Below are 112,443 nucleotides of genomic sequence, written 5' to 3'. Positions count from 1 at the left end.
CGCTCGATGGATAGGCAGTTGCGTGTCGGTGAAGTGATGCGGTCCTCGCAGAATAGGGACCCGTCCATCGAGGTCATGGACGGCTATCCGAACATCCACCACCTCACGGTTTCACAGATCCTCGCTCCCATACAGCTGAGCAAGGGAATCAATCCGATAGCCGAGGTCAAGGTCGCACGCGTCGCACGGCGACCGGCTGTCCTCATACGTTCGAGCCCGTGGAAGGCCGGCTCTGTCGAGACGCCATGGCACGACGAGTTCGACCTAGGAAACGGGCGCGTTACCTACTTTGGAGATCATCGCGTCGATCACACCGTTCCTGTGGGTGAGACGCAGGGCAACAAGGTGCTGCGGAAGGCATGGACAAGCCACCGAGCGACGACCATGCAAGAGCGGACCTTGGCTGCGCCACTGCTCGTCTTCGCGACGGTCACGCGCAACAAGACTCCCAAGGGATACGTAAAGTTCTGCGGCTTGGCCGTCATCGAGGGCGTCGAAGAAATCGAGCAGAAGGACAAGGGGCGGCCGTTCCCCAACTTCTGCTATGAACTGGCTCTTCTCGACCTGAGTGCAGAAGATGACCTGCTGAACTGGTCCTGGATCGAAGCGCGCGGCGACCAGAGGCTCTCGACGGCTGAGGCGCTGGAACACGCGCCGCGCTCCTGGCGTCGGTGGGTGGAAGGTGGCCATGCCGTCTTGCCGGAGGTACGCCAACGCCCCCTCCATCTTGAGGAGTCCGAAGTCAGCCCTCGGTCCGTCAGCCGCTCCGCGGATGAGGACACGTTGTTCCCCACTCCTTCGCAGTCACAGAGCTGGCACGTATCCAGCGTCGAGCACGACAACCGGCGGCCAGCACTCACGGCAGGCCTGCTCATGGAGAGACTGAGGAGTCTCAAGGTTCATCGGCAGGACGGACGGACGAGCCGGCACAAGCCCTTGGCCCTGATGTGGGCCATAGCGAGGAACGCCCGAGGAGAGTCGCGGCTCGCTCCCTGGCCGGAGTTCCGTGACGAGGTGGGCAAGCTATTGATCGAGTTCGGCCGCTCCCAGTCGTCCCCGACGCCCGAGTACCCGTTCTGGCATCTGCGGACGAGCGGCCTCTGGGATATTGATGGCCTTCCGACTGAGCAGGCAGGCAAGATCAGCGTCTCAAAACTCGACAGATCCAAGCCACAAGCAGGGTTCACCCACCAGGCCGACCGTTTGTTGAGGGATCCGTTCGTGCGGTCCCAGGCGATCGCCGTTCTAAGAGAGACGTACTTCGCCGAGTTCGCTCAGCACAAACTGATGGAGCAACTTGGGCTAGCTGGCTACGAGAACGCAAGCGGCATCGAGGCACTGACAGAAGAGCAAGAGCAATATGGCCCTGCCGCTCGTCGCGCCACGAGCACGTCCCGCGTAGTGCGCGATGTCGGACTGGCCAACAAGGTCAAGGAGATGTACTCCGACCACTGCCAGGTCTGCGGAACACAGCTAGCGAAACGATTCGGCACGTACAGCGAAGCGGCCCACATCCGCGGTCTCGGGCAGCCGCACAACGGACCCGACGAGCTTGCCAACTTGCTCGTACTGTGCCCCAACCACCACGTCCAATTTGACACGTTGGCTATATATATCGATCCGCACGGAGTCGTCCGCTCAACGGCGGACGGCAGTCACATGGGTGTGCTCCGCCGGCTACCAATGCACCACATAGGCGAAGCCCACCTGAGATACCACCGAGCTCTTTGTGGCAGAGACGCGGACCAGGAAGCACTCGATTCAGAGCCCTCACCCGGTACAGCCCTAGGCGCTAGGGAATAGCAAAAAATTGGCAAACCCTGCAGCGGGCGAACGGCTCCCGGTACTACGCTCCGTGATCGTAGATCCAGCTTTGCGACGGAGCGTAGTACCGGGAGCCAATTCAGTAGCGGGACGGGCTACGTTGCGTAGTAACTGCAGGTGAGGCCAGTGATGCTGGTGTCAGACGTCACCGAACCAGAAGTTCATCGCAGGCTCATCCTCACAGGGGAACGGCGCCAGTTCGAAGTCAAGACTCGCGGCCATCCTCTGACTACGCTCATTGCCTTCATGAATGAGGGCGAGGACCAAAGTCGCCTCCTCATGCTCGCGATCAATGATGTCGTCAAGCGCGTGCTCCATGGCCACGCGACCAAGACCCTGGCCCTGGTATCTGACGTCAACCGCTACAGCCCGCAGAATGCGCACGGGACCGTCCCACTGCACTTGTTCGCGCACCCATGCCATGTAAGCGGTGTCGCAACGAGCATGAGCAGCAACAGCCGCAAGGCAAGCTGGCTCCGCGCTATCTGCCACGAGTACGCGCTCATCTAGCCGTCCGCTGCATTCTTTGCGAGCTTCAGCGCGGATCCAGCTCTGCACCGTCCACTCCCACTCAGCCGGGTGGGCCAGCGTGCGTCCATTGGGCGCCTTGGGACGAGGCTGTGTGCAAGTAAAGCTTTCGAATGCGCGTCGATCACGGCTCGTAGCGACTCGCCACGATACGTGACTCAAGCGCCAGACCTTGCCCTTCGACGTCGCGGCGGACGCGAGGCCAAGCGTTCCCGCATGTAGGCAGCTGCGTCAGCAGAAGGTGGCGTACGGAGCGCGCGACCATACGATGCGGCAGCCTTCTGCTCGTCCTCAGCCTCAGAGGTCGCCGCCTGCACTGCTCGCCCGAGAGCACGCTTGGTAAGACTCACGTGGCTCTGCGCGAGCGGCATGGCCTGCGGAAGAGCCAACCTCAGTACGCTCGCCAGCGGCACGGGCACACGAACAAAGTCACGCGGTGTCGGCATGGGTGTCGCCATCCGTCAGCCCCCCAGACTGTCGCATGCTGTCGTAGTTGCTGGCCGCTCGCTGCAGAACCTGAATCAGCTCTCCGAGCCTTGCCCTGGTTAGAACGTAGCGCCCCAGCGTCTCTACGGGAAGGGTACCCAACTGACGAAGGTCTTGCTCCATCTGCGCTGGCGATCCGCTGATGATGGGCGGATCTGCCTGCCCAAGGGTGAGGTGGATGGCATCAGCTTGACCGGCTGCGTTGGGCAAGCTCAGAGAGACGATGAACTGGTTCGCTGGCCGGCTTGGCACGTCCGTGTTACGCCAGACAAGCCTGATCTCAACAGAGTCATTCGGCGCGTTCTCAGGCGTGGTCACGGAGCCAGTGTGCCATCGGTTGGGATCGGCACGCCTAGCCCACTACTCCGCTGAGGCTAGATCGCTGCTCCGCTCAGGGGCTTACTCCCGCGTGTCGCGCCAGTCGCTGCGACCATCCGACCTCCCTGTCCGCGCCACGTCAACTCTAGGGATGGTCGTGAAGGGGGTGCGTGACTGTGGACTATTTGTGGACAGATCCTCGACAGCTTGGCCCAACAGGGTCGCTGACCAGCGCGTTGCCGGTAAGCCGTAGGGCCCTCCGGAGCCGTGTGCGCAGGTTCGAATCCTGCCGGGGGCACTCGCCTGTCAGAGATGTGAAGCGTGGTCTGACCAGGGCGGATGCCGATGTGAGAAGCGGGAGTCAGGTTACTGACTCCCGCTTTTTCGTGCTGTCACCCGTGGTGAGGGTGGGCGGGCGGTGCCGGGTAGGGGGACTGCCCGTCGTTCAGGAGTTCGGCTGCCTGGTGCTGGGTGTGGGCGGCTGCCTGCTGTGCCTCCGCCACGGCGTCTCCGCGTTCGCGCACGAGGTCTTCATAAATGGGGAGGTGGTTGTTCTCGGTGGGCGTGCGGGTCACAACGCCGGTCCTTCCGCTGGGTAATGCCGTCAGGCCCTGTTGAGTCGGGCGGCAATTCCGTGCCCGAGGAGCAGATAAAGGGCTGCCGGGAGCCCGTAATTGAGGAGTACGCGTACGCCTTCGGTGTCCATGGTGAAAATGTCCTGTGCCCATCCGCCGAGCCAGTCCGCCGAGCCGTGGACGAACTCCACGAAGGCGTTTCCCTGGTTCGCGTCGAGCAGGTACAGCACGATCCACAGGGCGAGCAGACCGGCCGCGACGTCGGCGATGGTGCAGATGGTGAGGGCCGCTCTGCGTGCGGTGGCCGGGTTGCGCGGCGTGCGGGCGGGGGCGGCCGCAGGCTGGTCGTACGACTGGTATCCGGAAACCGGGTCGGTGTTCACGAGAAATCCGATCTGACGCGTGACTGGGCGGGCCGGTCGCCCCGAGGAGCCGATTACGGCTCTTGTGGCGACCCGTTTCTGCCTGGTTCTGCGTCATGCGAACGCGACCGCGTTACACCGGCGCCCGGGTCATCCTGAATACGGCGTACTACGGCGGCCTATGACGAACTATGGCGACCTGAGGTGGTTCTTTAACGGCTTTCCCGAATGCTTGCGCTCCACGGCGCTTCGCCGTCAGGGCCGACGGTCGGTCGGGAGCATCGCCCAGACCGTTTTTCCCGCGGGCTGGCGGCGGGTCCAGCCCCAGTGCTCGGACAGGGCGTCGATGATGCGCAGTCCGCGGCCGTGCTCGTCGAAGGGGTCGCTGGTGTGCGGGTACACCGGCGGGTTGTCGCTCGGGTCGGTGACCGCGCAGACGAGGTGGGCCGGGCGGCGGAGGCTGAGCTTCAGCCAGATCTCGGCGTCGCCGCCGGCCGCCGGGTGGGCCGGGCGATGCGGGGCGGCGTGCAGTACGGCGTTGGCGAAGAGCTCGGCGACCACCGTGAGGGCGTCCGCGCCGCAGTGGTCCAGCGACCAGTCGGCGAGGGTGCGACGGACGAAGTCGCGGGCCTGGCCGCAGCCCTGTTCCGCGCCGACGAGGCGCAGCGCGGCGGAGCGGGGCGGGGTGCGCGGGGGTTCGGGCCTGGTGAGACGGGCCCGGGCCGGGGTGCCGGTGCGTGCCTCCGGTGTGACTGCCAGCCCCGCGGGGGACGCGGCACTGCCGGGCAGTCGGAGCCCTTCGTACGCAGGTAAGGACACAACGTCTCCCTGATACACGGTCAGGACGGGGCGTCCGCACTGCCGTTGACGCCAGGGACTATTATCCACGCCGACGGCGCCTCCGTGCAATTTCACGGGAAATTGCGCGAGCGGTGTCGACCAGAGCACGTGGTGCGGTTCGGGCCCAGAGGGTCGTCGGGGCGCACGCGTGGCGGAACGTGAGCAAGGAGAGTGCAGTGCCAACAGCATCGAACGGCGTGCGGGCAAGCTCGTTGGGCGTCCGCTGGATCAAGAGCCGGCACAGCAATGCCGAGGGGAACTGCGTCGAGGTGGCGCCCTTGGGCGACGGCAGCATCGCGATGCGCAACTCCCGTGACCCCGACGGGCCGGCCCTCGTGTACACCCCTGCCGAGATCACCGCGTTCCTGGCCGGCGCGAAGGAGGGAGAGTTCGACCACCTCGTATGACCCCTGTGGGTGATACGGGCCCTCTGCCTCTGAACGGACGGCCGGCGAAGGAGCGGAGCACCGCCGCCAAGCGGAAGGTGAGCCCTCCATTTCCTGCGGTTCCGGCGGCACGAGGCGGCGGGATGCGATAATGCGGTCTGTCGTATGCCGGTCTACGGGGAGTCAGGATGTCCGCCGAGTCACCTCGCATCTCCCGCCTCGAGCCGTATCTGAACCGCACCGAACCCGCGCCGACCCTGCTGAAGATGCTGGTCGGCGTCCAGCTGGCCGGGATCCGCGAGGACGCGGGCTTCTCCCAGGACCAGGCGGCGCGAGCCGTGGGGTTCAGCCCGGCGAAGCTGTCGCGCATCGAGGCGGGCAAGGGGCGCCGGCCGCCCACCGAGGCCGATATCCGCGCGCTGCTGGAGCGGTACGGCGCCGACGAGTACGAGGCGACGGTGCTGCTGCAGTTGCTGCGGCGGGCCGGTGAGCCCGGGTGGTGGCAGCGCTATGACAAGCGGCTGATGCCGGAGTGGTTCGACCGGCTGGTCGGGTTGCAGGAGGCCGCCACGGCCATCCGTACCTATGAACTCCAGTACGTGCCGGGCCTGTTGCAGACCGAGAACTACACCCGGGCCGTCGTGGAGCGCGGGCTGCCGACGGCGCCCGGCCGTGAGGTGCAGCGGCGTGTGGAGCTGCGGATGCGTCGGCGCGAGCTGCTGCACCGCCCGGAGGCGCCGCAGCTGTGGGCGATCGTCGACGAGTCGGTGCTGCTGCGGGTGCTGGGCAGCCGCGAGGTGATGCGGGATCAGCTGGAGCATCTCGTGGAGATGGCCCAGCGGCCCCATGTGACCGTACAGATCGTGCCCCTGGACGTGACCAACGCCTCCGCGCCCGCGATGCCGGTGACCTATCTGCGGTTCGGCGGCGTCGATCTGCCCGACATCGTCTATCTGGAGCACATCAAGAGCGCGGCGTTCCTGGAGGACCAGGACGAGACCGAGGAGTACCGCCTCGCCCTGGACCGCCTGGGTGACGAGGCCCTCAACCCGCGCGAGTCCCTGGAGCGGCTGCGCCAGACGATGGAGCGGTACTCCCCGAAGCCCTGAACCAGGCCTGGTGTCTCCTACGCGAGTCGGCCCACGCCGCCGAACTCGATCCACTCCTGGGTGAGCTGGCGCGGGGTCACCTCGGTGTCGGGGCGCCAGGTGGAGACCTCCACCAGGCCGGGCTCCAGGATCTCCAGGCCCTCGAAGTACTCCGCGACGTCCTTCTCCTGGCGCACCCGGCCCCAGTGTCCCTGGGTCGCCTGGTCCATGAAGTCGGTGACGAACTTGCGGACCTCGGCGTCCTCGCTGACCAGTTGGCACATCACCATGCAGCTGCCGGGCACGAGCCGTTCGCGGACCCGGCGGGCCACGGCGAGCGGGCCGTTGGCCTCGTCGTCGGGGATGCAGTGGAAGACCGAGTTGAACAGCACGGCGACCGGCTGCGAGAAGTCGATCAGGCGCTCGGTGTCGGCGTGGGCGAAGATGGCGTCGGTCTCACGCATGTCGGCGTGGATGACGGCGGTGTTGTCGTTCTGGTCGAGCAGGGCGCGGCCGTGGACCAGGACCATCGGGTCGTTGTCGACGTACACCACGCGCGAGGACGGGTCGACGGACTGGGCGACCTGGTGGACGTTGTTCTGGGTGGGCAGGCCTGAGCCGTGGTCGAGGAACTGCCGGATGCCGTAGTCCTCGGCCAGCGTGCGGACCACGCGCTGCAGGAAACGGCGGTTGTTCAGGGCGAGGGCGCGGGTGCTGGGGACGACCTTGTCCAGCTCCTCGCAGGCGGCTCGGTCGGAGGCGTAGTTGTCCTTGCCGCCGAGGTAGTAGTCGTACATGCGTGCGGCTGTCGGGATCGTGGCATCGATCGACGTGGACAGCTTTCCAGGCTCCATCGTTTCCCCCAGTCACAGGGCCGGCCGAGGCGATCACCTCGCCGACAACCCATCCTAGGGAGGCGGTAGTTGGTCGGGCCAGCCCATCGGTCAATCACCGGGCGAACGACCACCCCGAAGGGGGCCGACACGCGGACCGAAGGACACTGAGGGACATGACGCACCGCATGGTCGAGATGAAGCCGGAGAGCCGGACGCGATGGCTCCGGGGGGTGAGCGCGCCCGGCGCGAAGATCCGTCTGGTGTGCTTTCCGCACGCGGGCGGCGCGGCCGGCGCCTTTCACGACTGGGCCGCGCTGACGCCGCCGGAGATCGAGGTCATGTCGGTGCAGTACCCCGGCCGTCAGGACCGTCTGTCCGAACCGTGCGCGGCCACGATGGAGGAGCTGGCGGACGCGATCACCGCGGCTCTGCTGCGGGAGCTGCCCGACGACCGGCCGCTGGCGCTCTTCGGCCACAGCATGGGGTCGGCGGTGGCGTACGAGGTCGCCCGGCGGCTGGACGAGGCCCCCGGCCGCACCCTGGCCCGGCTGGTCGTGTCCGGCCGGGCCCGGCCCCGCACCCCGCAGGAGCTGGCGCCCCGTCCGGCCCCGGCCGACAGGGAGATCCTGGATCACGTCCGCGAACTGGACCCCGAAGGTGCCGCCACCTACGAGCACCCCGAGCTGCGGCCCCTGATCATGCCGTCGCTGCGGGCGGACTTCGGCCTGCTGGCGGCGTACCGCCCGACTCCACTGCACCGGCTGGGCGTTCCCGTCACGGTCTGCGGCGGCGACCGCGATCCCGGGTGCGCGGTGGAGGAGCTCTCGTCGTGGTCGGACGTCACGACGCAGGGGGTGGACGTGCGGGTCTTCGAGGGAGGCCACTTCTATCTCAACCCGCGGAAGGAGGAGCTGGTCGGGTTCGTCGCCTCGCGGCTGTCGTGAAGCGACGGCTGTCACCGCTCCGCATGTGCACGCCATGAGTTGGCTGGGCATGTTCCCCTTTCAACGATCAGAGGGGAATGCAGAGATGAGCGTGACCGCCGCATCCGGGCCCCGCAAGGTCGTCGTCACCGGACTCGGGGCGGTCACTCCGCTCGGCGTCGGGGTCGGGGAGCTGTGGCGGGGGCTGCTCGACGGGCGGGACGGGATCCGGGAGTTGGAGGGGGAGGAGTTCGCCGGACTGCCCGTGCGGGTGGCCGGGGTCGTACCCGTCGATCCCGGGGAACTGCTGCCGCGGCCCGTGGCGCGGCGGATGAACCGGGCCGCGCGGTTCGGGGTGCTGGCGGCCCGGGAGGCGTGGGGGGACGCCGGGTTCACCGAGGGCGGGACCCGGGAGAGCGGGGTCGATCCGGAGCGGGTGGGGGTGAGTCTGGGCGCGATCCTCGGAGATGCGTCCGTGCTGGTGGGCGGGGACCGGAAGCTGCGCGAGAAGGGGCCGCGGGCCGTCTCGCCGCTGACCACCCCCATGACCGTTCCGTCGCAGGCCGCCTCCCAGGTCTCGCTCGATCTGCACATCACCGGCGAGGCCAGGACGGTCACGAGTGCCTGCGCGTCGGGGACGGAGGCCATAGGGCAGGCGATCGACCGCATACGGTACGGGCACATCGACCTCGCTCTCGCGGGCGGCGCCGAAGCGGTCGTCACACCGGCGATCATGGCGTCCTTCGCCGCGATGCGGGCCCTGGCCGACGGGGACCCCTCGAAGGGCTCACCCTCGCGGCCGTTCGCCAAGGACCGGAGCGGGTTCGTCAACGGTGAGGGCGCGGGGATCCTCGTCCTCGAGGCGGAGGAGCACGCGCGGGCCCGGGGTGCGCGGATCTACTGCGAGGCCGCGGGCTGGGGCCTGTCCGCCGACGCCCACCACATGGCCGCGCCCGACCCGTCCGGCACCGGCGTCGCGCTCGCCCTGCGGCGCGCCCTTCGGAACGCCGGCGGCGAGGTCGGGGACGTCGTCCATGTGAACGCCCATGCCACGGCGACGATCGAGGGCGACCTGGCGGAGGCGGTGGCGCTACGGGCGGTGCTCGGCCGGCGCAGGGTTCCGGTCACCGCGCTCAAGGGGCACCTCGGGCACCTTCAGGGGGCGGCGGGCGGGGTCGAGGCGGTCGCCGCCGTGCTGACGCTGCATCACGGGGTGGTGCCACCGACCGTGGTGGGCGGGGTGCTCGACGACGCGATCGATCTGGATGTGGTGACGGGGGTGCCGTGTGCGTTGCCGGAGGACGGGGACCTGGTGCTGAGCAATTCGTTCGGGTTCGGGGGGCACAACGCGGTGTTGGCGTTGCGGAGGGTTCGGTGAGGTGGGGGGGCGCGGTGAGGCGCGGCGCGGTGAGGTGAGCGGTTGCGCGGCGGGGTGATGGTCATGCCGTGCGTTTGCGGGGCGTCGCCTTCTTTGCCGTCGTCTTCTTCGCCGTACTCTTCGCGGTGCTCTTGGCCGTGCTCTTGGCGGTGCTCTTCGCCGCCGTCTTCTTCGCTCCTTGGGCGGTCTTCGCCGTCGACTTCTTCGCGGACGCCGTCTTCTTCGCCGCTGTCTTCTTCGTCGCCGTCGACTTCTTGCCGGCCGTCTGCTTCGGTGCCGCTCGGGACGTCTTGCGCTCGGGCAGGCGTCTGACCTGGGCCTCCTTCTTCTCCGGCTCGGCCGGCTCCTCGCCGCGCGACTCCTTCGCCGCCCGTACGCTCTTCTCCAGGGCCGCCATCAGGTCGAGGACCTTGCCGGCCTTCGCCGGTTCGGGTGTCTCCGGCGGGGCCTCGCCGGCGGCCTTCGCGGCGACGACCTCCTCCAAGGCCTCGCGGTAGGCGTCGTGCAGTTCGTCGAGTTCGATCTCGCCGAGGGTGTCCATCAGGGCGTCCGCGAGGTCCAGTTCCTTGTCGTTCACCGTGACGTGGGTGTCCGGGGCGACGCCCTCCGGGGCCCGGACCTCGTCGGGCCACAGCAGCCCGTGCATGGCGATGGCGTCCTCGACGACCCGCAGCATGCCCAGACGCTCTCGGCCCCGCAGGGCGTACTTCGCGATGGCGACCTTCTGGCTGCGCTTCAGCGCCTCGCGCAGCAAGGTGTACGGCTTGGCCGCGGGGGCGCCGCCGGCGGCGAGGTAGTACGCGCTGTCCATCTGGAGCGGGTCGATGCGGTCGGCCGGTACGAAGGCCACGATCTCGATCGTCTTCGCGGTCGGCAGGGGCAGGTGGGACAGGTCCTCGTCGGTGATCGGGATGATCGTGCCGTCCGCGTCCTCGTATCCCTTGCCGATCTCCGACTGGGTGACCTCGCGGTCCTCCAGCTCGCAGACCTTGCGATAGCGAATGCGGCCGCCGTCCTCCGTGTGGATCTGGCGGAAGGCGATCGAGCGGTTCTCCGTGGCGTTCACGAGCTTGATCGGGATGCTGACCAGGCCGAACGAGATGGCGCCGTTCCAGATGGATCGCACGTGCAGCACCCTTTCGATCGTTATGCCAGGCTTGCCCGGACATCCGACAATTTTTCTGGAATTCTCATGGTATGACGCCGATCACAGAGGTGGAGGGGCGACGGCTCGCGCTCAGCAATCTGGAGAAGGTGCTGTATCCGGCGACCGGCTTCACCAAGGGCGAGCTGCTGCACTACTACGCCACCACGGCCGACTTCCTGCTGCCGCATCTGCGGGATCGGCCCGTGTCCTTCCTGCGGTACCCGGACGGGCCGGACGGCCAGGTGTTCTTCACGAAGAACGTTCCGCCGGGGACCCCCGACTGGGTCACCACGGGGGAGGTGCCGCGCGTGGAGGGGCCCGCGCGCATGGTGTTCGTGCAGGATCTCGCGAGTCTCATGTGGGCCGCGAACCTTGTCACCGAGTTTCATACGCCCCAGTGGGTGATCGGGGCGCCCGGGGAGGCGGACCGGCTGGTCTTCGACCTGGATCCCGGGGTGCCGGCCACCGTGGTGGAGTGCTGTGAGGTCGCTCTCTGGTTGCGGGAGCGGTTGGCTGCGGACGGGATCGAGGCGTATGCCAAGACCTCCGGGTCGAAGGGCTTGCATCTCGCCGCGGCGATTCGGCCGGTGTCTTCCGAACGGGCGACCGAGTATGCCAAGGAGTTGGCTGTGGAGGCCGAGAAGGCGATGCCGCGGCTGGTGGTGCATCGGATGACGAGGAGTCTGCGGCCGGGGAAGGTGTTCGTCGACTGGAGTCAGAACGCCGCGCGGAAGACGACGGCTACGCCCTATACGTTGCGGGCTCGACGGGAGCCGGCGGTGTCCGCGCCGGTGACGTGGGAGGAGGTGGCGGGGTGTCGGTCGCCTGCGGCGCTCGCCTTTCTCGCGGGGGACCTTGCGCCTCGGCTGCAGGACTACGGTGACCTGTTCTCTGGGCTGCTCGCGCCGGAGGGGGTGGGGCGGTTGCCGTGAGCTGGGGGGCCTGTGCCGTGACGCCGACCGCCACCAGGGGCTCCGCCTGCTGGACCCCCGGGCCTTTGCCCCCCCCACCACCCGACTCGGTCTCTCAAGAGGCTCGGCTCGGAGAGCGGGGGCTGATGTCCGGTGTGTAGCTGACGGTTGGTGGGGGCTGGGCGCGCAGTTCCCCGCGCCCCTAGGGGCGATGCCGGGCATGGCGGCCGACAGGGCCTCGTCAGTCGGTGGTGGACCAGGCTCGGCGGTCCCTCGCTATCGCGTGCAAGGACTCCACGTCGGCCGGTTTGAGTACGCCGTCCAGGCGGGCCAGGCCTGGGAGGTCGGTGTGGTGGAGGATGCGGATGTCCAGGTGGGGGGCGGTGATGGTGATGTCGGTGGGGGCGAGGAGGGCGAGGGCCGGGTGGACCTCGGCGGTGAGGGTGTGGGAGGCGCGGTCGGCGTTGCGGCGGAGGTGGCGGAGGAGGGGGGTGGGCTCGCGGCGGCCCAGGGAGACCATCGGGTCGGCGATGGTGACCTTCTGCTTTCGGGCGTAGAGGGAGTGGACGGCGAACAGGCCGCCGGGGCCGAGCAGCAGATGGTGGATGCGGTCGCCGCCGGGGAGCGGCACGGAGTGCAGCGTGTGCCAGCCCGCGCCGTCCAGACGGTCCAGGGCCTCGCCGACCGTCTGCTCCGCGGTCAGCGCCCGGCGCCGCGGGTCGGCGCGCAGCCGGTGAGAGGGGCCGGGGTCCCGGCCGAGGGCGACGAGGAGCGCCTCGCCGGGGCGGTTGGGCGCGAGGTCGTCGTCCGGGTGGAGGGCCAGCCGGGCCAGTTCGGCGGGCGTGGGGACCGGGGGCGGGCCGATGGTCACCGGGCCGGTGACGAAGGGGCCGAGGGCCTCCAGAACGTCGTCCTCGCGATCGGCGGAGAGCAGGTTGATCCTGGCCGCCTCACGGTCGTACCAGGCGATGTTCCGCCCGTCCCTGAGGCAGACGTAGAGCCGTTCCTGGCCGTGTCGCCAGGTCGGTATGACGCGCAGTCCGCTCATGCACCATCACCCCACTGACCATGGGAACAGGCGGGGTGCTGCGGGGGCAAGAACCCGGTTACCTTTGAGAGGAGTTGGGCAGACCTCCCGCGAGAGGTGGTTGGGAGGCGCCGTTGCGTGCTCGCAGGAAGCAACCCGACGTACCGGCCCCGGACAGCCCGTGGAGCGAGATCGAGCCAGGCCTGTGGATGGGCGGGCACGAGTTCCGGGGGCAGTCGGGGCAACTGGAGTTCGCGGTCGTACGGGACGAGTTCGATCTCGTACAGACGCTGCTGCGCCTGCCCGGGCACGGGCCGGATCCCGGCGTCGAGCACCATGTGTGGCCGATTCCCGACGGGCCGCTGGACGGGACCCAGCTGGCCGGGGTGATCCGGCTGGCCGAGGCGGCGTGCGAGGCGCTGGACGAGGGCCGCAGGGTCCTCGTCCGCTGCTGTCACGGGTACAACCGCTCGGGGCTCGTCGTCGCCCACGCCCTGATCCGTCGGAGCCGCTCCCCCGAGCAGGCGATCCGGCTGATACGCTCCCGCCGCTCTCCCTGGGCCCTGCACAACGAGCTGTTCGTCGACTACCTCCGAGCCGGCCTGTCGACCGCCCGGCTCCTCGAAGAGCTCGCCGAGTAACCGTTTCCCATCGTTCGCCCGTCCGCCCACCGGGTGCGCAAAAAGGACTTCCGTCCGAATAGTGTGTACGGGCCGACACCCACCCGAGCCCCAGGAGAACCGTGCCCCGCAGCCGCCCCACGCGCGTCGCCGCGCTTGTCGCCCTGCTGCTGGCGGCCGCGACGGCCTGCGGTGACGCCGGGGAGCTCCAGGGCGCGGGCCCGACCGAGACCGCTGTCAGCCCGGACAAGCTCTGGCCGAGTCTGACGCCGGCGTCCCGTCCCGCCTATGAGATCGGCGAGGTGAACCGGGAGGCCGTGAAGGGCGTCACCGTCCCCGGCGGCGACCTGCGCGAGGTGAACCCGGTGGTGGTCGTCCGCAAGGAGATCGCCAAGAGCCCGGGGGACTACGAGGGCGCCGACGCGCCGTACCGCGACACCGGCCGGCTGATGTCCGACTGCGCCCAGGGCGCCGGGCACGGCAAGTGCCCGGTGCTGCGGCCGTACTACCGGGACCTGACCGGCGACGGACGTCCCGAGCTGACCCTCGGGTTCCGGCTGATGCCGGGCAAGACGACCGCGGTGCGCGTCTACACCGTGGAGAAGGACCGGCTGGTGCAGGTCATGAGCTGGGACGACGCCGTCAGCGCCGTCGAGCTGGCCCGGCGGTCGGTGATCATACGTTCGCCGTCCGAGGTGGCCGGCTACGAGTACCGGCTCCAGTGGACCTGGGACGCGGACCAGAAGGCGATGCTGCTCACGCACGACGAGATGCTGCGCACCGGTCCGCGCGAGAAGCGGACGGCCAGCCCCTCGCCGTCGCACTCCCCCGCCCCGTCCGGCTCACATTCCTCGTCCTCCTCGGCGAGCACCCCATGAGGCTCGGGCTCCCCCAGTGGGCCGGCACGCTCGCCGTGAAGGCCGCCGTCTTCATCACGGTGATGTGCTGCGCGCTCGCCGCGCTGCTCGGCATCCTGGTGCACGTCTCGGTGACGAACCAGACCGTCGGCCAGGCGCGCGAGCTCGCGCTGTCCCGGCTGGAGGACGCGACGGCGGCGTTCGAGGCCGGCGACGCCCTGCGGCGCGGTGTCTCCGTCGACCCGCCGGAGCTGCCGGACTCCCTGCGGGAGCTGGCCGTCGCCGGGGAGCGCGGCACGATGGTCGCCGACCACCGGGGACGGCCCACGATGTGGGCGGCGGGCCCCGCCGACGGTGAGCACGCCCTCGCGGTCGAGGTCGACTACTCGCAGCAGGCCCGCACCATCGAGGGCCTCGACCGGGCGATCCTTTGGTCGTCGGGGCTGGCGATCGGGGCGACGCTGCTGGTGGGGGCGTTCGCGGTGACGCGGGTGACGCGCCGGCTGCATGCCACGGCCCAGGTGGCCCGGCGGATCAGCGGGGGCGACCTGGACGCGCGGGTCGACGATCCCCGTACCAAGGACCCGACCCGGCCGCAGGACGAGGTGGCCGCCGTGGCCGCCGCCCTCGACTCCATGGCGTCGTCGCTGCAGAGCAAGCTGCTGGCCGAGCAGCGGTTCACCGCGGACGTCGCGCACGAGCTGCGTACGCCGTTGACCGGGTTGCACGCGGCGGCCGAGTTGCTGCCGGCGGGGCGGCCGACGGAGCTCGTGCAAGACCGGGTGGCCGCGTTGCGGACGCTGACGGAGGATCTGCTGGAGATCTCGCGGCTGGACACCGGGCGTGAGCGGTCGGAGCTGGACACCGAGCCGCTCGCGGCGCTCGCGGAGCGGGTTGTCCGGGCGTCCGGGACCGAGACCGAGGTCGTTGTCGTGCGGGACCTTGTGGTGGAGACCGATCGGCGACGGTTGGAGCGGGTGCTGGGGAACCTGGTGGCGAACGCGCACAAGCATGGGCGGGGGCCGGTGTCGCTGACGGTGGACGGGCCGGTGGTGACGGTGCGGGATCACGGGGACGGCTATCCGGAGTATCTCGTCGCGCACGGGCCGCAGCGGTTCCGTACGGAGGGTGGCGCCAAGGGGCACGGGCTGGGGTTGACCATCGCGTTGGGGCAGGCGGAGGTGTTGGGGGCGCGGCTGTCGTTCGCCAATGCGGTGGACGGGGGTGCGGTGGCGACGCTGACGCTCCGCTAGCGAGACCGCGGGCGTGGCGGAGAGGCCGGGGCTTTCGGTAGTACGCCGGCTGCGGGCCCGGTGGGGATTGATCGCGCCCACGCGCGGAGCCGCATATCGGTACGGCCCCGCGCCCCTGGGAGGCCCTCATCGGGCACAAGCCACGCTGGTGCTGAGCCATAAGGCACACAAGACGGACTAATTGGGTAAGTTCCGGACATGACCAAGGCCGGAACCACCCTGGTGGCAGCGGACACGCCCGCTCCCGCCGTACGTCTTCCCCGGCGCCGTGGCATCGAACTGGCCCTCATCGTCGTGGCCGTCCTGCTCTCCGTGTACGGCTACTGCGCGGTCGGGATCGCCAAGCACGGCACCGTCCCGCCCGGTGCCGCCGGTTACGGCGCCGGGCTCGGCGTACTCGCGTTGGTCGCGCATCTGGCGGTGCGTCTGCGCGCCCCCTGTGCCGACCCGTTGCTGCTGCCGATCGGCGTGCTGCTCAACGGCCTCGGTCTGGTCCTGATCTACCGGCTCGACCTGGAGACGCCGGACGACCTGGCGGCCCCGGCCCAACTCGTGTGGTCCACGCTGGGCGTGGCGCTGTTCATCGTGGTCGTCCTGCTGCTGCGCGACCACCGGGTCCTCCAGCGCTACTCCTACGTCTGTGTCGTCGCCGCCCTCGTCCTCCTCACCATGCCGATCTTCTTCCCCTCGGTGAACGGTGCCCGCATCTGGATCCGGATCGCCGGATTCTCCATCCAGCCCGGCGAGTTCGCGAAGGTGCTGCTGGCCGTGTTCTTCGCCGCGTATCTGGCCGCCAACCGCAGTGCGCTGGCGTACACGGGCCGGCGGGTCCTCGGGATCGAGCGGCTGCAACTGCCCACCGGCCGGGTCCTCGGCCCGATCGTCGCCATCTGGCTGCTGAGCGTGGGCGTCCTGATCCTCGAACGCGACCTCGGCACCTCTCTGCTGTTCTTCGGCCTGTTCGTGGTCCTTCTCTACGTCGCCACCGGCCGCACCGGCTGGATCGCGCTCGGTCTGCTGCTCGCGGCGCTGGGCGCGGTGGCCGTCGGGCAGTTGGAGCCGCATGTGCACGGCAGGGTCGAGGACTGGCGGCATCCGTTCGCGTCGATCGAGGCGGGCGAGGGCCCGAACCAGCTGTCGCAGTCGCTGTTCGCGTTCGCGGCGGGCGGCATGCTCGGTACGGGGCTGGGCCGCGGTCACTCGATCCTGATCGGCTTCGCGGCCAAGTCGGACTTCATCCTGGCGACGGCCGGGGAGGAGCTGGGCCTCGCGGGCCTGTCCGCGATCTTCATCCTGTACGGCCTGCTGGTGGAGCGCGGCTACCGCGCCGGGCTCGCCCTGCGCGACCCCTTCGGCCGGCTGCTCGCGGTGGGGCTGGCCTCGATCGTGGCGCTCCAGGTGTTCGTCATCGCGGGCGGGGTGACCGGCCTGATCCCACTGACCGGCATGGCGATGCCGTTCCTGGCGCAGGGCGGCTCGTCGGTGGTGACCAACTGGGCGATCGTGGCGCTGCTGATCCGGGTGAGTGACAGAGCGCGCAGCCGGCTCGGGGTGCCCAAGGGCGAGGAGGCGGCGCGATGACCCGGCACATCCGGCACGCCGCCTTCTTCTGCGCCGTACTGCTGGTCGCGCTGCTCGTGAACGCCACCCGCATCCAGGTCTTCGAGGCCCCGTCCTACGACGACAACATCGCCAACCGCCGCACCACGATCTCCCGTTACGGCCAACCGCGCGGCGACATCCTGGTCGACGGGGCGCCGGTCACCGGATCCCGCGACACCCGGGAGCCGCTGCGCTACGAACGGACGTACACGAACGGCCCGATGTACGCCCCCGTCACCGGCTTCGCCTCCCAGGTGTACGGCACGACCCTGCTGGAGCACACGGAGGACGGCGTCCTGTCGGGCACGGACCCGCTGCTGTCGCCCTTCCCGCTCTGGAACGGCTCCGCCCGCGACCGGTATCCCGGCGGCGACGTCGTCACCACCCTGCGCGCGGCCGCGCAGCGGGCGGCGTACGAGGGGCTGGCGGGCCGCAAGGGCGCGGTGGCGGCCGTGGAGCCGGCGACGGGCCGCGTCCTGGCCCTGGTGTCGGCCCCGTCGTACGACCCGTCCGTGCTGTCCGGGAACCGTTCGGCGGTGGCCCGGTCCTGGGCGACGCTGAACCGCGACCCGGACAAGCCGATGCTGAACCGAGCGGTGCGCAAGACGTATCCGCCGGGCTCGACCTTCAAGGTGCTGACGGCGGCCGCGGCCCTGGACTCGGGGGTGATCGAGGACCTCGACGAGCCGACCGACTCCCCCGACCCCTACACCCTGCCCGGCACCAGGACCTCCCTCACGAACGAGTCCAAGGGCTGCAAGGACGTTCCGCTGCGCAAGGCGTTCGAGTGGTCGTGCAACACGGTGTTCGCCAAGCTCGGGGTCAAGGTCGGCGTGAAACGGATGGCGAGGACCGCGGAGGCGTTCGGCTTCAACGACGCGGACCTCAAGATCCCCTACTCGGTCGCCGAGAGCACCTTCGACACGAAGGTCGACAAGGCGCAGCTCGCCCTGTCGTCGATCGGCCAGTACAACACCCGTGCCACCCCGCTCCAGATGGCGATGGTCGCGGCGGCGGTGGCCAACGGCGGTCAGGTGCGCTCGCCGTATCTGGTGGAGCGCACGACCCGGGCGGGCGGCTCCACGGTGTCGACGGGCGGCTCGCGCCCGGCGCGGCAGGCCATGCGGCCCTCCACGGCCGTACTCCTCAAGGAACTGATGGTGGACGTGGTGCGCGAGGGCACCGGCTCGAACGCCTGGATCCCCGGCGCCACGGTCGGCGGCAAGACCGGCACGGCCCAGCACGGCCTCGGCAACTCCGGGACGCCGTACGCCTGGTTCGTGTCCTGGGCGAAGGGCGACACGGATCTGGAACCCAAGGTCGCCGTCGCCGTCGTGGTGGAGGACGCCGCCGCCGACCGGGGCGACATCAGCGGCGGCGGGGACGCGGCGCCGATCGCGCGGGCGGTGATGGAGGCGGTGCTGAACTCACCCCCGGAGCAGGTCCGTTGAGGACAGACGCCGAGCGCCCACGTACTGAGACACCCCCTGGACCCGCCCTCCATCCCGACCTACCGTTCGGTCCATGACGACACCTGCCGCTCCGGAAGCCGCCTACGAACTCGCCCAGGTCAACATCGCCCGCCTCAAGGCCCCACTGGACTCCCCGCAGTTGAAGGACTTCCTCGACAACCTCGAACCCGTGAACGCCGACGCCGACGCCGCCGACGGCTTCGTGTGGCGGCTGAAGGGGAACTCCGGCGACGCAACCGACGTGAGTGTCTTCGGCGACGAGTGGCTGATCATCAACCTGACGATGTGGCGCGACACCGACGCGCTGACCGCGTACATGTACCAGGGCCGTCACCGCGAGATGCTGGCCCGTCGCCGGGAGTGGTTCGAGCGGGTGCAGGAGGCGATGACGGCCCTGTGGTGGGTGCCCGCGGGCCACCGCCCGACGGTCGCCGAGGCGGAGTCCCGCCTCCTCCACCTCCGTACGAACGGCCCGACGCCGTACGCCTTCACCCTGCGCACGTCGTACCCCCCGCAGGGAGCACAGCCTGTGCTCGGCGAAGTGCCGGACGGACTGGGCTGCTCGGCCTAGGGACTGTCAGAACACCCCCTAGACGTCGCCCGCCCCCTCCTCGATCGCCTCGCCGACCTCGGCGACCCGCTCCCGCTCCTCGGCGGCGAACCGTTCGGCGTCCAGCTTCTCGGCGATCTCCTCGTCCTGTGCCATCAGCAGGTCCAGATTCGAGTCGCCCATCTCGAAGACACCCATGTCGACGTAGGCCTGCTGAAGGCGTGGACCCCACAGTCCGATGTCCTTCACACAGGGGACGATCCGGGAGAAGAGCAGCCGCCGGAAGAGCTGCAGGAACTCCGACCGCTCACTGATCCGCTCGGCCTCCGCCTTCGGAATGCCGAAGTTCTCCAGGACCTCGACACCCCGCAGCCGGTCCCGCATCAAATAGCAGCCCTCGATGACGAACTCCTCGCGCTCACGGAGCTCGGCGTCGGTCAGCTGCTTGTAGTAGTCCCGCAGGGCCATCCGCCCGAAGGCCACGTGCCGGGCCTCGTCCTGCATCACATACGCCAGGATCTGCTTGGGCAGCGGCTTGGTGGTGGTGTCCCGGATCATCCCGAAGGCGGCCAGCGCGAGCCCTTCGATCAGCACCTGCATACCGAGGTACGGCATGTCCCAGCGGCTGTCCCGCAGGGTGTCGCCCAGCAGGGCCTGGAGATTGTCGTTGATCGGATAGAGCATCCCGATCTTCTCGTGCAGAAAGCGCCCGTAGATCTCGGCGTGCCGCGCCTCGTCCATCGTCTGGGTCGCCGAGTAGAACTTCGCGTCCATGTCGGGCACCGACTCGACGATCCGCGCCGCACAGATCATCGCGCCCTGCTCACCGTGGAGGAACTGGCTGAACTGCCAGGAGGCGTAGTGCTTCCGCAGCTCGCCGCGCTCCCGCTCGTTCATCTTCGACCAGTACGGGGTCCCGTACAGGGCCATCGCCTCGTCGGGCGTGCCGAGCGCGTCGCACGGGTCGACCTCCAGATCCCAGTCGATCCTGAGCTGCCCGTCCCACTGTTTGTCCTTGCCCTTCTGGTACAGGGCCAGAAGCCGCTCACGCCCGTCGTCGTACTCCCAGCCGAAACGGGCCGCACCGGCCGCGGGCACCTGCCAGAGCGGCTCTCCGGGGTCGTTCGCGTACAGGTCATAGGTCGGCATGCCCCGCAGGCTCACACGCGATAGACGCGGCGTCAACAAGTCCCGCACAAGGGATTGACGACCTTGCTGACAGGCAGTCTCATAAGACACGGACGACGTACCCCCCGGTAACAGAGGTGAGCGACCGATGACGACCCTGACGGAAGCCGACGCGCTCGACGGTCTGCGCGACGCGCTCGGCCTGCTCAAGGACCGCGAACAGGTGGCCGAACGCCTCCTGGCCTCCTCGGCCAAGCACTCCTTCGACCCCGACAAGGAGCTGGACTGGGACGCGCCCTTCGAGGAGGGCAAGTGGTTCTGGCCCCCGGAGCTGGTCTCGCTCTACGACACGCCCCTGTGGAAGCGCATGAGCGAGGAGCAGCGGATCCTGCTCTCCCAGCACGAGGCCGCCGCCCTCGCCTCGCTCGGCATCTGGTTCGAGATCATCCTCATGCAGCTCCTGGTCCGCCACATCTACGACAAGGCGGCGACGAGCGCCCACGTCCGCTACGCGCTCACCGAGATCGAGGACGAGTGCCGGCACTCCAAGATGTTCGCCCGCCTGATCTCCCACGGAGACACCCCCTGGTACCCGGTCAGCCGCGCCCACCAGCACCTCGGCCGCCTCTTCAAGACGATCTCCACCACCCCCGGTTCCTTCACCGCGACCCTGCTGGGCGAGGAGGTCCTGGACTGGATGCAGCGGCTGACGTTCCCGGACGAGCGGGTGCAGCCGCTGATCCGGGGCGTGACGCGCATCCACGTCGTGGAGGAGGCCCGCCACGTCCGTTATGCCCGCGAGGAGCTGCGCCGGCAGATGGTGACGGCCCCGAAGTGGTCCCAGGAGTTCACGCGGGTCACCTCCGGGGAGTTCGCCCGGGTGTTCTCCGTGGCCTTCGTGAATCCCGAGGTGTACACGAACGTGGGGCTGGACAAGCGGGAGGCGATGGCGCAGGTGAAGGCGAGCGGCCACCGCCGGGAGGTCATGCAGACGGGGGCGAAGAAGCTGACGGACTTCCTGGACGACATCGGGGTGCTGCGGGGCGTAGGGCGGCGGCTGTGGAGGTCGTCCGGTCTGCTGGCGTGAGCGGGGCTGAGCTCGGGGCGGGTGTCGCTCGCCCGCGCCGGCGGGGTGCAGCCTGCGCCCACCCGTGCCGCCCCAGGCGGCACGATTGCCCGCAGCTGAGCGGCCCACGGGGCGCCGACCATCTCGGGCCGGGCTGACGAACCACGGCGCGCCGGCCGACCCAGGGGCGCGGGGCGGTGTCGATATGCGGCTCCGCGGCGTGGGCGCGACCAGCCACGACGCAGTCGTAGTCGCCAGATCACCGCACCACCACGGCGACTAGGCTTCATCCCATGTCCGCCGCCCCGGCCTACCGCCGCCTCAGCGTCGAGGAGCGGCGCAGTCAGCTCCTCGACGCCGCGCTGAACCTGTTCGCCCACCGCACCCCCGAGGACGTCTCCCTGGACGACGTGGCGGAGGCGGCCGGTGTCTCCCGCCCCCTCGTCTACCGCTACTTCCCCGGCGGCAAGCAGCAGCTCTACGAGGCCGCCCTCCGCTCGGCCGCCGAAGAGCTCCAGCAGTGCTTCGACGAACCCCGCGACGGCCCCCTCCTCCCCCGCCTCTCCCGTGCCCTCGACCGCTACCTGACCTTCGTCGACGAGCACGACACCGGCTTCAGCGCCCTCCTCCAGGGCGGCAGCGTCGTGGAGACCTCCCGCACCACCGCCATAGTGGACGGAGTCCGCCGCGCCGCGGCCGAGCACATCCTCAGCCACCTCGAGGTCACCGACCCCGGCCTCCACCTCCGTATGACCGTCCGCATGTGGATCACCGCGGTCGAGGCGGCGTCCCTGATCTGGCTCGACGAGGGGAAGCAGCCCCCCGTGGCGGAACTGCGGGACTGGCTGGTCGACCAGTTCGCCGCCGTGCTCTCGGTCACCGCGAACCGGGACCCCCAGACCGCCGCCCTGGCCGAGAAGCTCGCGGCGGATGGCTGACACTGGTGCCGTGAAGAGCGAAGACACCCCCTTCGAGGGCGGCCCGCTGGACGGCCGCGTCCTGCCCGTGCTCCTGGGCATCACCGGCCACCCGCCCAAGACGTACCGCGTCCCGGTCCCCGACCCGCACGGCGGCCCGCCCACGGTCCTCGTCTACCAGCGCGTACCGCGCACCCCGGGCCGCATGGGCCTCTCCCGGCGCTGGAAGTACGAGTACGACCCCGAGGGCCGTAGGACCAGCCGGCTGAACTGGCCGTGGTCCAAGCCAGACACCACGCCGCAGGGCAAGCCACACGACACGAACGAGTGATCGGGTTCCGCCGACCCGAGCACACCCACCGCGCGAACACGTCGTCCCGGGCTAAGGCTCGCGATGCGGAGCAGAGAGCCTCTCCGCACCGGAGGTGATGACGTGTCAGGAAGGCTTCTGCGTCTGGCGTGTACGGCGGCGTCGGCCGCCACGATCCTCGCATCGGCCCCGGCGCCCGCGACGGCGGCCCCCGAGCCGTCGTCCCCGGACCAGCGCGAGCGCTCCACCGCTAGCCTGCTGACGGATCTTCAGCGGCTGTACCGACAGGCCGAACAGGCCACGGAGACCTACAACGCCACCGCGGAGAAGCTGAAGAAGCAGCGCACCGAGGTGACCCGCCTGGACGCCGCCCTGGCCCACGCCCGGCTTTCCCTGCACCACAGCCGGGGCGCGGCCGGCCGCCTGGCCCGCCAGCAGTACCAGAACACCACGGACATCTCCCCGTACATCCGTCTGCTCCTGGCCCGCGACCCGCAGCACGCCCTGGACCAGGGGCATGTCATCGGCCTGCTGGCACGCGAGCGCGCGGAGGCGGTCGGCCGGCTGACCGGCACAGAACGCAAGGCCGACGAGCTGGCCCGCAAGGCGCGCAAGGCCCTCGACGCGCAACTCGCCCTGGCGAAGCGCCAGAAGAAGGACAGGGACACCGTGGAGAAGCGCCTCAAGAAGGTCGAGGAGCTCCTGGCGTCCCTGACCGCCGCCCAGCTGGCGGCGCTGGCGGAGTTCGAGAAGACCGGCATCGCCAAGGCCCAGCGGGCCTTCCTGGCGTCCGGCGCTCTGGCCAAGGACGATCACAAGCCGTCCTCCGAGGCCGACCGGGCCATCCGCTACGCCAGGAAGCAGCTGGGCAAGCCGTACAAGTGGGGCGCGGAGGGCCCGAGGTCGTACGACTGCTCAGGTCTGACGTCCGAGGCCTGGGCCCATGCCGGCACCCCGATCCCCCGCACCAGCCAGGAGCAGTGGGCGCGGCTCGACCGCATCCCGCTGTCGAAGCTGCGCCCGGGCGACCTGGTCGTCTACTTCCCGGACGCCACCCATGTGGCGATGTACCTCGGCAAGGGCAAGGTGATCCAGGCGCCGCGCACCGGCGAGAAGGTCAAGATCTCGCCGATCGCGTCGAACCCGGTCCTGGGAGCCGTACGCCCGCAGGAGTCCTCGAAGGCGGGCAAACAGGTCAGGTCCCGGAAACCTCAGCGAGATACGCCGCGGTCTTCTCCGGATCGTAGAAGAAGTTCTCGAAGTCAGCCGGGTCGTTGAACCCGTTGGCGAACCGGTCGGCGACCGGCGGCAGCTGTCCGGCCGCGCCGATGAGGCCCAGGATGTGCTCCGGCGGCGGTGCCAGCATCGCGTTGGTCCACTTGGTGACGTGCTGCGCGGTGGCCCAGTACCGGTCGAACGTGGCGCGCATCCACGTCTCGTCGAACTCCTTCTCCCCGTGCTCGACGATCGAGGCGAGGTAGGCGGCGGCGCACTTGGAGGCCGAGTTGGAGCCCTGTCCGGTGATCGGGTCGTTCGCCACGACGACGTCCGCGACGCCCAGCACGAGCCCTCCTCCGGGGAGCCGCCCGATCGGGTTGCGCACGGTCGGCGCGTACCGCCCGCTCAGCACGCCGCCCGCGTCCGTGAGCTCGGCCTTGGTGGCCCGCGCGTACTCCCAGGGGACGTACCGCTCCATGAGTTCCAGGGTCAGGGAGAGGTGTTCCGCGGGGTCCTTCACGCCGTCGAAGACGTCGAGCGGGCCGCCGGGTATGCCCTCCCAGAACAGGATGTCGGCGCGCCCGGACGTCGTCAGGGTGGGCATGACGAACAGCTCGCCCACGCCCGGGACGAGGTTGCAGCGCACGGCCTCCTGGTCCGGGTGCTCCGGACGCGGGCCGAGCCCGTGGACGTACGAGACGGCCAGCGCGCGCTGCGGCCGGCTGTACGGGGAGCGCTCGGCGTCCCGCTCGAACATCTGGACGAGCTCGCCCTTGCCGGCCGAGACCAGCACCAGGTCGTACGTACGGGAGAAGTAGTCGAGGTCGCCGACCGCCGCGCCGTGGATGACCAGTTGGCCGCCGCGCTGCGCGAACGTCTCCATCCAGCCGGCCATCTTCACCCGCTGGTCGACCGACTGCGCGTACCCGTCGAGGCGTCCCCGCCAGTCGATCGCCCGCGCCGCCGGACCCTCGCTCCAGGAGCCGGGGGCCGCCACCGAGACGCCGAGTCCTTCGATCTTCGGGGCCTGGGACTCCCAGAAGTTCAGCTGGAGATCGCGCTCGTGCTGCAGTGCCGTGTGGAACATGCACTGCGTGGACATGACCCGACCGGAGCGGATCTCGTCCGCCGTCCGGTTGGACATCAGGGTGACCTCGTATCCGTGCGACTGGAGTCCGAGGGCGATCTGGAGTCCGGACTGACCGGCTCCGACGACGAGTATCTTCCGCATCCGGGGCTGTTCTCCTACTCGGCTCTACTCGGGGGTTTCGTCCAGTGCGTGTCGGACGAGGGCCAACAGGGTCTCGATGGCCGAAATCCGACGCCGCGCATCCATGATCATGACAGGTATGTGCGCGGGCACGGTCAGGGCATCCCGGACGTCCTCCGGCTCGAACAGCTCGCTGTCGTCGAAGTGGTTGACCGCGACGACGTACGGCAGCCCGCAGCTCTCGAAGTAGTCCAGCGCCGGGAAGCAGTCCTTCAGGCGCCGGGTGTCGGCCAGGACGACCGCGCCGATCGCGCCGCGCACCAGGTCGTCCCACATGAACCAGAACCGCTGCTGGCCCGGCGTGCCGAACAGGTAGAGCACCAGGTCGTCGTCGAGCGTGATGCGGCCGTAGTCCATGGCCACGGTGGTGGTCATCTTGCCCGGCGTCGAGGTGAGGTCGTCGGTCTCCTCGCTCGCCTCGGTCATCAGCGCCTCGGTCTGCAGGGGCGTGATCTCCGAGACGGCGCTGACCAGCGTGGTCTTGCCGACGCCGAAGCCGCCCGCCACGACTATCTTCGTGGCGATCGGGGCCCGGGTACGGTCCGTCTGCCAGGGCTGTTCGGGCTCCTCGTCGACGAGGAGCGGGGAGACACCGCGAGCGGCGTCAGAGACGACGGAGTCCACTCAGCACCCTTTCCAGCAGCGCGCGTTCCGGCCGGCCCGTGCCGTGGCCGGTTCCGGTGCCGTACACACGGATCTTTCCCTGGTCCGCGAGGTCGCTGAGGAGCACCCGGACCACGCCGAGCGGCATCTTCAGCAGCGCGGCGATCTCGGCCACCGTGCGCATACGGCGGCACAGTTCGACGATGGCCCGCATCTCCGGCATCACCCGGGTGGAGAGGGAACCTCCCCCACTGCCAATAGCGTGGGCGGTGCCCCCAGTCAGTTCCCTGCGCTCCTCGGCGGCCTCCAGCGCGGCCGTGCTGCCGACGAACGTCTCGACGAGGAGGACGTGGCCGAAACGGGTACGGCCGCCGGTGAGCGAGTAGGGGCGTACGCGGGCGGGCTTGCGGTCACCGCCGCGGACGGGGAGCTGGGGCCTGCCGTGCGGGGCGTTGCTCATCGGGTACTCCCTGCCGACGCGGTCTCGAGGGACTTCCGTAGCTCGCTGCGGAGTTCGGGGGTGAGCACGTGGCCGGCCCGGCCGACGAAGAGCGCCATGTGGTACGCCACCACGCTCATGTCGCAGTCGGCGGAGCCGTGTACGCCGAGCAGTGAGCCGTCGCTGATGGACATCACGAACAGGCTGCCCTCGTCCATCGCGACCATCGTGTGCTTCACGCCGCCGAACTGCATCAGTTTGGCGGCGCCGATGGTGAGGCTGCCGATGCCGGAGACGATGGTGGCCAGGTCGGCGGAGGAGCCGCGTGGGCCGGTGGGCTTGTCGGGCCTGGTTTCCCGGGCCTCGGCGTTTCGGGCGTGGTCGGAGGAGAGCAGGAGCAATCCGTCGGAGGAGACCACCGCGACTGACTGGATGCCCGGCACCTCCTCGACCAGATTCGTCAACAACCAGTGCAGGTTGCGGGCTTCACTGCTCAGTCCGAAGGTACTGGGCGCGGTCAACTGCTTGCCTCCTCGACTGTGCCCCCCGTGGCTGCTTCGGATGGTGCTGTCGGGGCCTTGGTCTGGCCCGTCTGTTCGGCGATCTCCGCCTGTACCTCGCGGTGGCCCGCCTCCGCTCCCCTGCGGAATCCGCCGAGTCTCCTGCGGAGGGCTTCGGCGTCGACGGTGCCGGTCCGCTGGCGCGGGGCCTGGGCGGGGGCGGTGATCTTCGGGGTGCGTTTGGGGAGGCCCTTGTCGGTGACGGGGTCCTCGTCCTGGGTGCGGGTGTGTTCCGCCTCGGCTTCGCCTTCGGCGGGGTTCTGGTACCCGCCCGCACCACCCGTGCGGGCGTCGTCGTCGAGTGCGGGTGGCCCCTGTGGGGCGTCCTCGCCGTCGGCGACCGCGAGTCGTTCGCCGGTGCCCTTTGCGCGGCCCGCGGACCCGGTGCCGGCGGTCGCGGACCCGGTGCCCGATGCCACCTCCACGGACTCGACGCCCACCGGCCCACCCGGCCGCACCCCGGGCGTCAGCCCCGGCATCGACCCGCCCGTCGACTCAGAAGCCGGCCCCGGCGCCGGACCGGCCGGCGACTCAGGCCTGCGCGTCTGCGTCGGACCGGTCGGGGTGTCGGGTGTCGGTGCCTGCGTCGGATCCGCCGTCGGCTCGGGCGTCGGATCCGATGTCGGCGGTGTCGGGATCAGGAGTTCCATCGTGGTCTCGGCAGGGTGCTCGCGCTCCTGCTCGGCCTCGGGGTGGCCCGGCTGTCGTTGCGTCGGTGGTGCTTCCGTTGTCTCCTCTACGGCCTTCTCCGCCAGGGCCACGAGGGGGTCGACGCCCTTCGTGCGGCCGTGCAGGACGTTGGAGTTGGCCTCCGCCGCGGCGCCGGGGAGGGAGAAGGTGGGGGCGCCGGTGGGGTGCCGTGAGTCCGAGGGGACCGCGGCCGCCGGGGCGGGGGCCAGGAGACTCTTCGGCAGGACCGCGACCGCGGCCACGCCGCCCTGCTTCTGTTCGCGGAGCTGGACGCGGACGCCGTGGCGGTGGGCGAGACGGGCGACGACGTAGAGGCCGAGGCCCAGGCCGTCCTCGCCCTCCTGGTCGTAGGAGTTCTCGGGGTCGAAGTCGGCGAGGCGGGAGTTGAGGCGGGTCAGGCGCTCGCCCGTCATCCCGATGCCCTCGTCCTGGACCGACAGCATGACCTCGCCGCTCTCCAGCAGCCAGCCGGAGACCTCGACGGGCAGGTCGGGCGGGGAGAACGAGGTCGCGTTCTCCATCAGCTCGGCCAGCAGGTGGGAGAGGTCGTCCGCCGCGAAGCCCGCCACGTGCGCGTGCGGCGGGAGCGCGGCGATGCGTACGCGCTCGTAGCGCTCGATCTCGCTGACCGCCGCACGGACGACGTCGACCAGCGGGACCGGTCCCACGTGCTGCTGGACATGCTCGGTGCCCGCCAGGACGAGGAGGTTCTCGCTGTGCCGGCGCATGACGGTGGCGAAGTGGTCGAGCTTGAAGAGCGTGGCGAGACGCTCGGGGTCCTGCTCGCGCTCCTCCAGGCCCTCGATGACCGCGAGTTGACGCTCGACGAGGCCGAGGGTGCGCAGGGCGAGGTTGACGAAGGTGTTGCCGATACTGTCCCGCAGCCGTTCCAACTGGGCGGCTGATTCCGCGAGTTCGGTGCGCAGCCCCTCGCGCGCGTCGGCCATTTTCTGCCGCTGGCCGACCAGGTGCTTGCGGTCGGACTCCAGGGTGGTGATGCGCTCGTGGAGGGCGAGGGCGTGCGCGTGCAAGGCGTTGACGGAGTCGACGACCTGGGCGAACTCGTCCTTGCGGCCGGTGAACTTGACCGGCTCCTCGGCCGCCGGGTCCTCGGCGCGGGCGAGCCGGGCGGAGCCGAGGCGCAGGACCGCGAGGGGCCGGGTGAGGCTGCGGGCCATGCCGGTGGCGACACCCACGGCGAGCAGCATCAGGGCGCCGAGGATCGCGATCCGGATCTCCAGCGCGGTGACGTCGTCGTCGCGCAGCTGCTCCAGGGCCTTGGTGCGGCGGTCGTAGAGAGCGGACTCCACACCGCGCATCAGGTCGACGCGGGCGGAGAGGGCGGCCTCGGCGCGCTTGGTGTTCGTGGCCAGGTCACGGTCGGAGAGCGCGGGCTGGTCGGTGAGGGCGGCGAGATACCGGTCGGCGGTGTTGACCTCCGGGCCGGTGACCGTGGAGTCGTACGACGTGCGTGCCGCCTTGGGCGCGGTGTCGTGGAAGTCGGCGAGGGCGGCGTCGGAGCGCAGTCGGGCCTGCTGGGCGGCGGCGCTGAGAGCGGCGCGCTGCCTGGCGTCGGCGTCCGAGGAGGTCTTCCGGGTGCTCGCGATGCCGGTGATCGGGTCGACGACCGTCTCGGTGGTGGTCGGCACGCTCAGCGCGGCGAGCAGCAGTCCTCGCGCGGCGGCGGCCTGCTGGACGGCGGAGTCCAGTTCGGCGAGCGCGTGGGCGCCGGCACCCGCGCGGGGCGGCGTCTGCGCGGCCAGGCTCTCGGCGAGCCGGTGGAGTTCGGTGATGGTGGCCGAGTACGCGGTGTGCGCTTCCAGCGCGGTGCTCTTGCCGGTGAGCGCGCCCCTGCGTACGGCGGCGATGGCGTCGAGGTCGTCGCGCAGCGAGGCCGGCGCGTCGGGGTCGGCGCGCAGTTCCTCGACCTGCCGGTCGACGCGGACGCTGCGCTGTTCGCTGGGCGCCTTGGACTCGGGGCGGCCGGCGGCGACGTACGACGTGACCTCGTCGCGCTCGTCGGCGAGGGAGTGGGCGAGCGTGAGCGCGTTCTCCGTCTGCTCGGCGAGGGTCACCAGTTCCTGGGAGTCGTGCAGTTGCCCGGAGGCGGTGACGATCGAGGGGACGCCTGCGCCCGCGATGGCGGCGGCCACGACGGCCACGGCGACGATCAGCCGGTTCCGTACGTGCGTCGGGCGCCCCCTGCCCGCGGGCGCGGCGTCGCCAGTGGTGCCGGTCGCGGCGCCGGGAGTGGGCTGCGTGCCCCCTGCGGAGGCCGTCTGCTTGCCTGAGCGACGAGGCCGCGTCTTCTGCACCGGTGCTCGCATTCCTGACTCGTGATACCCATGGGTCCGGATGACGTTCCGTCAACTACCGCCGACCTCGCGTACACCCCTCCCCCAAGCTCTCGCCCGCGAGCGGAGCTCGCTGATTGATGCAGCGCTCGAGCAGGGGGTGTCCTCACCGGTCCCCGACCCTCCCAGTGCCGGTGGGCGACGGCCGCGCATCACCTGACCCGCCACCCGAAGGAGTGAACCCCGGAGGGGAGTTGGCGGGCAAGTTCCTCCGGCGCGTGCACACGCCTTGTACGGCAGGCCGGTTGGACGTCCGCGGCACGCGGTGGCAGTATTCGCCGCCACGGCTTCCCGGAGCACTCCATTCCACCCCAAATCCGACGTCTGACCTGCGAGCCCTCGCCCTTTCGGCAGTTGTTGCGACCCCTTCGTGGACCTTGTGAAGGGCTCGTGCAGACTGACCGAATGCGAACAGAGCTTGTTTCGGAGTCCGGCGATCCGGCCCGCCCCAACGAGGACTTCGCGAGTGTCGGCCTTCCCGCCTCGGGACAGGGAGGCGTACTGGTGGTCCTGGACGGAGTGACCCCACCGCGGGGCGAGACGGGCTGTCTGCATTCGGTCCCCTGGTTCACGGCGCGGCTCGGCGGAGCGCTGACCGAACTGACCGTTTCACTCCCCGATGTGCCGCTCGCCGAGGCGCTGGGCCGGGCTGTCACACGTACCGCTGACGCACACGCCCAAACCTGTGACCTTTCTCACCCACGCACCCCGCAGGCCACGGCGGTTCTGGCCCGCTGGTCGCCGGAGACGGTCGAGTACCTGATCCTCTCCGACTCGGCCCTCCTGCTGGAGTCGCCCGACGGCACCATCACCCCCTGCCTGGACGACCGTCTGGCCCGCCTCCCCCGTGCCTCGCTGGCCACGGACGCCCTGATCGACGCCCATGTCCGCAACAAGGAGGGGGGCTTCTTCACGGCGGCCGCGGATCCGTCGGTGGCGGCGCGGGCGGTGACGGGGGTGCTGCCGCGCGGCGAGGTCCGGGCCCTGGCGGCGCTGACGGACGGGGCGACGCGCTGGGTGGAGAAGTTCCGGGAGGGCGACTGGGGGGACTGCTTCACCTTCGTACGGAAGGAGGGGGCGCGGGGGCTGGTGGACCGGGTGCGGGCGCTGGAGCGGGCGGACGCGGAGGAGCGGACGTATCTGGGGCGCAGCAAGACGCACGACGACGCGACGGTGGTGTACGTGGAGTGGTGAGCGGACGGGGGTCCCGTGCTCGCCCCGGCCCGCCCTACTTCTCCATGCCCCGGTTCAACTGGTTGAGCAGCCGGCCCAGCTCCGCGACCTCGCGCGGGTCCCAGTGGGAGAGCTGCTCGACATAGCGCGCCCGCCGCGCCTCGCGCACCTTGGCGACCCGGCCGCGCCCCTCCTCCGTGAGGTGCACCAGCCACGCCCGCCCGTCGGCGGGGTCGGGCTCGCGGGCGACCAGGCCCAGGTCCTCCAGGGCGCGCAGCTGGCGGGACATGGTGGCCTTGCCGACGCCGATGTAGGCGGCGAGCTCGGTGGCCCGCATCCGGCCGGACTCGTCGAGCCGCACCAGCAGCCCGTACGCCGCCGACTCCAGGTCGGGATGGACCTCGCGGGCCATCTCGCCCTGCTTGGCCCGGGCGCGCCGGAACAGAACGGTCAGCTCCCGTTCCAGATCGAGGAACTCGGGCCGGCCCGGGACACCGCCGGAGGCCCGCTCGGAGGGGGCACCCGCCGACTGTCCTCGCCGTTCGTCCCCGTTTCCGTCTTCCCGCACGTCAGCCCCTGCCTCGAATGTCCCGGTCCTGAAAGTTTCCGACGCCCGCCGTCGTCGCCGCAGCTCCGCCAGTATTTCGCAGGCTTAGACCAACGGCAGCCCCCGGACCCCCTTCCACCTGCTCTTCTCGCTGCCTAGGGTCTCTGTCGAGACCACGGCTGGCATGCCCACGCCACACAGACCCGGCCGCGGCCGGTCACGGATACGCGCGACTTCCCCACCGAGCGTCACCGAGCCGTCGGAGGCACGCTATGCCCGTGCAAAGACCCGAACCGCTCCGCCCCCGGCACACCCCTGTCGCCGGGCTCCTGCTCGCAGCCCTTCTGACCCTGACCCTCCTCGTACTGACCACCCGGCCCGCCTCGGCGTCCGCCGACGACCCCCCGGCCCGCGGCTCCGCCCACATGGGCATGGGCATCCTCACCCACGACGGCACCGACGGTGAACCCGTCGCTGACCTGGCCGCTCAGACGGAAGGCGTGGACGTCTCCAGCCACCAGGGCGACGTCGCCTGGTCGACCCTGTGGGACAGCGGGGTGAAGTGGGCCTATGTGAAGGCCACCGAGGGGACCTACTACACCAACCCCTACTTCACTCAGCAGTACGACGGCTCCTACGACGTCGGCATGATCCGCGGCGCTTACCACTTCGCCACCCCGGACACCACCAATGGCGCAACCCAGGCCGACTATTTCGTCGACCACGGCGGCGGCTGGTCCCGCGACGGCAAGACCCTCCCGGGCGTCCTCGACATCGAGTGGAACCCGTACGGCGACGCCTGCTACGGCAAGACCCCGACCGCGATGGTCACCTGGATCCGCGACTTCCTGGACCGGTACAAGGCCCGCACCGGCCGCGACGCCGTCATCTACACGGCGACGAACTGGTGGAAGCAGTGCACCGGCAACCACAGCGGCTTCGCCACCGCCAACCCGCTGTGGGTCGCCCGGTACGCCGCCGAGGTGGGGGAACTCCCGGCCGGCTGGGACTACTACACGATGTGGCAGTACACGTCCTCCGGCCCGACCGTCGGCGACCACAACCGGTTCAACGGGACGCTGGACAGGGTCGTGGCGCTCGCCAACGGCTAGCCCTGCCGCGGCGAAGGCCCGGGTCTCCCTCACGGGACCCGGGCCCTGCCTATCCGGTGGCGTCCGTCACGCCGCGACCGGAACCTCCGGCGCCGCGCCGTTGGTGGCCGGCGACAGCGCCAGCTCCAGGACCTGGCGGACGTCGGTCACGGCGTGGACGTCGAGCTTGTCCAGCACCTCGGCCGGGACGTCGTCCAGGTCGGGCTCGTTGCGCTTGGGGATGACGACGGTCGTGACGCCCGCCCGGTGGGCGGCCAGCAGCTTCTGCTTCACGCCGCCGATGGGCAGTACCCGGCCGGTCAGCGAGACCTCGCCGGTCATCGCCACGTCCGTGCGGACCAGCCGGCCCGACAGCAGCGACGCCAGCGCCGTCGTCATCGTGACGCCCGCGCTCGGACCGTCCTTCGGCACCGCGCCCGCCGGGAAGTGGATGTGCACGCCCCGGTCCTTCAGGTCGGCGACGGGCAGCTCCAGTTCGGCGCCGTGCGAGCGCAGGAAGGACAGGGCGATCTGTGCGCTCTCCTTCATCACGTCACCCAGCTGGCCCGTCAGGGTCAGGCCCGCCGCGCCCGTCTCCGGGTCGGCCAGCGACGCCTCGACGTACAGGACGTCACCGCCCGCGCCGGTCACCGCGAGGCCGGTCGCGACGCCCGGGACCGCCGTACGCCGCTCGGACGGGTCCTGCGCCGACTCCGGCACGTGGTGCGGCCGGCCGATCAGCCCGCGCAGGTCGCCGTCGCCGATGGTGAACGGCAGCTCACGCTCGCCCAGTTCGTGCTGGGCGGCCACCTTGCGCAGGAGCCGTGCGATCGAGCGCTCCAGGGTGCGGACGCCCGCCTCACGGGTGTACTCGCCGGCGAGCTTGCGCAGCGCGCCCTCGGCGATCGCGACCTCGTCCGCCTTCAGTCCGGCCCGCTCCAGCTGACGCGGGAGGAGGTGGTCGCGGGCGATGACGACCTTCTCGTCCTCGGTGTAGCCGTCCAGGCGGACCAGCTCCATACGGTCGAGCAGGGCCTCCGGGATGGCTTCCAGGACGTTGGCGGTGGCGAGGAAGACGACGTCGGACAGGTCCAGTTCCACTTCCAGGTAGTGGTCGCGGAACGTGTGGTTCTGCGCCGGGTCCAGGACCTCCAGCAGGGCGGCCGCCGGGTCGCCCCGGAAGTCGGAGCCCACCTTGTCGATCTCGTCGAGGAGGACGACCGGGTTCATCGAACCGGCCTCCTTGATCGCGCGCACGATCCGGCCGGGCAGCGCGCCGACGTAGGTACGGCGGTGGCCGCGGATCTCGGCCTCGTCGCGGACGCCGCCGAGGGCGACCCGGACGAACTTACGCCCCATGGCGTGCGCGACGGACTCGCCGAGCGAGGTCTTGCCGACGCCGGGCGGGCCGACCAGGGCCAGCACGGCACCGCCGCGCCTGCCGCCGACGACACCGAGCCCCCGGTCGGTACGGCGCTTGCGCACCGCGAGGTACTCGGTGATGCGCTCCTTCACGTCCTCCAGACCGGCGTGCTCGGCGTCGAGGATCGCCTTGGCGCCCTGGATGTCGTAGGCGTCCTCGGTCCGCTCGTTCCACGGCAGTTCGAGCACGGTGTCGAGCCAGGTGCGGATCCACGACCCCTCGGGGGACTGGTCGGAGGACCGCTCCAGCTTGTCGACCTCCTTGAGCGCCGCCTCCCGGACCTTCTCGGGCAGGTCGGCGGCCTCCACCCGGGCCCGGTAGTCGTCGGACTCCTCACCGTCCTGTTCGCCGTTCAGCTCGCGCAGTTCCTTGCGGACGGCCTCCAGCTGACGGCGCAGCAGGAACTCGCGCTGCTGCTTGTCGACGCCCTCCTGGACGTCCTTGGCGATGGTCTCGGCGACGTCCTGCTCGGCGAGGTGGTCGCGCAGTTGCTGGGTGGCGAGCTTGAGGCGGGCGACCGGGTCGGCGGTCTCCAGCAGTTCCACCTTCTGTTCGGTGGTCAGGAAGGGCGAGTAACCGGAGTTGTCGGCGAGCTGGGACACGTCGTCGATGGCCTGCACCCGGTCGACCACCTGCCAGGCGGCGCGCTTGCGCAGCCAGGCGGTGGCGAGGGCCTTGTACTCCTTCACCAGTTCGGCGACCTGTCCGGGCAGCGGCTCGGGCACGCTCTCGTCGATCCGCGCGCCCTCGACCCACAGGGCCGCGCCCGGCCCGGTCGTCCCGGCGCCGATCCGCACCCTGCCGCGCCCCCGGATCAGGGCACCGGGGTCGCCGTCGGCCAGCCGGCCGACCTGCTCGATGGTGCCGAGCACACCGGTGCTCGCGTACGTCCCGTCGATGCGCGGCACCAGCAGCACCCGTGGCTTCCCGGGCTGCGACCGGGCGGCCGCTTGAGCGGCCTCCACCGCGGCGCGCACATCGGCGTCGTTCAGGTCCAGCGGGACCACCATCCCGGGCAGCACGACCTCGTCGTCGAGGGGCAGCACGGGCAGGGTGAGCGGTGTGGACGTCGAAGCCATGATCTCCCCTTAGGCAGTCAAGTTGAGTTATGCCGACTCAATGCACGGGGAGGCCCGAATGTTCCCGGCCCTTAGTTCGCTGTGAGCGATCAGCTGTCGCGGGTGCGGTGACCTCGGGCTTTCGTGGTCAACGGTCACCGGGGCCCGATCCTTCCCGCCCGTCCCGCCGTCACCGCCACGCAGCCCCACGCGTGGTCACCTCCGGCCGACCGACCCCGACTTCGCGTGCGCCGCGTGCCAGTGCCTGACGATCGGCCACATCGCGATGCCGATGGCCAGGGAGATGAGGTGGCCCCAATTGGTCAGCGGGTCCGTGAAGTTCAGGAGGCCTTGGAGCAGCATTCCGCCGAAGAGCGCCAGTACGGGCCACCGCAGCCACGGTCGCAGCAGCCCGGCCAGGGCGCCGGTACCGGTGGCGACGCCGAAGCTGATGCCGTAGTCGAGCCGGTGCAGCGAGCTGTCGGGAAGGTGGCCGACCAGCACCGCGAGCCCCACGGGGACCTCGGTCGCGAGGGTGGCCAGGGCGTGCCCGGTCAGGAAGACGAGGGCTGTGCGGACACCGCCGATCCGTCGTTCCAGCGCGGTCAGCACCAGCAGGAAACCGACCGTGTACGGCCCCAGGAAGCCGCCCGCGACCCACAGGGCGCTGGCGAGGAGCACCAGTACGGGCGTCCGCACGAGGTGCGCCACATCGGTGCTGGAGCCCTGGTGCAGGGCGTGGACGAGGTCGGGGTCGGCGTAGGCGGCAATGAGCGAGGTGACGGCCAGGACGGCCGCGTAGGCGAGGGTGAACGGGGTGCCGGTGGGGGTGGGCAGCAGGCGCCAGGGGCGCAGCGGACGGGTGCGCGGCGCGGTGGTCCCGACGGGGGTCGGCAGCACGGGCGCCGGCAGTGGCCTCACGGCGGTGGCCGGTCCGCGCTGGCGGGGCATCCCGTCCAGCAGCTCGGCCACCTCGGGCTCGGGAAACGGGCCCGTCACGCCCCCGACCGCAGTCCGTTCCAAGGTGAGGCGCTCCTTCCGTTTCCCCCACCTTCGGACCACGGATCACCCATGTCTGTGATCTACGCCACAGAACAGGGGATTCTCGGCAACCTCTCAACAAGTTCTCGCGTCTCACCTGTTCACGCATTCGAAGGCAATCCCCTCGGCCACCCCGCCCGGACCTGCCAGGATGGCTGGATGCCCACTTCGTACGACATCCCCGAAGTCCTGGACCGTCGCGAGGGGCCGCACGGCGAGATCGTGCTGCGGCGGCACGGCGAACTGCTCCAGATCATCGCCAACGGCTGTTTCCTCATGGACACCTCCGACGGACGCTCGGAGCGGCTGCTGGTCGACGCGGCGCTCGGCGCGCTGGACGGGCGGCCCGACCCGGAGGTGCTGATCGGCGGGCTCGGCGTCGGGTTCTCGCTCGCACATGCCGCCGCCGACCCGCGCCCGGGACGGATCGCCGTCGTGGAGCGCGAGCGCGCGATTATCGACTGGCATCTCGACGGCCCGTTGTCCGACTTCTCCGCGTCGGCCCTCGCCGATCCGCGCACCGAGATTCTGGAAACGGATCTCGTGACCTACGTACATGAGACTTCCGCCACGTATGACGCTCTGTGTCTCGACATCGACAACGGGCCCGACTGGACTGTCACCGAGGGCAACGACAGCCTGTACTCACCGGCCGGACTGGCGGGCTGCGCAGGGGTGTTGAGGCCCGGTGGGGTACTTGCCGTATGGTCCGCCCAGCCGTCTCCGGAATTCGAAGAAACCTTGCGTAATGCCGGATTCCAACAGGTGCGTACCGAAGAGATCCCCGTTGCCCGGGGCGTTCCCGACGTCGTGCACCTCGCCGTACGGCCTGGATAGCCGTGGCACGGTGACTCCCCGTACTCTGCTCACCTGACGCGGATCATTCAAGCGTCAATCGCAAGCATGCGCAGGCACAGCCAGTTAGCGGGATCACCCCACGGATTCCGGAAAGCAACTTTGGGGCGGGCGATGGAGCAGACACACACCTCCCACAACGGCACGGCGGCGACCCCCGGCGCCCAGCGCCGGGTCCTCGTGGTCGAAGACGATCCGACCATCGTGGACGCCATCGCGGCCCGTCTGCGCGCCGAGGGCTTCCTCGTGCAGACCGCGGGCGACGGTCCGGCGGCGGTCGACACGGCCGAGGCCTGGCAGCCCGACCTGCTGATCCTCGACATCATGCTGCCGGGCTTCGACGGCCTGGAGGTCTGCCGCCGGGTGCAGGCCCAGCGGCCGGTGCCGGTGCTGATGCTGACCGCGCGCGACGACGAGACCGACATGCTGGTCGGCCTCGGCGTGGGCGCCGACGACTACATGACCAAGCCGTTCTCGATGCGGGAGCTGGCGGCTCGCGTGCACGTGCTGCTGCGCCGTGTCGAGCGGGCCGCGCTGGCCGCCACGACCCCCCGGTCGGGCATCCTGCGCCTCGGCGAGCTGGAGATCGACCACGCGCAGCGGCGCGTACGGGTGCGGAGTGAGGATGTTCACCTCACTCCGACCGAGTTCGACCTCCTGGTGTGCCTGGCCAACACCCCGCGCGCGGTGCTCTCCCGGGAGCAGCTCCTCGCCGAGGTGTGGGACTGGGCGGACGCCTCCGGCACCCGCACGGTCGACAGCCACATCAAGGCGCTGCGCCGGAAGATCGGCGCCGAGCGGATCCGCACCGTGCACGGCGTGGGCTACGCCCTGGAGACCCCGACGCCATGAGCGACGGACCGGCCGCGCGGAGAGGCCCCGGGGAGCCCTGGGGCGGCGTACGTCCGTTCTCGATCAAGACCAAGCTGGGCGCACTCGTGATCATCGCGGTGCTGATCACCACCGGGCTGTCGATGATCGCGGTGCGCACCCAGACGGAGCTGCGCTTCATCACGGTCTTCTCGATGATCGCCACACTGCTCATTACGCAGTTCGTGGCACATTCGCTCACCGCGCCGCTGGACGAGATGAACGCGGTGGCCCGGTCCATCTCGCACGGCGACTACACCCGCCGGGTGCGCGACAACCGCCGGGACGAGCTGGGCGACCTCGCCGGCACGATCAACCTGATGGCCGACGAGCTGGAGGCCCAGGACCAGCAGCGCAAGGAGCTGGTGGCGAACGTCTCGCACGAGCTGCGCACCCCGATCGCGGGCCTGCGGGCCGTCCTGGAGAACGTCGTCGACGGCATCGCCGAGGCCGACCCCGAGACGATGCGCACGGCGCTGAAGCAGACCGAGCGCCTCGGCCGGCTCGTGGAGACGCTCCTCGACCTGTCCCGCCTGGACAACGGCGTCGTACCGCTGCGACTGCGGCGCTTCGAGGTGTGGCCGTACCTGTCCGGGGTGCTCAAGGAGGCCAACATGGTCTCCTCCGCGCGCGGCGGCATGGCGTCGGGCTCCGGCAGCCACACCCGCACCGACGTCCATCTGCACCTCGACGTCTCCCCGCCGGAGCTGACCGCGCACGCCGACCCCGAGCGCATCCACCAGGTCGTCGCCAACCTCATCGACAACGCGATCAAGCACAGCCCGGCGCACGGCCGCGTGACGGTCAAGGCGCGCCGCGGGGCACAGCCGGAGTCCCTGGTGCTGGAGGTCCTGGACGAGGGTCCGGGCATCCCGCGCTCGGACTGGCACCGGGTCTTCGAGCGGTTCAACCGGGGCGCCGTGAGCCGGCCGCACGGGCCGGGCAGCGACGGCGGCACGGGGCTGGGGCTGGCCATCGCGCGCTGGGCCGTCGATCTGCACGGCGGCCGGATCGGCGTGGCCGAATCCGATCGGGGTTGCCGGATTCTTGTCACACTTCCAGGGCAGCCATCCGTACCAAGTTGACGTAAAGTTCGAAGCGGAGCGTCAAGATCCACGTCTGTCCTGGCTGACGGACACGTGTGATCAGGTACGGACCTGCGCCTTTGGCGCGTCAGGTCGTGATCGCGCCTTCCCATCTGCGTTCATCCGAAGCGGAACCACACTTGTTTCCCGCCATTTCCAGGCCCGAAACACGCTTTCCGATGTGACTTACACGACGATGACCTTGCTCAGCCTGACCTTCCCGGCCATGGAGGCGTAGCCTTAATTCCCGCTGTCCATCACCTTGTGAAGCGGAAGAGGGCGGTTGCCGCCGTGTCGCCACAGTCCCCCAGTAACTCGAGCATCTCGACCGACGCAGACCAAGCGGGGAAGAACCCCGCGGCCGCGTTCGGACCGAACGAGTGGCTCGTCGACGAGATCTATCAGCAGTACCTCCAGGACCCCAATTCGGTGGACCGAGCCTGGTGGGACTTCTTCGCCGACTACAAGCCTGGGGCGGCCGCCGCCTCGGCTCCGGCGGGTACTGCGGCCGCGGGGGCCGCAGAGACCACCACCACGGCTCCGGCCGCTCCGTCGGTCCCCGCGCCGGCTCCCGCGGCCCCGAAGCCGGCGGCCGCCGCGCCTGCGGCTCCCGCCCCGGCCCCGGCCGCCGCGAAGCCCGCCGCGCCGGCGCCGGCCGCGAAGCCCGCTCAGCCGAAGAAGGCCGAGCCCGCCGCCGCTGCCGACGGTCCCGAGCTCGTGACGCTGCGCGGCCCCGCCGCCGCGGTCGCGAAGAACATGAACGCCTCGCTGGAGGTGCCCACGGCCACGTCCGTGCGCGCGGTCCCGGTGAAGCTGCTCTTCGACAACCGCATCGTCATCAACAACCACCTCAAGCGCGCCCGGGGCGGGAAGATCTCCTTCACGCACCTCATCGGGTACGCGATGGTGCAGGCCATCAAGGCCATGCCGTCGATGAACTACTCCTTCGCGGAGAAGGACGGCAAGCCGACCCTGGTCAAGCCGGAGCACATCAACTTCGGCCTCGCCATCGACCTGGTCAAGCCCAACGGCGACCGCCAGCTCGTGGTCGCGGGCATCAAGAAGGCCGAGACGCTGAACTTCTTCGAGTTCTGGCAGGCCTACGAGGACATCGTCCGCCGCGCCCGCGACGGCAAGCTGGGCATGGACGACTTCACCGGTGTGACGGTCTCCCTGACCAACCCCGGCGGCCTCGGCACCGTGCACTCCGTGCCGCGGCTGATGCCCGGCCAGTCGGTGATCATGGGCGTCGGCTCCATGGACTACCCGGCGGAGTTCCAGGGCACCTCCCAGGACACCCTGAACAAGCTCGGCATCTCGAAGGTCATGACGCTCACGTCGACCTACGACCACCGGGTCATCCAGGGCGCCGCCTCCGGCGAGTTCCTGCGGATCGTCGCGAACCTCCTCCTCGGCGAGAACGGCTTCTACGACGACATCTTCGAGGCCCTGCGCATCCCCTACGAGCCGGTCCGCTGGCTCAAGGACATCGACGCCAGCCACGACGACGACGTCACCAAGGCCGCCCGGGTCTTCGAGCTGATCCACTCCTACCGGGTCCGCGGCCACGTCATGGCCGACACCGACCCGCTGGAGTACCAGCAGCGCAAGCACCCCGACCTGGACATCACCGAGCACGGCCTCACCCTGTGGGACCTGGAGCGCGAGTTCGCCGTCGGCGGCTTCGCGGGCAAGTCCCTGATGAAGCTGCGCGACATCCTCGGTGTGCTGCGCGACTCGTACTGCCGCACCACCGGCGTCGAGTTCATGCACATCCAGGACCCGAAGCAGCGCCGCTGGATCCAGGACCGCATCGAGCGCGCCCACACCAAGCCGGAGCGCGAGGAGCAGCTGCGCATCCTGCGCCGGCTGAACGCCGCTGAGGCCTTCGAGACCTTCCTGCAGACGAAGTACGTCGGCCAGAAGCGCTTCTCCCTGGAGGGCGGCGAGTCCGTCATCCCGCTGCTGGACGCGGTCATCGACTCGGCCGCCGAGTCGCGCCTCGACGAGGTCGTCATCGGCATGGCCCACCGCGGCCGGCTGAACGTCCTGGCGAACATCGTCGGCAAGTCGTACGCCCAGATCTTCCGCGAGTTCGAGGGCAACCTCGACCCGAAGTCGATGCACGGCTCCGGCGACGTGAAGTACCACCTGGGCGCCGAAGGCACCTTCACCGGCCTCGACGGCGAGCAGATCAAGGTCTCCCTGGTCGCGAACCCCTCGCACCTGGAGGCGGTGGACCCGGTCCTGGAGGGCGTCTCGCGCGCCAAGCAGGACATCATCAACAAGGGCGGCACGGACTTCACCGTCCTGCCGGTGGCGATCCACGGCGACGCGGCCTTCGCGGGCCAGGGCGTGGTGGCCGAGACCCTGAACATGTCGCAGCTGCGCGGCTACCGCACCGGCGGCACGGTCCACATCGTCATCAACAACCAGGTCGGCTTCACGGCGGCTCCCGAGTCGTCCCGCTCCTCGATGTACGCCACCGACGTGGCCCGCATGATCGAGGCGCCGATCTTCCACGTGAACGGCGACGACCCCGAGGCCGTCGTCCGCGTTGCCCGTCTGGCCTTCGAGTTCCGCCAGGCGTTCAACAAGGACGTCGTGATCGACCTCATCTGCTACCGCCGCCGCGGTCACAACGAGTCGGACAACCCGGCCTTCACCCAGCCGCTGATGTACGACCTGATCGACAAGAAGCGCTCGGTGCGCAAGCTCTACACCGAGTCCCTCATCGGTCGCGGCGACATCACCCTGGAAGAGGCCGAGCAGGCGCTGCAGGACTACCAGGGCCAGCTGGAGAAGGTGTTCACGGAGGTCCGCGAGGCCACCTCGCAGCCGGCCGCCGCGGAGCCCTCGGACCCGCAGGCCGAGTTCCCGGTCGCCGTGAACACCGCGGTGACCTCGGAGATCGTCAAGCGGATCGCCGAGTCCCAGGTCAACATCCCCGACCACATCACCGTCCACCCGCGGCTGCTTCCGCAGCTGCAGCGCCGGGCGTCGATGGTCGAGGACGGCACCATCGACTGGGGCATGGGCGAGACCCTCGCGATCGGCTCCCTCCTGCTGGAGAACGTCCCGGTCCGGCTCGCCGGCCAGGACTCGCAGCGCGGTACGTTCGGCCAGCGCCACGCGGTCATCATCGACCGTGAGACGGGCGAGGAGTACACGCCGCTGCAGTACCTCTCCGAGGACCAGTCGCGGCTGAACGTGTACAACTCCCTCCTCTCCGAGTACGCGGCCATGGGCTTCGAGTACGGCTACTCGCTGGCCCGCCCGGACGCGCTCGTGATGTGGGAGGCCCAGTTCGGCGACTTCGTCAACGGCGCCCAGACGGTCGTGGACGAGTTCATCTCGTCGGCCGAGCAGAAGTGGGCCCAGACGTCCGGCGTCGTCCTGCTGCTGCCGCACGGCTACGAGGGCCAGGGCCCGGACCACTCCTCGGCCCGCCCGGAGCGGTTCCTGCAGCTCTGCGCGCAGAACAACATGACGGTCGCGATGCCGACCTCGCCGTCGAACTACTTCCACCTCCTGCGGTGGCAGGTGCACAACCCGCACCACAAGCCGCTGGTCGTCTTCACCCCGAAGTCGATGCTGCGCCTCAAGGCCGCCGCCTCGAAGGCGGAGGAGTTCACCAACGGACAGTTCCAGCCGGTCATCGGCGACTCCTCGGTCGACCCGGCCGCCGTCAAGAAGGTCGTCTTCTGCGCCGGCAAGGTCTACTACGACCTCGAGGCCGAGCGGAAGAAGCGCGGCGTCACGGACACGGCGATCATCCGCATCGAGCGCCTGTACCCGCTGCCGGGTGCCGAGCTCCAGGCCGAGATCGCCAAGTACCCGAACGCCGAGAAGTACCTGTGGGCCCAGGAGGAGCCGGCGAACCAGGGTGCCTGGCCGTTCATCGCGCTCAACCTGATCGACCACCTGGACCTGGCGGTCGGCGCCGAGGTCCCGCACGGCGAGCGCCTGCGTCGCATCTCGCGTCCGCACGGCTCGTCCCCGGCCGTCGGTTCCGCCAAGCGGCACCAGGCCGAGCAGGAGCAGCTGGTGCGTGAGGTGTTCGAGGCGTAAGCCTCCGGCGGTTCAGCCGACGCACAGGGCCCGGTGCCGAGTTCCCACTCGGCGCCGGGCCCTTCCTGACTGACAGGGGGGTCTTCATGGCCAAGCGACACACGAAGAAGATGCTGCGCCGGATGGGCAGCGGGGAGCCCGTCAGGGCCACGACCGCCCTCGGGTCCCTCGGGGCGCTCGCCCGGCTCGCCTTCTACGCCGAGCAGTTCGGGTACCGGTACGCGGACGCGGGGCAGGGCGCCGGGCCGGACGGACAGAAGGTCCAGATCCAGATCGTGCCCGACCCGAGCCCACAGGGCCGGGCGCGGGCCGCGGAGAACTGGGCGCGGTACCCGGACGCCGCCGACGGGGGCGCGCTGCCGCCGCTGGACGCCGACGCGGTCGCGCTGCTCAAGGCCCGGATCTCCTTCGACCTTGCCGGCCAGCTCACCGAGAAGCAGAAGATCGCGATCGCGGTGTTGGCGTTCAGCATCCTGAGCGTGGCTCCCGCGATCAAGATCGGCATAGGCGTCGGCGTAGGCATCTGGGCCTTGCTGATGGCTTTCGTCGCCGGCCTCGCCTTCTACGGCCGGCGCTACACCGCCAGGACCGCCGCCCGACTGGAGGCCGCCGGGCTCACTCTGGTGACCGATCGCATGGGGCGGCAGCGGTACCTTCCGCCCACCGGTCAGATCGGCTGAGGCTCGAAGTCCCAGTACGGCCGCTGCCGTTCGAGGATGTGCCGGGTCTGCGGGTGGTCGGCGCCGAGCCGTGAGGTCAGCCGGGCCACGGTGTCCCGGTGCAGCGCCTCGGACTCCTCCCGCTCGCCGATCTCGGCCAGGTCCAGTGCGAGACCGGCCCGCAGGCTGATGGTGAGCACGTGCGCGTCGCCGAGGACCCGCGCGGAACGCTCGGCGGTCTCCCGGCCCAGCGCCGCCGCGGCCTCGATCTCTCCTACGCCGGCCAGCGCGGCGACCTCGTTCTTCGCGCAGCCGATGGCCCAGGGGTGGTCCCGGCCCACCGCACGCCGCATCTGGGACGTGGTCTGCCGGGAGAGTGCGAGCGCGGCCCGGTGCTCGCCCATGTCCCGCATGACGGTGGCGACGTTGTCCCGCGCACCGATGGCGTACGGGTGGCGCTCGCCGAGCTGGGCGGCGTACTGGGTGGCGGTGGCCTCGGCCAGGCCCCTGGCCTCCTCCGTGAGCTCCAGGTCGCGCAGCAGCATCGCGTAGTCGCAGGACGCCATCAGCGTCTCGGGGTGCACGGGGCCACGGCGGCGGATCAGCTTCTCGCGCACGCCGCGCAGCATGGCGTGGGCGAACTGGAGGTCTCCGACGCGGCGGGCGCACAGCGCGAGGTTGTGCTCGGCGAGCAGGGTCTGGCTGTGGGTGCGGTCCAGGACCTGGCTGTGGACCCGCGAGTTGTGGCCCTGGATGGTCAGCGCCTCGCGGTAGCTGCCGAGCAGCCGCAGCATCCAGGCGGTGCGCAGCGAGGAGTTGAGGGTGAGGGCGTCGCGCTCGCCGAGCAGGTCCAGGCGGGCCTCGTAGATCTTGCGGTGCAGGGCGAGGGACTCGGTGTAGTGGCCCTGGAGGCCGAGGGCGACGGCGAGGTTGCTGCGGATGGCGAGGGTGCGCGGCACCTGCTCGCCGCCGAGTTCGGCCGCGGCGCTCGCGGCGGCCTCGTCGAACAGGGCGCGGGCCTCCGGGTAGCGGCCGAGCGCCATCAGGGTGCCGCCGAGGCCGTCCTTGGCGCGGATCACCTCGATGGGCCGGACGTCGTCGGAGCGTTCGAGCCGGCCGAGGATCTCGCGGCCCACGGTCTCCGCCTCCGTGTACCTGCCCAGCCGGCGCAGCATGTTGGCGAGTTGGTGGACGGCGATGAGCACCGAGCGGTCGGTGTCACCCGAGGTGCCCCGCCAGTGCTCCACGGCCTGGCGGCTGAGCCACCAGCCGTCGTGGTACTCGCCGCGCATCCGCAGGTACTCGATGCAGTTGAGGACCAGTTCGCGGGCGGCGTCGTCGGCCGATCGCAGGGCCCCGGAGGGTTCCAGGTGCGGGATGAGGGCGGCGTAGCGGGCCCAGTTGCCGGCCGAGGAGGAGTCGCGGGGGTCGGCGGAGACGAGGACCCTGCGGGCGGCGGCCGAGTAGCGCTCGGCGTCGGCCGGTGACTGGATGGACCGTACGAAGCGGTGGAAGAGGCGGTGCATCCGCAGCGTGCCGACGGTCTGGGTGTCCATGCGCGGCCCGGCCTCGTACTCGATCCGCATGGAGGTGATCTCGGAGAGCCGGCGCAGCGCGGTGTTCCAGCTGCTGGGCTCGGCGATCAGCTCGTCCAGTTCGGCGGGCAGGTCGCCGTGCCGTGCGGTCTGCAGCAGCCGTACCGGCACCACGTCGTGGGAGAAGCAGACCAGCAGGTTGAGCAGCTGCCAGGCGGATTCCGAGCCGTCGCGCAGGGTGTTGACGAGTTTCGCCCAGGCGACCTCGAAGCTCTCCGGGTAGTGGCCGGAGGCCATGACGCCGAAGCGGTCGGGGCGGCCGTCGCGGATGTCCCGGATGTAGTCGTCGACCGGCACGGTCGGGTTGATGTCGAGCCAGGCGGCCGTCTGGTCGAGCAGCAGCGGCATGTCCTCCACGGCCTCGGCGAGCCGCTCGGCCTGGAGGTCGCTGAGGCGCTCGGTGCGGCGCCCGGCGAAGGCGACGCTCTCACGGCGTTCGAAGACGGGTACGGCGATGTTCTTGGCGTGGGCGCCCCACTCGCTGCGGTGGGTGGTGACGAGGATGTGGCCGCGTCCTTCGGGCACCAGGTCGATCAGCCGCTCCGGGTCGCCTGCGCCGTCCAGGACGAGCAGCCAGGGCCGGGCGGTGCGGTCGAGTTCCCGGCGGACGGCGGTGATGGTGTTCGCGAGGTCGCCGGAGTCGCGCAGGTCCAGGGCGGCGGCGAGGTCGGCGAACTGCTGGCGGGCGGTGACGCGTTGGGCGGCGTTGATCCACCAGACGATGTCGTACTCGCCGGCGAACCGGTGGACGTACTCCAGGGCCAGCTGGGTCTTGCCGAAGCCGCCGGGGCCCAGCAGCGCCACGGCGGCGCCGGTGGGTCCGGCGGCGGAGAGGGCGCCGTAGACCTTCTCGAGCAGTTCGGTGCGGCCGACGAAGCGGAGGTTGCGGCGCGGGACGTGCCAGATGTCCGGCGGGTCGTCGGGGAAGCGGGGGCCTCGGCGCAGGTCGATCAGGACGCCGGGGGCGGGTATGCCGGCGCATTCCAGGACCCGGCCGCGCGCCACCTCGGGGCGCAGTCCGCGCAGTTCGACGGGGGCGAGGGCGATGACGGCCTCGGGCATGGGGCGGGCGGTGATGCTGACGGCGGCGATCCGGTCCTGGTAGATCGGCAGGACCTGGCGCAGCGCCTCGGCCCAGGCCTCGAACCGCTCGCTGCCCAGCCGTTCGTGCCAGTCGTCGATCACCAGCAGGACGCGCCCGGGTGCGCTGAGCAGGCTGGTGAAGGCCTCGGCGGTGGGCGGTCGGCGCAGCGGGTTCCACCTGATCAGCGTGGTGCCCCGTCCCGCGGCCCGGATCTGGTGGTCGATCCACTTGGCCCAGGACTCGCTCTGTCCGGCGAAGACCACCGTGACGTGTCCGAGTTCCGCCGCCATCTCGCCGTTCCCCCTCGACTGAACCTGGTCACGTCCGTGCACAGGTCATTCAATTGTGCGTCAAATCGGTGCCAGAGGTAATGAGTTGAGCATTGTTCCAGTCACCGAGCCGCGCGTGACGTCCGCTCGAGCCGGTGCGCGATGTGCCGGACGAGCCGTTCCAGATCGGCGCAGTAGACACTGGGGTGCCGGAACCCGGTCCCGGCAGCGTAGCGGTGCACGTAGTTCCCGCCCCCGCACACCTTCCCCACGGGGCAGCCCAGGCACTCCTCGGCGAGCGCCCGCTCCCCCAGCTGGCGTGCGGCGACACCGGGGTGGCGCAGGGCCTGGTCGAAGGAGTGCCGGAAGACGTCGAGCCCGGTCTCCGAGGCTCCCTCGTACGCCGATCTGAGCGAGTCGACCTGCTCGATGGCGCCGTCGGTCTCCACCACGACGGCCGCCATCGGTGACAGCCCCACGGCCTCGGCGCGGCTGGGCGAGCCGAGCAGCAGCCCGGCGATCTCCTGGAACAGCCGGATGCGCGTGCTGAGCCGCCCCTCGTCCCACCAGGCGTCGAAGACGGCGGCGAGCCAGTCGCCGTACGGCGTGGGGGTGGGGCGGTGCCGGCCCGGGGTCCGGCCGGGGATGCCGGGCGGCGGCCGGTCCCAGTTGGCGTGCGGGAGGAGGAAGTCGACCCCGGGCGGACGCAGGGCGAGCAGTGAGCGGTAGACGTCCAGGGGGTCGGTGGCCAGGTCGATCGTGCAGAGGATTCCGGCGTACGCCCGCGGTCGTGCCGCGAGCCGCTCGGCCGCCGCGCGGGCGGCCGGCCAGGCGGGGCGTCCGGCGTGGTCGACCCGGCGGGCGTTGTGCGCGGCGTTTCCGCCGTCGAGGCTGAGGCCGACCCGGATGCCGGCGTCGGCGAGGCGGTCGAGGGCGCCCGCCGTCAGCCGGGTGCCGTTGGTCTGGACGGTGGCGGTGACCCGGCAGTCGACGGCCGCGCGTACCGCGTCGGCGTAGGCGAGGACGGGGTCGGGGCCGGTGAGGAGGGGTTCGCCGCCGTGCAGTTCGATACGGATGGCGTCGAGGCGGTGGTCGCGGACGTGCTCGGCGATGCGGTCCGCGGCGCGGCGCATGGTGCGCTCGGCGGTTCGCGCCGGCCGGTCGCGCCAGCCGTGGTCGGGGCCCTGGTAGAGGTAGCAGTAGGTGCAGTCGAGGTTGCACCGACCGTGCACCTTGAGCACGAACTGCCGGAAGGGGACGGGCCGGTGGGCCGTGGTGTCGAGGAGGGCGTACGGCCAGGGCGGGTGCGGGTGGGTCGTCATGGCGCGTCTTCGTAGTGGGCGACGACGAGGGCGTCCTGCTCCCGGTCGCGGAGCTCGGCGAGGATCGCGGCCAGTACCGGGTGGTCGGTCTGGTCGGGGGGTGCGATCTCCGGGAGGGGTATGTGGGTGTCGTCGACGGGGAAGGTCACTCGGCGGCCGTTTCGGGGGACGGACGGGAGACGAGCGCGCGCAGGAGACGGATACGGTCGCGGTCGTCCGTCAGGCCGAGGGCACGGTCGTAGTCGGTACGGGCCTCGTAGGCCCGGCCCATCGCAGCGCGTGCCCGGCCCCGTTCGGTGAGGGCGGCGGCCACCAGCTCCACCTCGCCCGCCTCCTCGGCGATCTCGACGGCCTGGCTGAAGAAGTCGACGGCCTTGTGCAGGTCGGCGACGGCCGCCGTGCGCTCGTAGCGCAGCCGGGCCACGTTGCCGCGGCTGATCCGGCACTGGGCGAGCAGCCACGGGTGCTCGGAACCACGGGCGGCCTCCGCGAACAGCCAGTCGGCCTCGTACAGGTCGGTCAGCACACCGGTCAGGAGGTAACGCCGGTAGTAGGCGCGTCCCAGGCTCCGGCGCAGCCACGGAAGCTGGGGGTCGTCCGGCAGGCACTCCTCGACCGCCCGGCGCAGATGGTCGACGCTTCCGGCGATGTCCTCGGGCTCTCCTCTGAGGCCGAACCGGACGTACAGGGCCCGGCCGAGGTCGGCCAGCGTCCGCGGTCGTCGCCGGTCGTCCTCACCGAGCAGCCGCACCGCCTGCTCCCATGCCTCGATGGCGCGGTTCAGCTCGATCAGCCCTCCGGTCTGGTCGTGGCGGTCGCGGTATATCCGCCCGGCCCGCAGCAGGCACTCGAACCTGAGCTCCGGGTCGTCACCCGCGGCTCGCTCGGCCTGCTCCACGGCGTACAGCAGCAGGCTCTCCTCGCGCCCGGTCGGCGGGATCTCCACGGCGGCTGCCACGTCCAGCCAGATCCGGCAGCGGTCGGCGGCCGGCAGGGCGGTCTCGTCGCGGACCGCCTCCATGAGGTCCTCGGCGGCGCTGGTGGCCGCGTCGGCGGCGACCTCGGCATGTCCCTCGTGCCGTCGGGCCAGGTCGAGCCACAGCCTGCCCCGGGCGGCCAGGGCGGGCGCGGAGCCGGACAGCTCGAACCACACGCTCGCCGCGTCGACGGCCCGGTGCAGATGCAGCACAGGCCAGTCGTCGGCTGCGAGGGCGGGCTCGTCCTCGCCCCGGATTCCCGGCCCCGACGCCGCCACCAGCCGCCGCACACCCGTCAACGCCTCCGCCGCGGCCGCCCTGCGCTCCCGTGCCGCCGCCCCCGCGTCCTCGTCGGCCAGGACCGCTCCGAGGCTGTCGTCGGCCAGATACAGCAGCACGGCCAGCGCGTGCTCCCGCGCCAGCCCCGGCTCGTCGCGCGCCCACGCCCGCAGGCTCTCCGGGATCCCGTCGAACTCGGCGCCGCTCCCCCGCACCTCCTGCGCCTGGGCCCAGTGCACCAGCCCGAGGACGAGCCGGCCGCGCATCGTGACGTCCTGCCCGTCGAGCACCTCCCCCGCCTCCCGCAGGTCCTCGCCGACGCGCCGCACCCGCCACCGGGCGAGCAGCGCCTGGGCCAGTTCCTCGGCGGCGGTGAGCGGTTCGCCGCCCGAGCCCGCGACCGCGACCGCCTGCCGTGCGTACTCCACCGCCGCGTCGAGTTCCCGGGTGAGCCCTTCGCCGTTGAACCGGGCCAGCGCCCGCCGGCCCAGATCGAGCAGTTCCGTCGCGCTCTGCCCGCCCGCCGTGGCGCCCGCGACCGCGGGGAGCCGCGCCCCCAGGTCCCTGAGCACCTCGGCCGACACCTCGGCGAACGCCCGCAGCCCGGCCGGTTCCCGCTCGTCCGGGCCCGTGAGCTGTTCCGGGGCCGCGCCCGGCGGCACCGCGCCCCGCAGGAACGCTCCCGCGAGCGCGGGGAAGTTCCGCGCGCTGCGCCCGAACTTCCGTTCCACGTACTCGGAGCAGTGCTTGAACAGCAGCTCCACCTCGTCGACCGACAGCCGGGAGCGCAGCTCGGTGGCCACCCCCGGCAGGAAGTCGTAGCGGACGGCCCGTGGATCGTCCGCGTCCTCGCGCCGTCGCAGCAGCCCGCTGAGCAGCACCTCGGACAGCACGTCCGGTCCGCTCCCGGCCAGCATGGCGTGCTGGACGAGCTGCATCACCGGCAGGTACAGCGGCACCGCGGACAGGTACACCGCGAGGCGGCGCGCCTCGGACGACGCCGGGCGCCAGAACGTACGGACGCGGTCCGCTCCGCTGCGTTCCTGCGCGGCCCTCACTGGCGCCGCGGACGCCGGGTGGTCGGCCCGCACCCAGCCGGCCGCGGCGGACAGCGACTGTCCCGTCGCGCCGGACACCAGCCGCGCCCAGCCCTCCACCGACTCCCGCCGCAAGGCGAGCACGGGCACGGGCAGCGCGCCGAAGGCCACCGGCTCCTTGTCGGGCCGGAACAGCAGCGAGCCGGCCGGACCCTCGCGCCGGTGCAACACCCCACGCCGGGCGGGCAGATGGGTGCGCAGCCACATCCGCTGCGGCAACGGCTGCACGACGGCCACGGGCGCGGTGGTGGCCCAGCGGTGCAGCAGCCGCTGCACCTGTCCGCTGCGCCACATGGGCCCGGCGCAGTCGCTGAGGAGCAGGGTGACCCGGCGTCCGGTGGGGTCGCTGAGCTGCTCCGGTGCGTGCAGGGCGGCACCGGGTTCGGCGCCGGCCGCGCAGCCGGGCCGGCCGCCGGGCGCCTCGAGCAGATAGCGCACCTGCACCTCGCGGAAGGCGCCGGCGCGGGCGCAGACCTGGCGCAGTTCGTCGAGGGCCTGCTGCCACACGACCGTCGAGGTGGAGACGTCCATCAGGAGCAGCAGCCGGGCCTCGCGGCGCCGGTCGGTGCGCAGGACGGGCAGGACGAGGCCGGACTCGGCGGCGCGCTCGGCGGTGGCGTGCTCGTCGAGGGTGCGCGGGACGGGGCGTACGGGGGCCCGGTAACGCTGGAGCGGCCGTAACCCTCGTTGCAGGGCGAGGGGTTCGGGCAGGGCGGGTGCGGCGGGGACGCGGACGGGGGTCATGCGGACGTCGGTGCCGTCGCCGCCCGGACCGGGCGCGAACAGCCGGGCGCTGTCGGGCTGTCCCTCCTCACCGTCCTCGGCGGTCGTGCCGAGGGGCCGGGACGGGAGCGGGGGCAGCGGGCCGGGGCCGGGCGACGGTTCCGGGCCGGGCGCGGGGGCCGTCCTCGCCCTGTCGGCCCGGTCCGGGGAGGCCGGCAGCCAGCGGGCCAGCCACAGGGCGTCCGCCAGTTCCTCGACGCCGGGTGGGATGCCCGCGTCCCGCATACGCGCGACCAGCGCCGTGAGCACGGGGCTCACGCCGTCGGCCGGGAGGTCGGGGGCGCGGGGCGGCATGGCTACCGGGGCCCTCGGTCGAGGGGCTGCATCAGCAGCTCCGAGATCTCCTCGCGGCGCCGGTCCGCCTCCCGGGCGGCGTGCTGGGCGAGGAAGATGGCGTTGAGCAGCTGGTCGGTGGGGCGCAGCGCGCCGTCCGCCTCGGACTGGGTGAACTGGTCGACGAGGTCGCGGTTGGCCTCGTAGGCGCCGTGTCCGAAGTGGGCCTGGACGAGGGCGGCGAGCCTTTCGTCGCGCGGGGCCTTGAGGTCGAGCGGGATGCAGCGGCGCAGCAGCGCGGCGGGGAACTCCCGCTCGCGGTTGCTGGTCATGACGACGAACGGGAAGGCACGGCACTGGACCTGACCGCCGGTCACCGTGACCCGGCGGCCGTCGTCGGTGAGGACCCGCACCTCGGGGTCCCGGTCGGCGATGCGCTCCAGCTCGGGGATGGCGAAGCGGCCCTCCTCCAGGACGTTCAGCAGGTCGTTCGGCAGGTCGATGTCGCTCTTGTCGAGCTCGTCGATGAGCAGCACCCGGGGTTTGTCGGCGGCGAGCAGCGCGGTGCCGAGCGGGCCGAGCCTGATGTACCGGCCGATGTCCTGAGCGCCTTCCTCGCCGGGCAGCTGGGCGTCCTGGAGGCGGCCGATGGCGTCGTAGGTGTAGAGGCCGTCGCGCAGTTCGCTGCGGCTGACGATCGGCCACTCCAGGACGCGGCCGAGGTCGAGCTCGTAGGCGACGGAGTGGGCGAGTGTCGACTTGCCGACACCTGGTTCGCCGGTGACGAGCAGCGGGCGCCGCAGATAGAGGGCTGCGTTGACGAGTTCGAGGGCGTCGGGGTCCTGGACGGGCAGCGGGACGGTGCGCTCGCCGAGCCTGCGGTGGGTGGCGGAGTCGAGCTGCGGGACCTCGTAGTCGACGGGCGCGGCGTCGAACTTCCGCCAGGGCGGTGGTTCCGGCAGCGCGTCGACCCTGGCCGGATCCGGCTCCCCTACGCCCCGGTAGATGAACCACTCGCTCATGGTGCGCTCCTCGTCGACGGTCGGTGGTGGTCCACGTCCTGGCCGAAGGGAGCGTCGTGCGCCCGCAGCGGGCCCTTGGAAACATACCCGGAACTGCCGTGGTACACCGGGGATTTCGGCCAGGCCTCGGCGCTGTTCACAGCGGTGCGTCCACGGTTTCGGTCTCCTCGGCCGGGAGCGGGCGGCGCGGGTCGTCGTAGAGCAGGGCGAGCGGTTCGGCCCAGGCGCTGTCGGGCCGTTGCTCGCTGATGTCCTGCCGTACGTGCCGCAGCCGGTCGGGGAGTTCGGCGAGCGAGCCGAGCGTCTCGAGGAACTTCTCCACGCGCGCGTGGAGCGTGTCGCACTCCGGCGGACAGGCGCCGCGCTCGGGGTGCGGGCCGGTGTGCCAGAGCGCCACGGGATGGCCGCTGCGCAGCGCGTGCTTCATCGCGACATTGCCGGTGCCCTGTCCGGCCGGACGGCACATCACGGGGATGCGGTGGCGCTCGGCCGCGTGGTAGCCGGTGGCGTCCACGGCGCCCGGCGGGGGCATGCGCCAGCCCTCGAAGCGCCGGCCGGCCGTGATGCCCTGCCAGCGGTCGAGCCACAGGTTGTCCGGATATCCCCGGCGCTCGAGAGCGCGCAGCACGAGGCGACGGCGTGCGCCCAGGTGCCCGGGGTCGTTCAGCGCGGCGATGTCCGCGAACCGCCAGCGGTGCACGGCGGTGTCGAAGTGTTCGGCGGGCAGGCCGACTTCGAGCGGTACCGGGTGGCCCTCCCGGTCCTTGGACTCCAGCAGTCCGCCCAGCGGGACGCGCAGCGCCTGGACGAGTTCGTCGGGCCGGCAGCCGTGCACGGAGGGGTCGGCCTCGTGGAGTTCGGGCAGGCCGTCGCCGTCGTCGTACCAGATCTGCCAGAAGAACCGGACGGGCTGCGCGCTGATCACCGGGTCCAGCAGCAGGGCCACGACGGGGCCCTCGCCGGGGCCGGGATAGGAGATCACCACGCGTTCCGGGCCGTGGTCGTCGGGGGGTGGCAGGAGTTCGTCGGGGAGGGCGACGTTGCGGGCCAGGGCGTGCAGGTCCTTGCGGGGGTCCCGGCGCAGCCGCCTGGTGATCCAGTCGGCGAGGGCGGGGTTCGCGGCGTCACGCGCGCGTGCGTGGGCCTCGACGAGCCTGAGGTAGCGCAGGAAGGTGAGCGGGTCGAGCGGGGCGCTGCCCGCGTAGAGCAGGCCGTGGCCGTCGCGCCAGGTCCGCAGCTCGGGTGTGGCACCGGGCCACTTGTTGCCGCTGCGCGCCTCCCTGGCGATGACGTGGACGGTGGGTTCGTCGGGTGGGGGCGGCAGTTCGGCCAGCAGGGCGAGCGCCTGACGCCGGTCTCGAGGCGTCCAGGCGGCGCCCTGGCCGTCCGCCGGACCGCCCTGGAGGTCGACCCAGTTGTCCCCCCTGTCCGACACCGGCTCCTCGCCGTGCCAGCGGTCATGGGCGGCCATGACCGTGCGGTACGTCTCCCCGAAGCGGCGCAGCGCGGCGATGGCCACCGCCTTGCCGCCGTCCTTGTCCCTGCGCTTTGACTTGATCAGGCCTACGACGGCTCCCGACTCCGGGTCGAGCAGCGGTCCGCCGGACATCCCGCTCTGGAGGTCGATGTCCGGCTTGATGATCAGCCCGTGCGTGTCCTCCTGGCCGTTGATCACGGCGTCCACCATGCGGAAGTGGGCCTCGGGCGGGCCGGGGTAGTAGCCGCATGCCTTCAGGGCGCCGGAGTGGCGGGCGGCGCGGTCGGTGAGCCACACGCACTCGTGCGGGTGCTCGCCGGTCAGCCGGACCAGGGCGAGGTCCTCGGCCAGCGGGACCTTGGGGTTGCGCGGGTCGGTGATCAGCCAGTCCGCGAGCCGGGCCTCGGCGTCGACGCCCTCGCCGCGCACCCGGAACGCGACCGTGCGGTCCGCCGCGAGGTGCTGGCGCAGCACATGGGCGGCGGTCAGCACCCAGCCGGGCGCGACGAAGAAGCCGCTGCCCCACAGGGGGCCGTCCTTGCCGCCGGCCGGGAGCAGATGGACGGTGGCCGCCCTGACCAGGTCGAAGAGACGGTCGTGCCGCTCGCTCATGCGCCGACCGCTCTCCGGTCGCCCTCCTCAGCGCCGCCGCGATCGAACTGCCAGGTGAGGGTGACCTCCAGGGACGCCTTGGCCTCCCCGCGCGCGAGCACCGCGACCGCGAGGCCCTCCTTGGCGGTCAGCTCCACGCCGAAGGTGATGGAGGCCTCGTCCGGCCTGGCCGCCCGGGCCGCGTCGAGCACGGTGCCGCCGACGGCCTTGATCAGCTCCTGGAGCTGTTCGACCTTGGCGACGGCGGCCTCGGTGAAGCCGACGTCCTCCTGGTCGTCGTAGGCGTCGGCCGCGCCGATCCGCGCGGTGATCACCGTGCCGTCCGGCAGTTCGACATCCTGGATGTGACTCATAACGCTCCCCCGAAGAGCCCGGGCCGCCCGGTCAACCGATCCCGGGCGGCGCCCACTTGAACAGCGACGAGGCTAATACCCAGGTTGGTTGCGGAAGTATGCGGGCGGTGCGCAGGAGTAGGCGGGTGTCGGCCGCGGGGGCGGCCGGGGCGGACGCCGGCAGATGACGGGAGCCCTACTCGTCGTCCTCGTCGTCCAGACGGGCCAGCCACGTCGCCAGGCGCTCCACCGGCACCTCGAAGTCCGGGTTGAGATCGACGAAGGTCCGCAGCTGCTCGGCGAGCCACTCGAAGGTGACCTCCTCCTCGCCGCGCCGCTTCTCCAGTTCCTCGATGCCACGGTCGGTGAAGTACAACTCTTGCTCCTGATACTGACGGGACAAGCCCTGGGGACCTACACCCTCAGGGTATGCCGCGCCGGACCGGATCTTCCCCGGCGTCAGTCGGGCACGTGCGTGACGCCGTACGCCAGCCCCAGCGCACCGTGCGCCAGCAGCACCGCCCCCGCCGCGATCCAGCCACCACTGCGCCGCCGCAGCCCCCAGGCCACGAGAGGCACACCGGCCGCGACCTGGGCCAGGGCGAGGGCGGGTGAGCGGGGACCGCCGACCCAGGGCAGCCAGGGGCCGAGGTGGCGGCCCTCGACGGCGTCGAGTTCGGCGCGCAGGGCGTGCCGCCAGCCCGACCACTCGACCAGGCGGATGTGCGGCTGGTCGCGGGCGGCGCTCTGGAGGCTGTCGGCGTCCTCGCCGGGGGCGAGGCCGACGGGCAGGGACAGGCCCGCGCGCGTGAGGACGGCGATCAGGCCACGCATGCGCGCCCGTGCGTCGGCCGCGGAGTCGGGGCGCGTCAGCGCCTCCAGGGACTGCATGTCCAGGACGGGGTCGAGGCCGAGCCGCCCGGCGAAGGTGCGCATGGCCTCGTCCTCGCCGGCCGGGGTGCCGTTGGCGAGCCAGACGTAGCCGACGGGGCGGCGGAAGCCTGAGGCCAGGGTGTATCCGGCGCGGTCGGCGTCCCACCACAGGGCGAGGACCGGCCAGGGGGAGCCGACGGCGAGGGCGGTGGCCCAGCCGGTGAGGACGCGGTCGACGGGTTCGCCGCCCCCGAGCCACGGCCGGCCCTCGGGAACGAGCACGCTCCACTCCCCGCCGGCCGACGCGAGCAGCATGTCCTCGCGCAGCAGCCGGGCGGCGGGGGCGACGGACTCGGGCTCCGCGCGGCAGAGCAGCAGGGCGCCCGGGGCGGGGCGGGCCTGGCGGGCGGTCCTGAACTGTTCCGTCGACATGACAGACACGCTAGGCCGCTTTGTCCGCATCACGAGATTTGTGATCACCAGAACGAGTGCCTTGACTTTCCCTCACCGCGATATATCGTGTTTCTCGTAAGACGCGATATGGCGTGTCGCGTTTCCGATCCGGCCCGTGCGGCCGCGTCCGGTCGCCCAGGAGGTCCGCACCATGTCCGAGTGGTCCGTAGCAGAGCCCGGGAAGCTCACCTTCGACGAGCCGGTGAGCGAGCTCCAGGTGCGCGTCGTCAACGGAACGGTGAACGTCGTGGGGACGGACGAAGGTTCCGCCCGCCTGGAGGTCTCCGAGATCGAGGGCCCGCCCCTGATCGTCACCCAGCAGGACGGCACCCTGACGGTGGCGTACGAGGACCTGCCCTGGAAGGGCTTCCTCAAATGGCTCGACCGCAAGGGCTGGCGGCGCAGCGCGGTGGTCTCCCTGGCGGTGCCCGCCGGCACCCGCGTCGAGGTGGGTGTGGTCGGCGCCGGTGCGGTGGTCTCCGGGATCCACGGCCCGTCGGTCGTCAAGGGCGTCACCGGTGACACGACACTCGTCGGCCTGTCCGGCCCGGTCCGCGCCGACACCGTCTCCGGGAACCTGGAGGCCCAGGCCGTCACTGGCGACCTCCGCTTCAACTCCGTCTCGGGCGACCTCACGGTCGTCGAGGGCTCCGGCTCCTCCGTGAAGGCCGACTCGGTCAGCGGCTCCATGATCGTCGACCTCGACCCTGAGGGCCCGACCGACGTCCGGCTGACCAGCGTCTCGGGCGAGATCGCCATCCGCCTGCCGGCCCCGGCGGACGCGGACGTCGAGGCCAACACCGCGAGCGGCAGGATCTCCAACGCCTTCGAGGGCCTGCGGGTGCACGGCCAGTGGGGCGCGCACAAGATCACCGGCCGCCTGGGCGCCGGCACCGGCAAGCTCCGGGCGACGACGGTCTCCGGTTCGATCGCCCTGCTGCGCCGCCCGCCGAGGGAGGACGAGACCTGGGAGACGGAGGCCCGGGAGGACGCCGAGCCGCCTGCCGCGGACCCCACGACCGACCCGCTGCCGCACCCGCACCATGCCTCGGGGGACAATTCCGTCTCCGGCCAGGACACCGACGCGATGGACACCCCACCCCGGTTCGCACCCCACGCCCCGGCCGACGGCACGACCGACAAGAAGGTGCTCTGACATGCCTCCCGTCTTCGCCCACGGCCGCCTCCGCCTCTATCTGCTGAAGCTGCTGGACGAGGCCCCGCGCCACGGCTACGAGGTGATCCGCCTCCTCGAAGAGCGCTTCCAGGGTCTGTACGCCCCGTCGGCCGGCACCGTCTACCCCCGCCTCGCCAAGCTGGAGGCCGAGGGCCTGGTCACCCACACCACCGAGGGCGGCCGCAAGGTCTACGCCATCACGGACGCCGGCCGCGCCGAACTGGCCGACCGCTCCGGCGAACTGGCCGACCTGGAACTGGAGATCAGGGAGTCGGTCGCCGAACTGGCCGCCGAGATCCGGGCCGACGTACGCGGCGCGGCGGGCGACCTGCGCCGCGAGATGCGAGCGGCCGCCTCCGAGGCCCGCCAGGGCAACGGCCCCCGGCCGGACGCCCCGTTCTCCGACCTGTCCGACTACACCGACAAGGAGGCTTGGCGCGCCGCCAAGGAGGAGATGCGCCGCGCCAAGCAGGAGTGGAAGGAACAGGCCCGGCGCGCCAAGGACGAGAGCCGCCGCGCCCGCGAGGAGGCCCAGCGTGCCCGACGCCAGGCCAAGGAGGCCCAGGACCGCGCCCGCACGGAGGCCCAGGAAGAGGTCCAGCGCATCGCCCGCCGGGTCCAGGAACACGTGCAGGACCACTTCGTCCGCGGCGACTGGCCGACGGGCCTACGGGAGGGCCTGACGGAACTGGCCAAGGAGTTCGGCGAATTCGGCAAGGACTACGGCAAGGAGTTCGGCCGCGACTTCGGCTTCGGCCGCCAGGACGCCCCCAGGCCACCCCAGCACCACCCCGACTACTCGGACACCCCAGAGGACTTCCCCGCCGACTACGAGCCCAGCTGGGCCCACGAGCCCCCCACCGACGACCCCACCCGCGACCTGGACCGCCTGCTCGACCGCTTCCGCGACGACATCCGTGACGCGGCAAGGGACCACGGCGTCACCCCGGACCAACTCCGAGACGCCCGCCGCCACCTGTCGACAGCGGCGGCCCACATCGGAGCCCTGCTGCGCACACCGAAGTCATAACCCCGCCTCCCACGCCAGTGGGGGGGGCCCCCCCCCCCCCCCCCCCCCCCCCCCCCGGGGGGGGGCCCCCCCCCCCCCCCCACGCCCCGCCCCCCCACGACACCCAGCCAGCCCCCAGCCGAGCCCAGGCAAGCTCCCAGCCTCACCCGACCTCACCCGGCCTCATCCAGCCTTCGCCTCCCCTCCCCCGTACAGCACCCGGGTGACGGCCTCATAGGTCACTCCGTGATCGGCGAGCACCTCGGCGGCGACACCGGGCCGGCCGACGAGCGCGAGCAGGATGTGCTCGTCACCGATGTGCCGGTCCCGCTGGGCGACTGCGATACGCAACGACCGCTCCAGCACGTCCTTGGCCCCCCCGACTGAACGATGGCCGCCCGGACCACCACCCCTTGTCCTTCGGGTCCCCGGACAACGCCCCGACCCCGTGAACCTCCTCCACCCGGGCGACGACCTCTCCCACATCGATCCCCAGCCCGGCCAGCGCCTCGGCCTCGGCCTGCGAAAGCCCACCTCGCCGCCGAGCCTCCCCCAACGCCCCCCGCACTGAGTCCAGCCACCGCCCACCCCCCAGCGCGGCGAGCGCGAACGAGGCCCGGCTCCCTTCCCGATCGAGCAGCGCAAGCAGCAGATGCTCGGCATCGACTGTCCGCCCGCCAGCCTCCCCGGCGTACTCAACCGCCCCGGTCACCACCGCACGGGCGTCCTTCGTGAACCGCTCGAACATCAACGCCTCCCGTACTTCTTGTGCACGGCCTGCCTGCTGACCCCGAGTTCCGCGGCGATCTCCTGCCACGACCACCCCTGGTTGCGCGCACTGCGCACCTGAACCGCCTCCAACTGCTCCAGCAGCCGTCGCAACGCCGCAACGGCTCGCAACCCGACCCGCGGATCGCGATCCCCGGCCCGCTCGGCAAGATCTGTGGCTTCACCCATACCTGTCAACCTAAGTTGACGCCCACCAAACGTCAACCCCAGTTGACATGAAAAAAGGCGGGCCCGGGGGCAAAGCCCCAGACCCACTACAAGGCGCAACTACGACAACTACCGCCCCGACAAACTCAGTTAGTCAGTACGATCTTCCCGAACTGCTCACCCGAAGCCATCCGCTCAAAGCCCTCCCGGGCCCGCTCCATCGGAAGCACCTCGTCGATCACCGGCCGCACACCCGTGGCGGCACAGAAGGCCAGCAGATCCTCCAGCTCGTCCTTCGTCCCCATCGTGGACCCGACGACCTTCAACTCCAGGAAGAAGATCCGCGTGAGCTCGGCGTGCGAGGGCCGATCCCCACTCGTGGCACCGGAGATCACCAGCGTGCCCCCGGGCTTCAGCGACTTCACGGAGTGCGACCAAGTGGCGGCACCGACCGTCTCGATCACGGCATCGACCCGCTCCGGCAGCCGAGCCCCGGACTCCACCGCCTCCACGGCCCCGAGCTCCAGGGCCCGCTTCCGCTTGGCCTCGTCCCGACTGGTGGCGAAGACCCGCAGCCCCGCGGCCTTCCCGAGCACGATGGCAGCGGTGGCGACGCCACCCCCCGCCCCCTGCACCAGCACCGAGTCCCCGGGCCGTACGCCCGCATTGGTGAACAGCATCCGATAGGCGGTCAGCCAGGCCGTAGGCAGACAGGCCGCCTCCTCGAAGGACAGCTCCTTCGGCTTGGGCAGCACATTCCACGTGGGCACGGCGACCTGCTCGGCGAAGGTCCCCTGATACCGCTCCGTCAGAATCGACCGCGGCTCCTTGGGCCCCACCCCATGCCCACTCTGTCCGATCACCGAGTGCAGGACGACCTCATTGCCGTCCTCGTCGATCCCGGCGGCATCACAGCCGAGGATCATCGGCAACCGCTCCTCGGGCAGACCCACGCCCCGCAGTGACCAGAGATCGTGATGATTGAGCGAGGCGGCCTTGACGTTGACGGTACTCCAACCGGCGCGGGCCCCAGGGGCCGGACGCTCCCCCAACTCCAGTCCGGAGAGCGGCTCGTCGCGGTCGATTCGGGCGGCGTAGACAGCGAACATGACCTTGACGATAGGCTCCCCGCTCGCCCGACGGAACCACAGCCCCCTGTGAGACACGCCCGCTTGACGAGCCACGAAACCTGAGGTGGCAGGCGCCGCACCCGCGTACGGCGGCAAGGGGACGTGCCGGGGGGTGTCCGCCCGCAGCGGCGGGCGTCAACGCACAGCACATCTCAAGGCAGCCGAACCGCCCGACCGAGGACGGACCCCCCCCCCCCCCCCACGGCCCCGCCCCACCCCTCACCGAACCGCGCTACGCGAACCCCCACTCACCGCAGCGGGCCGCCGCAGGCATCCCCGCTCAATCGGCCGCACCCACCCAAAAAGATGGCCCCGCCCACCAGGGCGAGGCCATCCACAACTCAGCTCAGCGACAGCTCAGCTCAGCTCACGGCAGAGCCGGTCACCGCCGAGCAACCCCCTCCGCCCGAGCCGCAGCGGCCACCGCGGCAGTGACCGCCGGCGCCACCCGCTCGTCGAACGGCGACGGAATGACGTAGTCCGCGGCAAGGTCGTCCCCCACCACAGCCGCCAGCGCCTCAGCCGCAGCGATCTTCATGCCCTCGGTGATCCGCGACGCCCGAACCTGCAGCGCCCCCGCGAAGATCCCGGGGAACGCCAGCACGTTGTTGATCTGGTTCGGGAAGTCCGACCGCCCGGTCGCCACGACCGCCGCGTACTTGTGCGCGACGTCGGGGTGCACCTCGGGGTTCGGGTTGGCCATGGCGAACACGAACGCGCCCTCGGCCATGGAGGCGACGGCCTCCTCCGGCACGGTGCCGCCGGACACGCCGATGAAGACGTCCGCGCCCTCCAGAGCCGCCTCCAGCGACCCGGTGATGCCCGCCTTGTTCGTGAACCCGGCAAGCTCCCGCTTGACCGACGTCAGGTCGTCCCGGTCGGCCGACACGATGCCCTTGCGGTCGGCGACCGCGACATCCCCGATGCCGGCCTCGACCAGCATCTTGGCGATCGCGACACCCGCCGCCCCGGCGCCCGAGATGACGGCCCGCAGATCCCCGAGCCCCTTCCCGGTCAGCCGCGCGGCGTTCCGCAGCGCGGCCAGCGTCACCACGGCCGTACCGTGCTGGTCGTCATGGAAGACCGGAATGTCCAGCCGCTCCTGGAGCTTGCGCTCGATCTCGAAGCACCGGGGCGCCGAGATGTCCTCCAGGTTCACACCACCGAAGGACGGTGCGAGCCGGACCACGGTCTCGACGATCTCGTCGACGCCGGTGCAGTCCAGCGCGATCGGCACGGCGTCGACGCCGCCGAACTGCTTGAACAGAATCGCCTTCCCCTCCATCACCGGAAGGGAGGCCTCGGGCCCGATGTCCCCGAGCCCGAGAACGGCCGTGCCGTCGGTCACGACGGCGACCACGGACGACTTCCACGTGTAGTCGTGCACGAGCTCCGGCTGCTCGGCGATCGCGCTGCACACCTTCGCGACGCCGGGCGTGTACGCCAGGGACAGGTCGTCCTTGTCGCGGACCGGCACGGTGGCCTGCACGGCCATCTTGCCGCCACGGTGCAGCGCGAAGGCAGGATCGAAGGAATCGAGGGGTTCGACCCCGCCGTCCTGATCGGTATTGCCGCCGCTGCGAGGATTGACGATCTCCGCTGCCACTTTGTCTGACCCCTTAAGTGTTCATGGTTTGAGGGTGGGACCACTCCTGGTGAGAAGTGGGCGGGACCGCGCATGACCCTGCTCGTTGATACGTACGACGTACGACGTACGGGCACATACGCGACGGGCGCGCCGCACACGCGCCCTGAGCCCCGGATGAGGGGTGTAAAGAACCTTCTTACCGGACGGACGGCGCCGACGACGAGTCCAATACGTGCAAGATCACATGACAGGAAGGGAAACACGCACGCGGACGACACGAATCGGACACGGACCGATGACGATGCCGGTGTGATTCGTGACCAAATAAGCGGACAATCTACGGCGTACAGTGCAAAGAGCAATCGTCCACCCGTAAACATCCCGGCCGCCGACCCCGGACCGGCCATGATCGATCCACAACTCGCCCACATCCCGGGATTCACCGAAGATCTTTCGGCCGGAAGGGCGGATTCCCGTAGAAGGTGCGGCCAGGATGTCCGACCTGAGGCGGTTCGGAAGCCACCCGTTATCCGATTTTGACATCGCGGGCGCCCTGAATGCCTAAGTCCGAATGGCAAGATGCCGTAATCACACGAGGTCGCGGCACTCGAAGGCGTGTGCTCTCGTCGACCTAGGAAAACAAGGCACCCGGCCGAGCCCATCGGCGGGAGCCCGCCCCATCGGCAACTCCACCCATCCGCCGGAGGAACCCACCATGACCGCAAGCTCCACCCGTCGTACGACCGCCACGCGCTCCCGGCTGGCAGCGGTCGGCTCGATCGCGGTCGCAGGCGCCCTGATTCTCACCGGCTGCGGTGACCAGACGAACGACAGCGGCAGCGACAGCACCGAGACGGGGAAGTCGAGCACCGCCCCGCTCTTCGCCAAGCTGCCCAAGAAGATCCAGGACGCGGGCGTCATCAAGGCCGGCACGAACGCCGAGTACGCCCCGATGGAGTTCCAGGAGGGCGGCAAGATCGTCGGCGTCGACCCCGACATCGCCGCCGCGCTGGGCGAGAAGCTCGGCGTGGAGTTCCAGTTCACCTCGGGCTCCTTCGACGGCCTGATCACCGCCCTGAACTCCGGTCGCTACGACGTCGCCATGTCCTCCATCACGGACACCCCGCAGCGTCAGGAGGGTCTGGACGACAAGGGCAAGAAGCTCGGCCCGGGCGTCGACTTCGTCGACTACTTCACGGCCGGCACCGCCGTGTACGTCCAGAAGGGCAACCCGAAGAAGATCAACTCGATCGAGGACCTCTGCGGCCAGACGGCGGCCGTCCAGCGCGGCACGACGTACGAGAAGGCCCTGCAGACCCAGTCCAAGGCCTGCACGGACGACGGCAAGAAGAAGATCAACATCGAGTCGTTCGAGAACGACACCGAGGCCCAGACCCGCGTGAAGTCGGGCGGCGCGGTCGCCGGCGTCAACGACTACCCGGTCGCCGTGGACCTGGCCCGCAAGTCCGGCGGCGGCAACGACTTCGAGGTCGTCGGCGAGCAGGTCGACGCCGGTCCGTTCGGCATCGCGGTGAACAAGGAGAACAAGCAGCTCACCGCGGCCCTCGAAGAGGCCGTCAACGCGATCATCGAGGACGGCACGTACAAGAAGATCCTCGAGAAGTGGGGCGCCGAGTCCGGCGCGATCGACAAGGCCGCGATCAACGGCGGCAAGTGACCGTCCCGGGCAAGCACTGAAGGGCAGTCACAGTGACTGACAAGTTCGACAAGGAGCCGGCCGACGCGAAGCCGTCGGCCGCCGTCTCCAAGAAGGGCGGGGCCGTCCCGCCCGAGGCGATCAAGGCCATTCCGGTACGGCACTACGGCCGCTGGGTCAGCGGTGTCGTCGTGCTGGCCCTGGTGGCCCTGCTCGTCAACGCCTTCGCCACCGCCGAGAAGATCCAGTGGAACGCGGTCGGCGACAAGCTGTTCGACTCCAGCATCGTCGCCGGGGCCGGCCGCACCCTGCTGATCAGTGTCCTGGCAATGGCCATGGGCGTGGTTCTGGGCATCGTGCTCGCCGTGATGCGGCTCTCGAAGAACCCCGTGACGAGCTGGGTCGCCTGGCTCTACATCTGGTTCTTCCGCGGCACGCCGGTCTACGTCCAGCTGCTGCTGTGGTTCAACCTGGCGCTGATCTTCCCCGTGCTGAATCTCGGTCCGATCTACAAGGACGAGATGGTCGACGTCATGACCCCGTTCATGGCGGCCCTGCTGGGTCTGGGCCTGAACGAGGCGGCATACATGGCCGAGATCTGCCGCGCCGGTCTGATGGCCGTCGACGAGGGCCAGACCGAGGCCTCGCACGCACTGGGCATGAGCCACAGCAAGACGCTGCGCCGCATCGTCGTCCCGCAGGCGATGCGGGTGATCGTGCCACCCACGGGCAACGAGTTCATCAACATGCTGAAGACTTCGTCGCTGGTGTATGTGGTGTCGTATCCGGAACTGACACGCTCCGCCACATCGATCGGCTCAACCTCATACGCAGTGATGGAGATGCTTTTCGTGGCCTCCATCTGGTATCTGGTCATGACCAGCGTCTTCAGCGTCTTCCAGTACTACCTGGAGCGCCGCTACGCCCGTGGCTCGTCCCGGAACCTGCCGGCGACGCCGTGGCAGAAGGTCAAGGCCAACCTGCTCTCGTTCAGCCGCGAAAGGGGTGCGGCATGACCGCCATGGTGAAGGCCGAGGGCGTCCACAAGTCCTTCGGCCCCGTACAGGTCCTCAAGGGCATCGACCTGGAGGTGAAGTCCGGCGAGGTGTTCTGCCTCATCGGCCCCTCCGGCTCCGGCAAGTCGACGTTCCTGCGGTGCATCAATCACCTGGAGAAGATCAACTCCGGTCGGCTGTATGTCGACGGCCAGCTGGTCGGCTACCGCCAGAAGGGCGACAAGCTGTACGAGCTCAAGGACAGCGAGGTCGCGCTCCAGCGCCGGGACATCGGCATGGTGTTCCAGCGGTTCAACCTGTTCCCGCACATGACGGCGGTGGAGAACGTCATGGAGGCGCCGATCCAGGTCAAGGGCGTGAGCAAGGCCCAGGCCAGGGAGCGTGCACGGGAGCTGCTCGACCGCGTCGGCCTGGCCGACAAGGCCGGCAGCTACCCCTCGCAGCTCTCCGGCGGCCAGCAGCAGCGCGTCGCCATCGCCCGGGCGCTGGCTATGGACCCGAAGCTGATGCTCTTCGACGAGCCGACCTCGGCCCTGGACCCGGAGCTGGTCGGCGACGTCCTCGACGTCATGCGCGACCTGGCCGAATCCGGTATGACGATGGTCGTCGTCACCCATGAGATGGGCTTCGCCCGCGAGGTCGGCGACAGCCTGGTCTTCATGGACGGCGGCGTGGTCGTCGAGTCCGGCGACCCGCGCGAGGTCCTGACCAACCCGCAGCACGAGCGGACGCAGGCGTTCCTGTCCAAGGTGCTCTGAGGCTCGAAAGAACCAATGCAAGTGCGGGCTCCGATGCTTTTCAAATGCGGAGCCCGCACAGCACCTCAGAAAAACCTCAAACTTGTTGCTACTCGAGGAACGATCAAGCTAGGGTCCCGGGAACTGAATGGTGAATCATTTCAACGTTCAAATCCATCCCTGACCTAGGATGCGCATATGCGGGCAGCAAGAAGGATAGCTATAGCGGCTACTACGGCGGTCGCTTCCATGGGGGCATTGCTCGCCGTTGGCTCACCGGCCCAGGCCGCTACGACCACCAAGTTCTGCAATGCCCCCTACTCTCCTGTACCTGGATGCTTCTACTCAACAGGCGACATCTTCACTGTCCAGGATCTGCGTGCTGACAGCAAGCGTGGGGTTCTCATATGGATGCTGGACGGCGGTCGCCACGGGGAATGCCATGATGCGAATGGTGCCAATAACCCTCCCACGAAATGCGATGTAGACCTTCCGGAAGGTGAACTGGTGACTTTCTGGACCGTGATACGTGACGGCGCCCATGGCGCAGAATCGTGGGAGTCCGAGCCCATGGTGGCCTGGACATCTGGTCGCTGAAGTCGAGTTTCATCACGTTTAGCAGATAACGTTTCGGCGCTTCCTGCTACCGTGCTCTGACGGTACGACGCTGGGGCGGTACGAGATCCTCGTACCGCCCCTTCAGCATGTACCGCGCCCTACGGCAGCAGCTCGGGCGCCATGACCACGGCGCGCAGTTGGTCCGCCGTCAGCGGCGGGGCGTCGAGCCCGGGCCCCAGCGCCTGCTTGCCCTCCAAGCCGCTGCCGGCCGTGATCATGACCAGGTAACCCTTGGTGAACAGCCGCACGGAACGCTTGGGCCCCCATGTGGTGCCGCCCCTGCTGCTCTCCTGCGTCAGCTCGGTGGACTCACGCAGATCGCCGTGCGGCAGCGTCTCGGGGACACAGGTCGCCGTCGTCCCCGGGACGTACGACGAGCACCGCTCCCGGACCGGCACCGGCGAGTCCTCCCGCCGGCCCGGGAAGACCTGGATGTTGAGATACCCGACGCCGCGGTCCAGGGTGACGGACCGTCTCACCCCTTCCAGGGGCGCCGGGACCCCCGTCAGGACGCGGAAGAGGCGGTACGAATTTCCCGTACCGCCTCTGCTCGGTGCCACTGCCTTTCGGGCCCTGTCGTCACTTCAGCGCGAGCAGCAGAGTGTCCGAGGGTGAGCACCACACGGGCCGGGCCTCGCCGAAGCCCTTCTCGCGGAGCACGCGCGCGTGCCACTGGGCGGACGGCATGTCGCCGTCGGCGTGCTCGCCGTAGATGGCGAAGCGCCGGGCCGTGGGTTCGGCGAGGACCGGGTCCTGCGCCGCGAGCTGCCACCACTCGGACCAGTCGAGGGCGCCGTCCGCCTTGGCCTGATCCATACGGGCGTGGCGCAGGGCGCGCTCGGCCGCGTTGATCCGGGGCGTCGAGTCGTCGATCATGTGGTCCGCGTTCAGGAACACACCGCCGTCGCGGACCAGCTCCGCGACCTGACCGTAGAGGGCCGCGAGTGGTTCACGGTGCAGCCAGTGCAGGGCCGTGGCGGTCAGGACGGCGTCGTACGAGTCGTACGGCAGCTTCGCCGGCCAGTCGGGGTCCTTGAGGTCGGCGGTGACGAAGGTGACCCGGTCGTCGCCGGCGAAGGTGCCCTCGGCGATGGCGAGGAGGGCGGGGTCGAGGTCGACGCCCGTACTGGTGGCCGCCGGGAACCGGGCGAAGAGCCGGGCCGTGATACTTCCCGTGCCGCACGCGAGATCGAGCACGCGCGGAGCGGGGCCGACCAGGGCCTCGACCATGTCGAGCATGATCCGGAAGCGTTCCTCGCGGTCGGGCATGTACCACTCCTGCTGGCGGTCCCAGCTCTGCTGCCAGGCCGGCCAGTCGGCGCCGGCCGTGGTGGTGATGTCCGTGTCCGTCATAGAACCCTCCATCGCGTACGTCACACAAACGCTTTACGTAATACCCTGGAAGCACGATCAGCTGTTACCCGACCGCACCACGACGATAGAACGCCTCCGTAAGGACTACAAGTGGAACTGGCCTATTACTCGGATTACGCCGTACGACTCGTCAACAGCGAGGACCCGGCCCGGGGCAAGGACTCGCTGACCTCGGTCGAGGCCGTCCGCGACCTGTTCGGCGGCAGCCAGGAGGCGGCCCGCCGCGCCACCGACGGCGACGTCACCCGCTTCCGCTCGGTACGAGCGCGGCTCAGGGCGGTCTTCGAGGCCGCGGACAACGGCGACGAGGCGCTGGCGGTGAACCTGCTGAACGCGCTCCTCCTGGAGTTCCCGGTGAGCCCGCAGATCTCCGGCCACGACTTCCGGGACGACGACGGCCGCCCGCTGTGGCACATGCACCTCGCGGACCACCCGTCCAACGCGACCGCCGGCTACGCGGCCATCGCGGCGATGGGGCTGGCCTTCCACCTCACCGAGTACGGCGTCGACCGCCTGGGCCTGTGCGAGGCACCCCCGTGCCGCAACGCCTACCTGGACACGTCCACCAACCGCTCCCGGCGCTACTGCTCGGACCGCTGCGCGACCCGCGCCAACGTGGCGGCCTACCGCGCCCGCAAACGCCTGGAGGCCGACCGGTCGGCGAAGACGGGCCGTACCGCCGACACCGCCCAGCGCGCCAGCGCGAACGGCGAGCGCTGATCCGGCTTGCGCGGCCGGTACCGGAAGCGGACCTTGCCCAGGATCAGCTCGTCCGGCACCACCCCGTAGTCGGTGCTGTCGCCACCGGCGTAGGCGTTGTCCCCGAGGACCCACCACCCGCCCTCGCGCTTCTCGGCGGCACGCTTGACGACCAGCAGGTCCTGCTGGAACGGATGCCGCAGCACCACCACGTCCCCGGGCCGGATCCGGCCCCGGTGCCACACCACGAGCAGATCGCCGTGATACAGCGTGGGCACCATCGACGGCCCGGTCACCTCGGCCCACCCGAAGGGCTGAGCGGCCCGCCCGCGCTCGACGTCCTGCGACAACTCCGGCATCCCCGGCACCTCCCCGGTACTGTCCTCCACCAGTCTCAGTCTGACCCTGGACTTTTGTCCTAAGCCCATGGGGGCACTCGCGAAAACCCGTCTCGCAGGGAGTAATGTCCCACCTGAGAAGACGATCACGAGGAAGGAATGCTCCATGCTTTCCCGCCTGTTTGCCCCCAAGGTCAAGGTCAGCGCACACTGCGACCTGCCCTGCGGTGTGTACGACCCGGCCCAGGCCCGCATCGAGGCGGAGTCGGTGAAGGCCGTACAGGAAAAGATGGCCGCCAACGACGACCCGCACTTCCAGGCGCGTGCCACCGTCATCAAGGAGCAGCGCGCCGAGCTCGCCAAGCACCACGTCTCGGTGCTCTGGAGCGACTACTTCAAGCCCCCGCACTTCGAGAAGTACCCGGAGCTGCACCAGCTGGTCAACGACGCCCTCAAGGCCCTCTCGGCCGCCAAGGGCTCGACCGACCCGGCCACCGGCCAGAAGGCTCTGGACTACATCGCCCAGATCGACAAGATCTTCTGGGAGACCAAGAAGGCCTGACCTCGGTCACGCCCCTTGGACCCGCGATCTCTCCGATCGCCCGCTCCACCTCCCGCACCCGGCCCGCAGGCCCGCCGAGACCGGCGGTCGTGACGGTCCGGGTGCGGTCTTGTTCCGGGGCCCCGCGGCAGGAGACACGATCCTTCAATTACCGGCCAAGCGCGGCAAATCGGCCACCCGGCTCCCTCACGGTTCCGTGTATCGGCGGTGATTGTGTTCACGCGCCGGACAGTGGCCCCGCATCCTCCGCTTCCCGTAGGTTCTTGGTGAATTCACAGGGGGAGTGAGCAGCGCTCCGACCCCGTCTCGTGCCCGTGCGGCCGAGGCGGGGTTTTCCGTGCTCTGCGACGAGCGGGCGAGTGGGACCACATCAGGGGACCAGTCACCCGGCGGCGTGGCCGGCCCCCGCCGGATGGAACGCCGACCCCGGGAGAACCCCCTGCGCCGCCGCCTGCCTCTCTGGCCGATCCCGCTGCTGTGGACCCTCGCGCTCGGTCTGTGGGGCCTGTCCCGGCAGCACAGTGTGTGGCGGGACGAGGCGGCGACCTGGCAGGTGGCCCGGCGGCCGGTCGCCGACATCTGGCACATGCTGGGGCAGGTCGACGCCGTGCACGGGCTCTACTACCTGCTGATGCACGGCGTGTTCGCCTGCTTCGGCGCCGGTACCACGGCCCTGCGCCTGCCCTCCGTGCTGGCCATGGCGGTCGCCGCGGCCTGTGTGACGGTCGTCGGGCAACGGCTGGCCGGGGTCTGGGCGGGCCTCGCGGGAGGGCTGGCGTTCGGACTGCTTCCGGCCGTGCAGTTCTACCTCCAGGAGGGCCGCCCGTACGCGCTGGTCGCGGCCGGCGCCGGGATCGCGACCCTGTTGCTGGTGACCGCCCTGGAGGGCCGGGCCCGACCGGTGCACTGGGTCGCGTACGCCGGCACGGTCGCCGTGTGCGGGCTGCTGAACTGGCTGTCCCTGCTGATCCTGCCCGCCCATCTGGCCACCCTGCTCTGGGTACGGGCGCCCCGCCGGATCTGGCGGTACTGGGCTCCGGCCGCGACGCTCGCCCTGGCGGCCGTACTGCCGTTGATCCTGTTCAGCCGGCGTCAGTCGGCCCAGGTGTCCTGGATACCGCCGCTGACCTGGCACATGCTGATCGGCCCGGCGGTCCTGCTGACGATCGGCGGGCTCGCGGCCCTGCTGGACCGGCCGTGCGCGGGACGGCTGTCCCCGGCGGCGGTCGGGCTGCCGCTGCTGGCCGTGCCGCAACTCGGCCTCCTCGGGCTCTCCCTGGTCCGGCCTCTCTTCCTGGACCGCTATGTGCTGTTCAGCATGCTCGGGCTGGCGCTGCTGATCGGTACGGCGCTGAGGACGGCCGTACGGGTGAGCAGGCCGCGGTTCCCGAGAGCGGCGCCCTGGCTCGTCCCACTCGCGGTCACCGTGGCCGTCGTCGCCCTGTTGCCGCAGTCGCTGGCCAAGCGGTCCCCGTCGAGCCGGGTGGACGACGTCCTGGCGGTGGCGGCCGACGTACGGCGGCTGAAGCAGGACGGGGACGCGGTGGTCTTCGTACCGGCGGCCCGGCGCGACACCGCGCTGGTCTGCCCCGACGACTTCGCCGGGTTGCTGGACATAGCGCTGGCGAAGGGCCCGGTGGAGTCGGGGACGTTGAAGGGCGAGGAGGCGGGTCCGGCCCGGATACGGGAGGCGATGCTGGCGCAGCGGCGCATACTGCTGGTCACGGACGTGCCGGCGGTGGCGCGGCCCGTCTCCGCCGAGCGGGACCGGACGAAGGCCGCCGTACTGAAGGAGCACTTCACGGTGGTGGCGGACGTACAGGTCCGTGGGCGACGCGTGACGGCCTACGAGCGGCTCTGAGAAGGCGTCAGCAGCAGTCAGGGCCCGACCGTTCCCCCCGACCGGGCCCTGACTGTCGGCGTCCATCAAGGAACTGCCCGTCAAGGGAACTGTCCGGCATGGGAACTGTCCGGCAAGGGAACTGCCCGTCAGTGGAACGGCGGCACGATCAGATAGATCCCGTACGCCACCACCGCCGCGCAGGCGACGAAGCACAGCCCGGCCTGCGTGAGGCCGAGGGCGGAGGTGCCGCCGGTCTCCTCGCGCGCGCCTTCGTAGCGGGCCAGGCCCAGCACGCCGAGGGCGAAGACGGCGACCACGGCCACGGTGACGGCGAGGCTCACCGCGGCGACCTGGCCGAGTGCGGTCCAGTCGAGGTTCATGATGGGAACTCCTTTTGTCTCAGGCGGCCGTACCGACCTTGGTCGGCTCGGTGCCGCGGATCGTGACCTCGTGGGCGTCGTTCACGTTGTGCGCGGACACCGGGTTGCGCCGGGAGACGAGCACGATGCCGGTGGCGACGGCCGCGCCGACCAGGGCGACCACGGCCGTACCGAGGTCGCCGCCGTGCTTGACCGCGCTCGCCGAGACCCCGCCGACGAGGGCGGCGGCGGGCAGGGTGACCATCCAGGCCACGACCATGCGCCCGGCGACACCCCAGCGGACCTCCGCCAGCCGCCGGCCGAGGCCCGCGCCGAGGATGCTGCCCGAGGCGACCTGCGTGGTGGACAGGGCGAAGCCCAGGTGGGCCGAGGTGAGGATGACCGTCGTGGAGGCCGTCTCGGCGGCGAAGCCCTGCGGGGACTGGATCTCCGTGAGGCCCTTGCCCATGGTGCGGATGATCCGCCAGCCACCGAGGTAGGTACCCAGGCCGATCGCCAGGCCGGCCGAGGCGATCACCCACAGGGGCGGGCCCGCGTCGTGGCCCAGCGCGCCGGCCGAGATCAGGGTCAGCGTGATGACTCCCATCGTCTTCTGCGCGTCGTTGGTGCCGTGCGCCAGGGAGACCAGCGAGGCCGAGGCGATCTGCCCGACCCGGAAGCCCTTGGTGACGGACTGGCTGCGGGCGCGCGCGGTGAGCTTGTAGGCCAGGAACGTGGCCAGCAGCGCCGCGACCCCCGCGACGATCGGCGAGGCCACCGCCGGGACCAGCACCTTCTCGACAACCTTGTCAAAGTGCACGCCGTGCGACCCCGCACCCACCCAGACAGCGCCGATCAGCCCGCCGAACAGCGCGTGCGACGAGCTGGACGGCAGCCCGACCAGCCAGGTGAGCAGATTCCACAGAATGGCCCCGACGAGCCCGGCGAAGATCATGCCCGGGCTGACGAGCGTGTCGTCCACGATGCCGCCGGAGATCGTCTTGGCGACCTCGGTGGAGAGGAAGGCACCGACGACGTTCAGGACACCGCTGATGAGCACGGCCGTCCTTGGTTTGAGCGCCCCCGTGGCGATGGAGGTGGCCATCGCGTTCGCCGTGTCGTGGAATCCGTTGGTGAAGTCGAAGGCGAGGGCCGTCACGATGACGACCGCCACCAGGAACGTGATGTGGTCCATTCCCCCATGCAAACAAGCGCGGGCCAATTCGCGGCGAACCGCCGGCAAAGCGTGTCCCAGGAGTCCGCGCGCGGTTGGTAAGGGCCCGGGAAGCCGCGGTGGCGCCCCCGGCGGGTGCCGTACAGCTACGGCGGGCGGCTGCCGCAGGTGCGTGAGGCGGCGGCCGACTCCGCGACCGCGCAGGGGCTGCCGACAGATCTACGATCGCCCCATGAGCATCCGCTGGACCTACGCCTTCGTCGACCGCCCCGCCGCGTCATTCTCCCGGGCCCACGCCTTCTGGACCGCGGTGACAGACACGCAGCTGTCCGAATTCCGGGGGGAGCGGGACGAGTTCGTGACGCTGCTGCCGGGCGGCGGCGCCGACGCCTGTGTGAAGGTCCAGGGTGTCGACTCGGGCGCCGGTGGCGCGCATCTCGACTTCGCCGTGGACGACGTACCGGAATTCGTGGAGTCGGCGCTGCGGCGGGGTGCGGGGATCGCCGTCGAGCACGAGGGGTGGGCCGTACTGCGGTCGCCCGCCGGGCAGTTGTTCTGTGCCGTGCCCTGGCAGGGGGAGTCGGTACGGCCACCCGTGGTGCGCGACAGTCGGCTCGACCAGGTCTGCCTCGACGTGCCCCCCTCGCTGTACGAGGACGAAGTCGCCTTCTGGAGCGACCTGTTGGCCGACTGGACGTCGGCGCCCGGCTCCCGCCCGGAGTTCCATGTGCTCAGGCCGCCGAACGGGCTGCCGGTGCGCATCCTGCTCCAGCGGCTCGGCGAGGAGCGGCCCGTGTCCGCCCATCTGGACCTCGCCTGCGCGGACATCGCGGCGACCCGCGCCCGACATGAGGAGCTGGGGGCGTCCCTCGTCGCCCCGGGTGCCCACTGGACGGTGATGCGCGATCCGGCGGGCGGCACCTACTGCCTGACGGGACGGGATCCCGAGACGGGCGGACTGCCCGCACGGCACGTCTGAGCAGGCCGGGCGCCGGCCCGTCGCGGCACTCCACGCGAGGCGCCGCGGCGGGGCCACGTCACCCCCAGGGTTCCACGTCCACCACCGCGTCCACCGGAATGGGCCCGTACACATGGGGGAACTCCTCTCCCCCGGGCGCCGGCGCCTCGTACTTCAGCGGCACGTCGAGCCGCGCGGCGTCCACGACCAGGACCACGAGTTCGTCGGGGCCGTCGTAGGAGCCGTACAGGAAGGCGGCCACGGTCGGGAGCTGGGCGCGGGTCGAGCAGTGGATGAAGCCCTCCTCCTGGAGGGTGCGGCCACGCGTCGACATCTCGTACGTGCCCCGCTCTCGGGCCGCGTCCCACAGGGAGCGCTCTGTGATGTGGAGAATGAACGTCTGCTCGGGCATGGGCCCACGCTACGGCTTCAACCGTGCCGCCCGCGCGCGCAAATAGCGCTGCTCCGGCAGGCTCAGCGTCCTGGCGGCAGCGGCCTCGTACGCCGCGCGTGCCTGGTCGTGCGCGCCCGCCCGCTCCAGAAGATGACCACGGACCGCGTCCAGCCGGTGCCCGGCACTCAACTCGCCTTCCAGTTCCACCAGTTCGGCCAGACCCGCGCGCGGCCCGTGGACCATGGCCACGGCGACGGCCCGGTTGAGACGCTCGACCGGCCCGGGGACGAGACGTACGAGGACGTCGTAGAGGCCGAGGATCTCCTCCCAGTCGGTGGCCTGGGCGGAGGGTGCCTCGTCGTGGACGGCGGCGATGGCGGCGCGCAGCTGGTACGGGCCGGCGCGCCCCTGCGAGAGGGCGCCGGTGACCAGGGCGACGCCCTCGTCGATCGCGGCCTTGTCCCAGCGGTCGCGGTCCTGTTCGTCGAGCGGGACGAGTTCGCCGTGCGGGCCGGTGCGCGCGTCGCGGCGGGCGTCGGTGAGCAGCATCAGGGCGAGCAGCCCGGCCGCCTCGCCGTGGCCGGGGAGGAGACGGTGGACCTCGCGGGCCAGCCGGATCGCCTCGCCGGCGAGGTCCCTGCGCTGGAGGCTCGCGCCCGAGGTCGCCGTATAGCCCTCGTTGAAGATCAGGTACAGGGTCTGGAGAACCGCCGGCAGCCGCTCCTCCCCGTTGTCGGGGCGCCCGAAGCGCACACCGCGGACCTTCTGCTTGGCCCGGCTGATGCGCTGGGCCATGGTCGCCTCGGGAACCAGATAGGCGCGGGCGACCTCCGCCGTGGTCAGACCGCCTACGGCGCGCAGGGTGAGGGCGATCTGGGCGGGCGGGGTCAGGTTCGGGTGGCAGCAGAGAAAGAGCAGGGTGAGGGTGTCGTCCTCGCGGGGAGCGCGGTCCGCGCCCGGCGGCGGTGCGGTGAAGGCGTCCCGGGGCGACAGCGCCACCACCTTCTCCTCGCGGGCCCGGCGTGCCTCCTCCGCGCGCAGGGCGTCGGTCAGCCGGCGCGCGGCGACCTTGATCAGCCAGCCGCGCGGATTGTCGGGAACTCCGGCGCGCGGCCACTGTTCGGCGGCGGCGAGCAGCGCCTCCTGTACGGCGTCCTCTGCGGTGTCGAAATGGCCGTACCGTCGCACCAGCGCGCCGAGAACCTGCGGCGCGTGCCGGCGCAGCAGGTCCTCGGTCTCGGGCGTGACGCTCATGTCGGGTCGGCGCTCCCGGGGGCTTGTCGGGCTCGTACGGCTCAGACGGTCGTACGGCTCAGACGTCCCCGGAGCCGTCGTCGATGGGCCGGATCACCACCGGGTACGCGGGTGCCCCGGCGGGCTGGGGGCACTGGAGGACGCGCTCGGCGATCTCCGTGACCCGCTCCAGACTCGCGCAGTCCAGCACCCAGTACCCGGCCAGCAGTTCCTTGGTCTCGCTGTACGGCCCGTCCGTGATCACCGCCTTGCCGTCGTCGCCCGGAGAGACGTGCCGGGTCTTCGCGGGCTCGGCCAGCCCGTGTCCGTCGATCATCTCGCCGCTCTCGGCGAGGTCGTTGTTGAGGTCGCCCATGAAGGCGTACATCGCCTGGACGTCCTCCTGGCTCCAGGCCACGGAGTTCTCGGACCCCTTGCCCTGCATCGCCTCGTAGTCCGCCTGCGTTCCCTGCACCATGACCAGGTACTTCATCAGTCCGCTCCTTCGGTTTCCGTCGGCTCGGGCCACCGTTTCGGCGGCTCTCACAGGGGACGTCGGAGCCGGTCCGGGATTCTCGACAGGCGTTCAGGAATTCTTCGCGGAAGGTTCCTCGGGCTGCTCGGGCCGCTCGTGGTGGTGCTCATGGCGCTCTTCGTGCTCGGCGCCGCTCTCGGCGTACGCGCCGCACTCGGGGTTCCGGCACGGGCCGGCCACCCATGTGGGGACCCAGGCGCCCAGCGTCTTGTGGCGCCGGACGACCGTGTCGACGGGCTGTCCGCAGTCGGGACAGTGGTGCTCTGCGCTGCTGCCCATGCCCTCAGAGTAGGACGGGAGAGGGCTCAGCGCTTCCTGCTGTACGTACGAACCACGGCGCCGTTGCCGAACGTCCGCACCCCGTCGAGGGTGAACTCCGTGATGGCGAGGCCCGAGCCGAACATCGGCATGCCCGTGCCGTACACGATGGGGTAGCTCTTGATGACGAGCTCGTCGATCTCGTCGAGCAGTTCACCCGCGATCTGCGAGCCGCCGCACAGGTAGATGTCCAAGCCGCCGTCCTCGGCCTTGAGTTCGCGCACCCTGGCGACCAGGTCGTCGCCGATGATCTCGACGTTCGGGTCAGGTGACTCGGTCAGGGTGCGCGAGGCGACGTATTCGCGCATATGGGCGTAAGGGCTGGTGATGCCCTCCTCCAGGGCCAGGTCGTAGCTGCCCCGGCCCTGGATGACCGTGTCGAACCTCTTGTTCTCCAGGTCGTCGCAGCCGAGCTGGCGACGACCGTGGGTCGGCAGGGTCTCCGGGTATTCGCTCTTGAGGAAGTCGAGGTACGCCTCATCGACGAAGGCGACCATCGCCGATCCGTCTCCGCTCGGGTCCCCGATGAAGCCGTCGAGCGAGCAGGCGATGAAGTAGGTGAGCTTTCGCAAGCCGGTCTCTTTTCGTAAGCTGGCCAACCACTGCGGTTGTAGTGCTTCAGTTGTAGTACTTCGCTTGTAGTGGTTGCAAGCACTTTTCCGGGACCGATTGAAAATGGGAGAGGGGATTCCGTATGGCGGGCAATCCGGAGCGCCGTGCCGCCCTCGTCGACGCGGGCGTCGAGGTGCTCGCCCGCGAGGGGGCACGCGGGCTGACGTTCCGCGCGGTGGACGCCGAGGCCGGGGTGCCGGTGGGCACCGCCTCCAACTACTTCACCGGCCGCGACGACCTGCTCCGCCAGATCGACAGCCGGCTGCACGTGCGGCTGGCACCCGACCCGGCGATGATCACCGACTTGCTGACCCGGCCCAAGGACCGCGCGCTGGTCACCGCCTTCATGCATGACCTGATGGCGCGCGCGACCCGCGACCGGACGGGCTATCTGGCCCTGCTGGAGATGCGCCTGGAGGCCACCCGGCGCCCCGAACTGCGCTCCTCCTTCACCAAGTCCGTGCGCGGCGATCTGGAGGAGGCCATGGAGTTCCACCGCGGCGCCGGGCTGCCCGGGGGCGACGAGGTCGTCACCGTGCTCTATCTCGCGATGCTCGGGCTGCTCCTGGAACACCTGACGCTGCCGGACGTGCTGGAAGGCGTCCTGCCCGGGGTGAGTGTGCCGGAAGGGCTGGTGGAGCGGATCGCGGAGACGATCGTGCCCGCGAAGTAGGCCCTGCCCGCGGGGTCAGCCCCGCGGCTCGCGCCACATCGGCCACATCCGGGGGCCGTCCGGGAGATCGAGGGGGCGGCCGTGCTGTGCGAAGCCGAGGCGCTCGTACAGTTTCCGGCTGCGCTCGCTGCTCGCCTCCAGATAGGCGGACAGGCCCTCCCGGTCGCAGCGGTCGAGGACCGAGCCGAGGAGGGCGGTGCCGAGCCCCTCGCCCTGGCGTTCGGGGGCCGTGGCGATCATCCACAGGTACTCGTGGGCACGCCCCGTCGGGTGGATGCCGTCCGTCAGACGGCCGATCAGCTCGACGCGCTCGTTCTCCGGGTCGACCGCCTCGCGCAGCCGCGCGGGTCCGTCCTCGTCGTGCTCCGGCTCGTCGGCCGGCACGGATATCCACAGGGCGCAGGCCATGCCGTCCTCGGTGACGTCGATACGGCCGACGGAGAGCACGATGTCGGTGAACGCGGCCATGAGCCGGGGGTGGGCGGCACGGCGGTGCTCCTCGCCCGGGAACACCCAGCCGCTGACCGGATCGTCCTGGAAGGCCGCGTCCAGCAGCCGGGCCACCAACTCCCGGTCCCCTTCGCCCGCCGTCCGGATCGCCACGCCCATGTCTTCCCGCCCCTTCGCGTCAACTGCCGTTGATCGTAGGGGGATGGGGACGCGTGTGCCGTCCGCGGACGGAGTTTGTCGCGATCCGCACGGTCCGCGGGTCCGTACGGCACGCGGCACGCTGAGGCGGGCCCCGCACACCGTGGGGATGTGCGGGACCCGCCGGTCCGGAGCCGCTCGGCGGCCGTACGGGGTCAGGAACCGTACGGTCCCGGTGCCTCCGGGGTCCTCCCGACCGCCGGCCGCCGCGGCCCCGGTCGTCGGCTCGTCGCCGTGTCAGTTGCTGCGCCGCGTCACGAACTCCGCCAGAGCCAGCAGTCCGCCCGCCTCCTCCGGGTCGGGCACCGCGCGGGCCAGTTCCTGCACGGCGCGGGCCATCCGCTCGGCGGCCTGGGCCTGCGCCCAGTCACGGCCACCCGCCCGCTCCACGGCCAGCGCGGTCCGCAGGAGGTCCTCCTCGTCGTACGGCACCTCGTACAGCGCGGCCAGCTCCGCCGCCGCCGGACCACCGGAGGTCAGCGCGGCGACCACCGGCAGGGACTTCTTTCGGGCGGCGAGGTCCGCGCCGGCCGGCTTGCCGGTGTGACACGGGTCGCCCCATATGCCGATCACGTCGTCGATGAGCTGGAAGGCGAGCCCGGCCTCGCGGCCGAACGCGTCCAGCGCCTCCACGTGCTCGTCCGCGGCGCCCGCGTAGAGCGCCCCGAGGGCACAGGCGCATCCCAGCAGCGCCCCGGTCTTGGCCTCGGCCATGGCGAGCACCTCGTCCAGGCCGACCTCGCCCGGCCCCCGCTTCTCCAGCGCCGTGTCGGCCTGCTGGCCGGCGCACAGTTCGACGACACAGTCCGCGAGCCGGGCGCCGGCCGCCGCGGACGCGGGGTGCGGGTCAGCGGCGAGCAGCCGCAGGGCCAGGGCCTGGAGGGCGTCCCCGGCGAGGATCGCGTCGGCGTCGCCGAACACGGTCCAGGCGGTGGCCCGGTGCCTACGGGTGGCGTCCCGGTCCATCACGTCGTCGTGCAGCAGCGTGAAGTTGTGCACCAGTTCCACCGCCACCGCCGCCCGGACCGCCGCCGCCCGGGCCCGCGGTCCGCCGAGCGCGGCGGCCGCGGTGAGGACGAGGGCGGGCCGGATCGCCTTGCCGGCGTTGCCCGCAGCCGGGGTGCCGTCCGCGTGCTCCCAGCCGAAGTGGTAGCGCGTGATCCGGCGCAGTGGGGCGGGCAACGACTCGACGGCGGCGCGCAGTTCGGGGTCGACCGTGGCCCTGACCCGCTCCAGGATCACCGCCGCCTCGGGCCCGTCGAGCGGACCCGCACCGCCGTCCCTGTCGGTCGCGATGGGGCCCCGCCTTTCGAGCGTCTCGGTGGACGGCCGCTCCCCGGCGGGGCGCGTCTGCGTCTCCGTCATGAACTCACCCATGGCATCGCCTCGGAGAGTCGGCGGACAGTGGCACTTCCGCTACGGCTGGGCGCCTGCCCGAAGGGTCTACCCGCGCGGGGGCCACCGGACACGGCCGGCCCGCGACGGGAGTTCGGGCGGCGGGGAACCGCGCGGGCTGGGTCACCGCCAGCGCCCGATCTCGACGTTCTCCAGCACACCGAGGGCGTCCGGGACCAGGACCGCGGCCGAGTAGTAGGCCGTCACCAGGTACTTGATGATGGCCTGTTCGTTGATGCCCATGAAACGGCAGGACAGGCTCGGCTCGATCTCGTCCGGGATGCCCGCCTGCTGGAGCCCGATGACGCCCTGCTCCGACTCGCCCGTACGCATGGCGATGATCGAGGTCGTGCGGGCGTCGGTGACCGGGATCTTGTTGCACGGGAAGATCGGCACCCCGCGCCAGGTGGGGATGCGGTTGCCGCCCACCTCGATCGTCTCGGGAACCAGCCCGCGCTTGTTCAGCTCACGCCCGAAGGCGGAGATCGCGCGCGGGTGGGCGAGGAACAGCTTGGTGCCGCGCCGCCGGCACAGCAGCTCGTCCATGTCGTCGGGGCTGGGCACGCCGTCGTGCGGCTGGAGCCGCTGGTCGTACTCGCAGTTGTGGAGCAGGCCGAACTCGCGGTTGTTGACGAGCTCGTGCTCCTGGCGCTCCTTCAGCGCCTCGACCGTCAACCGCAACTGCTGCTCGGTCTGGTTCATCGGCTGGTTGTACAGGTCGGCCACGCGCGTGTGGATGCGCAGCACGGTCTGGGCGATGCTCAGTTCGTACTCACGGGGCCGGGCCTCGTAGTCGACGAAGGTGTGCGGGATGTCCGGCTCGCCGCTGTGGCCGGCCGCGAGGTCGACCTCCTTCTCGCCGTACCTGTTGGTGCGCTGCGAGGGAATCGACCGCAGCCGCTCCAGGTGCCCGCTCAGCGACTCGGCGCGCTCCGCGATCCGCTCGACCTCCTGGCGGGGCAGCACGAGCACCGTGCACGCGGTGACCGCGCGGACCGTGTACTCCCAGATGGCGCCGGAGTCGAGCAGCGCCTGCTCACCGAGGTAGGCGCCGTCGGCCAGGACGCCGAGGGACTCGTCCTCGCCGTAGGGGCCGGTGCCGAGCTTCTCCACCCTGCCGTGCGCGAGGAGGTACACCTCGTCGGTCGGGCTGCCGAAGGAGGCGATCAGCGTGCCTGCCGCGAACTCCCGCTGCTGGCAGCGCTGGGCGAGCTCCGAGAGCACGTCCTCGTCGTCGTACGACCGCAGCGCCGGCAGTTCCGTCAGCTCGGCCGGGATGACCTCGACACGGTCCCCCGTCTTCACGAACGTGATGCGTCCGTCCCCGACGGCGTACGTCAGACGCCGGTTCACCCGGTACGTGCCGCCCTGCACATTCACCCAGGGCAGCATGCGCAGCAGCCAACGGGAGCTGATCTCCTGCATCTGGGGTGCGGACTTGGTCGTGGTGGCCAGGTTCCGCGCGGCCGCAGTGCCGAGGCTCTGCTGCGGCTGGCCCTGCTCCGTGCGGACCTCTTCGCCTACCGACATAAGGAATTGCCCTCCCGGTCGTGCACCGGCACCGCTCTGGCGCCACGCATCGCGTTCTCCACGTCCGAGCCTCGCATCACGGATGGTGCCGGTGCTATTACCCGAAAGAGCGGGAATGGATCACCGTCCGCCTGGGCAAATAGGGGGACCTTGTCCAGTCGCGATGACATCTCGCGCGGCCACGACGGTCGTTCCGAACCCGCCACACAACTTGTCCGAAACGCATCGCACACCGTGCGGGGCGAGGAGTCCCGTCTGCCCGTTTTCGGTAAAGCACCAGTACGAGACGGCCGCGCACGGCGGCCGGCGTACGGCGTGAAGGAGGCGGCCATGGCCACACCCATGTCCGCGAGCAGATTCCTGGAGAGACTCAGGGCCGAGGGCGCGACGGTCGTCGAGGTCGGCGACTGGGAGCACCACAACCGCAACCACGTGGGCCCGTGGGGGCCCGTGCACGGCGTGATGATCCACCACACGGTGACCAAGGGCAGCGCGCACACGGTGGACCTGTGCCGCAACGGCTACGAGGGGCTGCCGGGCCCGCTCTGCCACGGCGTCATCACCAAGGACGGCCGGGTCCATCTGGTCGGCTACGGCCGCGCCAACCACGCCGGCCTCGGCGACGACGACGTCCTGCGCGCGGTCATCGCCGAAACGGCGCTGCCGCCCGACAACGAGGCCAACACCGACGGCAACCGGCACTTCTACGGCTTCGAGTGCGAGAACCTGGGCGACGGGAAGGACCCGTGGCCCGCGCCCCAGCTGGAGGCGATCGAACGGGTCTCGGCGGCCGTCTGCCGTCATCACGGGTGGACGGAGCGCTCGGTGATCGGGCATCTGGAGTGGCAGCCCGGGAAGGTGGACCCGCGCGGATTCACCATGGCGGGGATGCGGGAGCGGATCCGGGAGCGACTGGCGTAGCGCCGGGCGACAATGACCGGGTGACCAGCCCCGACCTCACCGCCCAGCACCCCCGGCTTCCCTCCCCCCTTCAGGAGTCGGCGGACGAGCGGTTCACAAGGCGGGGCGTACGGCTGCTCCTCAAGCGCGACGACCTGATCCACCCGGAACTGATCGGCAACAAGTGGCGCAAGCTCGCGCCGAACCTGACGGCCGCCGCGGGCCGTACGGTCCTCACCTTCGGCGGCGCCTACTCCAACCACTTGCGCGCCACCGCCGCCGCGGGCCGCCTCCTGGGCCTGCCCACGGTCGGCGTGGTCCGCGGCCAGGAACTCGCCGACCGCCCCCTCAACCCGTCCCTCGCGCGCTGTGTGGCCGACGGTATGCGGCTGCACTTCGTCGACAGGTCGACGTACCGCCGCAAGACCGAGCCGCAGACGCTGGCGGCCGTGCTGCGCGCGGCGGGCGCGCAGGGGGCGTACGTCGTCCCGGAAGGCGGCAGCAACGCCCTTGCCGTACGCGGGTGCCGGGCGCTCGGCGAGGAGCTGCGGGGGCGGGCCGACGTGGTCGCGGTGGCGTGCGGCACGGGCGGCACGATGGCGGGCCTGGCGGCCGGGCTCGGCCCGGGGCAGCGGGCCCTGGGCGTCCCCGTCCTCAAGGGCGGTTTCCTCGGCGACGACATACGGCAGTTGCAGGCCGGGGCGTTCGGCGGCCCCCGGGGCGACTGGCGGCTCGACGAGCGGTTCCACTTCGGCGGATACGCCCGTACGACACCGGAACTCGACGCCTTCGCCGAGGACTTCGAGGAACGGCACGGGATGCCTGTCGAGCGTCTCTATGTCGCCAAGTTGCTGTACGGACTTGCCGCCCTGGTCGAGGAGGGCGCCTTCCCGCCCGGCACGACGGTGGCGGCCGTGGTCACCGGGTCACCGTGGCCGACGCCGGCCGCTCACCCCGCCTCCCGGTAGGCCGCCGCCTCCTCCAGGTCCAGCCTGCGCAGCAGCGTCCGCAGCATCTCGTCGTCGATGTAGCGAGCGTCGCGCAGCTTCACGAACACCGTGCGCTCGGCGCCGATCACCTCGCGGGACAGCCGGCGGTAGGTGTCGTCGACGGACTCGCCGGTGACGGGGTTGGCCTGGCCCAGCCGCTCCCAGACGGAGTTGCGGCGGCGTTCCAGGACGGCGCGCAGGCGGTCTGCCAGCGGATCGGGCAGGGCGTTGCGTTCGTCGGAGAGGAGTTCCTCCAGGCGTCGTTCGGCGGCCCGGGAGGCCTGTGCCTGGGCGTTGGCCTCGGCGAGGGTCTCGGCCTGCGCGTCCCGGCCGGGGAGTTTCAGCAGGTGGATCAACGGCGGCAGCGTCACACCCTGGACGACGAGCGTGCCGATGACTGTCGTGAAGGTCAGGAAGAGGATGAGGTTGCGCTCCGGGAAATCCTCGCCGCCGTGCACCGTGAGCGGGATCGAGAAGGCGATGGCCAGCGAGACCACGCCGCGCATGCCCGCCCAGGAGATGACGAACGGCGCCTTCCAGGTCAGATCGCCCTCGCGTTCTCTGATCCGCGCCGACATCATGCGCGGCAGGAACGTCGCCGGATACACCCACACGAACCGCGAGACGACGACCACGAGGAAGACGGCGACCGCGTACCAGGCGGCAGGGCCGCCCTCGTACTCCCCGAGGCCCTTGAGGACCACCGGCAGCTGCAGTCCGATCAGCGCGAACACGGCCGACTCCAGCACGAACGCGACCATCTTCCACACCGCCTCCTCCTGGAGCCGGGTGGCGAAGTCGACCTCCCACGCGCGGTGTCCCAGGTACAGCGCGACGACCACGACCGCCAGCACCCCGGAGGCGTGCACCTGCTCGGCGGCGGCGTAGGCGACGAACGGAATCAGCAGCGAGAGCGTGTTCTGCAGCAGCGCTTCCTTCACGTGCGTGCGCAGCCAGTGGATCGGCACCATCAGCACCAGCCCGACCCCGATGCCGCCGAACGCCGCGAGCAGGAAGTCGCCGATGCCGCCGGCCCAGCTCGCGCCCTCGCCGACGGCGGCCGCGAGCGCGACCCGGTACGCGGTGATCGCGGTGGCGTCGTTCACCAGGGACTCGCCCTGGAGAATCGTGGTGATCCGGGACGGCAGCCCCACCCGGCGCGCCACCGCCGTCGCGGCGACCGCGTCCGGCGGCGCCACCACCGCGCCCAGCACCAGCGCGGCGGTCAGCGGCAGATTCGGTACGACGAGATAGGCGACCCAGCCGACGGCGAAGGTGGCGAAGAGCACGTACCCGACCGACAGCAGCATCACGGGCCGCAGCTGCGCCCGCAGGTCGAGGTAGGAGCTGTCCGTCGCCGCGCTGTGCAGCAGCGGGGGCAGCACCAGGGGCAGGACGATGTGCGGGTCGAGCGTGTACTCGGGCACCCCCGGCAGATACGACACGGCGAGCCCCGCGGCGACCAGCAGCAGCGGCGCCGGCACGGGCGACCGCCGACCGGCGGCGGCCACGGCGGCGCTCCCCGCCACCAGCAACAGCAGCGGCATCACATCCATGGTCCTCGCCCGCCCTCGTTTTTCCGCGCGGCCATCGTCGCGGCCGTCGTAACCTGGCAATCATGAAACAGTGCACGCACGCCGACGCGCTGCCGCACCCGGAACCCGAGGCGCTGAACGAGACGTGCCCGGAGTGTCTGGCGGAAGGCATGCACCCCGTACAACTGCGGCTCTGTCTCAGCTGCGGGCACGTCGGCTGCTGCGACTCGTCGCCGGGGAGGCATGCCACAGAACACCACAAGGAGTCCGGTCACCCGGTGATGCGGACCTTCGAGCCGGGCGAGGAATGGCGTTGGTGCTTCGTCGACCACGTACTCGTGTGACCCTGGATCCGGACGGTTCGACCGTCTGACGTCTGGGTACGTCAACCCGGCGCGCGCTCTTCCCAATTGGAGCCGCAGACCCCTAGACACGGAGCGTGTCCACAGGTTTACTGTGAGTGACGGCAAGGGGTTGGGGTCCTGGGGACAGGAAAGTTCAGAGCGCGATAGCGTCACCGCTGAACCACACATCGCGTTACCCCGGGGGGCGACCCTCGGCCCCGAGAAGCTTGTACCACCTTGGAGGTGAGGGTGTCCCAGATCGCAGGCGAGCCCGCGACCCAGGACTTCGTGGAAGTCCGGCTGCCGGCCGCGGGTGCCTACCTGTCGGTGCTGCGTACGGCGACTGCCGGCCTCGCGGCCCGTTTGGACTTCACCCTCGACGAGATCGAGGACCTGCGCATCGCGGTGGACGAGGCCTGCGCGATCCTGCTCCAGCAGGCCGTGCCCGGCTCGGTGCTCAGCTGTGTCTTCCGACTCGTCGACGACTCGCTCGAGGTCACCGTCTCGGCCCCGACCACGGACGGCCACGCTCCCTCCAGGGACACCTTCGCCTGGACCGTCCTGTCGGCGCTCGCGGGCAAGGTCTCCTCCGCCGTGGACGAGGACAAAACCGTTTCGATCAGCCTCTACAAACAGCGCGGCGCGGGACCCGGGCCGGCGTGAGGAACGGGGACGGGCCGGTGCGGGACGAAGAGCGCGGCACACGGGAGCTGCCGGACGGCACTGCCCCCTTCTCGGAAGCAGCCGAGAGCCTGGGGGCGGGCCCGAGCGGTCCGAGCGGTTCCCGACGCATGGCGGACGGCATCGACGGCATCCCCGAGCAGGCCCGGCCGCACCCGGAGGACGACTCCGTGGAGGCGGGCCTCCCGGCCGAGGGACGGGATGACGAAGGTGCCGTGCAGGGCGCGCCTCTGGGCGGGCGGATGGGGGTCTCCCCGGTCCGAGTAGAGGCGAGGGCTCGGGAGAGGGCAACGGGCGGGACGATGAGCGAGCACCAGCGAAACGCCGAGGACGAGGCGATGAGCACGCACAGCGTGCAGGCCACGCAGCACGGCCCTCAGGACCGCAGCGGGGCGCGCGCCATGTTCGTCGAGCTGCGCAAGCTGCAGGACGGCAGCGCCGAGTACGCGGAGCTGCGCAACCGGCTGGTCCGTATGCACCTGCCGCTCGTCGAGCACCTCGCGCGCCGCTTCCGCAACCGCGGCGAGCCGCTCGACGACCTCACCCAGGTCGCCACCATCGGTCTGATCAAGTCGGTCGACCGGTTCGACCCGGAGCGCGGCGTCGAGTTCTCGACGTACGCGACCCCGACGGTGGTCGGCGAGATCAAGCGGCACTTCCGTGACAAGGGCTGGGCGGTCCGCGTTCCGCGCAGGCTCCAGGAACTGCGCCTCGCCCTGACGACGGCCACGGCCGAACTCTCCCAGCAGCACGGCCGCTCCCCGACGGTCCATGAACTCGCCGAGAAGCTGTCGATCTCGGAGGAGGAGGTCCTGGAGGGCCTGGAGTCCGCCAATGCGTACTCCACGCTGTCCCTGGACGTCCCCGACACCGACGACGAGTCCCCGGCGGTCGCGGACACCCTCGGCGCGGAGGACGAGGCGCTGGAAGGCGTCGAGTACCGCGAGTCGCTCAAGCCTCTGCTGGAGGATCTTCCGCCCCGCGAGAAGCGGATCCTGCTGCTGCGCTTCTTCGGCAACATGACCCAGTCGCAGATCGCGCAGGAGGTCGGGATCTCCCAGATGCACGTGTCCCGCCTGCTGGCGCGCACGCTGGCGCAGCTGCGGGAGAAGCTGCTGGTGGAGGAGTGACGGCGGCCGGCTACTGCTGATCCGGCGTGTTGCCGGGCCCCCGGATCCCGAGGGCCTCGGTCGTCGCCGGATTGACCAGCAGGACGAGCGTGGCGATCGCGATCGCGGCGATCACGATGCCCGCGGGGATGGCGATGCTGTCCGCCTGCAACAGGCTGTAGGCCACCGGCAGCGCCAGGATCTGCGTGATGATGGACGGCCCCCGGCTCCAGCTGCGCCGGCCGAACAGCCCCCGCGCGGCGAGCAACGGCAGCAGCGCAAGAGCGACCAGCGTCACCCCGAGCGTCACGGCCTGCTGCCGGTCGTCCGGATCCCCGGCAAGCCCCAGCACCAGCACCCACACGCCCCCGACGGCAAGCCCCACACCTTCCAGCGCGGTCAGCACGGCCGCATACGTCAGCCGCCGCGGACGCGGTTCGACGGTTTCCGGGGTGGCGGGGCTCTGCTCCTTGGTCACCCCTGAAGGGTAGCTCTCCGCACTATCGCCTCCCCGCCTGCACCTGACCACCGCCGGTCAGCCCCCAGCCCGTCCGCGTTTGAGGACGCAGCCACAGGGCCGATGCGGAAGGCTCACGCCTCATCTCTTACTAGATCCCCACCTCGACCTGTGCCCGGTACCCCCCAGTAGGTACGCTGCAACCCATGCGTGCACTTCTCGTGGTCAATCCGGCGGCAACCACCACAAGCGCACGTACGCGCGATGTCCTGATCCATGCGCTCGCCAGCGAGATGAAACTCGAGGCCGTCACCACCGAGTACCGCGGCCATGCGCGCGACCTGGGCCGGCAGGCGGCGGACAGTGACGACGTCGATCTGGTGGTCGCACTCGGTGGCGACGGGACCGTGAACGAGGTCGTCAACGGACTGTTGCACAAGGGCCCCGACCCGGAGCGCCTCCCCCGTCTCGCCGTGGTCCCCGGCGGCTCCACCAACGTCTTCGCCCGCGCCCTCGGCCTGCCCAACGACGCCGTGGAGGCGACCGGCGCCCTGCTCGACGCGCTGCGCGAGGGCAGCGAACGTACGGTCGGCATGGGCATAGCGGCGGGCACGCCGGGCACCGAGGACGAGGGGGTTCCGGCCAGGTGGTTCACCTTCTGCGCGGGGCTCGGCTTCGACGCGGGTGTCGTCGGCCGGGTCGAGCAGCAGCGCGAACGGGGCAAGAAATCCACACACGCCCTTTACCTGCGCCAGGTGATACGCCAGTTCCTCCAGGAGCCCAACCGCCGGCACGGCACGATCACTCTGGAGCGGCCGGGCCAGGACCCGGTGACCGATTTGGTCTTGTCCATAGTCTGCAATACCGCTCCGTGGACCTATCTGGGCAATCGTCCGGTGTACGCGGCCCCTAAGGCCTCGTTCGATACCGGCCTCGACGTACTCGGTCTCAGCCGTATGTCCACGGTCGCGGTTGCCCGGTATGCCACCCAGTTGCTCACTTCGTCCCCCGAGCGCGGGGCCCGTGGCAAGCATGCGGTGACACTGCACGACCTGGACCAGTTCACCTTGCATTCGAAGGTGCCGTTGCCCCTCCAGATGGACGGCGACCACCTCGGGCTGCGTACGAGCGTGACGTTCACAGGCGTACGCCGTGCACTGCGTGTGATTGTGTGAGCGGAACGGGCTAAAGTCCTTTCACTCGAACGTTTAGGCCAGGATCCACCCCATGGAAGTACGGCTGTGACCTAGTCGACACCGAGGAATCAAAAAAAACTTTCCGGAAGGGGTTGTATCCGTCGCTGAGGTTTGCGAGTCTCTACATGGCGATCGGGACGGCCCGCAGGACCGGCCTCCACTGATCACCGGAATCCCCCTTCAAAACACAGGACCCACGCCAGGGAACCTGGCGGTTGGCCCTTCACTTGTTGAGGGATTCGTGAAAGCGTTCACATTCACAAGCAATCAGCACGTAATACCAAGGAGAGGTAGCAGCCATGGACTGGCGTCACAACGCCGTTTGCCGCGAGGAAGACCCCGAGCTCTTCTTCCCCATCGGCAACACCGGTCCTGCGCTGCTGCAGATCGAGGAAGCCAAGGCCGTCTGCCGTCGCTGCCCGGTTATGGAGCAGTGTCTGCAGTGGGCGCTCGAGTCCGGCCAGGACTCCGGCGTCTGGGGTGGTCTCAGCGAGGACGAGCGCCGCGCCATGAAGCGCCGCGCCGCCCGCAACCGGGCCCGTCAGGCCTCCGCCTGACAACACCCGCCCCGCAAACAGCCTGAGCTTGGCGGCGCGTACAGCGAGTACGCATCTCCCGCCCCCGAGCCGCAGCGCGCAGTACCCCCGATGCGCAGCAAACGCTGGCAACGAGCATGTTGAGCCCCAGCCCCCTGAACGGGCTGGGGCTCTTTGCTGTCCGCAACACCCCGAGGCTGCGGCGGTGGGGCTACTTGTGCGCCCGCACCGGGATGTCGAGGATCACCCGGGTTCCCCGCTCGGGCGCCGGGACCATGTCGAACGTGCCGCCCAACTCGCCCTCCACCAGGGTCCGTACGATCTGGAGGCCGAGGTTGCCGGCGGTGTGCGGGTCGAAGCCGTCGGGCAGGCCCACGCCGTCGTCCTGGACGGTGACCAGGAGACGGGCCTGCTTGGTCGTACCGCCTCGGACGGCCGAGACCTCGACCGCGCCGGTGTCGCCCTCGCGGAAGCCGTGCTCCAGGGCGTTCTGCAGGATCTCGGTCAAAACCATCGACAAAGGCGTGGCGACCTCGGCGTCCAGGATGCCGAAGCGGCCGGAGCGGCGGCCGGTGACCTTGCCGGGTGAGATCTCCGCGACCATCGCCAGCACGCGGTCGGCGATCTCGTCGAACTCCACGCGCTCGTCGAGGTTCTGAGAGAGGGTCTCGTGCACGATCGCGATCGAGCCGACCCGCCGTACCGCCTCCTCCAGGGCCTCGCGGCCGCGGTCGGACTCGATGCGCCGGGCCTGGAGGCGGAGCAGGGCGGCCACCGTCTGGAGGTTGTTCTTCACCCGGTGGTGGATCTCCCGGATGGTGGCGTCCTTGGTGATCAACTCGCGCTCGCGGCGGCGCAGTTCGGTCACGTCCCGCAGTAGCACCAGCGAACCGATGCGCGTGCCCTTGGGCTTGAGCGGGATCGCCCGGAACTGGATGACGCCGTCGCCCGACTCGATCTCGAACTCGCGGGGCGCCCAGCCGCTGGCGACCTTGGCGAGGGCCTCGTCCACCGGCCCGTGGGTCGGGGCGAGTTCGGCGGTGGTCATGCCCAGGTGGTGGCCGACGAGGTCGGCGGCGAGGCCGAGGCGGTGGTAGGCGGAGAGCGCGTTCGGCGAGGCGTACTGGACGATGCCGTCGGCATCGACGCGGATCAGGCCGTCGCCGACGCGCGGTGAGGCGTCCATGTCGACCTGCTGGTTGGCGAACGGGAAGGAGCCGGCCGCGATCATCTGCGCGAGGTCCGAGGCGCTCTGGAGGTACGTCAGCTCCAGGCGGCTCGGGGTGCGGACGGTCAGCAGGTTGGTGTTGCGGGCGATGACGCCCAGCACGCGTCCGTCCCGGCGTACTGGAATCGACTCGACGCGGACCGGTACCTCCTCGCGCCACTCGGGGTCGCCCTCGCGCACGATGCGGCCCTCGTCGAGCGCGGCGTCCAGCATCGGGCGGCGGCCGCGCGGGACGAGATGGCCGACCATGTCGTCCTGGTAGGAGGTCGGGCCGGTGTTGGGCCGCATCTGGGCGACGGACACATAGCGGGTGCCGTCGCTGGTGGGGACCCACAGGACGAGGTCGGCGAAGGAGAGGTCGGAGAGCAGCTGCCACTCCGAGACCAGCAGGTGGAGCCACTCGAGGTCGGAGTCGTCGAGGGCCGTGTGCTGGCGTACGAGTTCGTTCATGGAGGGCACGTGGCCGAGCGTACCTGGCGGTACGGACATGGTTCGAAACCAGCCACTTCAGGGGCCGACGAGGGCCGAAAACACCCGCGGGCCGCGGCGCCTGAGAGGGACCCTCAACCCTCCCGGCACCGCAGCCCGGAGCAACATCGGCCGCGGGGTGTGCGGTCCCGGTCGGCCGAAGGATGAGGACCCGGAACAGTCAGGGCAGAGAGCTCCGGTTCCTCGGTCCGTCTTCCTGTGCGGGGAAGACGGAAGTCGGTGCGTTCTCGTACTACGCACTCCTCCGCAATTGTGGACTAGACCACTGAGGTGTGTCCATGCGTTGGAGCCTGTTTGCTGTTGACGCTTCTTCGCGGGGCCCGACCAGTTGGAGGACTAGTGGGACGCCCTGGTATCCACCACGCAGCCTAACCCGTGTGGGTTCATGTGCGGGGCCAGTTGGCCATGGCAATTTCCGCGAGCGCCTCCGGTTCCTCCCGGCTCGCCCCGTCGCGCGCCGGTTGTGACCGTGCGTTCTCAGCGCGTCTCCGTGACCTTCGCCAGCGCCCGCGGCGCGTCCGGGTCCTGGCCCCGGGCGATGGTGACCTCGTACGCCAGGAGCTGGAGCGGGAGGATCTCCAGGATCGGCTGGAGTTCCTCGGCCAAGCCGTCGGTGGGCAGGACGAAGCCCGCCGAGGCCCGCTCGACCTGGTGGCGGGCGCCGATGACGACCAGGTCGGCACCCCGGCCGCGAAGCCGGTCGAGGACGGGCTGGAGGGCCTCGCCGCCCTTGCCGTCGGTGACGACCGCGATGACCGGGGAGACGTTGTCGACCATGGCGAGCGGGCCGTGCAGGAGGTCCGCGCCGGAGTAGGCGAGGGCCGGGATGTAGCTGGTCTCCATCAGCTTGAGGGCGGCCTCCTTGGCGGTGGGGTAGCCGTAGCCGCGGGAGGTGATCACCATGCGTTCGGCGAAGCGGTAGCGGGCGGCGAGGGCGCGGACCTCGTCCTGCCGGGCCAGCGTCTGCTCGGCGAGGTCGGGGAGCACCTTGGCGGGGGTGCCGTCGCCTCCCCGCAGGCCCTCGACGAGGAGGTACAGGGTGAGCAGGGAGGCCGTGTAGGTCTTGGTCGCGGGGAGGGCACGCTCGGGTCCGGCCATGATGTCGAGGTGGTACTCGGAGACGGCGGCCAGCGGGGAGTCGGGGTTGTTGGTCACCGAGAGCGTGATCGCGCCGGCCTCGCGGGCGGCCCGGGTGGAGGCGACGAGGTCGGGGGAGCCGCCGGACTGGCTGACGGTGACGACGAGGACGTCGGTGAGGTCGGGGCGGGCGCCGTAGGCGGTGGTGGTCGACATCGAGGTCAGGCCGCACGGCAGGCCGAGCCGGATCTCCAGGAGGTACTTGGCGTACAGGGCGGCGTTGTCGGAGGTGCCGCGGGCGGTGAGCAGGACGAAGCGGGGTGCGCGGGCGGCGATCTCCTGGGCGACCCGACGGACGGCGGGGGCGCCGTGGGCGAGGACGCGACGCAGTACGGCGGGCTGTTCGGCCATCTCGCGGGCCATGATCAGGCCGGGGCGCTCGTTGTGCGGGGCGTGGGGGTCGGGAGGGTACGGGGGCGTGGTGGTCATGGGCCCTTCCTGCTCTCGCACTCGTCGTGCCGGGCGTGGCGTCCGGCGCTTCGGACGGACAGTCTCCATTCCACTCCCCCACGGGGGATGACGCCTTCCCGACGGGCTCCCGAAATGTCCGCGGGGCTTCCGTTCACCTGGGCCGCGGGGCTCTGCTCTGTTAGATTGGTCTAAACCACATAGCCCTTCAGGGTGCCCTTCGAGTCCCTCTTCAGATCGGCAGGCCCAGCGTGGAAGTTGTCATCGTTCCGGACGCCCAGGCGGGTGGCGAGCTGATAGCCGAGGCCATGGCCCGGCTGCTCGCGCGCAAGCCCGACGCCGTGCTCGGCGTGGCCACCGGGTCGACCCCGCTGCCCGTCTACACGGCGCTCGCGGCCAAGGTTCGCTCCGGGGCCGTGGACGCCTCGCGGGCGCGGGTCGCGCAGCTGGACGAGTACGTGGGGCTGCCCGCCGAGCACCCGGAGTCGTACCGGTCGGTGCTGCGGCGCGAGGTGCTGGAGCCGCTCGGGATCGGGATGGACGCGTTCATGGGGCCGGACGGCACGGCCGAGGACGTACAGGGGGCGTGCGAGGCGTACGACGCGGCGCTGGCCGAGGCGGGGGGTGTCGATCTGCAGCTGCTCGGGATCGGGACCGACGGGCACATCGGATTCAACGAGCCCTGTTCGTCGCTGGCGTCGCGGACGCGGATCAAGACACTGACCGAGCAGACCCGGATCGACAACGCGCGGTTCTTCGACGGGGACATCGAGCAGGTGCCGCACCACGTCATCACGCAGGGGATCGGGACGATCCTGGAGGCGCGGCACCTGGTGCTGCTGGCCACCGGTGAGGGCAAGGCGGACGCGGTCGCCGCGACCGTCGAGGGGCCGGTCGCGGCGGTCTGCCCGGCCTCGGCGCTGCAACTGCACCCGCACGCCACGGTCGTGGTCGACGAGGCCGCCGCCTCCAAGCTGAAGCTGGCCGACTACTTCCGGCACACCTACGTCAACAAGCCGGACTGGCAGGGGATCTAGGCCTGTCGTTCGGATCACGTCGGCCGAACGACAGGCCCTGGGCGCTCCGCCGGCGTCACGGAGACGGAGCGGGGCCGCTCAGCCCTGGAGGGCGGCCGCCTCGTCGTCGCCCGGTTCGTCCCGTGCGGCCACGCCCGCCACCCACAGCGGCATCAGCCAGTGGACCGTGAGGACCGCGACGAGGACGGGGGCCGCGTAGACGCGGAGGGCGTCGTCGTCGGCCGCGCCCGCCGCCAGCAGGCCGACCACGGAACCGAGCAGCAGCCAGGTCATCAGGCGGTGGGCGCGGGCGAGCACCCGCCTGCGTTCCGCCGACTGGCGCTCGTCCAGGACGTGTTCGCGCAGTTCCATCAGGCCCCGGGTGGCACTGTTGATCACGCCGGTCGCCACCATCCAGGGCAGCATGAGCACCGCGCCGACGGCGGCCGACCACACCGGCTCGGCACGCGCGAGGCAGAAGTACCCGATCAGCGCCACGATGGCCACGGTGAGCGTGACATGCGTGGCGACGACCAGCCGGCGGCGGGTGGCCGTGGCGTGGAGCGGGAGCGCCCGGCGGTCGTTCATCAGCCGCAGCATGCTCCGGTCGTGGCGCGTCAGGCGTGTGGTCGTCATGACTGTTTCCTCCCGTAGACCTCGTCCGTGAGCGGGCGGAACGGTTCGAGGGAGAACAGGGCCTCGACCGGCAGATCGAAGAACTTCGCGATCTTCAGAGCCAGGTCGAGGCTCGGGTTGTACTGCCCCCGCTCGATATAGCCGATGGTCTGGTAGTGGGCTCCCACTGCCTCGGCCAGGTTCTGGCGCGACACCTTCCGTTCGGCACGCACCATCGCCAATCTGTTGTGCACCTGCTCGCTCATGTATAAGGAGTACTACATTTGGAGAGAGAGGTGCAACAGCAGATGCAACAGCAGGGGCAGCCGGCTGCTGCGACGACCGGCCGTCCTGGGTTCAGGTCCCGGCGATGACCTCCGCCGCCGCTCGTCCGCACACGCGGGCCGCGCCGTGGGTGGCGACGTGGAGGGCGCCTCGGGGGGCCGCCTGGGGGACGCCCATCTCGACCACGATGGTGTCCGGGCGGACTTCCAACAGGTGGTCCAGGGCGGCCGCCATCCAGGCGTGGCGGTGTTCGTCACGGACCACGGCCACCACTCGCCGGCCGGCGGAGGCTTCCAGGGCCGCTCGCCCCGCGTCCCCGCCCGTGTAGCTGCCGGTCTCCGTGCCGGGGAGCAGGCGGGCCAGTTCGGCGGCGACGCCCCAGGGGGTCTCGTCGCCGACCGCGATGTTCGCGACCGGGGTGAAGGCGGCGACGTACGGCGGTTCGGTGAGGGGGGTGAAGGGGCCCGCGCCTTGCGCGCCGGTCACCGTCAACGCGCGCCGGGCCGCGACGAGGCCCACGTCAGGCCGCCGGTCGCCATCGGTCACCGGCGGCTCGGACGCCGTCCAGCGGGCCAGTTCGCGTACCCGCCGCGCCGCCTCCGCCAGCCGTTCCTCGGGGAGTTCGCCCGAGCGGACCGCCGCGACCAGGGCGTCGCGCAGACGGCGTACCGTCTCGTCGTCCGCCAGGCCGCCGCCCACGCAGATCGCGTCGGCGCCGGCCGCGACGGCGAGGACGCTGCCGCGTTCGATGCCGTATGTGGCGGCGATGGCCTGCATCTCCATGCCGTCGGTGACGATCAGGCCGGTGTAGCCGAGCTCGCCGCGCAGGAGGTCGGTGAGGACCGGGCGGGAGAGGGTCGCCGGGTGGTCGGGGTCCAGGGCGGGGACGAGGATGTGCGCGCTCATCACCGCCCGGGTGCCGGCGGCCATCGCCGCGCGGAACGGGGCGAGTTCGCGGTCGGCCAGGACCTCGGCGTCCGCGTCGATGCGCGGCAGCGCGTGGTGGGAGTCGACGGCCGTGTCGCCGTGGCCCGGGAAGTGCTTGGTGCAGGCCGCCACGCCGGCCGCCTGGAGGCCGGTGACGTAGGCCGCGGTGTGGCGGGCCACCAGGGCCGTGTCGGCGCCGAAGGAGCGGACGCCGATCACCGGGTTGGCCGCGTTGGAGTTCACGTCGGCCGACGGGGCCCAGTTGAGGTTCACCCCGCAGGAGGCCAGGCGGCGGCCCAGTTCGAAGGCGACCTCCCGGGTCAGCTCCACGTCGTCCACCGCGCCCAGGGCGTGGTTCCCGGGGAAGCTGGAGCCGGTGCGCACCTCCAGCCGGGTCACATCACCTCCTTCCTCGTCGATCGCGACGAGCACGTCGTCCCGCTCGGCGCGCAACTGGGCCGTCAGCGCGGCCAGTTGTTCGGGCGAGGCGATGTTGCGGCCGAACAGGCCGACGGAGGCGAGGCCCTCGCCGAGGCGGCGGAGCAGCCAGTCGGGGGCGGTGGTGCCGGTGAAGCCCGGCTGGAGCACGGTCAGGGCATCGCGCGTCAGACCATCCTTTTCCGGATTGGACGCAGTGGTGCCGCTGGCGAATGTCGTCATCGGGGGGCGTTATCCCTTCACGGCGCCGGCCGTCAGGCCGCTGACAGCCTTGCGCTGCAGGAAGACGAAGAGGATCAGGATCGGGATGGCGAAGAGGGAGGACGCCGCCATCGTGGCGCCCCAGTCGTTGCCGAACGCGGTCTGGAAGCTGGACAGCCACAGTGGCAGGGTCTGCGCCTCCGCCTCCTTGTTCAGCACCAGGACCAGCGGGAATTCATTCCATGCGGTGATGAAGCCGAACAGGGACGTGGACATCAGGCCCGGCGCCAGCAGCGGCAGGATGACCTTGCGGAAGGCCTGGGCACGGCCGCAGCCGTCGACCATCGCGGCCTCCTCCAGCTCCCGGGGCACCGCGGCGACGAAACCGCGCAGGGTCAGGATGGTGAAGGGCAGGATCATCATCATGTAGAAGACCGTCAGCGGCACGAGGCTGTTCAGCATCGACGCGTCCCGCACGATCATGTACATCGCGATGATCATGACCTCCCAGGGCGCCATCTGGGCCACCATGAAGCCGATGACGAACCCGCGCCGCCCCTTGAACCGCATCCGGGCAAGCGCGAAGGAACCCGCGAGCGCGACGACCAGGGCGAGGCCGACCGCGCAGAGCGTGACGATCAGCGAGTTGGCGACGTACGTCCAGAAGTGGTCGACGCCGATGGCCCGCTTGAAGTGCTCGAAGGTGATGTCGGTCGGGAACCAGACCGGGTTCTCCGAAATGATGTCGCCGGTCGGCTTGAAGGCCGTGGAGAACATCCAGTAGACGGGGAAGACGAAGCCGATGAACAGGACGACGGCCGTGACGTTGGGCCACAGGCGGCCGAAGAGCGAGCGCTTCACAGCTCGTCCTCCTCTTGCTTGAGCACGATCCGCAGGTAGTAGGCGGTGAGGCCGAGCAGGATCAGGATGGTCAGGACGGCGATGGCCGCGCCCATGCCGTAGTGCTGGTTGCCGACGCCCTCGATGTAGGCGTAGACGGGCAGGATCTCGGTGAGCCGGTCGGGGCCGCCGCCGTTGATGGTGAAGACCTGCACGAACGCCTTGAAGACCCAGATGACCTCCAGGAACGTCGTGGCGTAGAGGAACGGACGCAGGAAGGGGAGGGTGACCGTGGTGAAGCTCTTCCAGCCGCCCGCCCCGTCGAGTGACGCGGCCTCGTAGAGCTCGCTCGGGATGGTGGTCGTGGCCGCGTAGAGGTTGATCGCGACGAACGGGATCGACATCCAGACGATCAGGACCGTCACCACGAAGAACGTCGACATCTGGCTGCTGGTCCAGCTGTAGTCGGCCATGGAGTGCCAACCCAGCTTGTCCAGGACCCAGTTGACGACGCCGAACCGCTGTGCGAACAGCCACTGGTAGACGGTGGTCGCGGCGACCACGGGCATGGCCCAGGCCAGCACGAGCCCGACCAGCAGCAGGACCCGCATCCGCTTGCCGAGGCGGGCGAGCAGCAGGCCGACCAGCGCGCCCGCGACCATGATCAGGGCGACGTTGACCGCCGTGAACAGGATCGAGCGCAGGGTGACGCGCCAGAAGTCCTCGCCGGTGAGGACCTCCTTGTAGTTGTCGATGCCGTTCCACTCGGTGACGTGCTGGATCAGCTGCGCCATGTTGAGGTTCTGGAACGACAGCAGCACGTCCTTCACCAGCGGCCAGCCGAGCAGCAGCACGGTGGCCGCGCAGGCGGGCAGCAGCAGGAGGTACGGGGTGAGCGCGCCGGCGCGGAAGGCGGCTCGGGGCCGCGGCCCGGCGGGCCCGCTCTCATCCCTCTTGGTCACGTCCACCGGGCCGGAGGGCGGCCGTTCGGTCTGCACGGTCATGCTCGCGATCTCTCTTCTCGACCTACGTACGTAGACCCGCGTGCGGTCGCCGGGGCGGGGGGCGGCATGCGCGTCCCCCGCCCCGGCGCGAACCGCGGCGCCTTGCTGCGGCTGGTCACTGCTGCGGCTGCTTACTGCCGCCGCTGCTTACTGCTGCTGCGCCAGGCGCTTGTTGAACTCGTCCTCGACCTGCTTGGCGGCCTCGGCCGGGGACTTGCCGTTCAGCACGGCGGTCATGTACGTCTTCACCGGGTTGGGCGCGTTCTCCACGGCCGCCCACTCGGGGATCAGCGGGGTGGTGCCACCGCCCGCGGCGGCCGGCGCGGCGGCCTCGGCGACGGCGTTGCCCTTGAGGTTGGTCTGCAGCGCCTCCTTGTTGGGGATGACGCCGTTGAGCTTGGCCAGCTCGCCCTCGTACTGGTCGGACAGCGCGATCTTGAGGAACTCCTTGGCCAGCTCCTGCTTCTGGCTGCCCGCGGCGACGGCGAGGTTGGAGCCGCCGAGGAAGACGCCCTCGGGCTTGTCGGCCGTGGCACCCGGGATGGTGAAGTAGCCGATCTCCTTCTCGATCTTCGGGTTGGCCTTGATGGCGATGCCGGCCTCCCAGCCCATGCCGATGAAGGCGCCGACGTTGCCCTTGCCGAAGACCTCGCCCTGCTGCGGGGTGGCCTCGTCCTTGTCCTTCGGGGCCTTGGACAGGGCCTGGAACTTCTTGTACGTCTCCATGGCGGCGGCGATCTTCGGGTCGGCGAGGTTGGAGACGTACTTGTCGCCGTCCTTCTTCACCAGCTCGGCGCCCTCACCGATGGTCAGGCCGACGAAGTGGTACCAGTTCTGGCCCGGCAGGTAGAGGGGCTCGGCGTCGGTCTTCTCGCCGATCTGCTTGAGGTCGGCGTAGAACTCGTCGCGGGTCTTGGGGGTGTCCTTGATGCCCGCCTCGGCCCAGATCTTCTTGTTGTAGAGGACGACGCGGTTGGCGAAGTACCACGGGGCGGCGTACTGCTTGCCGTCGAAGACGGAGGACTCGTTCAGGGACGCGGTCCAGTCGGCGCCGATCTCCGTCTTGAGGTCGGCGAGGTCGGCGAGGCCGCCGGTCTTGGCGTAGGCCGGGGTCTGGGTGTTGCCGATCTCGAAGACGTCCGGCGGGTTCTCCTCGGACAGGGCGGTGGTCAGCTTCTGCTGGATGCCGTTCCACTGCTGGACCTCGAACTTGACCTTGGCCTTGGTCTTCTTCTCGAACGCCGCCTGGACGTCCTTCTGCCACTGGTCCGGGGAGGAGCCGTCCATCACCCACACCGTGAGCGTCTGGCCCGCGTACCCGTCCGCTCCGGCCTTGTCCCCGCCGTCGCCGTTGTCGCCCCCGCACGCCGCCAGGGAGATCATCATGCCCGCGACACCGATCGCGGATATCAGCTTGCGCTTCACGCCACCCTCCTCAGGGATGCCCACACCTCCCCCGCCATAGGCCGGGACCTGGACCAATGGTGTAGACCAGTAGGGGGAGCTTGGACCAGACCACGAAGCGTGTCAAGGGTGGCCGAATAGCCTCTGACCAGCCGTTATGGGACCTACATATGCAGGAACCTTTAAGTAAGAAGGCAGCGAAAACAGCTCCGCCGGAGTACTCTCGTCCGCTAGACCACTCGGCGCTGTGGACTAGACCAAAAGAGGCGGCGACGGGTATACAGAAGGGATCACGAGGTGACCCTCCTCCGGAGCCGGGAAGGCAGGCCATGAGTACCGACGTCAGCAGTGCGGAGAACGAGGGTGGGGCAGGCGTGCGGACCGCGCGTGTGCCCAAGTACTACCGCCTGAAGAAGCACCTGCTCGACATGACGGAGACCCAGTCGCCCGGCACCCCGGTCCCGCCCGAGCGCACGCTGGCCGCCGAGTTCGACACCTCCCGCACGACCGTGCGCCAGGCCCTGCAGGAGCTGGTCGTCGAGGGGCGTCTGGAGCGGATCCAGGGCAAGGGCACGTTCGTCGCCAAGCCGAAGGTGTCGCAGGCCCTGCAACTCACCTCGTACACCGAGGACATGCGCGCCCAGGGCCTGGAGCCCACCTCGCAGCTGCTGGACATCGGCTACATCACCGCCGACGACCGCCTCGCCGGGCTGCTCGACATCACCGCCGGCGGCCGGGTGCTGCGCATCGAGCGGCTGCGCATGGCGAACGCCGAGCCGATGGCCATCGAGACCACCCACCTCAGCGCCAAGCGCTTCCCCGCGCTGCGCCGCTCCCTGGTCAAGTACACCTCCCTCTACACCGCGCTCGCCGAGGTGTACGGCGTCCATCTCGCCGAGGCCGAGGAGACCATCGAGACCTCCCTGGCCACCCCGCGCGAGGCCGGCCTGCTCGGCACCGACGTGGGCCTGCCCATGCTGATGCTGTCCCGGCACTCGCTGGACCGGGAGGGGCAGCCGGTGGAGTGGGTGCGGTCGGTGTACCGGGGGGACCGCTACAAGTTCGTGGCCCGGCTGAAGAGGCCGGTCGACTAGAACCGGTCGACCGGAACACCCCAGGAGGCGCGGGGCGGTAGCCCTGAGCATGCCGACGCCGCCTGCACCAATCCTCCACATCCGATATGCGGACAGGGTCTTCCGCTGTCGTTGCACCGTCACCTACATTGCCCGGGCGTTTCACAGGTGATCAGTGAGGGGACGGAGCCGTCAGATGTCAGATGCCCCAGAGGTGAACAGAGGGCTGGTGACACCCGTACGGGTCGTCATCGCGCTCTGTCTCATCGCGCCCTTCGTGGCGATGTTGTGGGTCGGTTCGTACGCCAAGACGGATCCGGAGCTCGCCGGCATCCCGTTCTTCTACTGGTACCAGATGCTCTGGGTCCTGATCTCCACGCTGCTGACGATGGTCGCGTACAAGCTGTGGCAGCGTGACCAGCGCGCCCGCGCTCCCCGGAAGGGCGGTGCGTCGCAGTGAACGACGGCGTGAACGGTGTGGCGCTCGGCGTCTTCATCTTCTTCTTCCTGGCCGTCACGGTCATGGGCTTCCTGGCCGCGCGCTGGCGCAAGGCCGAGAACGAGCACAGCCTCGACGAATGGGGCCTGGGCGGCCGGTCGTTCGGCACCTGGGTGACCTGGTTCCTGCTCGGCGGCGACCTGTACACGGCGTACACCTTCGTGGCGGTCCCGGCGGCGATCTACGCGGCGGGCGCCGCGGGCTTCTTCGCTGTGCCGTACACGATCCTCGTCTACCCCCTGATCTTCACCTTCCTGCCCCGACTGTGGTCGGTCTCCCACAAGCACGGCTACGTCACGACCTCGGACTTCGTGCGCGGCCGCTTCGGCTCGAAGGGCCTGTCGCTGGCCGTCGCGCTGACCGGCATCCTGGCGACGATGCCGTACATCGCGCTCCAACTGGTCGGCATCCAGGCCGTGCTGGACGTGATGGGCGTCGGCGGCGGCGAGAACACGAACTGGTTCATCAAGGACCTGCCGCTGCTCATCGCCTTCGGTGTGCTGGCCGCGTACACGTACTCCTCCGGTCTGCGCGCCCCTGCCCTGATCGCGTTCGTGAAGGACACGCTGATCTACATCGTCATCGCGGTGGCGATCATCTACATCCCGATCAAGCTGGGCGGCTTCGACGAGATCTTCACCAAGGCGAGCGAGGCGTACAGCCAGACCAACCCGGCCACGGGCGCGCCGCGCGGTGCGCTGGTCCCGGCCGAGGCGGGGCAGTGGACGTACGCCACGCTGGCGCTGGGCTCCGCGCTCGCGCTGTTCATGTACCCGCACTCGATCACCGCGACGCTGTCCTCGCGCAGCCGTGAGGTGATCCGCCGCAACACCACGATCCTGCCGCTGTACTCCCTGATGCTGGGCCTGCTGGCCCTGCTGGGCTTCATGGCGATCGCGGCCGGCATCAAGGTGCAGAACGGCCAGCTGGCGATCCCGCAGCTGTTCGAGACGATGTTCCCGGACTGGTTCGCGGGAGTCGCCTTCGCGGCGATCGGCATCGGCGCCCTCGTCCCCGCGGCCATCATGTCCATCGCGGCCGCGAACCTCTTCACCCGCAACATCTACAAGGACTTCATCAAGCCGGACGCGACGCCGGCCCAGGAGACCAAGGTCTCCAAGATCGTGTCCCTGCTGGTGAAGGTGGGCGCGCTGGTCTTCGTCCTCACCATGGACAAGACGGTCGCCATCAACTTCCAGCTCCTGGGCGGCATCTGGATCCTGCAGACCTTCCCGGCCCTGGTCGGCGGCCTGTTCACCCGCTGGTTCCACCGCTGGGCCCTGCTGGCCGGCTGGGCGGTCGGCATGATCTACGGCACGGTCGCCGCGTACGGTGTCGCCTCGCCGACGCAGAAGCACTTCGGCGGCTCCGCGAAGGAGATCCCCGGCATCGGCGAGATCGGCTACATCGGTCTCACGGCGTTCGTGCTGAACCTGGTGGTCACGGTGGTCCTCACCTTCGTCCTGAAGGCCGCGAAGGCCCCCGAGGGCATCGACGAGACCAAGCCGGAGGACTACACGGCGGACGCGGGCGACCCGGGCGTCCAGGTGGAACTGCCGCCGGCGACGGCGGGCTCGTCCCACTGAGTCCCGGACCTGAACTGACCTGACCAGAACGGCATCGGCGGGCCGCCGGAGGAATCCGGCGGCCCGTCGGCGTTGCCGGCGTTGGCCCTAAGGGCCCTTCTGATGGATCTCCGTGGGAGAAGGAGCGGCGTTCGGTGCGTGCTCTCGGCGTGCCGGGCGGAAGCCCTCGTAGCGGAGCTACGTGGGCTTTTGTCCGGTGCGGCGAGAGTGCGTGCCGGGCGTCGCGACGCCGCGGAGATCCATCAGAAGGGCCCTAGCTGCGGGTCCGCCCGGCCATCTGCTGCCAGAAGCTGTCGAGTTCCGTGACGCGCATGCTGATCCAGTGCGGGGTCTTGCGGCGCAGGCCGCGGGGGAAGTGGCGGCGTACGCGTCCCGGCAGCAGGGCCTGTTGCTGGCGGCAGAACGGCTCCCGGATCTCGCCGCGGGGCACACAACCCCGGGGCGGGTAGGGGCAGAGCTGGAACCTGCAGTCGGGCAGGCAGGTAGAGCCCGGGGCGGGCGGGTCCGAGATGCCGGCCCGCAGGTCGGCCCGGAGCGGGGCGCGGTCGCTGCGGATGCACGGCGGGAGCGCCATGTCCGGCTGCTCCACGCGGGCCATCCGCTCCTCGACCTCGTCCGGGTGTCCGTCCCGTTCGACGAGGTTCAGCATCACCAGCACGTCGGCGACCAGGCGCTGGGCGCGGGCGTCCAGGGTGCTCCACCCGACCGAGGGCGGAATCCACAGGCTGTGCCTGCGGTATCCCTCACAGTCGGCGGTGCGCGCGCCGATGGTGTCGGCGACGCCCTTCTCGTCGATCCAGAGGAACCGCTCCGGCTGCCCGGTCTCCAGCGCGAGCGCCACCAGGTCGCCCGCCTCGGCGACGAACGGATGCAGGAGCCGCCGGCGCCTGTCGCCGTTCCCCCCTGAGGGCCCGGGCGCCCTGTTCACGGTGCCGGCCATCGACAGCCACCGCTCCACGGTCCGGATGGCGGTCGTCCCGCCCATCGTCCGGGACGGCTCGGCGGGGCCGTCGCGCTCGCCCCTGCCGGACGTCGCATGGGTCTTCCGGTCGTGGACGCCCGGGCTGTCCGGGAGCTCCCACAGGCACAGCGCCTGGAGCAGGATGAGCTGCGCGTACCAGCACCGGGACTGCTGGAGCACGGTCTCCGCCTGCCGGATCAGGTCGGCCCGGCCGCCCGCGTAGGCCTGCGGATGCCGTATCCGACGGTTGGCCGCGTACTTGAAGCCCTGGGCCAGCGCGGCCTCGAGAGCGAGCGGCAGGTCGCAGGCGCCGTCGGTGGCGTTCGGGTCGAGGTGGCGCAGCCACTTGGTGAGGCGTTCGCGGGCCTCGTCACGGTGCGCCTCGTCGACGGAGCCCAGCAGCATCGGGACCATCCAGGCCCGCATCACGAACTCCCGGAAGAGATCGACCCGTTGCCTGCGGTAGTCCTGGTTGAGTCGGCGCCGGTCCTGCTGGAGCCGGCCGATGCGCTCGGACCTGGCCGGTGAGGACCCGCCGCCGGCCCGTACCCGAACCATGCGCTCGGCCCAGCGCTCGTACGCCTGCCGCTTCCAGGCCTTCAGCTCGCCGAGCCTGTCGTTGTACTCCTTCACGGGGTCGGTGTTCAGCCCGACCCGTCCGCGGATCACGGCGAACGCCGCGTTTCCGCCGGTCCCGAACTCCTGGGCCGCGGCCAGCCGTATGGAGTAGGAGGCCTCCCCCACGCCCATCTCGAAGAGGTCCTCGTAGAGCGGAGTGGTGTCGATCCTGGCGGAGACGCCGCGCAGGGCCGCTCCCAGCTGTCTGAGCAGCCTCAGCTTGGAGTCCTCCAGGCTGCGCCGGTCCCCCTTGAAGGCGGGCCACCTCCTGCGGACCTCGCCGACGATGTCGCCGAGCAGCCCCGGGTCGTCCTCCGCGCTCTCGATCTCCACCGCCGCCGCGTACAGGTCGAGGGTCTTGGGGTCGTCGGTGCGGCGGCGCGCGGCCCGGCAGAGCCGGTGGGCCAGGGTGTGCCCGCGCACGGGAGACCGGCGGAGCAGCTCCTCGATCTCCCTGGCCATCTCGCCCCGGACACCGTCCCTCGGGGCCCTGAGCGCCGCCGCCCGCCGACGCGACAACAGCACCAGGGACATGAGCAGTTCGCGGCTGGGGCCGGGTGGCGAGAGCGCCTGCTCGACGAGTTCTCCCGCACGCCGCTCGCCCAGGTGGTTCAGGACGCGGTAGCCGAAGTACGCCTGGATGATGCTGTGCGGGAAGCGGACCTTCCGTTCGAAGCCCTCCACCAGTCCGAGCCGGTCCGCGCTGCGCGCGAGCCGGGCGAGGGCGGCCCGGCACTGGTCCATGTTCCCGCGGCGCAGCCGTCTCGTCTCCTCCTGGCCGAGCCGCTGACAGAGCACGTTCCAGATCTCTTGCCGATGCCACTCGGAGAAGTCGTTGCCCCGCCTGCCGTACCGGTCGAAGGCGCGTCCGCTGGTCCACGCGTGCCCGGCCCGGGCCTGTGCGCGCCGCACCGGACCGGGATGCACGTCCGTGTCGAGCAACTCCCCGAAGCCGACCTCCAGTTTGTCCTGGAGCAGTCCTACACAGGCCAGCGCGGAGACCACTTCGAGGGCGTCCCGGCGCTCCCTGCGGTCCAGCGCGACGTGCTTGCGCAGCCGGCCCTCGCACAGCGCCTCTTCCCAGGTCTCCAGCAGCCACAGCCGCAGGCTGCCGCGGTCTCCGCCGTGGGTGTGGCCGTGGCTGTTCAGGTGCCGCGGATCGGCGTACGGCCCGTCGTGTTCCAGGGCTCCCGAGCGGTGCAGTTCGCGGGCTATCTGCAGATAGACGGGCGACTCGGTCGCCTCGGCCGTCTCTACGATCCAGTCCAGGTGGCGCTCGTCCGGCTCCGGGAGCGGCCCCTGGACGAAGCGCAGGGCTTCCTCCTCGCTGAGCGGTTCCAGCTCCACGATCGCGGCCGGGGTGCTCTCCAGCGGGCTGTGCGGCCGGGAGGCGATGACCAGGGGGAGCTTCTCCTCGTGGGCCCGCTCGATGGCCCGCCGGATGATGTTGTCCCGGTTCTGCTGGACGCCGTCGCCGAGGAGCGCCTCTTCCAGCCCGTCGGCGATGACGACCGGCTTGTCGTCGGCGAGCAGTTGCTGCCAGACCCGTTCGGTCTTGCTGCGCGCGAGGATGCCCCGGGGTGCCTCCTCGGCGAAGCGCTGCCTGGCCATGCGCTCGAAGTTCAGGTCGCCGGTCGCGTCCCGCAGCCGGATCGGCACCGGCACGGCGTTCTGCTCGGCCAGCAGTTCGGTGAGCCGTACGAGTACGGCGGTCTTGCCCACGCCGACTCCGCCGACCAGCAGGTAGGGGCGGCGGGTGTCGCGCGCCCGCAGCCGTTCGGCGATGACCTGGGCGATGTCCTCCCGGCCGACGATCTCGGCGGTGTCCGGGCCGGCGGTGAGGACCAGCCGATGGGGGTCGTCCCGCGCCTTGGCCAGGTAGCGCCGCTTGGTCCACCGGTACCACCAGAACAGAAAGAGCGTCGCGGCGATCGACGCCGCCAGCACCGGGCCCACGAACCGCATGACGGCGTCGAACCCCTCGCTGTCCTGCCGCCACTCCTCGAAGCCGGTGGTGGTGCTCGTGACCAGGATGTACAGGCCCTGCACGGCCCATGCGAGCAGGGCGAGCGCGGCCACCGTCCAGACGGCACGGGTGAGGTTGGTGTAGGAAAGCCAACGGCGCCACTTCTTGGGGCGGGTGGTGCCGCGACGGGCCTCCAGACGGATCGTCAGCCGGTGCCAGTGGCCCACGGCTCCCCGCCGGACCCAGCTGCCCGCCCGTCTCGGAGCCAGTGTCGCCATCGGCGCGTCGCGCGGCCGGTCCCTGCCGGGTGGGTGCCGGACGACCCTCGTCATCGTGCGTCTCCTTCCGAGAAGGCCGTCGAAGGCTCTCGAAAGCTCTGTGGCGGAGGGACCGCGGACGCCGACACCTACCTCCATGGAAGCACTCCCGGACCTCCGCGCAACCCGGCGCATCTCTGCGGACCCAGGTGGTTTTGGGCGTACCTCGGCTGGCCTCGGTGAAAATCCCGGGCCGCCGCCGCCCCCGTCCGGCACACTCGCCCGCATGGACTTCGAGATCCGCCTCGCCCACCCCGACGAGTACGCACCCCTCGGCGAGATCACCGCCCAGGCCTACCTCCGGGACGGCCTCCTCGACTTCGGCGAGAGCGACGAATACCTCGGCGAGCTCAGGGACGTGGCCAAGCGGGCGGCCGCCGCCGAGGTGCTGGTGGCCGTCGAGAGCGGTCGGCTGTCGGGTGGTGTGACCTTCGTGCCGGGCGGCGGGCCGTTGGCCGACATAGCCCGGGCCGGGGAGGCCGAGATCCGGATGCTCGCCGTCGACCGGGCGGCGCGTGGCCGGGGCGCCGGCGAGGCTCTCGTGCGTGCCTGTGTCGACCGTGCGCGGGCCACGGAAGGCTGTGTGCGGATCGTCCTGTCGACCCAGCGCACCATGCACAGCGCCCACCGCATCTACGAACGCCTGGACTTCGTCCGCACACCCGAGCGGGACTGGAACCCGGTCCCACACCTGGACGACATCACTCTCCTCACCTACCAGTTGACGCTCTGAAACCAGCGCGACACAACATCTGGGGGTGACACGACAGCTCGGCACAAGATGTATGCTCATGCTCGCTGTCGCCGCAGGGGAATCCGGTGCGAATCCGGAACTGTCCCGCAACGGTGTACTTGTGCACGTCTGTTCCCAGAACCGTGCACAGGAGTCAGTCCGAGGACCTGCCGACAGCGCGCCCGGCCACCCGGCCGGTGCGCCCTGACGTCCGGGCCTCGTGGAATGGGCCGGTGGACGCGACGCCGCGTGCGCTCGTGTGCTGCCCCCTGCCCTCCGCAAGGCCCCCGTGCCGAGCGAGGGAGAGCCCCCACGTGACCATCGCGCCAGCAGATCCGGCCTCAGCCGTCCCCACCGTCGCCATCGACGAGGACGCCCCCGGAACGGCCTTGCTGCGGACGCTCACCGAGCTGACCGCCGACCTCCCCGACGCCGACCCCGGCCGGGTCGCCGCCGCCGCGCTGCGCGGCCGGTCCGCCCGGGCCGACGAGTCGGAGCTGCGCGAGCTGGCGACGGAGGCCGCCGCCGGACTGATCTCCGAGGACCCCGCCTACTCCCGGCTGGCCGCCCGGCTGCTCACCATCGGCATCCGCGCGGAGGCCGCCTCGCAGGGCGTCACGTCGTTCACCGAGTCGGTCGCGGTTGGCCACCGCGAGGGCCTCATCGCCGACCGGACCGCCGAGTTCGCGCGGATCCACGCGGCGCGCCTCGACGCCCTGGTCGACACGGCCGCCGACGACCGCTTCGGCTACTTCGGCCTGCGCACCCTGCACAGCCGCTACCTGCTCCGGCACCCCATCACCCGCAAGGTCATCGAGACGCCCCAGCACTTCATGCTCCGCGTCGCCGCCGGTCTCGCCGAGGACACTGCGTTCGATTCAGAAGCGGGCCCCCGCGCCCTGGACGAAGTCGCCGCGCTCTACGGGCTCATGAGCCGCCTCGACTACCTCCCCTCCTCCCCCACCCTCTTCAACTCCGGCACCCGGCACCCCCAGATGTCGTCCTGCTACCTCCTGGACTCCCCCAAGGACGAGCTGGACTCCATCTACGACCGCTACCACCAGGTGGCCCGCCTCTCCAAGCACGCCGGCGGCATCGGGCTCTCGTACTCCCGCATCCGCTCCCGGGGTTCGCTGATCCGCGGCACCAACGGGCACTCCAACGGCATCGTCCCGTTCCTGAAGACCCTGGACGCCTCGGTCGCCGCCGTGAACCAGGGCGGCCGGCGCAAGGGCGCGGCCGCCGTCTACCTGGAGACCTGGCACTCCGACATCGAGGAGTTCCTGGAGCTGCGCGACAACACCGGCGAGGACGCCCGCCGTACGCACAACCTGAACCTCGCGCACTGGGTCCCGGACGAGTTCATGCGCCGCGTGAACGCCGACGCCCTGTGGTCGCTGTTCTCCCCCGCCGACGTGCCCGAGCTGGTCGACCTGTGGGGCGAGGAGTTCGACGCCGCCTACCGCAAGGCCGAGGAGGCGGGCCTGGCGAAGAAGACCATCCCGGCCCGCGATCTGTACGGCCGGATGATGCGCACCCTCGCGCAGACCGGCAACGGCTGGATGACCTTCAAGGACGCCGCCAACCGCACCGCCAACCAGACGGCGCTGCCCGGCCACGTCGTCCACTCCTCCAACCTCTGCACGGAGATCCTGGAGGTCACGGACGACGGCGAGACCGCGGTCTGCAACCTGGGGTCGGTCAACCTCGGCGCGTTCGTCGACGCGGCGACCGGCGACATCGACTGGGAGCGGCTGGACGCCACCGTCCGTACCGCCGTCACCTTCCTCGACCGCGTGGTCGACATCAACTTCTACCCGACCGAGCAGGCGGGCCGCTCCAACGCCAAGTGGCGGCCGGTCGGGCTCGGCGCGATGGGGCTCCAGGACGTCTTCTTCAAGCTGCGGCTCCCGTTCGACTCGGCGGAGGCGAAGCGGCTCTCCACCCGGATCGCCGAGCGCGTCATGCTCGCCGCCTACGAGGCCTCCGCCGACCTCGCCGAGCGCAACGGCCCGCTGCCGGCCTGGGCGAAGACCCGTACGGCCAAGGGTGTTCTACACCCCGACCACTACGGCGTCGAGCTCACCTGGCCGGAGCGCTGGGCGGCCCTGCGCGACCGTATCGCCGCGACGGGCCTGCGCAACTCCCTGCTCCTCGCCATCGCCCCGACCGCGACCATCGCGTCCATCGCCGGTGTCTACGAGTGCATCGAGCCGCAGGTCTCCAACCTGTTCAAGCGCGAGACGCTGTCCGGCGAGTTCCTCCAGGTCAACTCCTACCTGGTCGACGAGCTGAAGGCGCTCGGCGTCTGGGACGCCCGCACCCGGGAGGCGCTGCGCGAGTCGGGCGGCTCGGTGCAGGACTTCGCCTGGATCCCGGCGGACGTACGGGCGTTGTACCGCACGGCGTGGGAGATCCCGCAGCGCGGACTCATCGACATGGCCGCGGCCCGGACCCCGTTCCTGGACCAGTCGCAGTCCCTGAACCTCTTCATGGAGACGCCGACCATCGGCAAGCTCTCCTCGATGTACGCGTACGCCTGGAAGTCGGGCCTGAAGACGACGTACTACCTGCGCTCGCGCCCGGCGACCCGCATCGCCCGCGCCGCACAGGCCCAAGCCGCCATCCCCGCACAGCAGCCGGCCCCCGAAGACGCCGTCGCCTGCTCCCTGGAAAACCCCGAGTCCTGCGAGGCATGCCAGTAATGAGTACCCGTAACGCCAACCTTCTCGACCCGGGCTTCGAGCTGACCCTGCGTCCCATGCGCTACCCGGACTTCTACGAGCGCTACCGGGACGCGATCAAGAACACCTGGACCGTCGAGGAGGTCGACCTCCACTCGGACGTCGCCGACCTCGCGAAGCTGTCCGAGGGCGAGCAGCACATGATCGGCCGGCTGGTCGCGTTCTTCGCGACGGGCGACTCGATCGTGGCGAACAACCTGGTGCTGACCCTGTACAAGCACATCAACTCCCCGGAGGCGCGCCTGTACCTGTCGCGCCAGCTGTTCGAGGAGGCCGTGCACGTCCAGTTCTATCTGACGCTGCTGGACACCTACCTCCCCGACCCGGAGGATCGGGCGGCGGCCTTCGACGCCGTCGAGAGCATCCCGTCCATCCGCGAGAAGGCCGAGTTCTGCTTCAAGTGGATCAACGAGGTCGAGAAGCTGGAGAGCCTGCAGACCAAGGCCGACCGGCGTCGCTTCCTGCTGAACCTGATCTGCTTCGCCGCGTGCATCGAGGGCCTGTTCTTCTACGGTGCCTTCGCCTACGTCTACTGGTTCCGCAGCCGGGGCCTGCTGCACGGCCTCGCCACCGGCACCAACTGGGTGTTCCGCGACGAGACCATGCACATGTCGTTCGCGTTCGACGTGGTCGACACCGTCCGCAAGGAGGAGCCGGAGCTCTTCGACGACGAGCTCCAGCAGCAGGTCACCGACATGCTGAGGGAGGCCGTCGAGGCCGAGCTGCAGTTCGCGCGCGACCTGTGCGGTGACGGCCTCCCGGGCATGAACACCGACTCGATGCGGCAGTACCTGGAGTGTGTCGCCGATCAGCGTCTGACGCGCCTCGGCTTCGCTCCGGTGTACGGCTCCGAGAACCCCTTCTCCTTCATGGAGCTCCAGGGTGTTCAGGAGTTGACCAACTTCTTCGAGCGGCGTCCGTCGGCGTACCAGGTGGCGGTGGAGGGCACCGTCGACCTGGACGAGGACTTCTGAGAGCCGGTCTGCCGAGTCCTGGCCTTGTCGCGTTCCTGGGCCTCCCTGATCTGACGGTCGATGCGCCGGTCGTGCACGATCCCGATCACTGACGGGAGGACCAGGAGGACGAGCATGCCGAGGACGACGACCATGGCGAGCAGTGTCTGTGTCTGTTCTGCAGTCATGACACCACTGTCGCGCCGGACACTCCTTACGAACAGTGGCAGGACTGCCGTACACCCTCGATTTACTGCCAGCTTCGAGGCACACTGGCAGCATGCTGAAGAACGTCGCCGCCGTCCTCCTCGACGGCGTACACCTCTTTGAAATGGGCGTCGTCTGCGAGGTGTTCGGCATCGACCGCAGCGACGAGGGGCTGCCCACGTACGACTTCGCCGTCGTCTCGGCGGAGGGGCCGACGCTGGGCACCCATGTCGGCGGACTCTCCGTCTGCACGCCGTACGGGCTGGAGCGGCTGGAGGAGGCCGACCTGATCGCCGTACCGGCCGGCAGCGAGTACGTCACCCGCGACTATCCGCCCGAGCTGCTGGATGCCCTGGTCAGGGCCGTCGAGCGAGGCGCGCGGGTGCTCAGCGTGTGCTCCGGCGTCTTCGTACTGGGCGCGGCCGGACTGCTCGACGGACTGCGGTGCAGTGTGCACTGGCGGCAGGCGGAGGAGCTGGCGCGGCGGAACCCGAAGGCGATCATCGAGCCTGACGTGCTGTACGTCGACGAGGGGTCCGTGATCACCAGCGCCGGTACCGCCGCCGGCATCGACGCCTGCCTTCACATCGTGCGGCAGGAGCAGGGGCCCGAGGTCGCCAACAAGATCGCCCGGCGCATGGTGGTCCCGCCGCACCGGGACGGCGGACAGGCCCAGTACATCGAGCGCCCGCTGCCCCGCTCCCAGTGCGACACGGTCAGCGAGGTGCTGGCCTGGATGGAGCGGCACCTCGACGAGGAGGTCACCGTCGAGCAGCTCGCCGAGCGGGCGCTGATGTCCCCGCGCACCTTCGCCCGCCGCTTCCAGCAGGAGACCGGAACGACCCCCTACCGCTGGATCCTGCGCCAACGCGTGCTACTGGCCCAGGAGTTGCTGGAGGCGACGGACGAGACGGTGGACACGATCGCCGGCCGGACCGGGTTCGGCACCGCGGCCGCGCTGCGCCACCAGTTCGTCCGGGCCCTGGGGACGACCCCGAACGCCTACCGACGGACGTTCCGGGGCCCCGAGGCAGCCTGAGCTACGCCCGCGCGACCGGCTTCAGCAGCAGGGTGTGCGGATGCAGCGTGATGCCCACGCGGGTCGCGTCGTTCGAGCCGGGCGCCTGCTCGAAGCGGTACCTGCCGGCCAGAGCCGCCGTGATCAGCGTCAGCATCGCCATGGAGAAGTGGTCGCTCGGGCACTTGCGGTTGCCGACGCCGAACGGGCTCATGGCGTGTTTCGGTACGTCCCTGACGCGTTCCGGAAGCCAGCGATCGGGGTCGAAGTCGAGGTTGCGGACGTACGACCGCGGATCGCGCTGGACGGCGTAGGGGCTGTATACGATGTCGGCCCCGGCTGGAATGCGATAGCCACCGAGTGACGTTTCGGTCACCGCCCGTCGCGTCAGAATCCAGATCGCCGGACGTAAACGCATCGCCTCCACGATGACATTGTTGGTGTGCCGCAGCGCTCGGACGTCCTCGAATGCCACGGGCCGGCCGCCGGTGACGGTTTCGACCTCCGCACAGATCCGGTCCGCGTGTTCCGGATGTTCCGCGAGCACATGGAGCAGCCACAAGATCGTGGAGGCCACGGTTTCGGCGCCCGCGGTGAATATCGCGACGACCTGATCATGGATCTCCTGCTCCCCGATGGGGTCGCCATTCTCGTCCTGGGCCTGGAGCAATGCCGTCAGCAAATCGTCCGGCTTTTGACCGGATGCCCGGCGTTCGGCGACGACCTCGTCGACCAGCAGATGAAAATCGGCCAGGGCGCCGTTGAACCGGCGGTTGGCAGGCAGAGGCAGGTGGTAGAGCGGCCCGAGCGGGATCACCATCCGCCGGTACATCCCGCGGAAGAGGACGTCGAGGGCGGCGCACAGCCGGTCGGCCCGCTCGTCCATGTAGGCGCCGCGCAGCAGACAGCGGGCGACGATGCGTACGGCGATCCGGAACGACTCGGCGGTGCAGTCGACGGTCTCGCCGGGCCGCCAGCGCTCGCTCAGCGCCCGCGCCTCCTCCGCCATGATCGGCCCGTACCCGGGGATCGCGTCGAGCCGGAAGGCGGGCTGGATGGTGCGCCGCTGCCGGCGGTGCCGGGGGCCGTTGGCGGTGGCCACGCCCTCCTTGCCGAGCAGGGCTTCCAGGGACTCCCACAGCGGCCCGGCGATCTCGAAGTCGGGGCTCAGGGCCAGCGCGCCGGTGAGTTCGGGCGTGGTGACGGCGTACACCGTCTTCGGTCCGAGCCTGATCCGCACGACGTCGCCGTGGTCGCGCAGGGCCGCCATGAAGGCCAGAGGATCGCGGACCAGCTTCCAGCCGTGGCCGAGAAGCGGAACGCCGCCGCCGGCGAGGGGCGGCTCACTCGGTTGCGGGGTCGCGGGCGGGCCGGCCTCGGGGCGGACGGAGTCGACGGTCATAGCTCACCTGCCGCTTCGTTGGTGACGTACGGGGGCGTGGACCGGTCGTCCCAGCTGTCGACGCGATAGCGACCGGACTCGTGGTGGAACCAGTAGACCGAGCTGAACCAGTTGCGCATATGGCCGACGCAGGCCCGCACGGCGGCGCCGATCTCCCTTCCCCGCGGTGTGCCGTCGGCGAGGGATTCGGCGAATTCCAGGACCTCGCGCTCGGCCACTAGGAAATCGGCGATACAGTCCTCGACCCGGCGCCTT

At 70.5% G+C, this 112,443-nt stretch carries 104 protein-coding genes, 2 pseudogenes and 1 riboswitch (1 of these 107 only partly in view); of the genes and pseudogenes, 48 read left to right on the top strand and 58 right to left on the bottom strand.

Annotated elements, in window-relative coordinates:
- The first annotated feature begins 75 nt into the window (after positions 1-75).
- Complete coding sequence (locus ACFZBP_RS33965; protein ID WP_391418882.1) at positions 76-1,803, top strand: HNH endonuclease; 1,728 nt, start codon at positions 76-78, stop codon at positions 1,801-1,803.
- A 159-nt stretch (positions 1,804-1,962) separates the two neighbouring features.
- On the opposite strand, the gene ACFZBP_RS33960 is transcribed toward ACFZBP_RS33965, so the two are convergent.
- The 5 genes from ACFZBP_RS33960 to ACFZBP_RS33940 all read right to left on the bottom strand — a co-directional run bounded on the left by ACFZBP_RS33960 (position 1,963) and on the right by ACFZBP_RS33940 (position 4,912).
- Positions 1,963-2,382, bottom strand: coding sequence for a GNAT family N-acetyltransferase (locus ACFZBP_RS33960; RefSeq protein ID WP_391418879.1), 420 nt, complete (start codon positions 2,380-2,382; stop codon positions 1,963-1,965).
- Between the two features lie 399 nt (positions 2,383-2,781).
- Complete coding sequence (locus tag ACFZBP_RS33955) at positions 2,782-3,156, bottom strand: hypothetical protein (RefSeq protein WP_391418877.1); 375 nt, start codon at positions 3,154-3,156, stop codon at positions 2,782-2,784.
- Between the two features lie 392 nt (positions 3,157-3,548).
- A complete protein-coding gene (locus ACFZBP_RS33950) occupies positions 3,549-3,731 on the bottom strand; it encodes a hypothetical protein (protein ID WP_383451888.1) in 183 nt (60 codons plus the stop codon).
- Between the two features lie 29 nt (positions 3,732-3,760).
- Positions 3,761-4,114: a hypothetical protein gene (locus ACFZBP_RS33945; protein ID WP_391418875.1), complete on the bottom strand. Its 354-nt coding sequence runs from the start codon at positions 4,112-4,114 to the stop codon at positions 3,761-3,763.
- Between the two features lie 234 nt (positions 4,115-4,348).
- Positions 4,349-4,912 (bottom strand): ATP-binding protein, encoded by a 564-nt coding sequence (locus ACFZBP_RS33940; RefSeq protein WP_391418873.1) that lies wholly within the window; start codon positions 4,910-4,912, stop codon positions 4,349-4,351.
- Between the two features lie 197 nt (positions 4,913-5,109).
- Between ACFZBP_RS33940 and ACFZBP_RS33935 the strand changes: the two genes are divergently transcribed.
- Both ACFZBP_RS33935 and ACFZBP_RS33930 read left to right on the top strand, forming a co-directional pair.
- Entirely contained in the window at positions 5,110-5,340 is a 231-nt protein-coding gene (locus ACFZBP_RS33935; RefSeq protein WP_079055878.1) for a DUF397 domain-containing protein, read from the top strand.
- Positions 5,341-5,507: 167 nt separating this feature from the next.
- Positions 5,508-6,428, top strand: coding sequence for a Scr1 family TA system antitoxin-like transcriptional regulator (locus tag ACFZBP_RS33930; RefSeq protein WP_391418871.1), 921 nt, complete (start codon positions 5,508-5,510; stop codon positions 6,426-6,428).
- 17 nt (positions 6,429-6,445) lie between these two features.
- Here ACFZBP_RS33930 and ACFZBP_RS33925 read toward each other — a convergent pair whose 3' ends face one another.
- The gene (locus ACFZBP_RS33925) at positions 6,446-7,261 is read right to left on the bottom strand and encodes an SAM-dependent methyltransferase (protein WP_383451881.1); all 816 of its coding nucleotides are present in this window, start codon (positions 7,259-7,261) and stop codon (positions 6,446-6,448) included.
- Between the two features lie 155 nt (positions 7,262-7,416).
- Here ACFZBP_RS33925 and ACFZBP_RS33920 point away from each other — a divergent pair, with 155 nt between their 5' ends.
- Both ACFZBP_RS33920 and ACFZBP_RS33915 read left to right on the top strand, forming a co-directional pair.
- Positions 7,417-8,187, top strand: a complete 771-nt coding sequence (locus ACFZBP_RS33920) for an alpha/beta fold hydrolase (protein ID WP_391418869.1) — start codon at positions 7,417-7,419, stop codon at positions 8,185-8,187.
- Positions 8,188-8,287: 100 nt separating this feature from the next.
- Positions 8,288-9,544 (top strand): annotated as a pseudogene (locus ACFZBP_RS33915) (beta-ketoacyl-[acyl-carrier-protein] synthase family protein); the annotation flags it as partial.
- 61 nt (positions 9,545-9,605) lie between these two features.
- On the opposite strand, the gene ACFZBP_RS33910 reads toward ACFZBP_RS33915, so the two are convergent.
- A complete protein-coding gene (locus ACFZBP_RS33910) occupies positions 9,606-10,670 on the bottom strand; it encodes a Ku protein (protein ID WP_383451877.1) in 1,065 nt (354 codons plus the stop codon).
- Between the two features lie 71 nt (positions 10,671-10,741).
- Between ACFZBP_RS33910 and ligD the strand changes: the two genes are divergently transcribed.
- Positions 10,742-11,623, top strand: coding sequence for a non-homologous end-joining DNA ligase (gene ligD, locus ACFZBP_RS33905; RefSeq protein WP_383451875.1), 882 nt, complete (start codon positions 10,742-10,744; stop codon positions 11,621-11,623).
- Positions 11,624-11,843: 220 nt separating this feature from the next.
- On the opposite strand, the gene ACFZBP_RS33900 is transcribed toward ligD, so the two are convergent.
- On the bottom strand, positions 11,844-12,650 hold the full coding sequence (locus ACFZBP_RS33900) for a nuclease-related domain-containing protein (protein ID WP_383451873.1): 807 nt from the start codon (positions 12,648-12,650) through the stop codon (positions 11,844-11,846).
- 113 nt (positions 12,651-12,763) lie between these two features.
- Here ACFZBP_RS33900 and ACFZBP_RS33895 point away from each other — a divergent pair, with 113 nt between their 5' ends.
- The 6 genes from ACFZBP_RS33895 to ACFZBP_RS33870 all read left to right on the top strand — a co-directional run bounded on the left by ACFZBP_RS33895 (position 12,764) and on the right by ACFZBP_RS33870 (position 19,004).
- Complete coding sequence (locus ACFZBP_RS33895) at positions 12,764-13,270, top strand: protein phosphatase (RefSeq protein ID WP_383451871.1); 507 nt, start codon at positions 12,764-12,766, stop codon at positions 13,268-13,270.
- Between the two features lie 101 nt (positions 13,271-13,371).
- Entirely contained in the window at positions 13,372-14,127 is a 756-nt protein-coding gene (locus tag ACFZBP_RS33890; protein ID WP_383451869.1) for a hypothetical protein, read from the top strand.
- Positions 14,124-15,359 (top strand): ATP-binding protein, encoded by a 1,236-nt coding sequence (locus ACFZBP_RS33885; RefSeq protein WP_391418861.1) that lies wholly within the window; start codon positions 14,124-14,126, stop codon positions 15,357-15,359. The genes ACFZBP_RS33890 and ACFZBP_RS33885 overlap by 4 nt, the downstream gene beginning before the upstream one ends.
- A gap of 198 nt (positions 15,360-15,557) precedes the next feature.
- On the top strand, positions 15,558-16,940 hold the full coding sequence (locus tag ACFZBP_RS33880; protein WP_391418859.1) for an FtsW/RodA/SpoVE family cell cycle protein: 1,383 nt from the start codon (positions 15,558-15,560) through the stop codon (positions 16,938-16,940).
- Positions 16,937-18,412, top strand: a complete 1,476-nt coding sequence (locus ACFZBP_RS33875; protein ID WP_391418857.1) for a penicillin-binding transpeptidase domain-containing protein — start codon at positions 16,937-16,939, stop codon at positions 18,410-18,412. Before ACFZBP_RS33880 ends, ACFZBP_RS33875 begins: the two co-directional genes overlap by 4 nt.
- A gap of 73 nt (positions 18,413-18,485) precedes the next feature.
- Complete coding sequence (locus ACFZBP_RS33870) at positions 18,486-19,004, top strand: DUF3291 domain-containing protein (RefSeq protein WP_391418854.1); 519 nt, start codon at positions 18,486-18,488, stop codon at positions 19,002-19,004.
- 18 nt (positions 19,005-19,022) lie between these two features.
- Here ACFZBP_RS33870 and ACFZBP_RS33865 read toward each other — a convergent pair whose 3' ends face one another.
- Positions 19,023-20,132: a diiron oxygenase gene (locus ACFZBP_RS33865; protein ID WP_391418852.1), complete on the bottom strand. Its 1,110-nt coding sequence runs from the start codon at positions 20,130-20,132 to the stop codon at positions 19,023-19,025.
- A gap of 127 nt (positions 20,133-20,259) precedes the next feature.
- Between ACFZBP_RS33865 and ACFZBP_RS33860 the strand changes: the two genes are divergently transcribed.
- The 4 genes from ACFZBP_RS33860 (at position 20,260) to ACFZBP_RS33845 (ending at position 23,682) form a co-directional block, all read left to right on the top strand.
- Positions 20,260-21,198 carry a diiron oxygenase gene (locus ACFZBP_RS33860; RefSeq protein ID WP_383451856.1) on the top strand — a complete coding sequence of 313 codons (939 nt, stop codon included), beginning with the start codon at positions 20,260-20,262 and terminating at the stop codon, positions 21,196-21,198.
- 272 nt (positions 21,199-21,470) lie between these two features.
- Complete coding sequence (locus tag ACFZBP_RS33855) at positions 21,471-22,115, top strand: TetR/AcrR family transcriptional regulator (protein WP_383451855.1); 645 nt, start codon at positions 21,471-21,473, stop codon at positions 22,113-22,115.
- Positions 22,108-22,425, top strand: coding sequence for a hypothetical protein (locus ACFZBP_RS33850; protein WP_383451853.1), 318 nt, complete (start codon positions 22,108-22,110; stop codon positions 22,423-22,425). The genes ACFZBP_RS33855 and ACFZBP_RS33850 overlap by 8 nt, the downstream gene beginning before the upstream one ends.
- A 102-nt stretch (positions 22,426-22,527) precedes the next feature.
- Positions 22,528-23,682 carry an NlpC/P60 family protein gene (locus tag ACFZBP_RS33845; protein WP_391418848.1) on the top strand — a complete coding sequence of 385 codons (1,155 nt, stop codon included), beginning with the start codon at positions 22,528-22,530 and terminating at the stop codon, positions 23,680-23,682.
- Here ACFZBP_RS33845 and ACFZBP_RS33840 read toward each other — a convergent pair.
- The 5 genes from ACFZBP_RS33840 to ACFZBP_RS33820 are packed head-to-tail and all read right to left on the bottom strand — an operon-like array spanning position 23,600 to position 29,499.
- A complete protein-coding gene (locus tag ACFZBP_RS33840; protein ID WP_383451850.1) occupies positions 23,600-24,853 on the bottom strand; it encodes a styrene monooxygenase/indole monooxygenase family protein in 1,254 nt (417 codons plus the stop codon). The two genes, ACFZBP_RS33845 and ACFZBP_RS33840, sit on opposite strands and share 83 nt — an antisense overlap.
- A gap of 24 nt (positions 24,854-24,877) precedes the next feature.
- Entirely contained in the window at positions 24,878-25,516 is a 639-nt protein-coding gene (locus ACFZBP_RS33835; protein ID WP_383451848.1) for an ATP/GTP-binding protein, read from the bottom strand.
- The gene (locus ACFZBP_RS33830) at positions 25,497-25,955 is read right to left on the bottom strand and encodes a DUF742 domain-containing protein (protein WP_383451846.1); all 459 of its coding nucleotides are present in this window, start codon (positions 25,953-25,955) and stop codon (positions 25,497-25,499) included. The genes ACFZBP_RS33835 and ACFZBP_RS33830 overlap by 20 nt, the downstream gene beginning before the upstream one ends.
- Positions 25,952-26,455, bottom strand: a complete 504-nt coding sequence (locus ACFZBP_RS33825; protein ID WP_062717897.1) for a hypothetical protein — start codon at positions 26,453-26,455, stop codon at positions 25,952-25,954. Before ACFZBP_RS33825 ends, ACFZBP_RS33830 begins: the two co-directional genes overlap by 4 nt.
- The gene (locus tag ACFZBP_RS33820; RefSeq protein WP_391418841.1) at positions 26,452-29,499 is read right to left on the bottom strand and encodes a nitrate- and nitrite sensing domain-containing protein; all 3,048 of its coding nucleotides are present in this window, start codon (positions 29,497-29,499) and stop codon (positions 26,452-26,454) included. Before ACFZBP_RS33820 ends, ACFZBP_RS33825 begins: the two co-directional genes overlap by 4 nt.
- Before the next feature lie 444 nt (positions 29,500-29,943).
- On the opposite strand from ACFZBP_RS33820, the gene ACFZBP_RS33815 reads away from it, so the two are divergent.
- Positions 29,944-30,732, top strand: a complete 789-nt coding sequence (locus tag ACFZBP_RS33815) for a protein phosphatase 2C domain-containing protein (RefSeq protein ID WP_391418838.1) — start codon at positions 29,944-29,946, stop codon at positions 30,730-30,732.
- Between the two features lie 34 nt (positions 30,733-30,766).
- Here the strand turns inward: ACFZBP_RS33815 and ACFZBP_RS33810 are convergent, their stop codons facing one another.
- Positions 30,767-31,279: a MarR family winged helix-turn-helix transcriptional regulator gene (locus ACFZBP_RS33810; RefSeq protein WP_383451840.1), complete on the bottom strand. Its 513-nt coding sequence runs from the start codon at positions 31,277-31,279 to the stop codon at positions 30,767-30,769.
- A gap of 251 nt (positions 31,280-31,530) precedes the next feature.
- Here ACFZBP_RS33810 and ACFZBP_RS33805 point away from each other — a divergent pair, with 251 nt between their 5' ends.
- On the top strand, positions 31,531-32,370 hold the full coding sequence (locus ACFZBP_RS33805) for a GH25 family lysozyme (protein WP_391418835.1): 840 nt from the start codon (positions 31,531-31,533) through the stop codon (positions 32,368-32,370).
- A 66-nt stretch (positions 32,371-32,436) separates the two neighbouring features.
- On the opposite strand, the gene lon is transcribed toward ACFZBP_RS33805, so the two are convergent.
- Positions 32,437-34,851 (bottom strand): endopeptidase La, encoded by a 2,415-nt coding sequence (lon, locus tag ACFZBP_RS33800; protein ID WP_391418833.1) that lies wholly within the window; start codon positions 34,849-34,851, stop codon positions 32,437-32,439.
- A 195-nt stretch (positions 34,852-35,046) separates the two neighbouring features.
- On the bottom strand, positions 35,047-35,853 hold the full coding sequence (locus ACFZBP_RS33795; protein ID WP_391418831.1) for a rhomboid-like protein: 807 nt from the start codon (positions 35,851-35,853) through the stop codon (positions 35,047-35,049).
- Positions 35,854-36,030: 177 nt separating this feature from the next.
- Between ACFZBP_RS33795 and ACFZBP_RS33790 the strand changes: the two genes are divergently transcribed.
- From ACFZBP_RS33790 to ACFZBP_RS33770, 5 genes are all read left to right on the top strand, one after another.
- The gene (locus ACFZBP_RS33790; protein ID WP_391419092.1) at positions 36,031-36,708 is read left to right on the top strand and encodes a spermidine synthase; all 678 of its coding nucleotides are present in this window, start codon (positions 36,031-36,033) and stop codon (positions 36,706-36,708) included.
- A gap of 132 nt (positions 36,709-36,840) precedes the next feature.
- The gene (locus ACFZBP_RS33785) at positions 36,841-37,578 is read left to right on the top strand and encodes a response regulator transcription factor (RefSeq protein ID WP_003997964.1); all 738 of its coding nucleotides are present in this window, start codon (positions 36,841-36,843) and stop codon (positions 37,576-37,578) included.
- Positions 37,575-38,681, top strand: coding sequence for a sensor histidine kinase (locus ACFZBP_RS33780; protein WP_383451830.1), 1,107 nt, complete (start codon positions 37,575-37,577; stop codon positions 38,679-38,681). Before ACFZBP_RS33785 ends, ACFZBP_RS33780 begins: the two co-directional genes overlap by 4 nt.
- Before the next feature lie 291 nt (positions 38,682-38,972).
- Positions 38,973-42,752, top strand: coding sequence for a multifunctional oxoglutarate decarboxylase/oxoglutarate dehydrogenase thiamine pyrophosphate-binding subunit/dihydrolipoyllysine-residue succinyltransferase subunit (locus tag ACFZBP_RS33775; RefSeq protein ID WP_391418829.1), 3,780 nt, complete (start codon positions 38,973-38,975; stop codon positions 42,750-42,752).
- Between the two features lie 86 nt (positions 42,753-42,838).
- Positions 42,839-43,432, top strand: coding sequence for a hypothetical protein (locus tag ACFZBP_RS33770; protein WP_391418827.1), 594 nt, complete (start codon positions 42,839-42,841; stop codon positions 43,430-43,432).
- Here the strand turns inward: ACFZBP_RS33770 and fxsT are convergent.
- From fxsT to ACFZBP_RS33725, 9 genes are all read right to left on the bottom strand, one after another.
- Positions 43,420-46,380: an FxSxx-COOH system tetratricopeptide repeat protein gene (fxsT, locus tag ACFZBP_RS33765; RefSeq protein ID WP_391418825.1), complete on the bottom strand. Its 2,961-nt coding sequence runs from the start codon at positions 46,378-46,380 to the stop codon at positions 43,420-43,422. The genes ACFZBP_RS33770 and fxsT overlap by 13 nt on opposite strands.
- A gap of 101 nt (positions 46,381-46,481) precedes the next feature.
- Positions 46,482-47,681: an FxsB family cyclophane-forming radical SAM/SPASM peptide maturase gene (locus ACFZBP_RS33760; RefSeq protein WP_391418822.1), complete on the bottom strand. Its 1,200-nt coding sequence runs from the start codon at positions 47,679-47,681 to the stop codon at positions 46,482-46,484.
- Entirely contained in the window at positions 47,678-47,830 is a 153-nt protein-coding gene (locus ACFZBP_RS33755; protein WP_391418820.1) for a hypothetical protein, read from the bottom strand. Before ACFZBP_RS33755 ends, ACFZBP_RS33760 begins: the two co-directional genes overlap by 4 nt.
- Positions 47,827-51,111, bottom strand: coding sequence for an SAV_2336 N-terminal domain-related protein (locus ACFZBP_RS33750; protein ID WP_391418817.1), 3,285 nt, complete (start codon positions 51,109-51,111; stop codon positions 47,827-47,829). The genes ACFZBP_RS33755 and ACFZBP_RS33750 overlap by 4 nt, the downstream gene beginning before the upstream one ends.
- A 2-nt stretch (positions 51,112-51,113) precedes the next feature.
- The gene (locus ACFZBP_RS33745; protein WP_383451817.1) at positions 51,114-52,112 is read right to left on the bottom strand and encodes an AAA family ATPase; all 999 of its coding nucleotides are present in this window, start codon (positions 52,110-52,112) and stop codon (positions 51,114-51,116) included.
- A gap of 136 nt (positions 52,113-52,248) precedes the next feature.
- Positions 52,249-54,201: a trypsin-like peptidase domain-containing protein gene (locus ACFZBP_RS33740; RefSeq protein ID WP_391418814.1), complete on the bottom strand. Its 1,953-nt coding sequence runs from the start codon at positions 54,199-54,201 to the stop codon at positions 52,249-52,251.
- Positions 54,198-54,554, bottom strand: a complete 357-nt coding sequence (locus tag ACFZBP_RS33735) for a CU044_2847 family protein (protein WP_391418811.1) — start codon at positions 54,552-54,554, stop codon at positions 54,198-54,200. Before ACFZBP_RS33735 ends, ACFZBP_RS33740 begins: the two co-directional genes overlap by 4 nt.
- 175 nt (positions 54,555-54,729) lie before the next feature.
- Positions 54,730-54,909 (bottom strand): DUF6104 family protein, encoded by a 180-nt coding sequence (locus ACFZBP_RS33730; protein ID WP_003992906.1) that lies wholly within the window; start codon positions 54,907-54,909, stop codon positions 54,730-54,732.
- An 83-nt stretch (positions 54,910-54,992) separates the two neighbouring features.
- On the bottom strand, positions 54,993-55,838 hold the full coding sequence (locus tag ACFZBP_RS33725; RefSeq protein WP_391418809.1) for a hypothetical protein: 846 nt from the start codon (positions 55,836-55,838) through the stop codon (positions 54,993-54,995).
- A gap of 172 nt (positions 55,839-56,010) precedes the next feature.
- Here ACFZBP_RS33725 and ACFZBP_RS33720 point away from each other — a divergent pair, with 172 nt between their 5' ends.
- Both ACFZBP_RS33720 and ACFZBP_RS33715 read left to right on the top strand, forming a co-directional pair.
- Entirely contained in the window at positions 56,011-57,015 is a 1,005-nt protein-coding gene (locus ACFZBP_RS33720) for a DUF4097 family beta strand repeat-containing protein (protein WP_391418806.1), read from the top strand.
- A 1-nt stretch (position 57,016) separates the two neighbouring features.
- Positions 57,017-58,066 carry a helix-turn-helix transcriptional regulator gene (locus ACFZBP_RS33715; RefSeq protein ID WP_391418805.1) on the top strand — a complete coding sequence of 350 codons (1,050 nt, stop codon included), beginning with the start codon at positions 57,017-57,019 and terminating at the stop codon, positions 58,064-58,066.
- 162 nt (positions 58,067-58,228) lie between these two features.
- Here the strand turns inward: ACFZBP_RS33715 and ACFZBP_RS33710 are convergent.
- The 4 genes and pseudogenes from ACFZBP_RS33710 to ACFZBP_RS33695 form a co-directional block, all read right to left on the bottom strand.
- Positions 58,229-58,793: pseudogene (locus ACFZBP_RS33710) on the bottom strand (Clp protease N-terminal domain-containing protein).
- Complete coding sequence (locus ACFZBP_RS33705; protein WP_030049537.1) at positions 58,793-59,002, bottom strand: helix-turn-helix domain-containing protein; 210 nt, start codon at positions 59,000-59,002, stop codon at positions 58,793-58,795. Before ACFZBP_RS33705 ends, ACFZBP_RS33710 begins: the two are co-directional and overlap by 1 nt.
- 125 nt (positions 59,003-59,127) lie before the next feature.
- Positions 59,128-60,090 (bottom strand): zinc-binding dehydrogenase, encoded by a 963-nt coding sequence (locus tag ACFZBP_RS33700; RefSeq protein ID WP_391418802.1) that lies wholly within the window; start codon positions 60,088-60,090, stop codon positions 59,128-59,130.
- 403 nt (positions 60,091-60,493) lie between these two features.
- Complete coding sequence (locus ACFZBP_RS33695) at positions 60,494-61,717, bottom strand: malic enzyme-like NAD(P)-binding protein (RefSeq protein WP_391418800.1); 1,224 nt, start codon at positions 61,715-61,717, stop codon at positions 60,494-60,496.
- Positions 61,718-62,414: 697 nt separating this feature from the next.
- Between ACFZBP_RS33695 and ACFZBP_RS33690 the strand changes: the two genes are divergently transcribed.
- From ACFZBP_RS33690 to ACFZBP_RS33680, 3 genes are read left to right on the top strand one after another with little or no spacing between them, the layout of a single operon-like run.
- Positions 62,415-63,377, top strand: coding sequence for a transporter substrate-binding domain-containing protein (locus ACFZBP_RS33690; protein WP_391418798.1), 963 nt, complete (start codon positions 62,415-62,417; stop codon positions 63,375-63,377).
- Positions 63,378-63,409: 32 nt separating this feature from the next.
- Positions 63,410-64,372 (top strand): ABC transporter permease subunit, encoded by a 963-nt coding sequence (locus ACFZBP_RS33685; RefSeq protein WP_391418796.1) that lies wholly within the window; start codon positions 63,410-63,412, stop codon positions 64,370-64,372.
- Complete coding sequence (locus ACFZBP_RS33680) at positions 64,369-65,130, top strand: ATP-binding cassette domain-containing protein (protein ID WP_391418794.1); 762 nt, start codon at positions 64,369-64,371, stop codon at positions 65,128-65,130. The genes ACFZBP_RS33685 and ACFZBP_RS33680 overlap by 4 nt, the downstream gene beginning before the upstream one ends.
- A 324-nt stretch (positions 65,131-65,454) precedes the next feature.
- Here the strand turns inward: ACFZBP_RS33680 and ACFZBP_RS33675 are convergent, their stop codons facing one another.
- From ACFZBP_RS33675 to ACFZBP_RS33665, 3 genes are all read right to left on the bottom strand, one after another.
- Positions 65,455-65,652 (bottom strand): hypothetical protein, encoded by a 198-nt coding sequence (locus tag ACFZBP_RS33675; protein ID WP_391418792.1) that lies wholly within the window; start codon positions 65,650-65,652, stop codon positions 65,455-65,457.
- A gap of 173 nt (positions 65,653-65,825) precedes the next feature.
- Positions 65,826-66,206 (bottom strand): hypothetical protein, encoded by a 381-nt coding sequence (locus ACFZBP_RS33670; RefSeq protein WP_391418790.1) that lies wholly within the window; start codon positions 66,204-66,206, stop codon positions 65,826-65,828.
- Positions 66,207-66,306: 100 nt separating this feature from the next.
- Positions 66,307-67,080: a methyltransferase domain-containing protein gene (locus ACFZBP_RS33665; RefSeq protein ID WP_391418788.1), complete on the bottom strand. Its 774-nt coding sequence runs from the start codon at positions 67,078-67,080 to the stop codon at positions 66,307-66,309.
- Between the two features lie 111 nt (positions 67,081-67,191).
- Between ACFZBP_RS33665 and ACFZBP_RS33660 the strand changes: the two genes are divergently transcribed.
- Entirely contained in the window at positions 67,192-67,821 is a 630-nt protein-coding gene (locus ACFZBP_RS33660) for a CGNR zinc finger domain-containing protein (protein WP_383451790.1), read from the top strand.
- Here ACFZBP_RS33660 and sodX read toward each other — a convergent pair.
- Positions 67,725-68,159 (bottom strand): nickel-type superoxide dismutase maturation protease, encoded by a 435-nt coding sequence (sodX, locus tag ACFZBP_RS33655; protein WP_383452042.1) that lies wholly within the window; start codon positions 68,157-68,159, stop codon positions 67,725-67,727. The genes ACFZBP_RS33660 and sodX overlap by 97 nt on opposite strands.
- Positions 68,160-68,304: 145 nt before the next feature.
- On the opposite strand from sodX, the gene sodN reads away from it, so the two are divergent.
- Entirely contained in the window at positions 68,305-68,700 is a 396-nt protein-coding gene (sodN, locus tag ACFZBP_RS33650; RefSeq protein ID WP_007491258.1) for a superoxide dismutase, Ni, read from the top strand.
- A 412-nt stretch (positions 68,701-69,112) separates the two neighbouring features.
- Positions 69,113-70,561 (top strand): hypothetical protein, encoded by a 1,449-nt coding sequence (locus ACFZBP_RS33645; RefSeq protein WP_391418785.1) that lies wholly within the window; start codon positions 69,113-69,115, stop codon positions 70,559-70,561.
- A 128-nt stretch (positions 70,562-70,689) separates the two neighbouring features.
- Here the strand turns inward: ACFZBP_RS33645 and ACFZBP_RS33640 are convergent, their stop codons facing one another.
- Both ACFZBP_RS33640 and ACFZBP_RS33635 read right to left on the bottom strand, forming a co-directional pair.
- A complete protein-coding gene (locus tag ACFZBP_RS33640) occupies positions 70,690-70,923 on the bottom strand; it encodes a hypothetical protein (protein WP_391418782.1) in 234 nt (77 codons plus the stop codon).
- 19 nt (positions 70,924-70,942) lie between these two features.
- Positions 70,943-72,097, bottom strand: a complete 1,155-nt coding sequence (locus ACFZBP_RS33635) for an inorganic phosphate transporter (protein ID WP_391418780.1) — start codon at positions 72,095-72,097, stop codon at positions 70,943-70,945.
- Positions 72,098-72,308: 211 nt separating this feature from the next.
- Between ACFZBP_RS33635 and ACFZBP_RS33630 the strand changes: the two genes are divergently transcribed.
- The gene (locus ACFZBP_RS33630; RefSeq protein ID WP_391418777.1) at positions 72,309-73,055 is read left to right on the top strand and encodes a VOC family protein; all 747 of its coding nucleotides are present in this window, start codon (positions 72,309-72,311) and stop codon (positions 73,053-73,055) included.
- A gap of 58 nt (positions 73,056-73,113) precedes the next feature.
- On the opposite strand, the gene ACFZBP_RS33625 is transcribed toward ACFZBP_RS33630, so the two are convergent.
- From ACFZBP_RS33625 to ACFZBP_RS33605, 5 genes are all read right to left on the bottom strand, one after another.
- Complete coding sequence (locus tag ACFZBP_RS33625) at positions 73,114-73,446, bottom strand: DUF952 domain-containing protein (RefSeq protein ID WP_391418775.1); 333 nt, start codon at positions 73,444-73,446, stop codon at positions 73,114-73,116.
- Between the two features lie 9 nt (positions 73,447-73,455).
- Entirely contained in the window at positions 73,456-74,682 is a 1,227-nt protein-coding gene (locus ACFZBP_RS33620) for a sigma-70 family RNA polymerase sigma factor (protein WP_391418773.1), read from the bottom strand.
- 58 nt (positions 74,683-74,740) lie between these two features.
- A complete protein-coding gene (locus ACFZBP_RS33615; RefSeq protein ID WP_383451768.1) occupies positions 74,741-75,154 on the bottom strand; it encodes a YciI family protein in 414 nt (137 codons plus the stop codon).
- Positions 75,155-75,247: 93 nt separating this feature from the next.
- The gene (locus tag ACFZBP_RS33610) at positions 75,248-75,475 is read right to left on the bottom strand and encodes a hypothetical protein (protein ID WP_391418772.1); all 228 of its coding nucleotides are present in this window, start codon (positions 75,473-75,475) and stop codon (positions 75,248-75,250) included.
- Positions 75,476-75,501: 26 nt separating this feature from the next.
- Positions 75,502-76,086, bottom strand: coding sequence for a dihydrofolate reductase family protein (locus ACFZBP_RS33605; protein WP_391418771.1), 585 nt, complete (start codon positions 76,084-76,086; stop codon positions 75,502-75,504).
- A gap of 122 nt (positions 76,087-76,208) precedes the next feature.
- Here ACFZBP_RS33605 and ACFZBP_RS33600 point away from each other — a divergent pair, with 122 nt between their 5' ends.
- Entirely contained in the window at positions 76,209-76,799 is a 591-nt protein-coding gene (locus ACFZBP_RS33600) for a TetR family transcriptional regulator (protein WP_391418769.1), read from the top strand.
- A gap of 15 nt (positions 76,800-76,814) precedes the next feature.
- On the opposite strand, the gene ACFZBP_RS33595 is transcribed toward ACFZBP_RS33600, so the two are convergent.
- The 3 genes from ACFZBP_RS33595 to ACFZBP_RS33585 all read right to left on the bottom strand — a co-directional run bounded on the left by ACFZBP_RS33595 (position 76,815) and on the right by ACFZBP_RS33585 (position 80,372).
- Positions 76,815-77,408, bottom strand: a complete 594-nt coding sequence (locus tag ACFZBP_RS33595; RefSeq protein ID WP_391418766.1) for a GNAT family N-acetyltransferase — start codon at positions 77,406-77,408, stop codon at positions 76,815-76,817.
- Positions 77,409-77,684: 276 nt separating this feature from the next.
- Positions 77,685-78,812, bottom strand: coding sequence for a family 2 encapsulin nanocompartment cargo protein polyprenyl transferase (locus ACFZBP_RS33590; protein WP_383451758.1), 1,128 nt, complete (start codon positions 78,810-78,812; stop codon positions 77,685-77,687).
- A 153-nt stretch (positions 78,813-78,965) separates the two neighbouring features.
- Positions 78,966-80,372 (bottom strand): family 2B encapsulin nanocompartment shell protein, encoded by a 1,407-nt coding sequence (locus ACFZBP_RS33585; RefSeq protein ID WP_391418762.1) that lies wholly within the window; start codon positions 80,370-80,372, stop codon positions 78,966-78,968.
- A gap of 330 nt (positions 80,373-80,702) precedes the next feature.
- On the opposite strand from ACFZBP_RS33585, the gene ACFZBP_RS33580 reads away from it, so the two are divergent.
- Positions 80,703-81,293 carry an N-acetylmuramoyl-L-alanine amidase gene (locus tag ACFZBP_RS33580; RefSeq protein WP_383451754.1) on the top strand — a complete coding sequence of 197 codons (591 nt, stop codon included), beginning with the start codon at positions 80,703-80,705 and terminating at the stop codon, positions 81,291-81,293.
- Between the two features lie 20 nt (positions 81,294-81,313).
- The gene (locus ACFZBP_RS33575) at positions 81,314-82,240 is read left to right on the top strand and encodes a pyridoxal-phosphate dependent enzyme (RefSeq protein WP_391418758.1); all 927 of its coding nucleotides are present in this window, start codon (positions 81,314-81,316) and stop codon (positions 82,238-82,240) included.
- On the opposite strand, the gene ACFZBP_RS33570 is transcribed toward ACFZBP_RS33575, so the two are convergent.
- Positions 82,222-83,817 (bottom strand): Na+/H+ antiporter, encoded by a 1,596-nt coding sequence (locus tag ACFZBP_RS33570; RefSeq protein ID WP_383451750.1) that lies wholly within the window; start codon positions 83,815-83,817, stop codon positions 82,222-82,224. The two genes, ACFZBP_RS33575 and ACFZBP_RS33570, sit on opposite strands and share 19 nt — an antisense overlap.
- A 62-nt stretch (positions 83,818-83,879) precedes the next feature.
- Here ACFZBP_RS33570 and ACFZBP_RS33565 point away from each other — a divergent pair, with 62 nt between their 5' ends.
- From ACFZBP_RS33565 to ACFZBP_RS33555, 3 genes are all read left to right on the top strand, one after another.
- On the top strand, positions 83,880-84,140 hold the full coding sequence (locus ACFZBP_RS33565; protein ID WP_062717999.1) for a UBP-type zinc finger domain-containing protein: 261 nt from the start codon (positions 83,880-83,882) through the stop codon (positions 84,138-84,140).
- Between the two features lie 249 nt (positions 84,141-84,389).
- Positions 84,390-84,803, top strand: coding sequence for an anti-sigma regulatory factor (locus ACFZBP_RS33560; protein ID WP_004925829.1), 414 nt, complete (start codon positions 84,390-84,392; stop codon positions 84,801-84,803).
- Between the two features lie 17 nt (positions 84,804-84,820).
- Positions 84,821-85,951 (top strand): SigB/SigF/SigG family RNA polymerase sigma factor, encoded by a 1,131-nt coding sequence (locus ACFZBP_RS33555; protein ID WP_391418755.1) that lies wholly within the window; start codon positions 84,821-84,823, stop codon positions 85,949-85,951.
- Between the two features lie 10 nt (positions 85,952-85,961).
- On the opposite strand, the gene ACFZBP_RS33550 is transcribed toward ACFZBP_RS33555, so the two are convergent.
- Positions 85,962-86,408, bottom strand: coding sequence for a hypothetical protein (locus tag ACFZBP_RS33550; RefSeq protein WP_383451745.1), 447 nt, complete (start codon positions 86,406-86,408; stop codon positions 85,962-85,964).
- A 185-nt stretch (positions 86,409-86,593) separates the two neighbouring features.
- Here ACFZBP_RS33550 and ACFZBP_RS33545 point away from each other — a divergent pair, with 185 nt between their 5' ends.
- Positions 86,594-87,562 (top strand): diacylglycerol kinase family protein, encoded by a 969-nt coding sequence (locus ACFZBP_RS33545; protein WP_391418751.1) that lies wholly within the window; start codon positions 86,594-86,596, stop codon positions 87,560-87,562.
- 320 nt (positions 87,563-87,882) lie between these two features.
- Positions 87,883-88,140 carry a WhiB family transcriptional regulator gene (locus ACFZBP_RS33540; protein ID WP_016639615.1) on the top strand — a complete coding sequence of 86 codons (258 nt, stop codon included), beginning with the start codon at positions 87,883-87,885 and terminating at the stop codon, positions 88,138-88,140.
- Positions 88,141-88,330: 190 nt separating this feature from the next.
- Here the strand turns inward: ACFZBP_RS33540 and ACFZBP_RS33535 are convergent, their stop codons facing one another.
- Positions 88,331-89,797: a histidine kinase N-terminal domain-containing protein gene (locus ACFZBP_RS33535; RefSeq protein WP_391419090.1), complete on the bottom strand. Its 1,467-nt coding sequence runs from the start codon at positions 89,795-89,797 to the stop codon at positions 88,331-88,333.
- Positions 89,798-90,313: 516 nt separating this feature from the next.
- A complete protein-coding gene (locus ACFZBP_RS33530; protein WP_391418747.1) occupies positions 90,314-91,402 on the bottom strand; it encodes an SIS domain-containing protein in 1,089 nt (362 codons plus the stop codon).
- A 230-nt stretch (positions 91,403-91,632) separates the two neighbouring features.
- On the opposite strand from ACFZBP_RS33530, the gene nagB reads away from it, so the two are divergent.
- A complete protein-coding gene (gene nagB, locus ACFZBP_RS33525) occupies positions 91,633-92,418 on the top strand; it encodes a glucosamine-6-phosphate deaminase (protein ID WP_391418745.1) in 786 nt (261 codons plus the stop codon).
- Positions 92,419-92,496: 78 nt separating this feature from the next.
- Here the strand turns inward: nagB and ACFZBP_RS33520 are convergent, their stop codons facing one another.
- The 6 genes from ACFZBP_RS33520 to ACFZBP_RS33495 form a co-directional block, all read right to left on the bottom strand.
- Complete coding sequence (locus ACFZBP_RS33520) at positions 92,497-93,033, bottom strand: hypothetical protein (protein ID WP_383451737.1); 537 nt, start codon at positions 93,031-93,033, stop codon at positions 92,497-92,499.
- Positions 93,030-93,278 (bottom strand): helix-turn-helix transcriptional regulator, encoded by a 249-nt coding sequence (locus ACFZBP_RS33515; RefSeq protein ID WP_370264655.1) that lies wholly within the window; start codon positions 93,276-93,278, stop codon positions 93,030-93,032. The genes ACFZBP_RS33520 and ACFZBP_RS33515 overlap by 4 nt, the downstream gene beginning before the upstream one ends.
- A gap of 91 nt (positions 93,279-93,369) precedes the next feature.
- The gene (locus ACFZBP_RS33510) at positions 93,370-94,884 is read right to left on the bottom strand and encodes a glycoside hydrolase family 3 N-terminal domain-containing protein (RefSeq protein WP_391418742.1); all 1,515 of its coding nucleotides are present in this window, start codon (positions 94,882-94,884) and stop codon (positions 93,370-93,372) included.
- Positions 94,885-94,893: 9 nt separating this feature from the next.
- Positions 94,894-95,724, bottom strand: coding sequence for an ABC transporter permease subunit (locus ACFZBP_RS33505; protein ID WP_391418739.1), 831 nt, complete (start codon positions 95,722-95,724; stop codon positions 94,894-94,896).
- Positions 95,721-96,707 (bottom strand): ABC transporter permease subunit, encoded by a 987-nt coding sequence (locus ACFZBP_RS33500; RefSeq protein ID WP_391418736.1) that lies wholly within the window; start codon positions 96,705-96,707, stop codon positions 95,721-95,723. Before ACFZBP_RS33500 ends, ACFZBP_RS33505 begins: the two co-directional genes overlap by 4 nt.
- A gap of 147 nt (positions 96,708-96,854) precedes the next feature.
- The gene (locus ACFZBP_RS33495) at positions 96,855-98,132 is read right to left on the bottom strand and encodes an extracellular solute-binding protein (RefSeq protein ID WP_383451727.1); all 1,278 of its coding nucleotides are present in this window, start codon (positions 98,130-98,132) and stop codon (positions 96,855-96,857) included.
- A 308-nt stretch (positions 98,133-98,440) separates the two neighbouring features.
- Between ACFZBP_RS33495 and ACFZBP_RS33490 the strand changes: the two genes are divergently transcribed.
- The 3 genes from ACFZBP_RS33490 to mctP all read left to right on the top strand — a co-directional run bounded on the left by ACFZBP_RS33490 (position 98,441) and on the right by mctP (position 101,269).
- A complete protein-coding gene (locus ACFZBP_RS33490) occupies positions 98,441-99,205 on the top strand; it encodes a GntR family transcriptional regulator (protein ID WP_383451725.1) in 765 nt (254 codons plus the stop codon).
- A 175-nt stretch (positions 99,206-99,380) separates the two neighbouring features.
- Positions 99,381-99,644: a DUF3311 domain-containing protein gene (locus tag ACFZBP_RS33485; protein ID WP_383451722.1), complete on the top strand. Its 264-nt coding sequence runs from the start codon at positions 99,381-99,383 to the stop codon at positions 99,642-99,644.
- Positions 99,641-101,269: a monocarboxylate uptake permease MctP gene (gene mctP, locus ACFZBP_RS33480; RefSeq protein ID WP_391418730.1), complete on the top strand. Its 1,629-nt coding sequence runs from the start codon at positions 99,641-99,643 to the stop codon at positions 101,267-101,269. The genes ACFZBP_RS33485 and mctP overlap by 4 nt, the downstream gene beginning before the upstream one ends.
- Positions 101,270-101,522: 253 nt before the next feature.
- On the opposite strand, the gene ACFZBP_RS33475 is transcribed toward mctP, so the two are convergent.
- A complete protein-coding gene (locus ACFZBP_RS33475; protein WP_391418728.1) occupies positions 101,523-105,146 on the bottom strand; it encodes an ATP-binding protein in 3,624 nt (1,207 codons plus the stop codon).
- A 211-nt stretch (positions 105,147-105,357) separates the two neighbouring features.
- Here ACFZBP_RS33475 and ACFZBP_RS33470 point away from each other — a divergent pair, with 211 nt between their 5' ends.
- From ACFZBP_RS33470 to ACFZBP_RS33460, 3 genes are all read left to right on the top strand, one after another.
- Positions 105,358-105,864 carry a GNAT family N-acetyltransferase gene (locus tag ACFZBP_RS33470; protein ID WP_391418725.1) on the top strand — a complete coding sequence of 169 codons (507 nt, stop codon included), beginning with the start codon at positions 105,358-105,360 and terminating at the stop codon, positions 105,862-105,864.
- 77 nt (positions 105,865-105,941) lie between these two features.
- Positions 105,942-106,032: riboswitch (cobalamin riboswitch) on the top strand.
- A 146-nt stretch (positions 106,033-106,178) separates the two neighbouring features.
- Positions 106,179-108,569 carry a ribonucleoside-diphosphate reductase subunit alpha gene (locus tag ACFZBP_RS33465; RefSeq protein WP_391418722.1) on the top strand — a complete coding sequence of 797 codons (2,391 nt, stop codon included), beginning with the start codon at positions 106,179-106,181 and terminating at the stop codon, positions 108,567-108,569.
- Positions 108,569-109,582 (top strand): ribonucleotide-diphosphate reductase subunit beta, encoded by a 1,014-nt coding sequence (locus ACFZBP_RS33460; RefSeq protein ID WP_391418719.1) that lies wholly within the window; start codon positions 108,569-108,571, stop codon positions 109,580-109,582. The genes ACFZBP_RS33465 and ACFZBP_RS33460 overlap by 1 nt, the downstream gene beginning before the upstream one ends.
- Here ACFZBP_RS33460 and ACFZBP_RS33455 read toward each other — a convergent pair.
- On the bottom strand, positions 109,495-109,749 hold the full coding sequence (locus ACFZBP_RS33455; protein WP_391418716.1) for a hypothetical protein: 255 nt from the start codon (positions 109,747-109,749) through the stop codon (positions 109,495-109,497). The two genes, ACFZBP_RS33460 and ACFZBP_RS33455, sit on opposite strands and share 88 nt — an antisense overlap.
- A 92-nt stretch (positions 109,750-109,841) precedes the next feature.
- On the opposite strand from ACFZBP_RS33455, the gene ACFZBP_RS33450 reads away from it, so the two are divergent.
- Positions 109,842-110,807 carry a helix-turn-helix domain-containing protein gene (locus tag ACFZBP_RS33450; RefSeq protein WP_383451707.1) on the top strand — a complete coding sequence of 322 codons (966 nt, stop codon included), beginning with the start codon at positions 109,842-109,844 and terminating at the stop codon, positions 110,805-110,807.
- Position 110,808: 1 nt separating this feature from the next.
- On the opposite strand, the gene ACFZBP_RS33445 is transcribed toward ACFZBP_RS33450, so the two are convergent.
- Together ACFZBP_RS33445 and cyc1 are read right to left on the bottom strand one after the other, a co-directional pair.
- Positions 110,809-112,188, bottom strand: coding sequence for a cytochrome P450 (locus tag ACFZBP_RS33445; RefSeq protein WP_391418713.1), 1,380 nt, complete (start codon positions 112,186-112,188; stop codon positions 110,809-110,811).
- Positions 112,185-112,443, bottom strand: the end of a protein-coding gene (gene cyc1 / locus ACFZBP_RS33440; protein ID WP_391418709.1) for an epi-isozizaene synthase. It continues 827 nt past the right edge of the window; the window shows 259 of its 1,086 coding nt (coding positions 828-1,086); its start codon lies beyond the right edge, outside the window; its stop codon occupies positions 112,185-112,187. The genes ACFZBP_RS33445 and cyc1 overlap by 4 nt, the downstream gene beginning before the upstream one ends.

This window comes from Streptomyces sp. NPDC008086 (assembly GCF_042957325.1).
Lineage (GTDB): Bacteria > Actinomycetota > Actinomycetes > Streptomycetales > Streptomycetaceae > Streptomyces.
This window is presented reverse-complemented; position numbering and strand designations above follow the sequence as displayed.

Bases quoted from the DNA above. Each gene is read 5' to 3' on its own strand.
- ACFZBP_RS33965 (WP_391418882.1), top strand. From the start codon at position 76: ATGGACGGCTATCCGAACATCCACCACCTCACGGTTTCACAGATCCTC.
- ACFZBP_RS33930 (WP_391418871.1), top strand. From the start codon at position 5,508: ATGTCCGCCGAGTCACCTCGCATCTCCCGCCTCGAGCCGTATCTGAAC.
- ACFZBP_RS33925 (WP_383451881.1), bottom strand. From the start codon at position 7,261: ATGGAGCCTGGAAAGCTGTCCACGTCGATCGATGCCACGATCCCGACA.
- ACFZBP_RS33920 (WP_391418869.1), top strand. From the start codon at position 7,417: ATGACGCACCGCATGGTCGAGATGAAGCCGGAGAGCCGGACGCGATGG.
- ligD (WP_383451875.1), top strand. From the start codon at position 10,742: ATGACGCCGATCACAGAGGTGGAGGGGCGACGGCTCGCGCTCAGCAAT.
- ACFZBP_RS33900 (WP_383451873.1), bottom strand. From the start codon at position 12,650: ATGAGCGGACTGCGCGTCATACCGACCTGGCGACACGGCCAGGAACGG.
- ACFZBP_RS33885 (WP_391418861.1), top strand. From the start codon at position 14,124: ATGAGGCTCGGGCTCCCCCAGTGGGCCGGCACGCTCGCCGTGAAGGCC.
- ACFZBP_RS33880 (WP_391418859.1), top strand. From the start codon at position 15,558: ATGACCAAGGCCGGAACCACCCTGGTGGCAGCGGACACGCCCGCTCCC.
- ACFZBP_RS33875 (WP_391418857.1), top strand. From the start codon at position 16,937: ATGACCCGGCACATCCGGCACGCCGCCTTCTTCTGCGCCGTACTGCTG.
- ACFZBP_RS33870 (WP_391418854.1), top strand. From the start codon at position 18,486: ATGACGACACCTGCCGCTCCGGAAGCCGCCTACGAACTCGCCCAGGTC.
- ACFZBP_RS33865 (WP_391418852.1), bottom strand. From the start codon at position 20,132: ATGCCGACCTATGACCTGTACGCGAACGACCCCGGAGAGCCGCTCTGG.
- ACFZBP_RS33860 (WP_383451856.1), top strand. From the start codon at position 20,260: ATGACGACCCTGACGGAAGCCGACGCGCTCGACGGTCTGCGCGACGCG.
- ACFZBP_RS33855 (WP_383451855.1), top strand. From the start codon at position 21,471: ATGTCCGCCGCCCCGGCCTACCGCCGCCTCAGCGTCGAGGAGCGGCGC.
- ACFZBP_RS33850 (WP_383451853.1), top strand. From the start codon at position 22,108: ATGGCTGACACTGGTGCCGTGAAGAGCGAAGACACCCCCTTCGAGGGC.
- ACFZBP_RS33840 (WP_383451850.1), bottom strand. From the start codon at position 24,853: ATGCGGAAGATACTCGTCGTCGGAGCCGGTCAGTCCGGACTCCAGATC.
- ACFZBP_RS33830 (WP_383451846.1), bottom strand. From the start codon at position 25,955: ATGAGCAACGCCCCGCACGGCAGGCCCCAGCTCCCCGTCCGCGGCGGT.
- ACFZBP_RS33815 (WP_391418838.1), top strand. From the start codon at position 29,944: ATGCGAACAGAGCTTGTTTCGGAGTCCGGCGATCCGGCCCGCCCCAAC.
- ACFZBP_RS33805 (WP_391418835.1), top strand. From the start codon at position 31,531: ATGCCCGTGCAAAGACCCGAACCGCTCCGCCCCCGGCACACCCCTGTC.
- lon (WP_391418833.1), bottom strand. From the start codon at position 34,851: ATGGCTTCGACGTCCACACCGCTCACCCTGCCCGTGCTGCCCCTCGAC.
- ACFZBP_RS33790 (WP_391419092.1), top strand. From the start codon at position 36,031: ATGCCCACTTCGTACGACATCCCCGAAGTCCTGGACCGTCGCGAGGGG.
- ACFZBP_RS33785 (WP_003997964.1), top strand. From the start codon at position 36,841: ATGGAGCAGACACACACCTCCCACAACGGCACGGCGGCGACCCCCGGC.
- ACFZBP_RS33780 (WP_383451830.1), top strand. From the start codon at position 37,575: ATGAGCGACGGACCGGCCGCGCGGAGAGGCCCCGGGGAGCCCTGGGGC.
- ACFZBP_RS33770 (WP_391418827.1), top strand. From the start codon at position 42,839: ATGGCCAAGCGACACACGAAGAAGATGCTGCGCCGGATGGGCAGCGGG.
- fxsT (WP_391418825.1), bottom strand. From the start codon at position 46,380: ATGGCGGCGGAACTCGGACACGTCACGGTGGTCTTCGCCGGACAGAGC.
- ACFZBP_RS33760 (WP_391418822.1), bottom strand. From the start codon at position 47,681: ATGACGACCCACCCGCACCCGCCCTGGCCGTACGCCCTCCTCGACACC.
- ACFZBP_RS33750 (WP_391418817.1), bottom strand. From the start codon at position 51,111: ATGCCGCCCCGCGCCCCCGACCTCCCGGCCGACGGCGTGAGCCCCGTG.
- ACFZBP_RS33745 (WP_383451817.1), bottom strand. From the start codon at position 52,112: ATGAGCGAGTGGTTCATCTACCGGGGCGTAGGGGAGCCGGATCCGGCC.
- ACFZBP_RS33740 (WP_391418814.1), bottom strand. From the start codon at position 54,201: ATGAGCGAGCGGCACGACCGTCTCTTCGACCTGGTCAGGGCGGCCACC.
- ACFZBP_RS33735 (WP_391418811.1), bottom strand. From the start codon at position 54,554: ATGAGTCACATCCAGGATGTCGAACTGCCGGACGGCACGGTGATCACC.
- ACFZBP_RS33725 (WP_391418809.1), bottom strand. From the start codon at position 55,838: ATGTCGACGGAACAGTTCAGGACCGCCCGCCAGGCCCGCCCCGCCCCG.
- ACFZBP_RS33720 (WP_391418806.1), top strand. From the start codon at position 56,011: ATGTCCGAGTGGTCCGTAGCAGAGCCCGGGAAGCTCACCTTCGACGAG.
- ACFZBP_RS33715 (WP_391418805.1), top strand. From the start codon at position 57,017: ATGCCTCCCGTCTTCGCCCACGGCCGCCTCCGCCTCTATCTGCTGAAG.
- ACFZBP_RS33705 (WP_030049537.1), bottom strand. From the start codon at position 59,002: ATGGGTGAAGCCACAGATCTTGCCGAGCGGGCCGGGGATCGCGATCCG.
- ACFZBP_RS33700 (WP_391418802.1), bottom strand. From the start codon at position 60,090: ATGTTCGCTGTCTACGCCGCCCGAATCGACCGCGACGAGCCGCTCTCC.
- ACFZBP_RS33690 (WP_391418798.1), top strand. From the start codon at position 62,415: ATGACCGCAAGCTCCACCCGTCGTACGACCGCCACGCGCTCCCGGCTG.
- ACFZBP_RS33680 (WP_391418794.1), top strand. From the start codon at position 64,369: ATGACCGCCATGGTGAAGGCCGAGGGCGTCCACAAGTCCTTCGGCCCC.
- ACFZBP_RS33675 (WP_391418792.1), bottom strand. From the start codon at position 65,652: ATGGGCGCCGTCACGTATCACGGTCCAGAAAGTCACCAGTTCACCTTC.
- ACFZBP_RS33665 (WP_391418788.1), bottom strand. From the start codon at position 67,080: ATGACGGACACGGACATCACCACCACGGCCGGCGCCGACTGGCCGGCC.
- sodX (WP_383452042.1), bottom strand. From the start codon at position 68,159: ATGCCGGAGTTGTCGCAGGACGTCGAGCGCGGGCGGGCCGCTCAGCCC.
- sodN (WP_007491258.1), top strand. From the start codon at position 68,305: ATGCTTTCCCGCCTGTTTGCCCCCAAGGTCAAGGTCAGCGCACACTGC.
- ACFZBP_RS33645 (WP_391418785.1), top strand. From the start codon at position 69,113: ATGGAACGCCGACCCCGGGAGAACCCCCTGCGCCGCCGCCTGCCTCTC.
- ACFZBP_RS33640 (WP_391418782.1), bottom strand. From the start codon at position 70,923: ATGAACCTCGACTGGACCGCACTCGGCCAGGTCGCCGCGGTGAGCCTC.
- ACFZBP_RS33635 (WP_391418780.1), bottom strand. From the start codon at position 72,097: ATGGACCACATCACGTTCCTGGTGGCGGTCGTCATCGTGACGGCCCTC.
- ACFZBP_RS33630 (WP_391418777.1), top strand. From the start codon at position 72,309: ATGAGCATCCGCTGGACCTACGCCTTCGTCGACCGCCCCGCCGCGTCA.
- ACFZBP_RS33625 (WP_391418775.1), bottom strand. From the start codon at position 73,446: ATGCCCGAGCAGACGTTCATTCTCCACATCACAGAGCGCTCCCTGTGG.
- ACFZBP_RS33620 (WP_391418773.1), bottom strand. From the start codon at position 74,682: ATGAGCGTCACGCCCGAGACCGAGGACCTGCTGCGCCGGCACGCGCCG.
- ACFZBP_RS33615 (WP_383451768.1), bottom strand. From the start codon at position 75,154: ATGAAGTACCTGGTCATGGTGCAGGGAACGCAGGCGGACTACGAGGCG.
- ACFZBP_RS33610 (WP_391418772.1), bottom strand. From the start codon at position 75,475: ATGGGCAGCAGCGCAGAGCACCACTGTCCCGACTGCGGACAGCCCGTC.
- ACFZBP_RS33600 (WP_391418769.1), top strand. From the start codon at position 76,209: ATGGCGGGCAATCCGGAGCGCCGTGCCGCCCTCGTCGACGCGGGCGTC.
- ACFZBP_RS33595 (WP_391418766.1), bottom strand. From the start codon at position 77,408: ATGGGCGTGGCGATCCGGACGGCGGGCGAAGGGGACCGGGAGTTGGTG.
- ACFZBP_RS33590 (WP_383451758.1), bottom strand. From the start codon at position 78,812: ATGACGGAGACGCAGACGCGCCCCGCCGGGGAGCGGCCGTCCACCGAG.
- ACFZBP_RS33585 (WP_391418762.1), bottom strand. From the start codon at position 80,372: ATGTCGGTAGGCGAAGAGGTCCGCACGGAGCAGGGCCAGCCGCAGCAG.
- ACFZBP_RS33580 (WP_383451754.1), top strand. From the start codon at position 80,703: ATGGCCACACCCATGTCCGCGAGCAGATTCCTGGAGAGACTCAGGGCC.
- ACFZBP_RS33570 (WP_383451750.1), bottom strand. From the start codon at position 83,817: ATGGATGTGATGCCGCTGCTGTTGCTGGTGGCGGGGAGCGCCGCCGTG.
- ACFZBP_RS33565 (WP_062717999.1), top strand. From the start codon at position 83,880: ATGAAACAGTGCACGCACGCCGACGCGCTGCCGCACCCGGAACCCGAG.
- ACFZBP_RS33545 (WP_391418751.1), top strand. From the start codon at position 86,594: ATGCGTGCACTTCTCGTGGTCAATCCGGCGGCAACCACCACAAGCGCA.
- ACFZBP_RS33540 (WP_016639615.1), top strand. From the start codon at position 87,883: ATGGACTGGCGTCACAACGCCGTTTGCCGCGAGGAAGACCCCGAGCTC.
- ACFZBP_RS33535 (WP_391419090.1), bottom strand. From the start codon at position 89,797: ATGAACGAACTCGTACGCCAGCACACGGCCCTCGACGACTCCGACCTC.
- ACFZBP_RS33530 (WP_391418747.1), bottom strand. From the start codon at position 91,402: ATGACCACCACGCCCCCGTACCCTCCCGACCCCCACGCCCCGCACAAC.
- ACFZBP_RS33520 (WP_383451737.1), bottom strand. From the start codon at position 93,033: ATGACGACCACACGCCTGACGCGCCACGACCGGAGCATGCTGCGGCTG.
- ACFZBP_RS33515 (WP_370264655.1), bottom strand. From the start codon at position 93,278: ATGAGCGAGCAGGTGCACAACAGATTGGCGATGGTGCGTGCCGAACGG.
- ACFZBP_RS33510 (WP_391418742.1), bottom strand. From the start codon at position 94,884: ATGACGACATTCGCCAGCGGCACCACTGCGTCCAATCCGGAAAAGGAT.
- ACFZBP_RS33500 (WP_391418736.1), bottom strand. From the start codon at position 96,707: ATGACCGTGCAGACCGAACGGCCGCCCTCCGGCCCGGTGGACGTGACC.
- ACFZBP_RS33490 (WP_383451725.1), top strand. From the start codon at position 98,441: ATGAGTACCGACGTCAGCAGTGCGGAGAACGAGGGTGGGGCAGGCGTG.
- ACFZBP_RS33485 (WP_383451722.1), top strand. From the start codon at position 99,381: ATGTCAGATGCCCCAGAGGTGAACAGAGGGCTGGTGACACCCGTACGG.
- ACFZBP_RS33475 (WP_391418728.1), bottom strand. From the start codon at position 105,146: ATGACGAGGGTCGTCCGGCACCCACCCGGCAGGGACCGGCCGCGCGAC.
- ACFZBP_RS33470 (WP_391418725.1), top strand. From the start codon at position 105,358: ATGGACTTCGAGATCCGCCTCGCCCACCCCGACGAGTACGCACCCCTC.
- ACFZBP_RS33460 (WP_391418719.1), top strand. From the start codon at position 108,569: ATGAGTACCCGTAACGCCAACCTTCTCGACCCGGGCTTCGAGCTGACC.
- ACFZBP_RS33455 (WP_391418716.1), bottom strand. From the start codon at position 109,749: ATGACTGCAGAACAGACACAGACACTGCTCGCCATGGTCGTCGTCCTC.
- ACFZBP_RS33450 (WP_383451707.1), top strand. From the start codon at position 109,842: ATGCTGAAGAACGTCGCCGCCGTCCTCCTCGACGGCGTACACCTCTTT.
- ACFZBP_RS33445 (WP_391418713.1), bottom strand. From the start codon at position 112,188: ATGACCGTCGACTCCGTCCGCCCCGAGGCCGGCCCGCCCGCGACCCCG.